This is a genomic window from Haemophilus sp. SZY H35 (genome assembly GCF_018829705.1).
Taxonomy (GTDB): Bacteria; Pseudomonadota; Gammaproteobacteria; order Enterobacterales; family Pasteurellaceae; genus Haemophilus; species Haemophilus haemolyticus_K.
In genome coordinates, this window is the sequence record NZ_JAHKJZ010000004.1 from 1 (window position 1) to 104,915 (window position 104,915).

Here is a 104,915-nt window from a genome sequence, read left to right on the forward strand (position 1 = left end):
AAAGAATTATCCTGGCGGCGATAGTGCGGTGGAACCACCTGACACCATACCGAACTCAGAAGTGAAACGCTGTAATGCCGATGGTAGTGTGGGGCTTCCCCATGTGAGAGTAGGGCACCGCCAGGTTACTAAATACAAAGCTAAATTAAATAAAAACAGAAAAACCCTGTGTCGAAAGATATAGGGTTTTTGTTTTTTCTATAGAATATTAATTCGAATATTTCGTATTTTAAGGTATTATATCTATCATCTAATTTTCTATTTTGTATGAATATTTTTAATGAAACCAACCTTTCTAGAATTTAGACATCTTAAAACTTTATTGGCCTTAAAAGAGACGGGGAGCGTTTCTTTGGCAGCAAAGCGAGTATATCTAACCCAATCAGCCCTTTCTCACCAAATTAAATTAATAGAAGAACAGTTTGGTTTACCTTTGTTTGAGCGTAAAAGTAATCCACTTCGTTTTACTTCTGCGGGAGAGCGTTTAATTCGTCTTGCTAATGAAGTAATGCCAAAAGTTGTTGATGCTGAACGCGATCTTGCTCGGGTTAAACATGGGGATGCGGGGCAACTTCGCATAGCTGTGGAATGTCATACTTGTTTTGATTGGTTAATGCCTGCTATGGACGAATTTCGTCGGCATTGGGGGCTAGTTGAGTTGGATATTGTATCTGGTTTTCATACGGATCCTGTTGGTTTATTGCTTTCTCACCGAGCAGATTGGGCGATAGTATCAGAAGTAGAGCATAATGATGATGTAATTTTTAAACCGCTCTTTTCTTATGAGATGGTTGGAATTTGTTCAAAAGATCATCCTTTAGCAGAAAAAGAAATTTGGGATGCGGAAGATTTTGCAGATGAAACCTGGGTAACTTACCCGGTTCCTGATGATATGTTAGATCTATTGCGTAAAGTGCTTAAACCAAAAGGAATTAATCCTACTCGCCGCACAACAGAATTGACTATTGCTATGATTCAATTAGTTGCTAGTCGTCGTGGCATTGCAACTATCCCTTATTGGGCTGCATTGCCTTATTTAGAAAAGGGCTATGTCGTGGCAAGAAAAGTCACAAAAGAAGGTTTATATAGCAATCTATATGCGGCTATTCGTAAAGAAGATGAATCCCTTTCTTATTTAGAAGATTTTTATCAAACCGTAAAAGCTCAAAGTTTTTCAACTTTACCAGGGCTATCTGTTTTAGATTTATAGAAGTAATAAATGAATTTTTCTCAACAAAATCAGCAGCCTCACCCGATTAGTGCAGCGGCTAAAGCTGCTTTTCCTTATAGTGCGCCGATGATTGCAGGATTTTTATTTCTTGGTGTGGCATACGGTATTTATATGAAGGCACTAGGTTTCGGATTTTTATATCCTACTTTGATGGCTTTACTTATTTATGCCGGTTCTGTTGAGTTTATTGCTGCTGGAGCACTTATCGCGCCTTTTTCCCCAATCAGTGTGTTATTAATTACCTTGATGATCAGTACTCGTCAGATTTTCTATGGCATATCAATGTTAGAAAAATATGGGGTACACCTTGGTCATAAACGTTGGTATTTAATTACCACCCTTGTAGATGAATCTTTTTCTCTAAATTATATGGCTAAAATTCCACCGCACTTAGATAAAGGTTGGTATATGTTTTTTGTCAGCTTATATTTACATATTTATTGGGTGGTTGGTGCTGCAATTGGTAACTTATTTGGCTCTGTTTTACCTTTTGATTTAAAAGGTGTGGAATTCTCGATGACCGCTCTTTTCTTAGTCATTTTTGCAGAAAATTGGATAAAGGAAAAATCCCATGAAAGTTCTCTCTTAGGTTTAGGCATTGCATTGGCTTTTTTACTGATTGTAGGCAAAGAATATTTCTTAATTCCAACATTAATTGGTATTTGGTTAATTCTAACTATGCGTGGGCCTAAATTAGATACAAAATTGGAGTCGCTAAAATGACACTCACAGAACAGATTATGACGATTGGAATTTGTGTGCTTACTGTGCAATTTACGCGCTTATTGCCATTTTTTGTGTTCCCAGCTAATCGTCCGATTCCACAATATATTCGCTATCTTGGGAAAGTTTTACCTCCGGCTATGTTTGGTATGCTTGTAGTTTATTGCTATAAGAATATTGATGTTTTAACTGGTTATCATGGTATCCCTGATTTTCTTGCTGGCATAGTGGTGCTAGGTCTGCATTTTTGGAAGAAAAATATGTTTCTATCTATTGCGGTGGGTACGCTTTTCTATATGCTTTTAGTACAACTTGTCTTTATTTAGAATAAAATCATAGCTTTGATTTCTTTATAATCCCCTTGAATCTAAAGTTACTTTATGGTTTATAATCAATCCAGTTTCTAGAATGATAGAAATTGGAATTGTAGTTATTACAAAAGATAGAACCTCCTTTTATTAAATTCCTTTATTATTCGATCATCTAGATTACTAAAAGAATTTAGCCGCTGACAAAGTGCGGATTGAGCGAGCTAATGTTATCTAATTCCCCTAAATTGGATAAGCTTCCCAAGATTTTAGATATGCGCACTCGTCCCGGCTTTTTATGCGTTAATGATGATAAAAATACCTTTATTCTTTGTAAGATAAAATAATTTTCTCTTGCAATCGGTTGCTTTTTTTTCTGATCTTTTCCTTGTTTTAAAAATCTTTTATCATGACGCCCGTGTTTATTTTTAATCGGAGAGAATAGAATTATGGAGTTGAATTTAGTTGAATTATTGGGTTATATCGCAACCTTTTTTGTTGCAGTATCGTTTTTGTTTAAATCTATTGTACATCTACGGATAGTGAACACCATTGGCGCAATTTTATTTGTGATCTATAGCGTAATTATCGCCGCTTATCCTGTAGCATTATTAAATGCATTTTTAGCTGTTGTGAATGTTTATCAACTTTGGCGATTAAGACAAGAAAAAGTCTCTAAATAAAAGAAAAGCGTTGAATTAAATTTCAACGCTTTTTTCTGGCAAAGTGCGGTGAAATTTCACCGCACTTTATCGTTTTAATGTTCACGAGTTTTGTAAAAAACGACATCAGGATAACGTTCTTGAGCTAAATTCAGATTTACCATTGTTGGCGCAATATAGGTTAAGTTATCTCCACCATCTAAAGCTAAATTTGGCTCATTTTTGCGTTTAAATTCTTCGAATTTTTTCGTATCGGCACATTCCACCCAGCGTGCGGTTGCAACGTTCACATTTTCATAAATGGCTTCTACGTTATATTCAGTTTTTAGACGAGAAACCACAACATCAAACTGCAAGACACCCACTGCGCCCACAATTAAATCGTTATTCATTAATGGGCGAAATACCTGAACAGCACCTTCTTCTGAAAGTTGTACTAAACCTTTAAGTAATTGTTTTTGTTTGAGAGGATCTCTCAAACGAATACGGCGGAATAGCTCTGGCGCAAAGTTTGGAATACCGGTAAATTTCAAGGTTTCACCTTGCGTAAAGGTATCGCCAATTTGGATCGTGCCGTGATTATGTAAACCAATAATATCACCTGCGTAAGCTTCTTCGGCGTGAGCACGGTCGCCAGCCATAAAGGTAAGCGCATCAGAAATCACCACATCTTTGCCAATTCGAACATGTTTTAGTTTCATGCCTTTTTCATATTTGCCTGAAACAACACGCATAAAGGCAACTCGGTCTCGGTGTTTTGGATCCATGTTGGCTTGAATTTTAAATACGAAACCACTGAATTTTTCTTCTGAACTTTCGACGGTTCTTGTATCAGCCTGACGAGATTGTGGTTTTGGCGCCCATTGTGTTAAACCATCAAGGAAATGATCCACGCCAAAGTTACCTAATGCTGTCCCGAAAAATACTGGTGTAAGTTCGCCTTTAATGAAGGCATCATGTTCAAATTCGTTACTTGCGCCTTGCACTAATTCCAATTCATCGCGAAGTTGTTGTGCTAAATCATCGCCAACAGCGGCATCTAATTCTGGGCTATTTAAACCTTTGACAATGCGAACTTCTTGAATAGTTGAGCCTTGACCGGATTGATAAAGATAGGTTTCATCTTTAGCGATATGATAAACGCCTTTAAATAATTTTCCGCAACCAATCGGCCATGTAATTGGCGCACAACGAATTTTCAGAATATTTTCAACTTCATCTAACAATTCCATTGGATCGCGAATATCGCGGTCGAGTTTGTTCATGAAGGTAATGATTGGCGTATCACGTAAGCGAGTTACTTCCATTAGTTTAATTGTACGTTCCTCAACCCCTTTTGCGGAGTCGATAACCATTAAACAGCTATCCACAGCGGTTAAAGTGCGGTAAGTATCTTCAGAGAAATCTTCGTGCCCCGGGGTATCAAGTAAGTTCACCAAGCAATCGTTATAAGGAAATTGCATTACGGAAGTGGTAATCGAAATCCCACGTTGTTTTTCCATTTCCATCCAGTCGGATTTCGCATGTGCAGTTGAGCCTTTGCCTTTCACAGAACCTGCTGTTTGAATCGCATTTCCGTATAAAAGTACTTTTTCGGTGATAGTTGTTTTACCTGCATCGGGGTGGGAAATAATCGCAAAAGTGCGACGTTTATTAACTTCTTCTAATGGATAATTCATTGTTTCTTCTTCATTCAATTAAAAATGTGGGCTATTTTCGCTGATTTTAGGTTTTTGCTCAAACGAATTTGTAAATAAAGTGCGGTTGGTTTTATTAGAAAAATTGGTCTGCTTTGTACAAAGACAAATTTTCGCTTATACTACGCAAGTTTTTTATGCTAACAATATAGGAAAAATTATGGGTTTCTTAACAGGTAAACGCATTTTAGTCACCGGTCTTGCAAGCAATCGTTCTATCGCTTACGGGATCGCAAAATCAATGAAAGAACAAGGGGCAGAACTTGCTTTCACTTATTTAAACGATAAATTACAACCGCGCGTAGAAGAATTTGCTAAAGAATTTGGTTCTGATATAGTGCTTCCTTTAGATGTTGCAACTGATGAAAGCATCCAAAATTGCTTTGCAGAATTAAGCAAACGTTGGGAAAAATTTGATGGTTTCGTACACGCTATTGCATTCGCACCAGGCGATCAATTAGATGGTGACTACGTAAACGCAGCAACTCGTGAAGGCTACCGTATCGCTCACGACATCAGTGCATTCAGCTTCGTTGCTATGGCACAAGCGGCACGTCCTTACTTAAATCCAAATGCAGCATTATTAACCCTTTCTTACTTAGGTGCAGAGCGCGCAATTCCTAACTACAACGTGATGTGTTTAGCGAAAGCATCTCTTGAAGCAGCAACTCGCGTAATGGCAGCTGACTTAGGTAAAGAAGGTATTCGTGTGAATGCAATTTCTGCAGGTCCAATCCGTACTTTAGCGGCATCAGGTATTAAAAACTTCAAGAAAATGTTTGCTACATTCGAGAAAACAGCAGCATTACGCCGCACTGTTACTATCGAAGATGTGGGTAACTCAGCAGCATTCTTATGCTCAGATTTAGCATCTGGTATTACCGGTGAAATCGTTCACGTAGATGCAGGTTTCAGCATCACTGCAATGGGCGAATTAGGCGAAGAATAATTTTTCGTACAATCTATTTTTAGGCAGGCTTTTCAGTCTGCCTTTTCTCTTTTTTTAAATATAACTATGTTCCAAGATAATCCACTACTCGCACAACTTAAGCAACAAATCCACGATAGCAAAGAACACGTTGAAGGCGTGGTAAAAAGTACTGATAAAGCTTATGGTTTTTTAGAGTGCGATAAAAAAAGCTACTTTATTGCCCCTCCTGCAATGAAAAAAGTGATGCATGGTGACAAAATCAAAGCCACCATTGAAAAGCAAGGCGATAAAGAGCAAGCTGAACCTGAAGAATTAATTGAGCCAATGCTCACGCGCTTTATTGCCAAAGTGCGGTTCAATAAAGACAAGAAATTGCAAGTTTTGGTTGATCATCCAAGTATCAACCAACCCATTGGTGCGCAACAAGCTAAATCCGTCAAAGAAGAATTACAAGAAGGCGACTGGGTCGTCGCAAATTTGAAAACGCACCCATTACGTGATGATCGCTTTTTCTATGCTACTATCAATCAATTTATCTGCCGTGCTGACGATGAATTAGCCCCTTGGTGGGTCACGCTGGCACGTCATGAACAATCTCGTCATCCTGTGCAAGGTGCAGAAAGTTATGAGATGTTAGATCAACAAACACGTGAAGATCTGACCGCACTTCATTTTGTCACCATTGACTCTGAAAGCACTCAGGATATGGATGATGCCCTTTATATCGAACCTATCGAGCAAAATGGTACACAAAGCGGCTGGCGATTAGTCGTTGCCATTGCTGATCCAACAGCTTACATTGCATTAGATTCACAAATTGAAAAAGACGCTAAACAGCGTTGTTTCACCAATTATTTGCCTGGCTTCAACATTTCTATGTTGCCTCGTGAATTATCTGATGAATTATGTTCATTAATGGCAAATGAAACTCGTCCTGCATTAGTGTGTTACATTGAAACAGATCTTGCGGGTAATATCACGGCGAAACCACGTTTTGTGTCCGCTTATGTACAATCTAAAGCAAAATTAGCCTATAACAAGATTTCAGATTATTTAGAACAAGTACCGGATGCATGGCAACCGGAAACACCTGAAATTGCCCAGCAAATTGATTGGTTACATCAATTTACTCAAGCACGTATTCAATGGCGTAAAACCCATTCCTTGTTATTTAAAGAGAAACCAGACTACTCTTTTATTCTCGCTGAAAATGGCAAAGTGAAAGAAATTAAAGCGGAATATCGCCGTATTGCAAATCAAATCGTGGAAGAATCCATGATCATTGCCAACATTTGTGCCGCCCAATTCTTAGCGGAGCATGCTAAAACCGGTATTTTCAATACACACACTGGTTTTGATAAAAAATTCTTAGAAAATGCACATAATTTCTTAATGGCAAATTTAGCCAATGAAGAAAATCAAGCTGAACTTGCTGAACGTTATTCGGTAGAAAATTTGGCAACCTTAAAAGGTTATTGCCAAATGCGTCATGATATTGAACCGATTGAAGGTGACTATTTAGAATTCCGTTTACGTCGTTATTTAACCTTTGCGGAGTTTAAATCCGAACTTGCTCCACATTTTGGGCTTGGATTAGAAGGTTATGCGACCTGGACATCGCCTATCCGTAAATATTCCGATATGGTGAACCATCGTTTAATTAAAGCAGTATTGACACAACAAACTTGTAATAAACCACAGGATGAAGTGCTGGCCCGTTTACAAGAGGCTCGTCGCCAAAATCGCTTAGTTGAGCGTGATATTGCGGATTGGTTATATTGCCGTTATCTTGCTGATAAAGTTGCATCAAATGCCGAATTTGAGGCTGAAGTGCAAGATGTGATGCGTGGTGGATTACGTGTGCAATTATTAGAAAATGGCGCCTCAATGTTTATACCAGCTTCAACTTTACATAATAATAAAGAAGAAATGCAGGTGAATTCTGATGAGATTGCCCTTTATATTAAAGGTGAGCGTATTTACAAAATAGGCGATATTGTGAAAGTGAAACTTACGGAAGTGAAAGAGACAACTCGCAGTATTGTCGGGGAAATCGTTCAATAAAATTGTTCTTCTTTAAACCGATTTTCAGTGATTGAAAATCGGTTTTTTCTTTTTTAAAAACTTCTTATTTCTTACCTAATTGTGGCAATACTGAATCTTTAATTGCGCTTAATAAACCTGTTTGTGCATAGATTCCAAGTTTACCTCGGGTGTCAGATACATCTAAATTACGCATAGTTAATTGACCGATACGATCAATTGGATCAAATGGTGCATCTTCCACTTTTTCCATACTTAAACGCTCTGCTTCGTAGGTTAAGTTTGGTGATTCGGTATTTAAAATTGTGAAGTCGTTACCACGACGAAGTTCAAGGGTTACAGTGCCTGTAATTGCTTTTGCCACCCAACGTTGAGCTGTTTCACGCAGCATTAATGCTTGCGGATCAAACCAACGACCTTGATATAACAAACGGCCTAAACGGATGCCATTAATACGATATTGTTCGATGGTATCTTCATTGTGAATACCAGTTACTAAACGTTCGTAAGCGATATGCAATAATGCCATCCCTGGTGCTTCATAAATACCACGAGATTTGGCTTCAATTATGCGGTTTTCGATTTGGTCAGACATCCCTAAGCCATGACGGCCACCGATACGATTGGCTTCCAGAATAATATTAACTGCATTATCAAAACGTTTACCATTTAATGCGACAGGAACGCCTTCTTCAAAAGTGACGGTTACTGTTTCTGGTTTAATTTCTACATTGTCATCCCAAAATGCGACACCCATAATTGGTTTAACAATTTTCATGCCAGAGCTTAATTGTTCTAAGTCTTTTGCCTCATGGGTTGCACCCAGCATATTGGAATCGGTCGAGTAGGCTTTTTCAACGGACATTTTGTAGTCAAAACCATGTTCGATAAGAAATTGAGACATTTCAAAGCGGCCACCAAGTTCTTCAATAAATTGCGCATCTAACCAAGGTTTATAGATTTTTAAATTCGGGTTTGTTAATAAACCATAACGATAGAAACGTTCGATGTCATTCCCTTTGAATGTAGAGCCATCCCCCCAAATATTCACATCGTCTTCTTTCATTGCCGCAACGAGCATTGTGCCGGTTACTGCGCGACCAAGTGGCGTCGTATTGAAGTAAGGAATTCCGCCTGTAGAAATATGGAATGCACCGCATTGAATTGCCGCAATGCCTTCATGAGCAAGTTGAGCACGACAATCAATTAAGCGAGTGTTTTCTGCACCATACGCCATCGCTTTTTTAGGGATTGCGCTGTAATCATCTTCATCAGGTTGACCTAAATTGGCTGTGTAGGCATAAGGCACTGCGCCTTTTTGACGCATCCAAAGTAATGCAGCGCTGGTGTCTAAGCCACCAGAGAACGCGATACCGACTTTTTGCCCTTCAGGTAAATGTTGTAGAATTGTATTTGACATATCTTTTCCTTGTTTATAAATTAGATTGAATAATTAATCATTTTATTTGAATAAAAAGTCATTTAAATATAACCGCACTTTTTATGTTTGTCTAGCCTTTTATGTATTAAGACTAAAAATCTTTAGTTGTCATCATGCATAAAAATCCCCGCTGTAAATAGCAGGGATTTTGCTCTCTATTTTGTTAATAAATCCAGCGCTTCCTGATATTTATCAACAGTTTTCTGAATAATATTTTCTGGCACTTTCGGTGCGGGAGCTTGTTTATTCCAGCCGCTATTTTCTAACCAATCGCGTACAAATTGTTTATCAAATGATGGAGGATTAATCCCTTCTTGGTAAGTATCGATAGACCAAAAACGGCTAGAATCAGGGGTTAATACTTCATCCATTAAGGTGAGCGTGCCATTTTCATCTAAACCAAATTCAAATTTTGTGTCGCAAATAATAATGCCTTTAGTCAGTGCATATTCTGCAGCAGCAGTATAAAGTGCGATAGCTTTTTCTTTCACTTGTGCGGCTAAATCAGCCCCGATGAGTTTTTCACATTCTGCATAGCTGATATTTATATCATGACTGCCAACGGCTTCTTTACTTGATGGAGTGAAAATAGGTTCTGGTAATTTACTGGCTTCAACTAAGCCTTCGGGTAGTTTTAATCCGCAGATGGTACCAGTTTGTTTATAATCTTTTAAACCACTGCCAGTTAAATAGCCACGTACGATAGATTCAATTTTAATAGGATTCAAACGTTTACACACCACAGCCCGATCTTTGATTAAATCAGCTTCTTCTTTTGGTAACACATCATAAACACTCTCACCAGTGAAATGATTCGGCATAATGTGAGCAAGTTTGTTAAACCAAAAGTTGGAAATTTGAGTCAAGATTTCGCCTTTTCGTGGAATGGGATCATCTAAAATAACGTCAAACGCAGATAAGCGGTCAGAAGCAATCATTAGCATACGTTTATCATCGATTTCATAGAGATCGCGTACTTTACCTGAATAGATTTTTTTTAGACTTAAAGTGGGGAGTTGTTGTGTCATCGTTTTGCACCTGTATGAAAGTAAAAACTGGCGCGTATTGTACCGCACTTTTAAAGCAAACGTTTGCTATTTTTTAAAGAAATAAAAAAATCCCCTGAAATTTCAGGGGAAGTGTAGTTTTTTCGCTTCAAAATATTTGCTTATTATTAGAAATATACCGCGATTAATTATTGAGCGGGTGGATTTGGGTTATCCAATACATCCCAGACGCTTTCTTGTCGAGGAGCAATTTCTGTTTCAGCTGGTGGAGTAGCTGGTGATGGAGAAGTCGTTGATGTGCCACCGCAGAAATTCTGTCCATTATTCACCCAAACTGGAATCACTCGATTGCTGTCACAATCCCAGCTACCATGTTGGGTAATACCAACCCATTTCATATTCGCAGGTTTATTTAGCTTCAATTTCTCAATATAAGTATGGCTTAAATAATCTTTATAAATCTGTAATGCGCCTGATGCACCAGTGAGTTTTGTTTCACCATTATCATCGCGACCAAGCCAAACCGTGCTGATATTTTTTCCATCGATCCCCACAAACCAAGTATCACGCGCATCATTTGTTGTCCCTGTTTTACCGGCTAAACGTAAATCCGCATAATCATTTTGCAAGCTACGAGCTGTACCACGTTCAACAGTTTGTTGCATCGCAAATAACGTTTGGAATGCAGCTTCTTGTGGTACCACTTGTTTTGCGGTTTTATCATGTTGATAAATGATATTTCCTTGACGATCCGCAATAGTATCGACGGTTGTGAGCTCAATCCGTCCACCTTGATTCGCAATAGTTTGATAAAGTTTAGTTACATCATAAGGTGATATGGTATAAGCCCCGAGCAACATAGCGGGCACTTTTGGAATTTCCACATTATCCCATCCCATCGCTTTTTGTGTATCAATGACTTTGCTTAAGCCGACTTTCATCCCAATATTCACAGTCGGAATATTTAAAGAACGCGCTAAGGCATCCATTAACATCACCGAACCACTATATTTTTTATCATAGTTGCGCGGCTGCCACGGCGGGCTACCTTTGACATTAATCGTAATTGGCTGGTTATTAATTGGGGTATTTAAACGGAACTGTTCTGGATTCGAAAGTGCAGTCAAATAAATAGAAGGTTTTACTAAAGAACCAATCTGACGTTTTGCCATTAATGCACGATTAAAGCCTGCATATTGCGTTTGCAAACCACCCACTACCGCACGAATTTCACCCACACGGTAATCCGCAACAATCATGGCGCCTTCTAAATATGGGTTTTTAGTTTTCAGTTGTAGTTGTGAAACTGTATTCACCACTGCATTTTCTGCTTGGGCTTGTTGTTTTAAATCCATTGTGGTGAAAATCCGTGCGCCTAGTAAACTGGATATTTTATGTTCGCCTAGTTCACGACGTAAATCCGCCTGTAAAGTCTGAATAAATGACGGATATTTACGGGAGATTTGTCCTTTTTGTTGAACACCTAAAGGTCGTTGGCTTAATAATTGGTAAAGTTCATCACCGATCATTTTATGTTCAAGCATGAGCTTTAAAACAACATTACGACGCTCTAAAGCATTCTGAGGATTACGCCAAGGATTATAAAGTGAAGGGCCTTTTACCATCCCGACTAAAAGTGCAATTTGATCTAAGCTAATTTCACGAATCGAACGACCAAAATAGAATTGGCTAGCTAACTCAAAACCGTGAATTTGCGTATCACCATTTTGTCCGAGATAAATTTCATTGAGATAGGTTTCGAGAATACGGTTTTTATCATAACGCCAATCTAACACCAATGACATCAAGGCTTCGTTCGCTTTGCGGGTAATCGTACGTTCGCTTGATAAAAATAAATTTTTCACGAGTTGTTGAGTGAGCGTACTACCACCTTGTACCGTTTGCCCTGCACGAATATTGGTAATTAATGCTCGTATAATGCCCACTGGGTTTATACCATGATGATCGTAAAAACGGCGATCTTCCGTTAAAATTAGGGCGTCAATCAATAAGCGCGGGTAATTTTGTAAAGGAATTGCAAGGCGATCTTCATTGTCAGATTCCAACATTGCAATCAATTTTGGCGCAAGGCGAAACTCATCGATAGCTTTTACGGCAACGAGATCTTCAATTCGATTAAGTTTGTTATCGACAAAGCGTAAACGTAAAACTCGTTGTGGTTCTGGTTTATCAGGGAAAGGGAAAGCTCGACGAAGAACCACAATCGTATCATCTTCTAATTTGAAATCGCCTGGTGCGGCTACCATGGTCGTTTGGCGATATTCGTTATCTAATAAAATTTGAATCACTTCATCAAAAGCGAGATTATCTGAAATTTTCACACTTTCAATACGGCTATACACTTCAGCGGGCAAACGCCAAATTTGCCCGTCCATTTTCGAACGGATTTGCCAATCTAAATATCCGCCATAAAATACGGTTAATACCGCACCAGTAAACGCTACTTTTAATAAAAAGCTTTTGAAAGAACGGCGTTTTTTAGGTGTTTTTTCTTCGGGATTTTTTTGAACGTTTTCGGTGGTCATAGTCGGTTAAGAGATAAAATTAACATAAGCTTCGAGGAAATGGATAAAATCTTGCGTGCCACAAAAAGCAATGCTTTCTTCATCATAATAATGAAAATCGTCTTCCAAAATTTCATCTGTTTCAATAGCGAGATTATTCGCTCGTACCATTACTTCATCAGCATCTAAAAACAAAGTATATTCTGCGCCGATTAAGATCTCTTCTTGATTTTCAGAGAGGGATTGCGCAGTAGAAAGTGCGGTCAAAATCGCCTTTGGATTTGACCGCACTTCAGTATTGAACCAGTTAGCAAGAGCAATGTGTTCCATCGAACATTTTACAGATACATTGCCTTGATAATGTGTAAATTGAAAATCCATCTTAGATACTAAAGGATGAACCACAGCCACAAGTGCTGGTAGCATTTGGATTATTTACAGTAAAGCGTGAACCTTCTAAACCTTCTGTGTAATCGACGGTACCACCGATTAAATACTGTAAACTCATTGGGTCAATCACAAGTTGAACCCCTGATTTTTCAATCGTTAAATCGCCTTCATTCACTTTTTCATCAAAAGTAAAACCATATTGGAAACCGCTGCAACCGCCCCCCGTGATATACACGCGTAATTTCAAATTAGTATTTTCTTCTTCGCTGATTAAATTTTTTACTTTATTCGCTGCTGCATCAGTAAATGTCAATGGTACTGCAATGTTATCTGTCATAATTATTTCCCGCTTCCCGAAAATTCGAATTCCGTTATTATCTAATAACCATTTACTCCATTCAAGTGTAATCCAGTTTTTTCCTAGAAATCGTGCTATAATCTGGCAAAATTTTTTCAAAAAAGGTGAAATAAAATGGCTATTCCAATTAGAACAGAAAAAGAAATTGTAAAACTACGCGAGGCCTGCAAATTGGCTTCGGATGTGCTGGTGATGATTGAACCTTACGTAAAAGCAGGTGTAACTACAGGCGAACTTGATCGAATTTGCCATGAATATATGGTGAATGAACAAAAGGTTATCCCAGCGTGTTTGAATTATCATGGTTTCCCAAAGGCTACCTGTATTTCCATTAACGAAGTTGTATGTCACGGTATTCCAAGTGACGATAAAGTGCTTAAAAATGGCGATATTGTGAATATTGATGTCACGGTGATTAAAGACGGTTATTTTGGTGATAACTCAAAAATGTATATCGTGGGCGGAGAAACGAATATTCGTAGTAAAAAATTAGTGGAAGCAGCACAGGAAGCCCTATACGTGGGATTGCGCACAGTAAAACCAGGTATTCGTTTAAATGAAGTAGGTAAAGCTGTGCAAAAATATACTGAAAGTCAAACTTTCAGTGTCGTGCGTGAATATTGTGGACATGGTGTTGGTACAGAATTTCACTGCGAACCTCAAGTATTGCATTATTACGCAGATGATGGTGGTGTGATTTTAAAACCAGGCATGGTGTTTACGATTGAGCCAATGATTAATGCGGGAAAAAAAGAAGTGCGCGTTATGGGTGATGGTTGGACAGTAAAAACCAAAGATCGTAGCCATTCAGCACAATACGAACATCAACTTGTCGTCACGGAAACTGGTTGTGAGGTGATGACTATTCGTGATGAAGAAATTGCAGAAGGTCGAATTTCACGCATTATGGTGAATGTGTAATTGACATTAAATGATAAGATAAGGGCGTAGATATACGCCCTTTTTGTTTTTCTTTATAATAAAGCGACTTCGATCTAACAAAAGGCAATTAATATGCTGTTTTCTCTGACACTCTCTTCTCCTTTAACGCCAAGTGCGGTCAAAATTGAGCGAGAAAATCTTAAGCAATTTGAGCTTGAGAATTTTTCTCGTTATTCCATTTTTGAGCTTATTGAAAATCGCAGTGATTTTTATGATGCCTTATTGATTCAACTTTGGCAGGAAATGGGATTAAGTGAATTGCAGGGGATTGCTTTAATTGCAGTGGGCGGTTATGGACGGCATGAGATGTTTCCTTTGTCGGATCTCGATTTTTTAATTTTGGTGAAGCAAATACCTAGCCAAGATATTGAAGAAAAGATCACCCAATTTATCCAATTTTTATGGGATTGTGGCTTTGAGGTGGGAAATAGTGTTCGAACCTTAGAACAATGCGAATCGGAAGGAAAACAAGATATTACGATTGCCACCAATTTATTAGAAGCAAGATTTCTTGCTGGAAATCGACCGCACTTTGATGCACTAAATGAATTGGTAAAACATGCTAATTTTTGGTCGAAAGAAGATTTTTTTAATGCCAAAGTGCAAGAGCAAATAGAACGTTATCAGCGTTATCACAATACAGCTTATAACCTTGAGCCAGATATTAAGTATAGCCCCGGTGGCTTGCGTGATTTGCATTTGTTGTATTGGGTGGCGTTGCACCATTCGGGGGCGCTGACTCTTGAGGCCATTTTACAAAGTGGTTTTATTTATCCTCAAGAATATCAGCAACTACAAGAAAGTCGTGCATTTTTATTTAAAGTGCGGTTCGCTTTGCATTTGATTTTGAAACGTTACGATAATCGTCTGTTGTTTGATCGTCAAATTAAAGTCAGTGAATTGTTAGGTTTCCGAGGGGAAGGCAATCAAGCTGTTGAAAAAATGATGAAATGTTTTTTTCAAGCATTGCACCGGATTTCGTTGATTAGTAATTTGCTGATTCAGCATTATCGAGAAAATGTGCTTTCATTAAATCAGGCTACTGTGATTGATCAATTAGACGATGATTTTCAACTGATTAACCAATGCTTATGTTTGCGTAATAGCCTTGTTTTTCAAGAAAAACCAGAGCGAATTTTAGATCTATTCTTTTATTTAACGCAGTACGAACAGGCCAATATTCATTCTGATACCTTGCGGCGATTACAAATTTCCTTAGAGCAATTACCACAAAAATTATGTGAAATTCCTGAGGCTCGGGAAAAATTTCTGCGTTTGTTTAATCAACCCAATGCGATTAAGCGAGCGTTTATGCCGATGCACCAATATGGTGTATTAACTGCGTATCTTTCCCAATGGCAAGCCATTGAGGGCTTAATGCAATTTGATTTGTTCCATATTTATACGGTGGATGAGCATACATTGCGCGTGATGTTGAAATTGGAAAGTTTTTTGTCGCAAGAAAGTGCGCAAGAACATCCCATTGCTCATCGAATTTTTAGCCAACTTTCTGACCGCACTTTGCTTTATATTGCGGCATTGTTCCACGATATTGCAAAAGGGCGGGGCGGTGATCACGCAGAACTTGGCGCAGAAGACGTAGCAGACTTTGCACAATTACATGGTTTAGATCGCCGAGAAATTGATACCCTTGTTTGGTTAGTTCAATCTCATTTGCTGATGTCAATTACTGCGCAACGCCGTGATATTCATGATCCTGAAGTCATCATGAATTTTGCTGAAGCCGTGCAAAATCAAGTTCGGCTAGATTATCTCACCTGCTTAACGGTAGCGGATATTTGTGCAACCAATGGTAATTTATGGAATAGCTGGAAACGTTCGCTTTTTGCCTCGTTATATGAATTTACTGAACAGCAATTTGCACAAGGCATGAAAGAATTACTTGATTACTCAGAAAAATCGGCAGAAAACCGAAAACTTGCACAACAAATTTTAACTCAGGATTATTCCGATATTGCACTAATCTCGATTGAGCAATTATGGGATCGTTGCCCTGAAGATTATTTTGTACGTAATACGCCAAAACAAATCGCCTGGCATACAAGTTTGCTGGTGGATTTCGTTGAGGCGTTATTAGTGAAAATTAGTAATCGCTTTTCACTTGGCGGCACGGAAGTATTTATTTATTGCCAAGATCAACCCCACTTATTTAATAAAGTTGTGAGTACCATTGGCGCAAAAAAATTCAGTATCCATGATGCGCAGATTATTACGACACAAGATGGTTATGTTTTTGATAGCTTTATCATCACGGAACTTAATGGTGAATTAGTGGAATTTGATCGTCGCCGAGAACTAGAGCAAGCCCTAACAGTAGCTCTTCAAAGCGAAAAATTACCCGCACTTTCTATTGCTCCGAATCGTCAGCTTCAACATTTCACTGTACAAACTGACGTGCGTTTTTTACATGAAAACAAAAAAGAGCATACTGAAATGGAACTGGTTGCGTTGGATAAACCGGGGTTATTAGCGCAAGTGAGCCAGATTTTTAGTGAGTTAAATCTCAATTTATTGAATGCGAAAATTACTACTGTAGGTGAAAAAGCCGAGGACTTTTTTATTTTGACGAATCAATTAGGGAAAGCTCTTGCAAGAGAGGAGAGAGAAAACTTGCGCCATGTGATTATCCAAGATGTTACATCATAAGCCAAAATGCGGTGGAACACACCGCATTTTTTAACACTAAGCAATCGTTGAAAAAGCAATATCTGCAGCCGAAAGCGTTCTCTCTATATCTTCATCGGTGTGGGCGAGCGACATAAATCCTGCTTCAAAAGCAGATGGCGCAAGGTATACCCCCTGTTCTAACATTTTATGGAAGAAAATTTTAAATTTCTCGGTGTCGCATTTCATGACTTCAGCATAGGATGTTATTTCCTGTTTTTCAGTGAAGAAAATACCAAACATACCGCCTACATAGTTTACGACAAAAGGTACATGATGTTTTTCGGCAAGGGATTTTAATCCTAGACAAAGTTTCTCTGTTTTTATTGCAAGTTGTTGTTCATTGCCTGGTTTTTTCAATTCGTTTAAGCAAGCTAAACCTGCTGCCATTGCAATAGGATTACCAGAAAGTGTTCCTGCTTGATATACTGGACCGGTTGGGGCAAGATATTCCATGATAGCTTTTTTACCCCCTACCGCACCGACAGGCATTCCACCACCGATAACTTTACCTAGAGTGGTAAGATCAGGTGTTACACCATAATAAGATTGTGCTCCAGCAAGTGCTACACGAAAACCTGTCATAACCTCATCAATGATGAAAAGTGCGCCATATTTGTCGCAAAGTTCTCGTATTCCTTGTAAAAATCCCGATTTCGGTGGAACACAATTCATATTTCCAGCTACAGGCTCGATGATGACACAAGAAATACTATCAGGATATTGTTCAAATAGCGCTTTTACTGAGTCAAGATTATTGTATTCTGCCGTTAATGTATATTTCGCAAAATCTGCAGGTACGCCTGGAGAGCTTGGTTGACCAAGTGTTAATGCGCCCGAGCCTGCTTTTACAAGCAATGAGTCTGAATGACCATGGTAACAACCTTCAAATTTTAAGATTTTATCACGACCAGTATAACCACGAGCAAGGCGAATTGCCGTCATCGTTGCTTCGGTGCCTGAACTTACCATACGCACCATTTCAATAGAAGGGACAATATTACAGACCAGTTCTGCTAAATCAATTTCAGAAGGGGTGGGAGCACCAAAACTTAAACCATTTTCAGCCGCTTTAAGTACAGCATTTAAGATCGATGGATGATTATGACCTAAAATCATTGGCCCCCAAGAACCAACATAGTCAACATATTGTTTTCCATCAGTGTCATAAATATAGGCACCTTGCGCTTTTTGAATGAATACAGGGGTACCACCAACGCCTTTAAAGGCGCGTACAGGGGAATTTACTCCACCTGGAATAAAGGACTGTGCACGAGAAAAAAGTGCGGTTGAATCTGTCATTGTTTTTTCCTTTCTTATAAAAATGACGGTATTGTACTGAAAAATAGACTCTTTGTTAAAAATATCTTTATTGGTAAATTTCCCTTATGTTATCCTTTACAAAAAAATTTTAGGATCAAATTATGTTGAGTCTTTTAGTTGCGTTTTTAGGCGCATTTATTACGCTTATCGTAATGCGTCCAATTGCAAATAAAATTGGATTAGTTGATAAACCAAATTATCGCAAACGCCACCAGGGTGCAATTCCGTTAATTGGTGGCGTATCGCTTTTTGTCGGTAATCTTTGCTATTACTTGATGGAATGGGATCAGCTTCGATTACCGTATCTCTATTTGTTCAGTATTTTTGTTTTATTGGCGATTGGGATTTTAGATGATCGCTTTGATATCAGTCCTTTCTTAAGAGCGGGGATTCAAGCAATTCTGGCGATTTTAATGATCGATCTTGGGAATGTTTATCTTGATCATCTAGGTCAGATTTTAGGGCCTTTCCAGTTAACGCTTGGTTCAATAGGTTTGATTATTACCGTTTTTGCCACTATCGCGATTATTAATGCCTTTAATATGATTGATGGTATTGATGGATTGCTCGGTGGGCTTTCTTGCGTTTCTTTTGCCGCGATTGGTTTCTTGATGTATCGAGATGGGCAAATGGATATGGCGCATTGGAGTTTTGCTTTAATTGCGTCGATTTTGCCTTATTTGATGCTAAATTTAGGGATTCCATTTGGACCGAAATATAAGGTGTTTATGGGAGATGCGGGGAGTACATTAATTGGTTTTACCATTATTTGGATTTTGTTATTGAGTACACAAGGAAAAGGTCATCCTATGAATCCAGTCACCGCACTTTGGATTATTGCGATTCCTTTGATTGATATGGTTGCGATTATTTATCGCCGAGTTCGTAAAGGTAAGAGCCCATTCCGCCCAGATCGTTTACATGTCCATCATTTAATGGTGAGAGCTGGGTTGACATCAAGACAAGCCTTTTTATTGATTACATTTGTTTCTGCAATTTGTGCAACGATTGGTATTTTAGGGGAAATTTATTATGTGAATGAGTGGGCGATGTTTATTGGCTTTTTCATTTTATTTTTCCTTTATGTATATTCAATTACGCGTGCATGGCGAATTACTCGTTGGGTAAGAAGAATGAAACGTCGAGCCAAACGGTTGAAGAAAGCATAAAAATAAAGGCTTGTGTTATTAAATCACAAGCCTTTATTTTTTGAGAAAATTCACCGCACTTTTAACATTTTGGTGATCTATTTTTATAGATAGAAAAAATCCCTAGCCTTTTGGCTAGGGATTGAAATTTGGAGCGGGAAACGAGGCTCGAACTCGCGACCCCGACCTTGGCAAGGTCGTGCTCTACCAACTGAGCTATTCCCGCAATAATGCTTTTATAATGTGAAATTTGGAGCGGGAAACGAGGCTCGAACTCGCGACCCCAACCTTGGCAAGGTTGTGCTCTACCAACTGAGCTATTCCCGCAGTTCACATCAGTGAATGAGCCCGCATTATACAAATATTTTTAGGGCTTGCAAGGGCAATTTCATAAAAAGAAATTTTTTGTTGAAGTTTTCGTCAATCTAATTTCATGAAATGTTCGCGATAATAAGCTAGCTCTTTAATCGATTCTCGAATGTCATCTAGCGCCAAATGCGTATTCTCTTTTTTAAAGCCTTCTAAAATTTCAGGTTTCCAACGTGCTGCAAGTTCTTTTAATGTGCTAACGTCTAAATGACGATAATGAAAATAATCAGCTAAATCAGGCATATATTTCACTAAGAAGCGTTTATCTTGCGCAATACTGTTACCGCAAATTGGCGACGCACCTTTGGGAACCCATTTTTTTAAAAAGTCTAAGGTTTGTAATTCTGCTGCACGTTCGGTGAGTTTGCTGGCTTTTACGCGTTCAATTAAGCCGTTTTCACTATGTGTTTTTTGGCACCAATCATTCATTTTATTGAGTAATTCATCAGATTGATGAACAGCTAATACCGGGCCCTCTGCCAAAATATTCAAATTTTTATCTGTCACAATAGTCGCAATTTCAATAATACGTTCTTTTTCCGGATCTAAACCGGTCATTTCTAAATCAATCCAAATAAGATTTTGTTTATCGAATGGCATAATATCAGGTATCCTATGCAAAAATTTTTTTCATTTTACCAAAAACAAGGGAAAAAACGACCGCACTTTTATGGCTAAACGTAAATTAACTCAAAACCAAACTAGAAGAATTCAATCGAATAATGCGAAAACATTACATCGCCATAAGAAAAAAGAGATTGAATGGTCAGATGAAATGCTTGGCGAATCACAAGAAGGTGTTGTGGTAACGCGTTATTCGATTCATGCTGATGTAGAAAATGAACAAGGTGAAATTTATCGTTGTAATTTGCGCCGTACCTTGTCGAGTTTGGTGGTGGGAGATAAAGTCGTTTGGCGTAAAGGCAATGAACAATTACAAGGTGTGAGTGGCGTGATTGAGGCAATTCACCCTCGAGAAAATGAAATTTCCCGTCCGGACTATTATGATGGTTTGAAACCCATTGCGGCGAATATTGATCGTATTATTATTGTATCAGCAGTATTGCCAACGCTTTCCTTAAATATTATCGATCGTTATCTTGTTGTGTGTGAAATTGCAGGAATCACGCCTCTCATTGTTTTGAATAAAGTGGATTTATTGGCACAAGAACAGCGTCAAGAAATTGAAGATCAACTCAAAATTTACCAAGATATTGGCTATGAAATTTTAATGATTTCAGCAAAGAGTGGTGAAAATATGGAAAAATTGACCGCACTTTTGGCACAAGGCACGGCGATTTTTGTTGGGCAATCTGGTGTTGGTAAATCGAGTCTAATTAATCATATTTTGCCTAGCGTAAACGCTCAAGTAGGTGATGTGAGTGAAACATCAGGCTTAGGGCAACATACGACGACATCATCGCGTCTTTATCATTTGCCACAAGGTGGTAATTTAATTGATTCGCCAGGAATTAGAGAATTTGGGCTTTGGCATTTAGATGCGGAGCAAATCACAAAAGGGTATCGAGAATTTCAATATGTTTTGGGAACTTGTAAATTCCGTGATTGTAAACATTTGAGCGATCCAGGATGTGCATTACGTGAAGCGGTCGAGCAAGGGAAAATTTCGCCAGTGCGTTATGATAATTACCATCGATTAATTGAAAGTTTAAGTGAAACAAAATCACAACGTCATTTTTCAGTAGTTTAACGATTGCGTAAGGTGGCTAAAAAATAGGCATATTTGTTGCTTTTTCACAATTTAGTTTAAGTTTTTTGTGTTTATTGTTGATTATTTTGCTTTGAACAAGGATACTAAGGCGATTTCTTAGTTTTTATTTTTTAACTATTATTTAGTAGAGGTAGCATTATGTACTCAAAAGATGTCGAAATCACTGCGCCAAATGGCTTACATACTCGCCCAGCTGCGCAATTTGTGAAAGAAGCTAAAGCCTTTTCTTCTGATATCACAGTAACGTCTGCTGGTAAGAGCGCAAGTGCAAAAAGTTTGTTTAAGCTACAAACATTAGGGTTAACACAGGGAACAGTGATTACCATTTCTGCAGAAGGTGAAGATGAGCAACAGGCTGTAGACCATTTAGTTGCTTTAATTCCAACCTTAGAATAATACTGACTTAGCCATAAAATTGAGAAATTTTATGGCTATTGTTTATCTATCCCTTTTTTAATTATTTCGGAAGGTATCTATGATTTCTGGCATTCTCGCATCCCCAGGTATTGCCTTTGGTAAGGCACTTGTTCTCAAAGAAGAAAAGATTGTTCTTGATACGCAAAAAATTACTGATGATCAAATTGACGCAGAAATTGCTCGATTTTATGAAGGTCGGGCATTGGCGGTGGAACAACTTAATTCAATCAGAGAGCGCGCATTAATTTCTTTAGGCGAAGAAAAAGCCGCGATCTTTGAAGGTCACTTGATGATTCTTGAGGATGAAGAATTAGAAGAAGAAATTCTTGATTATCTTCGTTCAAATAAAGTCAATGCCGCAGTTGCAGCGAGCAAAATTATTGATCAACAAGTCACAATGTTGTCGGAGATCGATGATGAATATTTGAAAGAGCGTGCTGGAGATATTCGTGATATTGGTAACCGTTTAATTAAAAATATTTTGGGCATGTACATAGTAGATCTTGGCGATATTCAAGAAGAATCAATTCTTGTTGCTTATGATCTGACTCCTTCAGAAACTGCTCAACTTAATCTTGAAAAAGTATTAGGGGTTGTCACTGATATTGGTGGTAGAACGTCTCATACTTCTATTATGGCGCGTTCTTTAGAATTACCAGCGATTGTGGGCACAAATAATGTGACCGAATTAGTCAATACAGGTGATTATTTAATCTTAGATGCCATAAATAATCAAGTTTATATTAATCCAATGCAATCTCAGATTGATGAATTAAAAACACTTGAAGCTAAAATTTCTGAGGAAAAAGCCGAGTTAGCTAAATTAAAAGATCTTCCTGCAATCACATTGGATGGACACAAGGTTGATGTTGTCGCGAATATTGGGACAATCCGTGATTGTGAAGGAGCAGATCGCAATGGCGCGGAAGGTATTGGTTTATACCGAACTGAATTCTTATTTATGGATCGTGAACAGCTTCCGACGGAAGAAGAACAATTCATCGCCTATAAAGAAGTCGTAGAGGCAATGAACGGGCGTTTAACCGTGCTTCGTACCATGGATATTGGTGGCGATAAAGAGCTTCCATATTTAGATTTACCAAAAGAAATGAATCCATTCTTGGGATGGCGTGCGATTCGTATTGCGTTAGATCGCCGTGAAATTTTAAATGCACAATTACGCGCGGTGTTACGTGCTTCAGCGTTTGGTAAATTGGCCGTGATGTTCCCGATGATTATTTCTGTAGAAGAAATTCGAGAATTAAAAGCGGTTATTGAAACATTAAAAGCGGAATTACGTGCAGAAGGAAAAGCTTTCGATGAGCATATCCAAGTGGGTGTCATGGTTGAAACACCATCTGCTGCTGTAAATGCAAAATTCTTAGCAAAAGAAGTAGATTTCTTCAGTATCGGTACTAACGATTTAACCCAATATACTTTGGCGGTGGATCGAGGCAATGAGTTAATTTCTCATCTTTACAATCCGATGCAGCCATCTGTACTTGGTTTAATAAAACAAGTAATTGATGCTTCTCACGCAGAGGGCAAATGGACGGGAATGTGCGGTGAATTAGCCGGTGATGAACGTGCAACCTTATTGTTACTTGGTATGGGATTAGATGAATTTAGTATGAGTGCTATTTCCGTACCTCGAATTAAAAAATTAATCCGTAATGTGAATTTTCAAGATGCAAAAGCACTTGCTAATGCCGCATTACAAAAACCGACCGCTTCGGAAATTGAGCAGTTAATCGAAGAATTTTTGGCGGAAAATGCATTAAATTAAACAAAATTGTTTGATTTTACGTTAAAATAACAGCCATCTATGAATTGATAGGAGATTAAAATGGGCTTATTTGACAAGTTATTCGGTTCAAAAGAAAACAAATCTGTGGAAGTTGAAATTTATGCACCTATCTCTGGTGAGATTGTAAATATTGAAGATGTTCCCGATGTAGTTTTCTCTGAAAAAATCGTGGGTGATGGTGTTGCTATTCGTCCTACCGGTAACAAAATCGTTGCGCCAGTGGATGGTGTGATTGGTAAAATTTTTGAAACCAATCATGCTTTCTCAATGGAATCAAAAGAAGGTGTAGAATTATTTGTACACTTTGGTATTGATACCGTTGAGTTGAAAGGTGAAGGTTTTACTCGTATTGCGCAAGAAGGTCAATCTGTTAAGCGCGGTGACACCGTGATTGAATTTGATCTTCCTTTATTAGAATCAAAAGCAAAATCTGTATTAACACCCGTTGTTATTTCCAATATGGATGAAATTTCTTGCGTCGTGAAAAAATCAGGTGAAGTCGTCGCTGGAGAGTCAGTGGTATTAAGCTTAACTAAATAATTTCTTTACGATAAAAAAGTCCGCCTTTGTGCGGATTTTTTATTTATGTAAATAAAACTGCGGTGTAGATAGGATTCAACGGAAAAATTAAAAATGATCTATAAACTTACTGGCTCACTCCAAAATTACGTATGGGGAGGGCATCAATATATTCCTCAATTACTAAATATTCCTACGGAAGAAAATCAATATTATGCTGAATGGTGGTTAGGCGCACATCATTCTGCGCCTTCAAGCATTGAGGTTGATGGTAAAAATATATTACTTACTGAATTTTTACAAAAAAATCCTACCGCACTTGGCGCACAAAGCCGAGCAAGTTTTGGTGATGAATTACCCTATTTATTAAAAATTCTTGATGTCGCCCAACCTCTTTCTATTCAACTTCATCCAACAAAAACGCAAGCTGAAATAGGTTTTTCAGAAGAAAATGCGAAAGGCATTGAGTTAAAAGCATTAACACGAACTTATAAAGATAACAATCATAAACCTGAAATGATGATTGCTTTATCTGATTTCTGGTTGTTGCATGGATTTAAAAATAAATCGGATATTATCGAAACTTTAGCATCGCGATCATCTTTAGCGCCGCTTGCAAAAAAATTACATAAACAAGATTTACATGCTTTCTATGCCGATATTATGCAAGCAGAACAGGCCCAATTACAGCAATGGCTTTCCCCAATTCTGTTGGAAAATCAAACTGCTTATGAGGCTAATAATCTGGATTTAACTAATCCAGATTATTGGGTGCTTTACACGATTGATGCAATGAATATTTCTTTAGATAAATTAGATGCAGGTTTAATTTGTTTCTATTTGTTTAATATTGTGCACCTCAAAAAAGGCGAGGGAATTTACCAAGATGCTGGCATTCCGCACGCTTATTTACGTGGGCAAAACATTGAACTGATGGCTTGTTCAGATAATGTGATTCGCGGTGGTTTAACGCCTAAATATGTGGATATTCCAGAATTGCTTAAAATTGTCGATTGTCGTGAAGTGGAGCCTAAAATTATCCCGTCTGCACCTCAAGACACGCGTATATTTACTTATGCTACGCCAGCAAAAGATTTCGCTTTGCAAAATATTCAATATGAATGTGGTGAAACTCATCATTTAAAAGCACAAAGTGCGAGTATTTTATTGGTGATGAATGGCCAGTTAAATTTACGTTCAGAAACGACCGCACTTTCTTTGAAACAAGGTGAAGCAGCTTTCATTACTGCAGGTGCGGCTTATGAAGTGGAAGGTTTAATTGAAGGCTATGCAGTGGTAGCAAAATTGCCTTAATTTTATACAAAATAGGCTATAAAAGTGCGGGTGGATTTGATAGACTTTTTATTCAATCTATTCAATAAAGGAGAAAAATATGCTTGATGGATTCGCTATTTCCACATTAATTTTTGTGATATTAGTCGCATTAATTTTGTTTTCTACAGTAAAAACCGTACCACAAGGTCATAACTGGACAATCGAACGTTTCGGTCGTTACACAAGAACGTTAATGCCTGGGCTAAATTTAGTGATGCCTTTTGTTGATCGTATTGGCCGTAAAATTAATATGATGGAACAAGTTTTAGACATTCCTTCCCAAGAAGTGATTTCTAAAGATAACGCCAATGTTTCTATTGACGCTGTTTGTTTTGTGCAAGTGATTGATGCCCGAAGTGCGGCTTATGAAGTAAACCATTTGGAACAAGCTATCATAAATTTAACCATGACAAATATTCGAACCGTGCTTGGTTCGATGGAGCTTGATGAAATGCTTTCCCAACGTGATTCTATTAATAGTCGATTATTGGCTATTGTGGATGAAGCGACAAATCCATGGGGGATAAAAGTAACTCGTATTGAAATTCGTGATGTTCGTCCGCCTCGTGAATTGATTGATTCTATGAATGCTCAAATGAAAGCGGAACGAAATAAACGTGCTGAAGTATTAGAGGCTGAAGGGATTCGCCAAGCTCAGATTCTTCGTGCTGAAGGTGAAAAACAAGCTAGAATTCTAAAAGCGGAAGGGGAGCGACAAGAAGCCTTTTTACAAGCTGAAGCCCGAGAACGTGCCGCGGAAGCTGAAGCAAAAGCAACGCAAATGGTATCTGAAGCAATTACCAGCGGTGATACCAAAGCGATTAACTACTTTATTGCACAAAAATACACGGAAGCATTGAAAGAAATCGGTAGTTCAGGAAACAGTAAAGTTGTGCTTATGCCATTAGAAGCTGGTAATTTAATTGGTTCTGTTGCAGGTATTGCGGAGTTATTAAAGGGCGATAAAAAATCTTAATTTAGATAAAGTGCGGTGATTTTTTTAATCGTTTATCACCGCTCTTGTGTAATAAAAAGTCCTTACAGCAAATAGGAGAATCTATGGCGGATTGGTTAATAAATTGGACGCTTTGGCATTGGCTGATTTTAGGCTTTATTTTGCTTATTGGTGAAGTGCTTACACCAGGGATATTTTTGCTATGGTGGGGATTAGGAGCTTTAGTGACGGCATTTGTACAATTTCTTTTTCCCAGCCTTTCTCTTGCCTCACTTACTATTTTTTATGCGCTATTAGCTTGTATACTTTCTGTGATTTGGTGGAAATATCAACATGGTAAAGATCGCCATGATCAATCTCATTCAACATTAAATCAACGCGATCATGCCTTGCTTGGTAAACAAGGCATTGTTCAAGAACTTGGCGCGAATGGAATTGGTCGGGGCGCTTTTGGCGACACAACTTGGCGAATTCAAGGTAATAATCTTACAGTCGGTGCATTGATTGAAGTTGAACGTGTGGATGGCATTACGCTGATTGTAAAAAATCTTTCTAATTAGTTTTGGGGTTTATTCGATAAGAAAAAACAGGCATCAAGCCTGTTTTTTTATGAGATTAAAATGTTCTTCCAATATTTACCGCACTTTGGGATTAACCTAGCGTCGCTAAAATAATTTGCTCTTGATCAATATGAATCCAAACCTGTTGACCGATTTGCCATTGATTTGGCTGGTGGACTGTGGCACAAAATTCAATATCGCTGTCAGTAAATTGAAGGATGGCTTCTTCTTCATTTAGTGATTTGATATTTACAGGGAACTGATTAGATTGATTATCCAGTGGTTTTTCACTAATTTTCACCCAAGGTGCTTTGAACATCAACATCACTTCTTTTTCCGTAATCAGTTTCAAACGAGCCGAGCTTTTAGTGGTAATAGAAACTTGCAACGGCGTTGGTAATCCTTGCACATTCACATCCACAACACAACGAGAGTCAATGATTCGTTGTTGTGCCACCCGTCCAAAAAATTGATTGCGTGCGCTACTTTGTAAAGAAAAACGTGCAGTTGCCGTGAGCAAACTATCTAATGGCACGGATTCATCTTGTAGAATATGAAAAGCGTGTTCTTGCGTACGTTCTAATAAATCATAAAGCTGTAATAAGCGCTCGGCATAAGTGGTAAGCGCCGTACCTCCGCCATTTTTTCCACCTGTATTTCGTTCAAGCAATGGGCGAGGGCTGATTTTATTCATCGCTTCTAAATGATCCCACGCACTTTTATAGCTCACTTTTGCATTTTTCGCTGCTTGATTAATCGAACCGCATTGTTGAATTTCTTTGAGTAAACGTACTCGTTTTGGATCGATAAAAAGTGCTTGTTGAAGTTTAATGGTGAGTAAGATCTCGGTATTTTTCATTTTTCTGTTCCTTATCACAATACGGACATTTTACTATGAAAATAGATGAGATAAAACGTTCTGGCGGATAAACTATCTTTGCATAATATTAACCAACTGTTTTTTTAAACAGTTGATCGTTGAAATATATTATGAACTTCAGTAAACTGTTCGTCAGTTTTTAAACAAGCATTAATGCGTTATTGATATTTATGAAAACGGCTTTTTTCCAACCTGATATTCCTACCCAACCCAATGATCACAAAATTTTAGGCAATGTATTACCCGGCGCTGATGCATTGGCGATTAGTGAAATTGCAGAGCAAAATCAAAATTTAACCGTAGTGGTGACACCAGATACGCGAAGTGCGGTGCGTTTATCACGTGTTTTATCGGAATTAAGCAGCCAAAATGTATGCCTTTTTCCTGATTGGGAAACCTTACCTTACGATACCTTTTCTCCCCATCAAGAAATCATTTCCTCTCGTTTAAGTGCGCTTTTCCATTTACAAAATGCGAAAAAAGGCATTTTCTTATTGCCGATTTCGACATTAATGCAACGCCTTTGTCCGCCACAATACTTACAACACAATGTGCTTCTGATTAAAAAAGGTGATCGTTTGGTCATCGATAAAATGCGCTTACAATTAGAAGCTGCGGGCTATCGCGCTGTGGAGCAAGTATTAGAACATGGTGAATATGCGATTCGTGGAGCCTTGTTGGATCTTTTCCCAATGGGAAGTGCGGTGCCTTTTCGTCTTGATTTTTTTGATGATGAAATTGATTCCATTCGCACTTTTGATGTGGATACGCAACGTACTCTTGATGAAATTAACTCAATTAACCTTTTGCCAGCGCACGAATTTCCAACGGACGACAAAGGGATTGAATTTTTCCGTGCACAATTTCGTGAAACCTTTGGGGAGATTCGACGAGATCCTGAACATATTTATCAGCAAATCAGTAAAGGTACCTTGATTTCTGGCATAGAATACTGGCAGCCACTTTTCTTTTCTGAAATGGCGACTTTGTTTGATTATTTGCCAGAACAAACGCTGTTTGTGGATATGGAAAATAACCAAATGCAAGGCGAGCGTTTTTATCAAGATGCAAAACAGCGTTATGAACAACGTAAAGTGGATCCAATGCGTCCGCTTTTATCGCCTGAAAAATTATGGCTTAATGTGGACGAAGTCAATCGCCGATTGAAATCTTATCCACGCATTACATTTAAAGCGGAAAAAGTGCGGTCATCGGTACGCCAGAAAAATTTACCCGTTGCCGCTTTACCAGAACTGACTATTCAATCCCAGCAAAAAGAACCATTGGGACAATTACGTCAATTTATTGAGCATTTTAAAGGAAATGTACTGTTTTCTGTGGAGACAGAAGGTCGCCGAGAGACTTTACTTGATTTGCTTTCACCATTAAAACTCAAGCCAAAACAAATTCAATCATTGGATCAGGCTAAAAATGAAAAATTTAGCTTGTTAGTCAGTTCTCTTGAACAAGGTTTTATTATTGAACAATCGCTTCCTGTTGCGATTATTGGTGAAACCAATTTACTTGGCGAACGTGTTCAACAACGTTCTAGAGATAAACGTAAAACAATTAATCCTGATACGCTTGTGCGCAATCTTGCCGAGCTGAAAATAGGGCAGCCAGTTGTGCATCTTGCTCACGGTGTGGGACGTTATGGCGGTTTGGTCACGTTAGATACAGGCGGTATTAAAGCAGAATATTTGCTGCTAAATTATGCAAATGAATCAAAACTTTATGTGCCTGTTACTTCATTACATTTGATTAGCCGTTATGTCGGTGGTTCTGATGAAAGTGCGCCATTACATAAATTGGGTAACGAGGCTTGGGCGAAATCACGCCAAAAAGCAGCGGAGAAAATTCGTGATGTGGCGGCAGAGTTACTAGATGTTTACGCACAACGTGAAGCGAAGAAAGGCTTTGCTTTTAAATATGATCGTGAAGAATTTCAACAGTTTGCCGCAACTTTTCCTTTTGAGGAAACCTACGATCAGGAAATGGCAATTAATGCGGTAATTTCGGATATGTGTCAGCCAAAAGCAATGGATCGTCTTGTTTGTGGTGATGTGGGGTTTGGTAAAACTGAAGTGGCAATGCGCGCTGCCTTTTTGGCGGTGATGAATCATAAGCAAGTAGCAGTGCTAGTGCCAACCACACTGTTAGCCCAACAGCATTATGAGAATTTTAAAGATCGTTTTGCGAATTTGCCTGTGAATGTAGAAGTGTTATCGCGTTTTAAAACTGCAAAAGAACAAAAACAAATTCTTGAAAATCTTGCAGAAGGCAAAGTCGATATACTGATTGGTACCCATAAATTAATTCAATCAGATGTAAAATTTAGCGATCTTGGCTTGTTGATTATTGATGAAGAACACCGTTTTGGTGTAAGGCAAAAAGAGAAAATCAAACAGCTTCGTGCGAATATCGATATTCTTACCCTAACGGCAACGCCAATTCCGCGAACGCTTAATATGGCGATGAATGGTATTCGTGATCTTTCCATTATTTCTACGCCTCCTGCGCGCCGATTAAGTATTAAAACCTTCGTCCGCCAGAATGACGATCTTGTTGTACGAGAAGCGATTTTGCGTGAAATCTTACGTGGCGGGCAGGTTTATTATCTCCACAATGATGTCGCAAGCATTGAAAATACAGCAGAAAAACTGACAGCACTTGTTCCAGAGGCGCGAGTGATTGTGGGGCACGGACAAATGCGAGAACGTGAGTTAGAACGTGTGATGAGTGATTTTTATCATCAGCGTTATAACGTCTTAGTTTGTTCAACCATTATCGAAACGGGTATTGATGTGCCAACGGCCAATACCATTATTATTGAACGAGCAGATCATTTTGGTTTGGCTCAGTTGCATCAATTACGCGGACGAGTCGGGCGTTCACATCATCAGGCTTATGCTTATTTGCTTACGCCACCACCTAAAATGATGACAAAAGATGCCGAACGCCGTCTAGATGCGTTGGAAAATCTTGATAATCTTGGGGCTGGTTTTATCTTGGCTACTCATGATTTAGAGATTCGTGGCGCTGGCGAATTACTCGGAAACGAACAAAGCGGACAAATCGAAAGCATTGGTTTTTCGCTTTATATGGAATTATTGGATGCGGCGGTTAAAGCGTTAAAAGAAGGGTGTGAACCATCATTAGAAGAATTGACGCAACAACAAGCGGATATTGAATTGCGCGTGCCAGCTTTATTGCCTGATGATTATTTAGGTGATGTGAATATGCGTTTATCTTTTTATAAACGTATTGCCGCAGCAGAGAGTAAATCAGAGTTGGATGAGTTAAAAGTTGAGTTGATAGACCGATTCGGATTATTGCCAGATGCGACAAAAAATCTACTGCAAATTGCAGAGTTGCGTTTGTTGGTTGAGCCGTTGAAAGTTGTGCGAATTGATGCAGGAACGCAAGGCGGTTTTATTGAGTTTTCACCAAAAGCACAAGTGAATCCAGATAAATTTATTCAATTAATTCAAAAAGAACCTATTGTGTATCGATTTGATGGCCCATTGAAATTTAAGTTTATGAAAGACCTATCTGATAACAAAGTGCGGTTAGAATTTGTGGCAGATTTGTTGAAAGCAATTGCTTCATAAAAAAAGAAGTCCGATCATCATGATCGGACTTTTTGTTTATATCTTCGGTGGAAGAATTATTGTACTAATAAGTAAAAATTGTTGTCTCCACGTAAAATATTTAAGGCCACAGCCGATGGTTCATCATCAAGCGCTTTACTTAATTCAGTAGTGTTTTCAACCTGTTGACGGTTTATACCAATAATAATATCGCCAGCTTTTAAACCACGTTGCGCAGCAAGCGAGTTCGGTTGAACCTTGGTGATTTCAATCCCTTTGATACCTTTTAAATCATAGTTTTTCAATGTCGCGCCATCTAACGCAGGTAATTCTGTTTTAGAGGAAAGTTGATTTCCATCATCAGCTTGTAATTTCACTTTAACATCGTGAGATTTACCATCGCGTAAGTAAGTTAAACTAATCTCTTTCCCGGCACCTGAGGTGGCAATTTTTGCACGCATTTCTGCGAAGCTTGAGATTTTTTGACCGTTCATCGCCGTGATAATATCTCCCGCTTTAATACCAGCTTTTTCAGCGGCTGATTTAGGTAATACTTCACTTACAAATGCGCCTTGTTGTGCGCTCACATTAAAGGCTTTGGCTAAATCAGCATTGAGTTCGCCACCTTTAATACCAAGCAATCCTCGACGAACTTCACCAAATTCTAAAATTTGTTGCACTAAATTGTTTGCTTGATTACTTGGAATCGCAAAGGCAATTCCTGCATTGCCACCGCTTGGCGAAATAATCGCGGTGTTGATACCAATGAGTTCACCATTTAGGTTGACTAATGCACCACCTGAATTACCGCGGTTTACAGCAGCATCAGTTTGAATATAGTTTTCATAAGCACCGCTATCAGAGCCAGTTGAGCGACCTAATGCAGAAACTATGCCTGATGTAACAGTTTGACCTAAACCAAATGGATTACCAATTGCAACAGTAAAATCGCCTACTCGTAATTTATCGGAATCAGCAAATTTGATTTCTGTTAAATTACTTGGTTTTTCAAGTTGAACTAATGCAATATCTGATTGCTCATCTTTACCCACTAATTTGGCTTTAAACTCACGGCCATCTTGTAATTGCACGGTAATTTTATCAGCCCCGTCAATAACATGATTATTCGTTAAAACATAGCCTTTATTTGCATTAATAATGACGCCAGAACCTAAACCACGGAAGTTCCGTTTTGACTCTCCGCGTCCACCAAATTGTTCAGCAAAACGATCGCCGAAGAAGAATTTAAATTCTTCAGGAATATCGTCTTGAAAAGGAGAACGTGAATCAACTTTTGCTTTTCCTTCAACAGAAAGTGTCACCACTGCAGGTTGAACTTTTTCTAACATGGGTGCCAAACTATTTTGCTCTGAAATAAAGCTTGGTAAATCTGCTTGAACCACAAATGATGTACCTAATACACTTAATCCGAGCGCAATACTGCTTAATACAAAACGTGTTTTTTTCATAAAATACTCCAAAATAGATTTCAGATAACGTGCTCTATGAGACAAAGAAATAAAAAAAATGTTCAATCCTGGATTTATTTCTCATATTTATTGAAAGTCTCTAAAGGAAATCGGAGCAGTACAAAAACGCCTTACAAGTAGCAAATTCTGCAAATTTATGCTCTAATACGCAGAATTTTCTAGTCAATAAAAAGGTTGAAAAATGAGCTGGATTAACCGAATTTTTAGTAAAAGTCCGTCTTCTTCTAGTCGAAAAGCAAATGTGCCGGAAGGCGTGTGGACAAAATGTACTGCTTGTGAACAAGTACTTTATAGTGAAGAACTCAAACGTAATCTTTATGTTTGCCCTAAATGCGGTCATCATATGCGTATTGACGCACGTGAGCGTTTATTAAAATTATTGGACGAAGGTTCAAGCCAAGAAATTGCGGCAGATTTAGAACCAAAAGATATTTTAAAATTTAAAGATTTAAAGAAATATAAAGATCGTATCAGTGCGGCGCAAAAAGAAACGGGTGAAAAAGATGCGTTAATTACCATGACTGGTACGCTTTATAATATGCCAATTGTTGTGGCTGCATCGAACTTTGCTTTTATGGGCGGTTCAATGGGTTCTGTAGTGGGTGCAAAATTTGTTAAAGCAGCGGAAAAGGCGATGGAAATGAATTGTCCATTTGTGTGTTTTTCTGCGAGTGGTGGTGCACGTATGCAGGAAGCATTATTCTCTTTAATGCAAATGGCAAAAACCAGTGCAGTACTTGCTCAAATGCGCGAAAAAGGTGTGCCGTTTATTTCGGTATTAACGGATCCGACTTTAGGTGGCGTATCAGCCAGTTTCGCGATGTTAGGTGATTTAAATATTGCCGAGCCAAAGGCTTTAATTGGGTTTGCTGGGCCGCGCGTTATTGAACAAACTGTACGTGAAAAACTTCCTGAAGGTTTCCAACGTAGTGAGTTTTTACTTGAGAAAGGTGCAATTGATATGATCGTGAAACGTTCAGAAATGCGTAAAACTTTGGCAAGTGTACTGAGTAAATTAACGAATCAACCTTCTCCTTTTGTAGAACCTGAACTCATTTCAGAAGATGAATAATATGCAACTTAAAGCCACTTCGCCACTCGCTGAGTGGCTTTCTTATTTAGAAAAAAGCCATTTTAAACCCATCGATCTCGGTTTAGATCGTATTAAATCCGTGGCAGAAAAATTGGATTTACTTCATCCTACCCCTTATGTGATAACGGTGGGGGGGACGAATGGTAAAGGCACGACTTGCCGTTTGTTAGAAACGATTCTGCTTAATCACGGATTACGTGTGGGCGTGTATTCTTCGCCTCATTTACTACGTTATAACGAGCGAGTACGCATTCAAAATCAAGATTTACCCGATGAAGCACATACTGCCTCTTTTGCTTTTATTGATGAAAATAAAACAGAATCGCTGACTTATTTTGAATTTAGCACCCTTTCTGCCTTGCATTTATTTAAGCAAGCGAAATTAGATGTGGTGATTTTAGAAGTGGGGTTGGGTGGCCGTTTAGATGCGACCAATATTGTGGATAGCCATCTTGCTGTGATTACTAGCATCGATATTGATCACACCGATTTTCTTGGGGATACCAGAGAGGCTATTGCTTTTGAAAAAGCAGGAATTTTCCGCGAAAATTGCCCTGTCGTGATTGGCGAACCTAATGTTCCGCAAACAATGTTAGATCAGGCTAAAAAATTACATTGCCAAGTTTCTCGACGTGATGTGGATTGGTCATTTGAGCAAAATGCTGAAAATTGGCAATGGCAAAATAAAAAAGTGCAGTTAGAAAATTTGCCGTTTTGTCAGATCCCATTGGCGAATGCCGCAACGGCTCTTGCAGCCGTTCAATGTTTACCTTTCGATATTTCAGAACAGACTTTGCGAAAATCTCTGCAAGAGGTAGAACTGGTTGGTCGTTTTCAAGCAATAAAAGCAGATAGACGTGAAAAATTAGCGGATTATCTTGGCGTATCAGTTGAAACTTTGCCAACAATCATCGTTGATGTGGGGCATAATCCTCATGCCGCAAAATATTTATCTGAAAAATTGACCTCACTTAAATGTAACATAGAGGGCAAAATGATTGCCGTATGTGGGATGCTCAAAGACAAAGATGCAAATGGTGTATTTGCGCATTTAACGCCTATTATTGATGAATGGCATTGCGTAACCTTAGGCGGTTATCGCGGGCAGTCAAGCGATGAATTAGCAGAGAAATTGAAAAGTCATTTCCCACATGTTCAAGCTACATCAGATACCTCGGTTATGGATGGTATGCGTAGTGCACTCAAAAGTGCGGTAAAAAATGATGTTGTTTTAGTTTTTGGATCTTTCCACACCGTAGCCGAATTTTGGTCTGTTGTAGAGTAAACATCAATTTACCTTATTTATTGGGGAGGGCAGTGGTTCTGGCTCTCCCAAAAAATAAGGCTCAACACCTAATGTCAAATCCAAAACCGCTTTTATACGCGCAAAAACTTCTCTTATTCGAGTAGATAGATGTAATTCAGGTTGTTTGGCTACAAAACAAATCGCATCAATATCATGTGCTTTAGCAATTAAAAGTGCACGTTCGCAATGAAATTTTTGACTGACAATCGTAAATGCTTGTACTTGGAAAATTTTATCTGCGCGGATAACGGAATCTAGCGTGCGGAAACCTGCAAAATCACGGAACATGGAGGCTTCAGATACGCCCATTTTTCGTAAATCACGAAACATTGCTCTTGGTTCGTTATATTGGACAGTGCGATTATCGCCACTTAATAAAAGGTAATTGACTTTTTGATGATCGATCAACTCTTTTGCAGCAGCTAAACGATACTCGTAATAAGCATTAGGTTTTCCACCAATAATATATTTCGATGTGCCCAGCACAAGAGCATATGCGCGAGGGGGGATTTCATCAATATTCGTGAATATCTTATCACGCACATAAAAACTTACGCCTTTATCGACAAGCAAGCAAAGCATAATCAGTGCAAAGATTGTATAGAGCGATATACGAAAAAGTGTGGTTAATTTTGATGGTAATTTTTTTATTATCATGCCTGTAAACATAATGAAAAATTCCCCGCACTTCAAGGAGAATTTGATGGATTTTATGAATTGCATTGATGTGTGATAATTTAGCCGTTTAGACGGCTAAAATTTCTTGACAACCTAATCGACTTACTGATAGTTTAAGTGCCATTCTCATTATTACAATAGGTTTCCAATGTCTGTGCAAAATGTAGTGCTTTTTGACACACAGCCTTTAACCATGACGCTTGGTGGCAAGCTTTCCCATATCAATGTCGCGTATCAAACTTATGGTACGCTCAATGCCGAAAAAAATAATGCAGTATTAATTTGCCACGCTTTGACTGGCGATGCTGAGCCTTATTTCGATGATGGTCGAGATGGCTGGTGGCAGAATTTTATGGGCAAAGGTTTAGCATTGGATACGGATCGTTATTTTTTTATTAGCTCGAACGTATTAGGTGGTTGCAAGGGAACAACAGGGCCTTCATCAATTAATCCGCAAACGGGTAAACCCTATGGTAGCCAATTTCCTAATATTGTCGTGCAAGATATTGTCAAAGTACAAAAAGCCTTGCTTGATCATCTTGGCATTAGCCATTTAAAAGCCATTATTGGTGGATCTTTTGGCGGTATGCAAGCGAATCAATGGGCGATTGATTATCCTGATTTTATGGATAATATTGTGAATCTTTGCTCATCCATTTATTTTAGTGCTGAAGCCATAGGATTTAACCATGTTATGCGTCAAGCGGTCATTAATGACCCTAATTTTAATGGTGGCGATTACTATGATGGTACACCGCCAGATCAAGGGCTATCTATTGCTCGTATGCTAGGTATGTTGACTTACCGTACTGATTTACAGCTTGCAAAAGCCTTTGGACGGGCTACAAAATCAGATGGCAGTTTTTGGGGCGATTACTTTCAAGTTGAATCCTACCTTTCTTACCAAGGCAAAAAATTTTTAGAACGTTTTGATGCCAATAGTTATTTGCATTTGTTACGTGCGTTGGATATGTATGACCCAAGTATTGGGTATGAAAATGTCAAAGAGGCATTATCACGCATTAAAGCGCGCTATACGTTGGTTTCTGTGACAACGGACCAGCTCTTTAAGCCAGTTGACCTTTATAAAAGTAAACAGCTTTTAGAACAAAGTGGAGTCGATCTACATTTTTACGAATTCCCATCAGATTACGGACACGATGCGTTTTTAGTGGATTATGATCAGTTTGAAAAACGAATTAGAGGTGGTTTGGCTGGTAATTAGATATAAAAAAGTGCGGTGAAATTTCACCGCACTTTTTCTTTTATAATAGGTTCTTTTATAATAGGTTATTCTTCAGAACCGCTTTCTTCCAAGGAATCCTCTTCATCTGCATCACAAACACGTTCTAAACTTACTACGTGTTCATCATCTGCAGTACGAATTAAACGGACACCTTGAGTGTTACGGCCTACGATGCTTACCTCGCTTACGCGTGTGCGAACAAGGGTTCCAGCATCGGTAATCAACATAATTTGGTCTGTTTCTTCTACTTGAGTTGCGGCAACGACTTTACCATTGCGTTCACTCACTTTAATTGAAATCACACCTTTTGTATTACGTGATTTAGTTGGGTACTCACTTAATTGTGTACGTTTTCCATAGCCGTTTTGCGTTGCGGTTAAAATTGCCCCTTCACCTTTTGGCACAACGAGAGAAACCACTTTATCGATATTTAAATCTAATGATGCTTCAGCGTTGTCATCAGAAATATCTTCAATTTCTACCGAACTTTCATCGTCAGAAATATCGTTTGTTAAAGCGAGCTTGATACCGCGAACCCCTGTTGCTAAACGCCCCATTACACGCACAGCATTTTCTGCAAAACGTACCACACGACCTTGTGATGAGAACAACATAATTTCGTTGCTGCCATCAGTAATATCCACGCCGATTAATTCGTCTTCATCACGTAAATTCAATGCGATGATACCGTTTGAACGAGGACGGCTAAATTCGGTTAAGGCGATTTTCTTCACAATACCGCCAGCAGTTGCCATAACTACGAATTTATCTTCTTCGTAAGCAGAAACTGGCAAGATTGCAGTAATACGTTCGTTTTCTTGTAACGGAAGAATATTCACAATTGGACGACCGCGTGCACCACGGCTTGCTTGTGGAAGTTGATATACTTTCAACCAATATAAACGGCCACGGCTAGAGAAACAGAGGATCGTATCGTGAGTATTTGCCACTAGTAGTTTTTCGATGAAATCTTCTTCTTTCATCTTCGTTGCAGATTTACCTTTACCGCCACGGCGTTGAGCCTCATAGTCAGTTAATGGTTGGTATTTCACATAACCTTCGTGAGAAAGCGTCACAACCACATCTTCTTGTGCGATTAAATCTTCTAAATCAATATCACCAGAAGCTGCGGTAATTTCAGTTAAACGATCATCACCAAATTGTGCTTTTACTTCTTCTAATTCTTCACGAATCACTTCCATTAAGCGTTCTGCGCTACTTAAAATATGAAGAAGATCCGCAATTTTAACTAATAATTCTTCATATTCTTTTACAACTTCTTCAAAGGCAATGCCTGTTAAACGATGTAAGCGAAGTTCTAGAATTGCGTTTACTTGTGCTGGCGATAAGTAATATTGTTCGCCTTGAATACCAAGATTTTCTTCTAAATCATCAGGACGAGCAGAAACATCAAGAAGATTAATAATATCGCTATGTAACGTCCAAGAGCGTGAACTGATTGCTGTTGCAGCCTCTTCACGGTTTTTAGAGTTGCGAATGATCGCAATCATTTCATCGATATTAGAACGAGCAACCGCTAAACCTTCCAAAATGTGCGTACGTTCACGCGCTTTGCGAAGCTCAAAGATAGAACGACGTGTAACCACTTCACGGCGGTGTAAAACGAAGGATTCAATGATTTCTTTAAGATTAAATAAACGTGGCTGACCGTGATCCAATGCCACCATATTGATACCAAAGGTCACTTGCATTTGAGTAAGCGAGTAAAGATGGTTTAATACTACTTCCCCTACTGCATCACGTTTAATATCAATTTCAATACGGATCCCTTCTTTGTTTGAAAGGTCAGTAATATTGCTGATGCCTTCGATTTTTTTCTCGCGAATTAATTCGGCGATTTTCTCGACTAATTTTGCTTTATTTACTTGGTATGGCAATTCAGACACGATAATTTGCTCGCGTCCTTTTTCGTTGCTTTCTACGGTTGCACGAGCACGAACATACACTTTACCACGACCAGTGCGATAGGCCTCTTCAATTCCTTTACGACCATTAATTAATGCCGCGGTTGGGAAGTCTGGTCCCGGAATATATTGCATTAATTCATCAATGGTAATTTCATTGTTGTCGATATAAGCCAAACAACCATTTAATACTTCATTTAAGTTGTGAGGGGGAATGTTAGTTGCCATCCCCACTGCAATACCTGACGATCCATTTGCTAAAAGTGCTGGAATACGAGTCGGCAATACATCTGGAATCATTAATTCGCCATCATAGTTTGGCGAGAAATTGACGGTTTCTTTATCCAAATCCGTGAGCAATGCTTGCGTAATTTTTTGCATACGAACTTCGGTATAACGCATTGCAGCGGGTGCATCACCATCAATTGAACCAAAGTTACCTTGCCCATCAACTAACATATAGCGAAGTGAGAATGGTTGCGCCATACGAACGATGGTATCGTACACGGCTGAGTCACCATGCGGGTGATATTTACCGATTACATCACCCACAACACGCGCTGATTTTACGTATTTTTTATTGGCGGTATTGCCTTCGCGATCCATTGAGAATAGTACGCGGCGGTGAACAGGTTTTAAACCATCACGAACGTCAGGTAATGCACGCCCAACGATAACCGACATCGCGTAGTCAAGGTAGGAAGATTTGAGTTCTTCTTCGATATTGACAGGGGTGATAGATGATTGGATTGAATCCGTCATTGGTATTCCTTTTTTGATCAAAAATTGTGGCGGATTATAGCATAAAGGTATGTTTTTTTACATTAGGATTTCGCCTAATGGCGACTTACTTTCTTTTGCTTGTACAAAAGAAAGTAAGCAAAGAAAAGTACTCCCAGTTAAATCGCTGATCTTTGCTTTGTTTCAATTTTCTTTACGGCAATTTTCTAAACTCGCAACTACGTTGCTCAAACAGACGAAAATTGCCTAAAAATTGAAAGTCGCAAAGGCGATTTATATGGGGCCCGAGTTTATCGGAGAATCATTTAAACAGTGCGGTTGGTTTTAGGGCGATTTTTATAGGTCGTTTTATTTGTAGGTAGAATTAAATGGGTTCCCTTCTTTTCCGCCTTTGTTTCATAGAATTTGTAGGAAATTTTCGTCTATTTGAGGCGTTTACGGCGAGTTTAGAAAATTTCCGTTAAGCAAATTGTATAAAACAAAGGAAATAAAGAAAAGCAGGGGCACTTTTCTTTTGCCTACTTTTCTTTGGCGAAGCAAAGAAAAGTAGGTCGTACTTTCAAGAATTGAAAGTACGAAATAAGCCTCATTTATTTTTGATGTGATCGCTTTGCTTTCTGCAACTTCCCATAAGCCCCTAGCAACGCCTGATGTTCCTTAAAGTTTTCCAAATTTTCATCACTTGCAGGAAGATTATAGAACGGATTACCACCTTCAGAGACAGCTGCCCAAGCTTGTTTAACTGCATTTTTACCATACATTTTCTCAAACACTGTGCGATATTGCGCTGGGTCTCGATTTTCATCTAAATGTAATTCAATGATAGAAATTAATGCACGGTAATAATTTACACGTTCTGTAGTGAATACGGAGCTATTCATATTCAGCGTCCAGTTTGCCCAATCTAATGCTTGTTCTAACTCACCTAATGCAAGGTGAAGCATTGATTTTAATTCACCGACGCGTAAGGTTGTCCAACCGCTATTTTTCGGTGCAACGATACCGATAAATTCACGCACGCGAGTTGCATCGTCAATATCTTGTCCGTCTAATTCATCTAATAATTCTTGATAGGTTTCCGCATCGTGATGCCAGTTTGGTAAATCGAGTAAAATTTCGCGCCAATCCATTCCCATATTGTTGTTGGCGTAAATTAAATCGTCTGCAGGATAAATATCAGACATGCCTGGCACAATAATACGGCACGCATAGACATCCAAGTGGTTGTAATCCATTACGTAAACTTCTTTTTCATCCGCACGGAAAATCGCCATTAAATTATTGTATTCTTCCTGCGTTGTGTCGCTGAAATCCCAATCAGAAAATTCATAATCAGGCGTTTCTTTGAATAAATCCCAAGAAATTAAACCGCTCGAATCAATAAAGTGGGTTTCTAAATTAGCGTGTTCAGCTACATCATCGTTATTGAAAGATGGCGGTGAGAAAACATCTAAATCTTTCAAGCTACGACCTTGTAAGAGTTCAGTCACCGTGCGTTCTAACGCTACTTGGAAATTTGGATGTGCGCCGAAAGAGGCAAAGCACGTACCGTTATTCGGATTTAATAATACGACGCAAATAACAGGGTATTTTCCGCCAAGTGAAGCATCAAAAGCATAAATTGGGAAACCTTCTTCCTCTAATTTTGCAATGGAAGCCTGAATAGATGGATAGCGATCCATCACTGATTTTGGAATTTCTGGTAGACTGATCGCTTCAGCGATAATTTTGTTTTTCACATAACGCTCAAATACTTCTGACAAGCCTTGCACGCGCGCTTCAAATTTCGTATTGCCTGCAGACATTCCGTTTGAGACATAAAGGTTGGCAATAATACTTTGCGGAATATAAACGGTTTGTTCATCCGATTGACGAACATAAGGCATCGCTACGATCCCACGATCATAATTGCCAGACTGTAAATCTACCAATAGTTCAGGCGTAAGCTCGGCATTAGGATCAAAATAATCCAATAAATAATCATCTAAAATGCCATTAGGCAGTAAGGCATCATCTTCAATCGGGAACCATTTTTCATTGGGATAATGCACAAAATCGCCGTTTGCAATTTTTTGCCCTAAATAGAAATCAGCAAAGAAATAATTAGTGGAAAGACGCTCAAAATATTCGCCAAGGGCAGAAGCTAACGCCGCTTTTTTGCTTGCCCCTTTACCATTCGAAAAACACTGTGGGCAGTCTTTATCGCGAATATGCACAGACCATACATTTGGCACCGGATTTAGCCAAGATGCCTCTTCAATATTAAAACCAAGGGCGGTCAATTTTTGTTGAAATTTTGCAATGCTATCTTCTAATGCGGCATCTTTGCCAGGGATAAACGTTTGTTCTGTCATTTTTGTTCCTAAATAAGAAAAAAGTGCGGTGAATAATAGGGGAGTTTTAATAGCGGGGCAAGATTTTTTCGGCAAAAATAAACCCCGAAACACTTCGGGGTTTTTTACCGCACTTTTAACGTATATTTGATTGGCGTTAAAGTAACGTTGGATTGAACCGCACTTTCAATGCAATCGTAATGGTAGCGAAAATTTTTTCATCGTTGAGAGGAAAGTTTTCACGTAAAGTGCGGTGGGAATCAGTTATGTTTATTTGAGCTTGTGATAATTCATTTAATAAAATTGGGAGAGAAAGATTGAGTTGCTCAGCGATTTGTTGAATAGAAAAATGTTCGAAAGTCATCATCAAGTGATCCAAATTGCAATAAGAGGGCATGCGATTATGAGTGATGAGATCGGCAAATTGAGTGTTGATTTTTACCCATTTCTTCTTGCGGCTATAAAAATGCAGTAACAAACCAAATACGGCAAATCCTGCAAAGAAAAGATGAATGTCTAAGGCTTGAGCAAAAGGAAATTCTAGCCACATTGAAATGCCACTTGCAACAACGAAAAGCAAACTTAAGGCTAATCCCCATACTAAGAAAAATTTATAAATTACTTCAAATTTCATTGAATAGTCCTTTTCTACAAAATAACCATAGGAAAATATAGAACACCTAATATTATAGAATTCTTTTATCTTATTTTACTACGTTATGTTTGAATTAATATATCGATACTGTAGAATTGGTTGCAATGTCTCGTTTTTAAAAAGTTAAAATGAAAAAATGCTTTATCATTTTAACCGCACTTCACCTGAACTTTTACATCGACATTTGAATAACTACATTGAAAAATCACTATGACTATTTACGACATCAATTTTGCTGAACTTTATCAACAACACTTAATCGCGTGTAATCATTACAACTTACCTCCGACAAAATGGGATAAAAAAGCCGTGAAAATGGCAGAAAATTTGGTCGGCAAGCCTTCAGCATATAATCAGCAATTATTGCAAGCTATGAATGTGCAAACCGATGAAACTGTGTTGGATATTGGCTGTGGGCCCGGTACTTTTGCTGTGCCACTCGCACAACAAGGTTCAATCGTATATGCCTTGGATTATAGCAATGGAATGTTAGATTGCTTGGCACAATTCAAACAGAAATTTGGTTTACATCACCTCACGACATTTCATAAATCTTGGGCAGATAATTGGGATGATGTGCCGCAAGCTGATGTGGTATTGGCATCTCGTTCAACGTTGGTGGACGATTTGGACGATATGATCGAAAAACTCTGTGCCAAAGCGAAAAAACGTGTGTTTTTGACTTCTGTCACGCAACGCCATTTCTTCGATGAGGGCGTATTTGAGGCGATTGGCCGTGAAGATATTGGTTTCCCTACTTATATTTATTTACTCAATCGGCTGTATCAAAAAGGCATTCAGGCAAATTTGAATTTTATTGAAACCGAATCGGGTTGTTTTCAAGGGGAAAGCTACGAGGATTTATTAGCCTCGGTGGAATTTTCTTTAGGCGAACTTTCCGAAAAAGAAAAACAAGGTTTAAAAGCCTTTTACGATCGTAAACAAGCTAACAACGAACGAATTTCTCACGGGCAGAAAAAATGGGCGTTGATTTGGTGGAATGTAGAGCGTGCCTAGCTTTTAAGCTTAAATGCATTTACTGGCTCTAAAAATACCGGTATTTTTGACCGCACTTTTTCTGGGGTAAGCGTCAGTGGATAGGTACGTTTTTGCGCAATGATTAACGTGAGTGAAGAAAAAATTGTTGCGCGTTTATTCTTGGTTGCGATAGGGCATTTTTCAATCACTTCAAAATTGAGCAATGAAAGCCAATCAATCACACGCCAAGTAGGGTAGTGACGCAACGGATAATCTCCCATTTTTCTTTTGAAAATCAGCGAACTTAATGGATTAAATAAAGCAATAAAAATCCAGCCATCGTCAGCTAGTACACGATGAGATTCACGCAGAATTTGATGTGGATCTTGTGCAAAATTAAGCGTATTCATTAAAAACGCGGCATGGATTTCTTTTTGAATGAACGGCAATTCGGTGAGGCTTGCTTGAACTAAGCTAACTTTAGCATTGCAAAGTGCGGCAAGGTTTGGCGTGATTTTTTCGCTCAAAATAATCTGGTGGTGCATAGGTAAATTCGTCGTAACTTCACCACTTAACCCACCGATTTTCAAAACCTGATGACCTAAAATTTTTGGTATCCAAGGCATTAACGTTTGGCGTAAGGCTTGGCAATAGTCATCACCCTTTGGCAAATTTTGCCAACTTTCAGGCTGAATGAAAGGCTTGGTCGCTTTGGCATTCCAGTTTACAATCATTTTATTCCTCCATCACAAATGAAAAGGACGATTATGTTATTTGCTTTGCCTGCGCTGAATGATAACTACATTTGGCTTTATCAACGAGAAAATCTGCCTCTTATTATTGTCGATTTACCTGAAACGGACAAGCTATTTACATGGCTAGATAAGCAAAACGCAAAAGTTGAAGCGGTGTTGCTTACTCACGAACATGAGGATCATACACAAGGTGTGTCGGAATTTAAAAAACGTTATCCAACAGTACCGATTTATGGGCCGCGAGAATGCGAGAAAAAAGGCGCAACTCAAATTGTGAACGAAGGGAAGATCCTTACCAAACATTATCAAATTGATGTCATTCCGACGGGAGGACACACTAAACAGCACGTTAGTTTTTTAGTGGATAATCATTTATTTTGTGGCGATGCGTTATTTTCTGCAGGTTGCGGACGTGTTTTCACAGGTAATTATGCGCAGATGTTTGAAGGTTTGCAGCGTTTGAATACATTGCCTGACGAGACGATTGTTTGCCCTGCTCATGAATATACATTGGGAAATTTAGCATTTGCGGAAACCGTGCTGGTGGAGAAAAGTGCGGTAGAAAAACAACGTATTTTGGTTGAAAAACAACGGGCTGAAAATAAACCAAGTTTGCCGACAACCTTAAAACTAGAGCGAGAAATTAATCCGTTTTTACAAGCAAAAACACTTGAAGAATTTACCGCACTTCGTAAAGCAAAAGATATTTTTTAATCATTTGGCACGATTCTAATAAATTTATGATGTGTGAATTTGCTCAATGCGTCACAATTCATTAGAATAATACACGGTATTTTTTATTATTAATATGTGGGCAGGATGGAAATAAGGTGTGGTGCTTAAAGTATCATATCTATGTTTTTGAAATTTTGCTTTCTACAGATTATTTTTTAATTATTTTATGACACTTCTTGTTCTCGGCATTAATCACAAAACCGCATCTGTTTCAGTGCGTGAAAAAGTCGCGTTTTCAAATGAGAAACGCGAGCTTGCCTTGCAACAAATTTATCACCAAAACCTTGCTGAAGGTGTCGTGATTCTTTCTACGTGTAATCGCACGGAAGTGTATTTTCATCATCGACAAATCTCGCCACAAGAATGTGAAAAATGGTTGCATAATGCAGAGCAATGGTTTGCTGATATCCATCAACTTTCTTTAGCAGAACTGAATCCGAGTATTTATACCTATCAAAATCAGCAAGCTGCAAATCACTTAATGCGTGTGGCCTGTGGATTAGATTCACTCATTTTAGGTGAGCCACAAATTTTAGGGCAGGTAAAACAAGCATTTCAAATTACAGAAGATTATTATCAAGCTGCTAATTTACCTCTATCAACAGAGCTTTCTCGTTTATTTCAAAAAACATTTTCTACGGCAAAACGGGTCCGAACTGAAACCAATATTGGCGAAAGTGCGGTATCAGTGGCTTATGCTGCTTGTAGTCTTGCTCGTCAGATTTTTGAATCACTCCGAAACCTAAATATTTTACTGGTTGGTGCAGGGGAGACGATTGAACTCGTCAGCCGTCATTTATTGCGTCATGGTGTGAAAAAATTAATGATTGCAAATCGTACTCGAGAAAGAGCCGTGCAATTAGTTGAGAAATTAGCAACTGAGACGCAGATAGATGTATTTGGTTTAGATGAATTGCAATATGCATTGCATCAGGCTGATATTGTGATTAGCTCTACAGGTAGTCCAAATGTGTTGATCACTCAAGACATGGTGAAGCAATCTCAAAAAGTGCGTCATTATGCGCCAATGTTATTGGTAGATATTGCGGTTCCTCGAGATATTGATGAAACGGTGGCAGAACTTGATAGTGTATATCATTATACCGTAGATGATTTGCAAGATATCATTCAACGTAATTTGAATCAGCGAGAACTAGCTTCTGAACAAGCACAAGAAATTATTTCTCAAGAATGTCATGATTTCTTTGAGTGGTTAAAGGTTCATCAATTCTCTAATTTAATTAAATATTATCGCCAAGATGCGGAGCGAATTCGCCAAGAGCTACTTGAAAAAGCGCAATTAAGTTTACAAAATGGCGAGCTCGCCGAAGATATTTTGCAAGAGCTGAGTTATAAACTTATGAATAAATTGATTCACGTACCAACACAGACAATGCAAGCAATGATGAAAAGTAGTAATGCCGAAGGATTACATGCATTTTCTAACGCCTTACATTTGGATCATCCGTTGAATGAAAAATAAGGTAAATATTCAAAGAAGAAACCAATATCACTCAGCGATAACTTACCTACGTTCTTTTTAATAATGTAAAAGAACGTAGATTTCCTCGAAGTAACATTTCATTTCAGCTACACATATTGAATATATTTAGGAAAGCCAATCTCAATGTCTAAAGATCGGTTTGTTACAATAACGTTTTCCCTATCTGCGATAAAAAATCTTGATGTCATGGTTTTTTCACCATTATTTAAGAAAATTTCTACAATAGAACGATCAAAGAAAATTTCGATAGTATGAAGTTCGTGTACTTTGCAGTAACGTTGCGATCCAAATTTTATCATTAACTCAGTTTGTGTGGATTGATGACGATCTAAGCAAATTAGGCCATTTTCATAAGATAAGCTTAGCTTTTCCTTAGCTTTATTGGAAAAGAAATCTAATGTAAAGGGGCGATTTTGCGCATCAAATTTCAAATAAGCCAGATCTAAATGTTTAACTTCCATTTTTCCTTTTAATGTGAGGGATAAAAGTGCGGTCATATTTTCATAGATTTTTTTAATTGGGCGCTGGAATAGCTGATTGTTTTTTAACTGAATTTCGCGTGGCATGGTAAGGGCTGAATGCCATTTGAATTGATTTGTTGGATAAGTTAAATCAGGTAAGCCTATCCAGCCTAGTAGAATAGTATTCTCTTTATTTTCTAAACCTGAAAAGGTTTGCGGAGCATAGAAATCAAAGCCTTGATCAAGTTCTGCAATATATTCTGCATCAAAAGTATACTGGTTTAATTGACCGATAGCATAAGTAGCATGATAGTTATTTTGGAACTGATGCGTTTCACGCGCTTTTCCTTGCGGTGACCAAATAAAAATATCTTTATTGCCTAATTTCATCAAATCAGGGCATTCCCACATAAAAACCTGATGGTTATTAAATTTAGGGACGTCAAGTTCACCCAGTAAACGAGGCGTATCATCTAAACTATCCATTTCAAACAGGAGAGCGGTGCCTGTGCGATTTTGCCGTTGCGCACCACAGATAAAACGAATTTTACCTTCAGGAGTCAAGTAAGGTTTAGGATCCCGTACATGTTCTGTATAACCATTAGGTGCTTTTTCAATCAGCGGACGTTTACTGATAAGCATGCCGTTACAATCAAAAATAGCAAGGTTTTGGTAAGGGATTCGTTGATTATCAGTCAAACGGCGAGTATTCCCCGTATAGAATATTGCTAATTTAGCATCGACTTTTAATGCCCCTCCAGAATAACAACCATGAGATTCAAATGGCTCACATGGGATTAAATCATCTGCATGTTGGAAGACTTGAAAGTCATTTGTAATAAAATGTTTCCAGTGCTTCATCCCATGTAATGTATCAAAGGGAAACCATTGATAAAAAAGATGATATTTTTCACCATCAAACACTAAACCATTCGGATCATTTAATAATCCTGTTGGTGGGGCAATGTGATAGGTCGGATAGAAATCTTTATCGCTTTCCACCGTTTGACGTATAGTGTTGAGCTCACCTGGTTCTGCTGCAAGAATACTTTTGTATTTACCGTTGTTAAAAATGATCATTATGGTATTGTGCCTAAATTGAAATGTGCGAATTCAGTGAAAAAAAGTATGTGAACCTTGTATTCACACACTCAGCAACTAATTTTCTAAAAATTCAGTTAATTGATTTTTATTTGGTAGGGCGGACATCGCTCCTTTGGCTGTGGTTGCCAGTGCGCCACAAGCATTTGCCTGAAGAATAATACGAACGAGCACATCCCTATCACGCCAATTTTCATGTTGAGAAAGTCCTGCTAATAAACCACCTACGAAAGCATCACCTGCACCGGTAGTATCAATTGGTTTTAATGCCTTACCTGCAACGACATCCTTTTTCCCTGCAAGGTGATACAATGCCCCATCTTTACCTAAGGTGACAATAATCAATTTCTCAGGATAAAGTGCGGTGATTTTTTCAAATGCTTTTTCAAGGCTGTCAGTATTGGTTAAAAGCGTTAATTCTTCTTCGGAGAATTTCAATACATCAGCGAGGGCTACCGCATCCATAACAATGCTTTTCATTTCATCTAAGCTTGCCCATAGTGATTCGCGTAAATTGGGATCAAAGGAAAAAAATCCTCCTGCAACCTTAATACGGCGAATTGCTTCAAAAGTTGCTTCACGTGATGGGTTATTAATGAGAGCAATAGAACAACAGTGTAACCATTCTCCAGATTTAAAATGAGGGAGATCATTGGTTTGTAAAAACTGATCCGCACTTGGATTAACCATAAAAGTGAAGCTACGTTCACCATTATCTAATCCTACAACCACCGTTGATGTACGATGTTGAGGATCGAGAATCATATGGGTTGTATCTACTTTTTCCGAATTAAGAGTTTCTTGCATAAATTGACCGAGAGGATCATTCCCCACTCTTCCGATAAATGCACTTTGTCCACCTAAACGAGCAATCCCCACCGCCACATTTGCAGGTGCGCCACCCGCACAACGTAAATAGTGATTTTCACCGTCTGGGATTAAATCGACTACAGCATCACCAGTTACCCAAATTTTTTGATTCATTTTACGTTCCTTTATACGACAAAATTGATTAAAAATAACCGCACTTTAAAGCGCGGTTATTTTATGTTCTTATTCTACCGTTATACGAGCAAATTTTCGTTTACCCACTTGGTAAACATTTGTACCTTTTGGTGCATTGTCTTTTACGTTATCGACTTTTTCACCATTGATTTTTACACCGCCTTGTTGAGCAGAGCGAATCGCTTCTGAAGTGGAAGGCACAAGTCCCGCTTCTTTTAATAAGGTAGCTAAACCTATTTCGCCAGAGAACGTAAATTCAGGCATTTCATCAGGCATTGCGCCTTTTTGGAAACGATTAATGAATTCTTGTTCTGCGGCGTTTGCTGCCTCTTCATTGTGGAAACGAGCAATTAATTCTTTTGCTAGTAAGATTTTTACATCACGAGGATTTTTGCCGTTTTCTACTTCCGATTTTAATTGTGCAATTTCACTTAATGGACGGAATGAAAGAAGGTTATACCAATCCCACATGAGTTCATCTGAAATAGACATCACTTTACCGAACATATCGTTTGGTGCTTCTGTTACACCGATATAGTTGCCAAGTGATTTGGACATTTTTTTCTCGCCATCTAAACCAACGAGTAATGGAAGTGTAATCGCAACCTGTGGTTTTTTGCCTGCTGATTTTTGTAATTCACGACCAACAAGTAAGTTGAATTTTTGGTCTGTACCGCCTAGTTCTACATCTGCATCTAATGCAACAGAATCATAGCCTTGTAGCAATGGATAAATAAATTCATGGATGGCAATAGGTTGATTGTTGCCAAAGCGTTTTTTGAAGTCGTCACGTTCAAGCATACGCGCAACGGTGTAATTACTTGCAAGACGAATCATACCTTCTGTACCAAGTTTGCTTAACCATTCAGAGTTGAAGACAATTTTGGTTTTTTGTGGATCGAGAATTTTATAAATTTGCTCTTTATAGGTTTCCGCATTGCGCAATACATCTTCACGGCTGAGTGGAGGACGAGTGGCATTTTTACCTGATGGATCGCCTACCATTCCCGTGAAATCACCAATTAAGAAATAGACTTCATGACCGAGTTGTTGAAATTGACGCAGTTTGTTTAATACAACGGTATGCCCTAAATGAATATCTGGTGCGGTTGGATCGGCGCCTAATTTTACTTTTAATGGGCGATTTTCTTTCAGTTTTTCGATTAAATCCGCTTCTGAAAGGATTTCATCAGTACCGCGCTTTAGTTCCGCGAGAACGGTATTAATGTCAGTCATTATTATTTCCTAATTATTTTTTTGAAAGGTTTTATTATAGGGATTCTTGGCGATTTGTGAATAAAAAAAACGCCTATTTGTGGGGAAATAGGCGGGAATGTTGGAGTGATTATCTGTTGAACGCTTCAAATTAAGAAAACGCTCTGTTATTGTTGGAATGATTAGATGATAATTGTTATCAATAATCTTGTCAACGAGAAAATGAAAATAATTCTCAAAAAATATTATTTTATATAAGGCACCAATTCTGTTAAGGAAAGTGCGGTAGGAATTCCATTAGAAATTTCAAATTTACCCGCATAAGCATAGGCCTCAACGCCTTGTTCCATTGCTTCTTTTAATAAGCGATCATATTCGGGATCGATATATTCTGCGATTTTGAAACGATCAAAACCATTATGTAAGCCAGCAAATAGCACCACTGCGCGATGACCTTGTTTTTTCATTGCGAGTAATTCACGGACATGTTTTTGTCCACGCGTAGTCACTGCATCAGGAAACATACCTAAATTTCCTTTCACTAAGGTGATGGATTTCACTTCTACATAGCAATCAGGTAAGCCTTCAGCTTTCAGTAGGAAGTCAATTCGGCTGTTTTCTTCGCCGTATTTCACTTCAGGATAAATTTCGTCGTACATTGCCAATTCTTTGATTTGCTTATTTTGCAGTGCTTCAAAAACAATCTGATTAGAACGATGCGTATTGATACAGCAAAGTTGCCCGTTTTCCAGTTGAGTGAGTTCCCAAGAATGAGGATACTTACGGGTTTGGCTATCGGAATGTGAATACCAAATCGTGTCGCCTTTTTCACCGCAGCCAGTCATCGCGCCTGTATTAGCGCAATGAATTGTCATCATATCACCCGTAGGTAGTTCAATATCCGCAAGAAAGCGTTTGTAACGACGAATTAACTTTGCTGATTGTAAAGCTGGAAGTTGCATAAAGTTCCTTATTTGAGTTTTTCTAAACGTTGTAAAATAGCGTTATCACTCATGGCTTGCATTTTTTTCATTCTTAAAGAAAGTAAGAACGCCGCAAAAGTGAGTGAGACCACAAAGGCAATCCAGAAACCTTTCGCATCAATGTGTGGCACAAGCCAATCTGTACGACCGAGCGTATAACCAAGTGGCACACCAATTACCCAATAAGAGAAAAGGGTAATATATAAAATTACTTTGGTGTCTTTATAGCCACGTAAAATGCCGCCAACCACCATTTGAATGGTATCTGAAAATTGATAAAGTGCGGCAAATAATAATAAATTTGCCGCCATGGTGATGACAATTTCATCGGTTACGAAAATAGATGCAATTTCATAACGGAAGAAAATCGTAATTAATGCGGTAATGATTGTGACAGTCAGCCCTAATAATAATGCTGCATAGCTCATTTTTTTTGCTTTTTGTGGAGAACCTGCGCCCAATGCTTGTCCGACTAAAATTGTCGTTGCCATACCAATTGACAGGGGGAACATAAAAATGAAAGAGCTGGTATTCAATGTAATTTGATGGCTCGCCACAATAGTTGAGCCCAGCGGAGAAAGCATTAACGAAGTGAGGGCAAATAATGCCACTTCACAACAAAGTGCAATAGCAATGGGCAAGCCTAAACGCAGTAGTTTTTTAAGCGTTTTGGGATTCGGCATTTCAATTAATTGGCTAAATACTTTTAGTGAACGTTCTTGAGCATTCGTGTAAGAATAGAACATCATCATTAAGCACATTGCCCAGTTCACAATAGCTGTCGCAATACCACAGCCAACTGCACCAAAAGAAGGCATGCCAAATTTTCCATAAATAAAAATATAATTAAGCGGAATATTCAGCAGTAAACCTAAAAAGGTAATGACCATTGCTGGCTTGGTTTTGGCAATACCATCATTTAAACAACGAAAATTAATCAGCATCAAATAAGCAGGCAATCCCCACAACATCGCATGTAAATAATCGCGTGCTAAATCTGACATTTTGCTTTCCATTTGCATATATTGCAGCGGAATTTCACAGAAATAAATCAGCAAACCTAAAGGAATACTCACGCCTAACACAAGCCAAATGCCTTGGCGAACTTGATGGGCAATACGATGGCGTTGGCCTGAACCGTTTAAATAGGAAATCGTGGGCGGCAAAGCGAGCAATAACCCTTGCCCGAAAAGCACTAATGGCATCCAAATAGACGCGCCAACAGAAATTGCAGCCATATCAGTGGAACTCACTCGACCAGCCATAATGGTATCCGCTAATCCCATAGAGTTTTGTGCGATTTGCGCTAATAAAATGGGTAAGGATATTTTAATTAATTTTTTAATATCAGCGTGATATTGGGATAAAAGACGAAAATTCATAAATTTGATATACTAAGAAAAATTTTTAGAAAAGGAAAAAATATGTTTACCGGAATTGTACAAGGCACTGCGCTTATTCATTCAATTACAGAAAAGGCTAATTTTAGAACACAAGTGGTAAAATTACCACCTGAAATGCGTAAAGACCTAGAAATTGGCGCATCGGTGGCAAATAACGGTGTATGTTTAACTGTGACTGAAATTAACGGCGATCTCGTGAGCTTTGATCTCATGCAAGAAACCTTAAGAATTACGAATCTTGGCTTATTGAAAGTAGGTGATAATGTAAATATTGAACGAGCCATGCAAATGGGAACCGAAATCGGCGGGCATTTATTATCTGGTCATGTGTATTGCACCGCAACCATTTCAGACATTATTGCCAGTGAAAATAACCGACAAATTTGGTTTGAGTTGCCAAGCGCAGATGTAATGAAATACATTTTAACGAAAGGATTTGTTGCCGTAGATGGTATTAGCTTCACTATTGGCGAAGTAAAAGGCACGCAATTCTGTGTGAATTTAATTCCTGAAACTTTGCAACGAACCTTAATGGGGCAACGTAAAGTGGGCGATATTGTGAATATTGAAATCGATCCTCAAACGCAAGCCATTGTGGATACTGTGGAAAATTATTTAAAAGCGAGAAATTTATAGTCTATTGAAATAAGAAGAGTGGCTAAAAAACACAGAATTTTTTAACCGCTCTTTTGCTTGATGACTTCGTTTATTTTTTCGATTTTTTCCATTTCCAGACAAGGAATAGGGCAAGTAAAGCGATAAGCACATAAATCACCATTTGACCTTTTTCAATTTGAGCATGTAACCAGTCTAAATTTTTTGCGCCAAATTCGCCTAAATAAACCCAAATTGGCACAGAAATAATGGCAGCACAGAAATCAATTAAGACAAAACGTGTGTAACTTACACGACGAGTAATACCAGAGACCATATAAATTGGGGCACGCAAACCGGGTAAAAAACGTGCGACAAATAACACACGGTTGCCATATTGGCTGAATTTTTCACGCACCATTCTTAAACGTTGTAATGTCACGATTTTACGCATTGGGCGAAAACGTAAAATCTTCGTGCCATAAATACGACCAAGCCAATACATACTAGAATCGCCCGCAAGTACACCAATCATACTGACTAGCAACATTAAATGTGAATTAACACTTTCAGGATAAAGCCCCGCAATCACACCGCCAGAAACTAACGTGATATCTTCAGGAATCGGTACGCCAAATCCGCAAATAATTAAAACAAAAAGAACAGCCCAATAGCCGTACTCAGTAAAAAATCCAATCAGAAATTCCATAATCTTCCTACTTTATTTTTTAATGAATATCGTAAAAAACTGCTAAGCATTCTAATCTTTTCAGGGTAAAAAGCCTAGAAAAAGTTTGCTTTGAAAAGCGGGATATTCTATAATCCGCCGTCTCAAAGCATGGCTCAATGCTTGTCTTTGAGACCAATATTTGGAAAATTGCTGGGTCGCCTGCAATTTTCTTTCTTTTAACATTAATTTAAAGAGAACATTAAAATGGCATTTAAATTTAACGCTGAAGTTCGTACAGCGCAAGGTAAGGGTGCGAGCCGCCGCCTGCGTCACAATGGTCAAATCCCTGCAATCGTTTATGGTGGCAGCGAAGAGCCAGTTTCAATCATCTTAAACCATGATGAATTAAACAACGCGCAAGCACATGAATCTTTCTATTCTGAAGTGATTACTTTAGTAATCGGTGGTAAAGAGGTTGCAGTTAAAGTACAAGCAATGCAACGTCACCCATTCAAACCAAAATTGGTTCATATTGACTTCAAAAGAGCATAATCCAGTATTTACGCTATCTAAAGTCAATTTTAATTCCGAAACCTTTTCTTATTTTTAGGTTTTAAACTTTAATAAAATCAATGGGTTTTAAAAACGTTTCGGAACGTGATTTGTGACAAAAAAAGGCTCTTCAAATGAAGGGCCTTTTTTATTTGGTTGGATTGAGTGGTTTTTCTTTTCTGATGTAATGTTGAGTGGTACGTGCAGAAGTATGGCCAAGTTGTTTTCTTGCTCGTTCATCATCAATCATTAATGAAAGGTCTGTTGCTGCTTTCGCGCGAAGATCTCTCAATTGCACTTGGTTGATCTCTTCGGCTAGCTCTTTATATTTTCTTGATGCCGCATTACGTGTATCCTTGAAATAATCTGTAAGTGATCTCCGCTCGAGCTTTCGCCCCCATTTATTCGTAAATAGAAACTGATTTTCTTCAGTGATCCGCTTGTCGATAATCTCTTTTAATTTACCTATGACTTTAATAGCAACACGTTTACCTGTTTTTTGCTGTGTAATATGCAGTAAATCGTTGTAGATATGTGAACTATGGATTTTTACCACGTCTATTGGGCGTTGTCCGGTTAAATACATCACATCCATAATGTCCTTCATATCACCTGTGGCGCAGTCGTAGATTTTATCCAAGATATAATCTTCAATGTACACATCACGGTAATTCACTTTGAATTTTTTAACCCCTGTTGATGGGCTGATCTTTTCAGTGTAACCCCATTCTCTCGCCATGCTCCAAATGTGTCCAAATAACCCAACTTCGATATTTGCGGTTGGTTTAACGTCTTTTCTCCAATCTAAATATTCACGGATGTGTATAGGCTGTATTTCATCAAGGGTAAATGGTGGATCTTGGAAGTATTGGCGTAATTTCTTTATTGCCTGAATGTTTGAGCTTCGAGTGTTCTTCGCTTTTTTAAGCGGCACAACTTCTTTTTCATATCGCTCAAGCACTTCAATAAAAAGGATATTATCTTTTTTCGTCAGATACTGCATATTCAGCTTTGCTGCTTCCAGAATAGCAATGTGCTTATCTTTACCTAAAGCAACTTCTTTTTTATCTGCCATCGTGTAGTAATAATAAACCACGATTGAGCCATCCGCTCTTTTTCGATTCCGACACACTAAACCTTGTGGCAATCCTTGATTAATTCGTTTTCTTGGACGTGCCATAATATCCCCCTTACTAACTTAATACTGCAGACCGCCGTCTTTCCTTTGTTTGTGTAATCGGCTGCACTTTCTCACCTTTCAAAATTTTGTCACCATCAGATCGTAACACAAGCGGGAATTTTCTATTTCCTTTTGGGTGAAGGAAAGGAATTCCGAATTCATTTAAGCTTTTCATCTGATATTTAGGACAAACATATCCAGTTATTAACGCTAATAATTCTGGACTGCAGTATTCATCAAAAAATTCTCTTCCCATATTTACTCCAATAAAAAACCGCCCATAAGAGCGGTTATAACGATTTATTTTAGTTAGCCAACTTCATCTAACTTATCCCCTCTTTCGTAAAGAGGGGCTAGGGGAGATTTAATGGGCTGTAAATGGGTTTTATCCCTCATTAACGGTTTCTACATCTTTCCAAATTGGCTTCATCATCTTGCTACCATCATACTTTTCATAAAATCAAGCCATTTTTGAGCATCTTTTTCCGTTTTAAAGCAACCATAAAGAGGTCCAGTATAATTAGATGCTCTAGTGTCTTTAACTACACCAAGGGGATTCACATAATAAAACCATTCACCCATTTTTGGATAAAACGGCTTAGGTAAATCTTCAATCCTAATCTTTGGCTCTTCCCACATTCCGATTACGTTATCTTGATCAAACGAATTCTTGCTATCTGGAAGCCAGCTAGCTGGGTAGCAGTCATTCTCTTCACAATCAGACATAACAAGTCCGTTTAAAGGCCGTCTGTTTGCGTGTTTTAATAATTCAGGGTATCTACTTAAATCGTAAAGTATGTATGCCTTTCTTCCACAGGCGAGCTTTACTGGTTCGCCATTTAAAGCTGCATCTAAGTTAAATTCTTTCATTTTCTTTCTCCATTAAAACAAAAGGCGCTCACTTGGAACGCCTATTGGGTTTGTTAAATATTAATTTCTATTTTTGCTTACCAAGATTTACCACAGGCAACACAGGCACAAGCGGTTTTGCTGTTGTAGCCATTGTTGATGCGCTACTGCGGTTATCATTTATCCAGTCAAATAGTTCCTCCCACGAATCGTAGTCAAGTTTGTGGAATGCGTTATTTCGGTCGCTTGCCCAGCGTTTCAGATGCTCATTAATATCGCGCGTAATTACCTCTCGAGTGTTGCTGCTTAACACGCCCCAGTAGGTTTTAACATCGTGAATAGTTTCGCTAACGATATAAGTATGTCGTGGCAAGCTGTATCGGACGTGACTAATCATTAAATCTTGGAGTTTATGCAGTGGGATTTTGATGTTAATTTCATTCATTTACGTTTACTTTTCTTTTTACGTTTACTAAAAATACGTTCTTGTTTTATCGCTCTAAGCTCAGTTTCAAGCTTTGTATTTTCCAGTTTTAGTTGATCATTCTCAGCTTTCAGACTTTTAATTAATTCACCCAATTTTCGTAGCTCCAACTCATGGAGTTCGATAGATTTATCAATATGTTTATATAATCGTCTAAGATCTTCCATCAGAATATTTTCAGCTAGCCGTTTAAGTAATCTCATAATCTATCCCTAATCCCGCCAAATTCTTTTATTAGGCTATCCACTGTTTTGCCAAGCACGTTTATCATTAAAACAAAGTCTGCATCAAAACGAGCTGTCACATCTTCTTTTACAATGTCATCGTTCTTCTCGATGATATTGTCGTCAAACTTCAGTCGTTTCAGCGTGCCATCTTCAACCAAGATAAATTTAAGGTTGTTTTCCCACTCAAGCGCGAGTTTAGAGATCAAGCCATTTTGAACAATCTCAATAATTTCCTCGTCTTCAACATCTTTTTGCTTGCAGTGAATAACGCCAAGATCTTCTTTTTCGCGGATTTCCACTTCCTTACGCAAGATTAGCCAATCGGGCGCAGTATCTGTAACCCATTTTGTCATCACTTCACATGGTGCACTATTAAACGCCAACGGTACTACTGGCAAGCTACCGAGCGATTTACGCAAAAGTGCAAGTGCATCTTCGGCTGTTTTACTTGATGCTGCATCAACAAAGATAAGTTGTTTCAATGTGTCGATATAAAGTGCGGTCGTTTTGATACGAGAAAACGCTTGCGGAAGTAGGGTAGCTATCACATCATCTTTTATGGATAATCGTTCTACTTTCTTTAATTTTCGCTGTTCTTTTTCTTCAAGTGCAGTGATTCGTTTATTGAGTTCACGATTCACAACTTCTATTGGTAAAATCTTTTCTTCACGCTTTGCCACAAGTAAGATTTTTCCGTCCGCTTGATGTGCTAAATTTTCTCTGGTGACGAGCGGAGCAGACCAACCGAAATGGCTAACATCTGCCGAACCACACGGAGTAAATTCACATTCTTTGAGTTGTTTCTCGATATTCTCAAAGTCTATTTGTTTTGTTAATTGGTAAATAATTGCATTTTTGAACCAGTACATTTTTATTATTCCTCATAAATAAAAGCCGCTAATTAATAGCGGCAGATTTTAAGCATCATCTTCGTAGTAGTGTTATTCAACTACGAACCCATCTTTAACCTCAACAAACTCACCTATATCATCTAACGTGTACCAAGTATCAGCTTTGATGTTATTTTCACCGACCTTTGATGCTTTAATATGAATTAGCTCTCCATCATCATTGCGATACACACAAACAATCGCACCATCGATACTCGCCTTAGCTTTAGATTGCCAACCAAGCGCAACAGCTATAGATTGCTCGCCAGATACTTCCGCTGCCGACAGATCGCCTGTATTGGTTGCCGCCGAGCGATTGCCTGTATTGGTTGCTACCGAGCGATTGCCTGTATCGGTTGCTGCCGACCGACTACTTGTATTGGTTGCTACCGACCAATCGCCTGTATTGGTTGCTACTGACCGATAGCCTGTATTGGTTGCTACTGACCGATAGCCTGTATTGGTTGCTACCGACAAATCGCCTGTATTGGACACCTTGGCAGCATCCCAATCAACTTTACCTTTTATCCATTCAACGGCTTTTTTTACCATTTCCGGTAAGTTAATTTCGGTTTCGATCGTGATTTTTGCAGATGCAATTTTTGTATCATCACTATCTTTTGATGTTTCGCCGCTCATTTTAACTACAGCAAATTTACTTACCGCTGGACTGTAATAGCTAAGCACATCAAGAGGGTATTCGCAGGCATGAAATCCACTCCCATAAGCCTTAACATCACCTTTATGCACATACGTTTTGCCTACCTCATACTGATAACCTCGACAAGTCCAGTCTTGGTTAAAACCTTTATAAGCTATAATCTCTTTATTTTCTTCAGCCATTTTTGTCTCTCAAATTTGTATAATAAAAAAGCCACTATTGGTTAGTGGCTTATCATGTAATTCAAAATGGAATATTATCATTAAACCCATCTTGTTCTGCTGCTGCGCTTAATGGGTCGATTTTTTCTTTGTCTTTGGTTGGCTGTTGTGTTTCATTGCTTGCCTTGCTGTCTAGCATTTCAAACGATTGTGTCGCTACTTTAAGTGCGGTGCGGTTATTACCGTTTTGGTCTTGCCAGCTTCCCTGTGCCAGCTTTCCTGTTACGCAGATTTTTGAGCCTTTTTGCAGATATTGTCTTGCTACATCAGCAGAGTTGCCGTGTACCACAATGGGTATCCAATGCGTACGTTTAACCGTATTGCCTTGTTTATCTCGGTAATCATCACCGATAGCAAGATTAAATGTGGCAATTTGCCCTCCATTTTGGAATTGGCGGATTTCTGGGTCACTGCCTAAATGACCGACTAATATCACGGTGTTGGTGTTACGAGCCATAGTTTTTCCTTACATTAAATTAAGTAAATAATCGTTATACATTAGATTGTATTCATCAACGAGATCGGGGTGTTTTTCCTCTAACCAAACGATAGACTTATCGTAAATTTCACCGCATTCCTTTTTGGTTTTTCCTTTCAGCCTATCTTTAAGTTGCTCTATAACCGATTTGCTAGTTACGTTAGCTTGAGTAGAGCTCATAGCCTGCTGGGTCGATTTGTTGGAGTTGTTTGATCGTTCGGACTTTGGGGGCGATGACTGATCACGCTTTCCCACGCTTGCCGCATCATCATCTTCTTGCGCCATAAACAACATTGCGGTTAAGGCGTAACGACGTGCATAGGTAATGGCTGCACCAACTTGTTGAGCATCGTTAGCTTGCTTAACTCCAGCCTTAACCAATGGATAACAGCTCCGTAAAAACTGCCCGCTTTTGTGAAAGAGTGTCGTTACAAGTGTTGGCTCGTCATTTAGGACGGTAACAAGTTGCGTGATAACTAAATTATGCTCCGCAAGGATTGGGCGACAGGTATCAAGCACTTTGCTTAGTTCTGCGTATTTATAACCATAACCTTGTTTATCTTTGCTTAGATTCCCAAGCTGGCTAATCGCTTGAATAAGTTCAGGCATAAGCTCACTTAAATTTGCACTTTGCAGTTCCATTTCTCTTTCCTTATCTAATTGTCAGAACTTGACTATCAACCAATTTCGCACCAGGAATTTCTTCCCCTGCTTTTAATCGTGCTTTAATTTCGGTTTTATTTGCTGTGATTTTCACATTAACAAGGGTTTCATCGCAGTTGTTGGCGAGAAATAAATCTTCGTCTAATTGCACCGCACTTTGCTTACTTTCGCGGTAAGAAATGGTAAACAAGGGGCAGTTAATTTTTGCCGTGCCAGTTACTCCCATATTGTGTTTGAGGTAGTTTTTAATCTGCTCAATACCGTTTTGGCGTTGCTTTTTCATTGCCTGTAAGCGTTTAATTTCAGCGTCAATCACTTCAATGTCGCCCTCTGTATTTTTAATGACATAGACGACATTCTCCGCTTTTTTGTCAAAATCTTGCTGCACTGCATCTAATGCTTTGGAAATATCAGCGTTATCTGCAAATTCAGGATTTTCGAGCAATTCTTTGATGTTTTCGAGTTGTTCGGTGATTTCGTAAAGTTTCATGGTAACTCCTTAAAATGGTAGTGGGTTTCGCTGGATATATTCAATTTCAGCTTGTAATTCTTCTGGCGTAATTCGTTCTTGCCATAACCAATCTCGAATAGCATTTAACAAATCCGCCTTGCTTTCTAGGCGTTCACGCGGTGTTTCTTCCATTTTTAACTTCTCCCATAACAATTGGATTGCCAATATTCACAATCAGCATCTTCAGGTTCACGCCAATCTTCTTCTGGCTCGTCTCGCTCTATGCTTTCGGTTTCAAATTGTGCGTAGTAATCATAGGGGTTATCGCATTGCCAAGGAGATAGCGTTGTGCGTTTCATTGTTTTGCTCCTGCGTGGCTTGTACCATATTGGCAAGCATCGAGAACATTTCAGGGTTTAGCACGATAGTATGTGCGTGTGCTTTTCGGTCTAAATGCAGGCGGATATTGCCTTGTTTATCCACAAAATAGCCGTTTAATCCATAAGGGGTGAACGGTTTTCGACGGGGTTTTGTGGCTTTTGGCTTAACTTTTTCAAGTGGTTTTTCTTCTTCCGATTCTGCTTTTTCAGTTGGGGGAATAGGTTGATTTTCTTTCGCACTTTCTACTAGTTCCGCTTTAAATTGATTCGTACTGGCATCTTTTTGATAAGGCGGAATTTTGGTGTTTTCCATTGCATTAAAATTTTCGATTCGTTTATTTAGGCGTAAGGTTGCAATGGTTTCATTGGCAAAATAGGCGGTTTTTTGGTACAGCTTATTGTTCACCCATAATTCGCCAAAATATTTTCCGGTTTCTGTACGGATGATTTGTGTTTTGTAGCTTTCCACTTTCATTATTTACTCCAAGTGCGGTTAATTTCGGCTTGCTTTTGCTCGACATAACGATACATATCAGCATTGACCTGTGGCGTTAAATTCGCTTGATAGATGCCGTTTTCTTCACGCCATTGTGCTTTGGCTTTTGCGCGTTCTTCTTGTTGGATTTGTTCGCTTAGTGTGTTGTCGTGCCAGTCGGTAGGTTCATCGGCAAAACAGTAGGCGATACCGCCAATTAAAAAAGCGAGGGCAAAGGCGATGGCTGTTTTACAAAGAAATGGGATGGTTTCAGCGAATGCGTCAGTAAATTTTTGCATTTTTGGTTCCTTAGCTGCATTTGTCAGCGAGTAGTACACAGATTAAAATAACGATAAGCCACATATTAAAACGAGCAAATTTATCGCTCTCTAATGTGATTAATGTGGCTCGGATTAAGTCCTTTATAAATTCTTTCATAGGAGTCCTTATGCGTAATTGGGTCGCTTGTTTTGTAAGTGCTTTCTTGTTGAGCATCGTGTTTTCTGCGATGTTTCTTGTCCAATCAGGAAAAGAACAATTCTATTTTGGCGATATTGTCCTCACTTCTGGCCAACTAAGATGGATAGCCACAATAGCTACTGGATTATTAGTTGCTCGGGCCATTCACTTTTACTATGGTTGTGAAAAAGTGCATTCGGTGATTGCTAAATTCTTTAATTTTTAGTGTCAGTTTCTTGAGAAGAAATACGCTCATTTTGTTTCCTTTTTAGTCGATTTGGTGAATTTTGGGTGTGAGAATCCGCCGCACGATTTTTCAAAAGTGCGGTAGATTTTCGTGAGTTTTATTGCACGTAGTTTTCTAACGTGATGAGGGGCGCAAGGTGCATCACATCTGTGCCGCGTGTGATTCTAAAAAGCACATCGGCAGATAATTTGAAATCCATATCGGATGACGCGATACGGTTTTTGATTGGTGTGAGTAAGGCGGATTGCGCCGCTTCCAGCATGGGGAAAAGCTGTTTGAGTAGCTCGCGATATTCATAGGCTTGATACCACGAGAGCACAAGCCATTCAAGTTCGTGTGCGGTGAATTCTCGTTCGTAAGTCATATAGCCAAAGGGATTTTTCGGCGGTAATAATCCGCGTTGTTTTTTGCCTTTGGTTTTCGATAATTCAAGCTGTTGCGCTTGGTTGCGGTGCATTGCTAAAAACGCACGCAATACAATTAAGTGGAATTTAGGGCTAATCCACATTGCGTAGGAAAGCACTAATTCTTCGCAAGCCCACGTACCTTGCTTTGAAATATCAGAACCGCCACGAATTGTTTTTAAAGCGAAGATCGTTTTTGTGCTTCGGTCATTTTCAATCTCTTTTATCAGTTCTTTAGTTTGTTCATTACGAGCAAATAAACTTGGACGATGTTTTTCTAATCCGCCACTTGCGATATGAAGGTCATTTAATGAAAAGAGATTTTCGTATGAACGAATAGAAGTTTTGAGAATTGTTAAGTTTGACATTTTTATGCCCCTATGAGTTAGTTCTTTATTCGACCAACCTTAGTAGGGTTGATCGGGCTTCAACTACTGCTCATAGACAGCGGAGCTTATTTCCTTTCGGTATTGTATTAGGCTCTCTCGACCCGAACATTGAAATCACCAGATCTGGTGATTTAAATTTTAGGCATAAAAAAACCGCTATGCTTTCGGGTGCGGATAGCCGCTATGAGTTTGTAGTGCGGTTATCTTATCCGTTGATGGCGGTTTTTGTCAAATTAAATTATGTTATTTTTTATTGATAGCATTCACAATAAAACAAGTACTACCAATAATGGCTAATGCTGCAGCGAGTGCACAGAATGTTGTGGCATAAGTGCCATTAATTATGTAATTGTAGCCATCACCGCCTACGTACGCATTAACATTCAAACTTGATAGATCTGGCCCAAAATTTTTATACATCATAATTTTACTAAGACCATATCCAATAGATACAACTGCACCGATATAGCACAACCAGCCAAATAGCATTAGTTCAAAACTATTACCTTTCTTCTGTTGACTTGCGCTTGTTTCTGAAGTTTCCATAATTTCTCCCTGTTCTCAGATACAAAAAAAGCCACTTAATTGTGGCTGCTGACTTTCTGTTGAAAGTGGGGGTATCTTAATCCGATGTGGGGGCGGTGTCAACACGGTTTTTTAACGAGAACCGAAAAACTCGCCTTGTTGTCTCTTACCTCAACAAGGAATATAATTGTTGATCTCTTACTTCAACAATTAGGAATTTATATGCCACAGCCAATTAACGAGCGCTTTGAACCCAAAAGACCACCTGCGCCCAAACAGCCACCAAATAAAGGTAAATAAAATGACAAATGACAGTGAGTTTTCTCTATTTTACGCACATAATCTAACCAAAATTTACGGTACATTTAATTCAAGAATCGCTAATATCATTACGTTTATTCAAATTTTATTTGGATCTTCTTTGGCGTTAGATGTAACGAAAACCTTTCCTTTATTGTCTGATTATCATTGGACATTTTGGACAGGTGCTATCGTAACGGCAACCGCAATTTTATCCTTCGTGTATAAATTTGATGAAAAAGCACTGCTTTCCAATCAGCTCTATCGGCACTATGGCTCAATTATCTCTAAATATCGCCATAATCCGGCATTAGACATTGATCATGAAATGTTAAATTTGCCGATAGATGAGATTAAGATTGTTGGCGCATTTGAGGATATTGCATATAAAAGAACAGCAATCCAACTTTCTCGAGATGACCACATTAAACTTGATTATTATCAGTGTTTCATTGCTTATTTTTCAGGAGATTCTTTTAATGACTGAGCCGGAACCATCATTTGAACATTATGTTCCAAAACGCCCACCACCTAAACCCAAGAAGTAATTCTGAGAATAAAAAAGCCCTCGTTTTACGGAGGGCAAACCTAAGGAACCAATTTTATAGGTTGCATAAGTTTTAAGCCCTCATGCTCGGCTAAGACAGTAACCAAAAGTTTGGGTAGTCATCCCTAGCGAATAAGCTCATCTTGAGCAGTGTCCACCGTGACTAAATCGGTGCAACCAGCTTAATCATCCATAATTAAGCCCGTATAGTGCCTTTCTTTATGCTTGTAAGGCTCAAGCCCTTATTGTCTCTCACAACACTAAGGAATATAATTTAATCTCTCACAACACAAACTAAGGATAAAGCCATGTCAAATATGATTATTTCTTATGACTTAAGAAACCATCGAGACTATACCAAGATTCAACAAGCAATTGCTAAACTAGGTACTGCTAGTAAGGTACTTGAGTCTGTTTGGTATGTACAAACACCATTTTCCGCAATTCAATGTCGAGATTTCTTGCAGAAAAACATTGATTCTGATGATGGCGTCGCTGTATTTGATTGCTCTAATAACACTTGGGCCACATGGCGATGCAATCATGAAGAAATGAAATGGTTATGGCAAAATTAGTCTATTTTGCGAAAAATCTCACCCGTTTCGCTATCTACCAGTTCCGTTATTGATTTAGAATCACTAAAGCGGTTGATATTGCTAATCGCCTGACAGAGTTTTTCTTCCAGTCCGTCATAGTAATGACCATTTTCAGCCGCTATTAAAACAGCTTGGAAAACTTGCTCTTTTTGGAGGACTGTTACAGTTTTACTTTCTGCACTACCTTGTAGTGAGTATTTTTTGTTTGTCATTTGTTTTCTCCTTTCTTTTCCATTAAAAACAGCACTCTTGAATGCGGTTTTTAATGTACCGTCTCTCCGATATGTCACGCTTATAGCTGCGTTTGCTAAATTAACCAGTCCGTGGGCTTGTTCGCCATTTCCCCGACTGAACTCGTATCCTCTAAGGGATTGCTTAAAGATATAAACAGCGCTGCCATTGACCTGCCAACCACATCTCTTCGGTTAAACACGCAGTACAGTTTTCTGCTCTGGGGTTACTCGACTTAAATCAGCCGATAATTTATATCCCGCACGAGACCAAGTTTTTAAAGAGCATCGAGATTGTGTATCTCGTTTTGATGGGAGTATATTATCTAAAAGATAAAATCAGATCAATATAAATTTACCTTAAAGATAATAAATATTTATCTTTTTATTATCTATTTGATTTTTAAGGAAATAAATTTTAAGCAAGGCGATTTAAGTGGTGGTTTTTTGAGCGATTTGTTTGCCGAAAGTTGTAGAAAGTTAGAGATTTGGTAATAAATTGGGTGAGATTAGATTCAAAGGCAATAGAATTTAAATGCCGATAATCATCTAAAAAGTATCGATTATTATAAAAAATCTTTGTATAATACCCACAATAGGAGAGTAATTATGATTGAAGCAATTGATTTATTTTGCGGAGCAGGTGGTTTAACCGCAGGCTTACAACAAGCTGGCATTAAAGTAAAAGCAGGGTATGATATTGAAGAGCAGTGTCGCTATGCATTTGAATTTAATAATCACACTGAGTTTGTCAATAAAGATGTTTCTTTAGTAGATAATGAAGAGATTGCTCGCCGTTTCTCAAAAAAAGCAATTCGATTATTAGCCGGTTGTGCCCCTTGTCAGCCTTTTTCAAAGTATAACCAAGGAAAAGACACAACAACCGATAAGAAATGGCCACTGTTATATGCTTTTGCTCGTTTAATTGAGGGAAATCTGCCTGAATTGGTCACAATGGAAAATGTGCCTGAAGTGGTTAAGCACCAGGTCTATCATGATTTTGTGAAAAAATTGGAAAACCTCGGGTATCATACTTGGGCGGATACGGTGGTTTGTGCGGATTACGGCGTGCCACAACGCCGCCGTCGTCATGTATTACTTGCTTCGCGGTTAGGGCCTATCCACTTAATTGACCCTACTCACAAAGAGAAATGGATAAACATTAAAGAAGTTATCGGACATCTTCCTGCTATTAACGCAGGGGAACAACACCCTGATGATCCTCTGCATCGTGCAGTTTCATTAAATACACTTAATTTAAAACGTATCCGTGCTTCCAAGCAAGGTGGTTCTTGGAAAGATTGGCCAGAAGAGCTACAGTTGGCGTGCCATAAAAAGTCCTCTGGCTCTACCTATGTAAGTATTTATGGGCGAATGAAATGGGATGAACCAAGTCCAACAATGACAACACAATGTTACGGATATGGTAACGGTCGTTTTGGACACCCTGAGCAGGATAGAGCTATTTCACTAAGAGAGGCCGCAATTTTCCAATCGTTCCCTGATGATTATCAATTCTACCCAGTAGATAGTAAAATGCAAACTAAAGACGTGGGCAGAATGATTGGTAATGCAGTTCCTGTCCGATTAGGAGAGGTTATTGGGTTAAGTTTACAGCATCATTTAAAAATCAAACATTAAGATAAAATCTATTATTCAGGGATATTTCTAGTTTATCTTGAATATCTAGAAATACCCTTTTTATATCCTCTTTGCATAGCCTTAAATCTTCACAGGAGTATGTTAGTCCAATCTCACTAAAATCTTTCTCACCATGTGCAAGTTGGTTTCTGATAGTTTTCAAAGTATACAATTTAATCTTTCCTTGGAAATAAAATTGGATGTTTGATATTTGATATTCTTTAAATATATCTTTAAACATCTCGCCATCCACATTTCCATTAGCAATATCTGTTTTTTCAGGTTTGTAATATTTAAATTTGTCTTCGAACAGATTTCTTAAAGTTTGATGTTTTTGAGCAGTATTGATATTTTTAGGGAATAAATAACTTGAAATTATATTCTGAATATATGGTTTTAGCTCAAAAAATGAGACTTCTTGATCATGGATATCATCATAAATACTAAAAATAAATTCCCTAAAGAAAAATTCTACCTTGTTGTATAACATAACAAGTATGTTTGCCTTTACAATATTACAAAGCTGCTCATCGTTTAACGAGAGAAGATGGGTATATAACTTGTCTATATCCTCATCCCTTTTCCTCAAATCTTCTTTTAGTGCCTCTAATGCCATTAAGCTTGACCCAATAATTTATTTTTCACAAAATTAATTCTCGCCATTAACTTGGATTTATTATTCGCTGCATCACTTGTAACGACATTACGGTAATCTTCAGAATTAAACCAGCTTGAGATGTTGTCAGTATCCAATCCGTCAACACCATTATTTTCTTTAATTGCAAAATATGTACCTAAAGCAATAGACTCAAAAAATGTTCTTGAGGTAGAGCTTGCATTTTCTGATTTTTTAAAGCCAAAAGGAAAATATTCATCAACGAACTTCATAACTTGTTGAAATCTATCCAAATACTCTTGAATATTTAATTTTTCCTCTGGAATACTTGCCATCTCATTAAAGTATTCATCAAGGAATGTTCTCACACTATTTTTATAGTCTTTAAGTTTATCTCCGTAACCAAAGAAGCGTAACACTAATTCTGCGTAATCTTCGTTGCTTCTTCTGCTTCTTGAAAGAGGTGACAATGTTCTAAACAACTCATTCTTTGAGCAAGGGTCAATCACTTTTGTATAAAAAGCTGATGTAGCACTTTCAGAGCCTCGTCGTTGTTCCATTGGAATTAATGGTTTAATACCTGAATTGATGCGTTCAAATAAATCGCGTTTGTATTCGCTATCATCTGACCTTAATTCCATAATGCGTAAAGATTCCCGTAAGAATCTTCGCTGTCTTCCTGCGGGTAAATCAGAAAATTTAAAACCCTCCAATTCGGTTAATTCTTTTAATTCTGATAATGGAAATTCATCCTGAACAAAGTAATAAATAGCTCTAATTCGTTGAGAGCCGTCAATAATTTCTACTCGGCCATCTAAGTCAGGATTTTCATTAAAACTATCTGCTATATAAATATAAGGGATAGGTAAAGTGAGTAAGATACTTTCAATAAATCTAGAGGCTATACGCTCATCCCATTTGTAATCGCGTTGGTAATCTGGGATAAATAATTCGCTATCAGAATCAGGATCACCGCCATTCCCAAATTTATCTAAAATAGTCTGGATAGACCATTCTCTTAACCCGAATGAAATCTCTCGTTGTTTTTCAATAATTGCCTTTTCAGCTAGGTCTTTTTGTTCTTTCGTTATCATATTTTTTCCTTATTATCACAAATCCAACACCAAGCTCTCTTTGGCAATGCCTGCTATATATTGCATTTTGCGGATATTTTCTTGGTAAAGGTTGATTGGCTCGTGGTTTTCATTCACGGAATAGAGCGTGAGTCTGCCACCTTGTTCGTAGGCGTAGATTTTAACCATTACCTGATCTTCATCGGTAACAACAAGCACCTCATCCCCATTTTTAATTTCGTGATTAGGTTCAATAATCACGTATTCACCGTGCTTAATACGTGGGGTCATTGAATCGCCCTGACATTTTAGGGCATATACATCTTCATCACGGCTTGGCCACCAGATGTAGCCATCGCCTTCGCCTACGGGGTATTCTAAATCGATCCAATGCCCTTCAGTACCTAATTGGGCGTAGCCGCGAATAGGCACATGGTTCACGGGTATGGAACGCATTTTCAGGAAGTTCACGCCTTTCGGATTTTGGCTGAGGTCGTCATAAAGCAAGCAGTCTGCAGACATGAGGAATAATTGCTCAAGGGTGTTTAAAAAGAGCTTTTCATTTTCCACGTTATCAGAATTTAGCAGCTCTAACAAGCGGCTTTTTTCAATCTCGGTTCGCTCCGCCAAAAGTGGGAGCGAAATGCCTTTTTTACGCATTAAGAATTTGACGTTATCCAGCAGGTGGACAGGCTGTTTCTCTTCAATGGCTTGATGCTGTTGATCTAACCAGCCTCTTGGCTTACCCATTCCATCTTCTAATTTTGCAGCAATTTTATCGCCAATGCCTTTCGGCTTGCCGTTTTGAATAGCATTTTTATTCTTAATTTGTAGTAAATAACTTACTGCAATTCCTGTTTTAGAAGCAAGTTCTGAAGTGCTACCAGCCTCATCAATAAGTAAAAGTAAATTATCGTGGCGGATCTCTTTCATTGTTTTCATAAACACCCCCTTGAGTTAGTTCATTATTGTTATTTTATTATCAATTGGATAACAAATAAATATGATCTATTTGTTGATTTGTGTTTACCTATAAGATAATATTTTATTTACTTTTTAGATAAATGATGTTTGTATGAAATTAAGAGATTACTTTGAAAAACAAGGAAGAGGGTCGCTTACCTATCTTGCCAAACAAATGGGAGCGAAAACATCAAATGTGTGCCTCTGGGCTAAGGGTAAAAAGAAGGTACCAACTAATCGCTGTCCAGACATCGAACGCATCACAGAAGGCAAGGTAACTTGCGAAGAGTTACGCCCTGATGTGAATTGGGGTGTGTTACGTAATTCAAAAGGGCAATAAAAAAACCAAGGCTCATTTTTGATTTTTATTAAAAAACTTATCTAGCACAACAGGCAGAAGAGTAAGACTCCAAAAGAAAAATGACAATTTGAGCACAAAGTAAGACCAACTTGACTCAGTTAGCAAGAATTTAAAACCAAACTCAATAAGCTCTTCTTTGCTAAAGGAACCAAGTGTAGTTAGAACGGCGATGCACATCATTGATGGTATGTAAGCGAAGTTATCCAAAGTTTGTTGATATTTCCTTACTCCCCATTTGTGCAATAAAACTATTCCCAGAGGGATACCGTTTACAAGTATTCCAATGAGCCAATACGGAATATCACTTCCAATAATTAACCGTGGAAGTAATAGAAAGACAATAAAACACAACCCGACGAATAAATCACGGAATGTAACAAAGGACATAAAAAGAATGAGTAAATTGCAAAGTAGATTGCGCATTATTGCACAAATTTGGCGAGAGGATAGCGAGTTTCGTTACTTTACGGCGATTGCCATTCTTTTTGTGGTGGTGAGTTTTTTTTAATAAAAAAGCCACGAGGAGATTTCGTGGCTTTAACTAACTATCTTTAATTGTTATTCACAGAGGTTGTCTGCATGGAAAATATTAATCCAAACGAAAAAACAAGTCAAACGCAAAACGGCAAGATTCTCAAGGCTTTATTGAATGGGGAGCGATTGACTCAGCTTGATGCTTATACCCGATTTAATTGCACCCGTCTAGGAGCAAGAATCTACGACATAAAAAATATGAATGAGGAATACAAGAACAAGGTTGTTGATAGATGGGTTGTTCTTCCAAGTGGCAAGAGAGTTAAAGAATACCGATTCGAGGCTTGATATGAATAATGATTCCAGATTCATTCCAAATTCTTTCCAGGTGCCTAATGCTGTTATAGATGAATTAATGGCTGAGCTAAGCGGTGCAGAACTAAAATGTTACTTAGCTATTTTACGTAAAACTAAAGGCTGGAATAAAGATTTTGATGCCGTTTCAGTTACTCAATTAATGAGCGTGACAGGGTTAAGTAATAGAGCAGTAATTGATGCCTGCAATCATCTAGTTGAGCTAAATCTGCTTTATCAAAAAACAGGGAGTAGAGGTGTAAAAATTTTCTCAGTTAACCTGTGTAATAACTTCACTAGTGAAAAAAGTTCACTAGTGAAAAAAGTTCATGGTACCAGTGAAAAAAGTTCAATAGTGACTAGTGAAAAAAGTTCACACACAAAAAACAATATTAAAAACACTATACAAAATACCCCCCCTATATCCCCCCAAGGTGAATCGGCTACGCCTGCAAATGGGAAAATCAACGCAGAAAATATTCCTTTGCCGGATTATGTCGATCGTGAGACTTGGATCGCTTATTGCCGAATGCGTAAAGCCAAGCGAGCGGAAATTAAAACTCAAGATACGATTGAGCGATGTTTTGGAGCCTTGGAAAAACTCAGTGGGGGTAGTCCTGATTTGGCTAGGGCGATTTTGGATCAATCCATCGCCAATACCTACACCGGATTATTTGCTCTGAAGTCCTCACCTAATCGAACAGTAAACTCAAGTGCAAGCAATGACCCTTTCCCCGATAACGGCACATGGGGCGTGGGAAGAAAATTAAACGTCGATCCAAGTTTAATTCCGGAGTATTTACGATGAACGCAATCACACCAACTCAGAAAAGTGCGGTCGAAAAATCCGATGTTTCCAGCAATGCAACGAAATTAATTGACCGGATGTTTACCCGATTGAAGTCGCTTTTCCCCGCTTGGAAACAAGCATTTGACAGCATTGAGACTTACAACGAAACCAAGCAAGTATGGCTTGAAGAATTGATCAAAGCTGATGTGATGACCCCATTGGCATTAAAACGAGGATTGGATCGTGCAGCAGGTTCTGAAAGTCCATTTTTCCCAAGTGTCGGACAATTTATTGCTTGGTGTAGTGAAGACTATCACGTATTGGGTTTACCGAACGAAGCAGAATTATACCAACGCTATAAAACTTTCTTAGGCTATGCCAGATTCAATTGGGATGAATTTCAATATCGTTCAAAAGTGGAATTTTGGTTGCTTAAAAATCTGTATGAAAAGTGCAAGAAAAAATCGGAAGAGGACACGTTGAAAGCTATTCCGAAATTACTCACCGAAGCGGCAGAAAAAGTGCGGTCGAATTTTCCTTTTGAGGATATTCCGAAAATGATTCCAACAAAGACAAGTTTTTACGATAAAGCTAAGGCTGATAAGGCACGCGATAGCTTGATGGCAATGATGAAAGGAGCATTGCAATGATCGAACAACAATATAGAGAAATAGGTTAATGGCTTGTAGTGTTGATGATATTAAAAAAGCGCACGGAAAACGAACTGAAGGGCGATTAAAAATTCAGGTGATTAAGTTACAAGGCGGTGTTCTTGCACCACTTGATGAGCTGGAATCAGAAGAATTGAAATCATTAAAAAATGGCGAGCAGTATGAAATTGAAATCATCCGTACACGCAATCCCGCTTTCCACCGTAAAGTTTTTGCATTTTTTAAGTTCTGTTTTAACCATTGGGCGGCAGATAAAACAGAATGGGAACACTTTGATGAACGCAAGCAATTTGACACCTTTCGCAAGCATCTAACGGTATTAGCTGGGTTTTACGAATCCACATACAACATCAAAGGAGATTTGCGGATTGAGGCGCAATCCTTGAGTTATGGAAATATGGAGCAAGCAGAGTTTGAAAGCTGTTACAAGGCGTTAATTAGTGCAGCAATCAAGCATATTTTTAACGATACAATCGATGAAAATACGTTAAATCAGTTGTATGAGTTCTTTTGGTAGGGGGATAGATGGACTGGATTATTTACTTTGCGCTGATGTTGATAGTGATGAGCTTACCTTTATTAGCACTTCTTTTGGGGCTAATTTCCCCATTTATTGCTAGATTTTTTAACTGGATATTAGTCATAAGCGCATTGGCATATTTTATTTTAATTGCAGTCGGTATTGGTTATGGCGTGATGAGTTTGGTGAGCTAAATGAAATTAAACGACGACGAGATTCTAGAGTTAAAAATTGTACTTTGGATTGCCGCGGTTTGGGTTATTTTTAATATGGTGTTTGGCTAATGAGTAATTTGAGAAAAGAAGCGAAAGGGAGAGAGTGTCAAGTGCGGTTGCCTGGTATTTGTAATCATAATCCTGAAACGACCGTATTAGCACATTATCGTATGGCAGGATTAAATGGAGTTGGTATGAAGCCCGATGATATTTTTGGTGCTTGGGCATGCTCATCTTGCCATGATGAATGTGACCGTAGAACTAGAAAAATGGATGCTGAATATGTCCGTCTAGCACATGCTGAAGGTGTGTTACGAACACAGCAAATTTTGCGCAAGGAGGGGAAGCTATGAGTGATTGGCTTGAAATCTGTCTGCCGTACCCACCGAGCGTGAATCATTATTGGAAGCACACAAGGCAAGGTAAGCATTACATATCAAAAGCAGGACGGGAGTTTAAACGTGTTGCTACTGAGGTTTGCTCACAGTTCGATCCATTTGAAAGTGCGGTTGAAATTAAGATGGAAATTTACTTTCCCGATAATCGTCCGCGCGACCTTGATAATTTGCCTAAAGGAATTTTTGATAGCTTAGTTGGCGCTGGCTTAATTAAAGATGATAACCGGAAAATTATTCGTAAATATTCGATTGAAGAGAAAGGCGTAGTAAGCAAAGGTAAGTCAATCATTAAAATTAGAGGCATTCATGCGTAAATTTAGCGAGTTATCAGAACTAACGATTGAACAAGAAGAATTTGTTGACCGTAATATGTATCAATGGGGTGCATGGGTGCGCAGAGGTAGACTTGATAAACCGCAATTAAATATTATTGCAAAATTAATGCAATCAGTCATTCCAGCTGAACCAAGCGAACCTATTTGTGATGATGAAACTGGGTTTGCAATTAGTCAAACCATTGAGATGTTTTTTAAAAAAAATGACCAACTCCTACACTTTATTGTATTTGCTTATTATGTAAATAAAAGAACAGTTAATTTTATAGCAAGACACATCCATGACAGAACCAAGGCTCAAGAAATGAAACCTTGTGTTGGTAAATCTAATATCAGAGTACCAAGCTTCAGAACCATCTATCGCGATGTGGAAAAAGAGATAAATTTCGCAAAAGTAATAATTTACGAACTGCTTGTAACTTGCTTTGTTATTCAACGAACAGGTGGACAAAATACAAAAAATATCAAAATTACATATTGACATATTTGGCAAACTGTCATATTATTTCAATGTATGGTGGTCGCAGTGTAAGTATTGAACACCTAATTGATTTTATAGCCCTGATTGGTTTTCCAGTCGGGGCTTTTTTGTTATCAAACTATAAGGGCGTAGTCTAATGGTAAGACGGCGGTCTCCAAAACCGCTAATTGAGGTTCGATTCCTTGCGCCTTTGCCATATCACAAGCTCACGTTAATGCGTGGGCTTTTTTATTGCCTAAAAAATTAGGGGGAAATATGCCAATTAAAGAGCCTGATGTATGGGCGTTAATATGGTCTTGGTTACAAATTAATTTGAGTTCAAGCTCTATTCAAAGCGCCCTGTGGGCATTATTTATTTCTATTTTAAGGCTTGGATTTATGCGCAAGAAACCAAGTTTCCGATATGTGTTCATTGATGCAGCTATGTGTGCATCTATTGCTGGAGTAGCAGTGCCCATCTGCACTCATATTTTTGGGCATAGTGAATACTCATCGTTTCTTGGCACGATGATTGGTTTTGTTGGTACTGAAAAAATTCGAGAGTTCTTATTTAAATTCATTAATCGGAGAATTGAAAAAGATGACAATGATGATTTCCGAAGTGACGTTCAATAAAATTTTCCCTCATGCAGTTAAGGGTGTTTATCAAGCTATTTCAGAACAAATAGAAAAAGCAGGTTGTGTAAATAAGATGCAACAAGCTATGTTCTTGGCACAGTGTGGGCATGAAAGTGGAGGATTCACAAGATTTAAAGAAAACTTAAATTATTCTTGGTCTGGGCTTTCTCAAACTTTTCGCAAATATTTTCCCGATCCACTTACAGCCAAGAGATATGAGCGTAAACCTGAGCTAATAGCTAATCGTGTTTATGCTAATCGTTTGGGTAATGGAGATGAGAAAAGTGGAGATGGTTGGAAGTATCGTGGTCGTGGACTGATTCAGATCACAGGTAAGGATAATTATGCCGCGTTTAGAAAATGGTTAGGTAGAGATATTGAGCCAGAAGATATAGCAAGTAATTTAGACTTATCAGTTAAAGCTGCTGTTTGGTATTGGAAACTCTGTGAATTAGCTGATCTTAATTCAGTAGAGAAAGTGACTCGAAGAATTAATGGTGGGCTAAATGGCATTGATGAGCGTTGCAAGCTATATCGAGCATTAATGGTAACTGATAATGAATAAGTACATTTACATAGCGTTAGGGGCTGTTGTAGTGGTTTTGTTTGGCGCATTGCGTTACCAATCAAGTGTTATAGATGAGTTGAACATAACCACAAAGCAACAAGCCCAAACCATCCAGCAACAAGAAGATGCGAAAAAGGCATTGACCATTGCGCTACAACAAGAGCGTGATGCGGTAATAGCACAACAGCAACGTAATGATGAAATAGAAAGGATAGCAACAGAAAATGCTGAATCAGTTAAAACAATCATTAAGACACAACCTTGTGCTCACACTCGTTTGCCTCAGTCTGCTCTTGACCGCTTGTACAAATAAGGTCACGACCAAGGCAGAATATATTTACCCACCTCAAGCCTACACTGCACCTTGTGTTAAAACAGCATTTACCGGTGAGACATACGGTGATGTAGTCATACAGCTTGTTAAGGTAACAGCAGAGCGAGATAAGTGTGCAAGCCAAGTAGATAATCTCAATAAGTGGATTAATCAAACCAAGACCGCCAATTAAAGTGCGGTCTTTTTTTATCAATAAAAACAACAGGAGCAATTATGCTAACAATTAAAATCATCCAGGACGGTGTAACGTCAATCACCGAGAGTAATAGCTTTGCATTTTATGATGAGACTTCTCGTGAGTACAAAGAGATGCTCAGACTGGCGGACAAACTAAAAGAGAGACCAACCGAACTTAACGGTATTTATTACACCCAGCCAATGTTCGCCGACCAAGAGTGCAAAGAGGTTATCCGCAAGGAGTCAATCTACTGCTCAGCTCGAAATAATCCAACAGATAAAATCATTGGTGTGATGATGGATTTTATACCAGATGACGAGTACGGCAATCAAGGCATTGAGAAAGAGATTGCATACAGATTAATTGGCACTGGTGATCATATCTACGTTACCAATGAGCAAGGTAAGACGGTTTTTAATATTTAAATCTTCAATAAAGGCGGCTGATAACAGTCGCTTTTGTTTTATATACGCTACATATCTCAGCTATACCCCTAAGGGGAACATCAAGTCTTTTGGGGTTATATCTAAGCTATGTGATGTTAAAACGAACACATCAATGAGAATTACACAGATAAATTCGAATTAAAAAGGTACTCCTGAGGGGGTACCCATTTCCACGGGGTTTCGGGCGCGCGGTTTTCGACAGTTTTTTGACATCTTAGGCATCATCATCTTTTCCCTTTTTTGGGCATTTTAACGGTCTCGGCTATGGATAATTTATACGACTTAAAACTCAATATAAATCAGATCGCCGAACTGGTCGGAATGCATCGGCAAACCGTGTCACAAAGGCTTGCAGGACTAACGCCAGCTATTGGCAGTAATTCCAAATTAAAGCTCTATGCACTATCTGATTTAATCAAAATCGGGCTTGCCGAAAAAATGACGGCGGATGTTGATAGCTTGTCGCCTGTTGAGAGACGAGCATTTTGGCAAGCGGAAAACGAAAGACTTAAATACGAGCGAGATACTGGCGAACTGGTACCATCATTTGAAGTTGCTCAAGAGATGGGCTTTTTGGCTAAAGCTGTTGTGCAGTCACTTGATACATTGCCAGATATTTTAGAGCGTGATTGTGCATTAACTCCAACACAATTAACTCGTGTAATACAGGTGATTGATGACGTTAAATCGCAAATGTCATTACATATACAGGCTGGCGATAATAAATCAGAGGAGTAACCATGTTTGCATCAGCTAAAGATATTAGGCGAGATATTGCAAATCTACTTAAACCGCCTCGCCGAATGAAAGTATCTGAAGCCGTAGCGGAATATATGCGCGTGCCTGTTGGTGGTGGTAATTCAGTTAAATGGGATAAAGATACTGCTGCATATATGTTAGATCCGATGGACTGCCTAAACTCTCGTGAATATGACGCAGTAATTTTTGTTGGGCCAGCTCGTACAGGTAAAACAATTGGATTGATTGATGGTTGGATTACTTATGCGATTATTTGCGATCCGTCTGATTTTTTACTTGTGCAGTTAACACAAGAAAAAGCAAGCGAACACAGCCGAAAGCGTTTAGACCGCACTTTTAGATGCTCGCCTGAGATTGCAAAAAGATTAAGCCCACGTAAAAACGATAACAATGTCCACGATAAATATTTTAGGGCCGGTAATTTATTAAAGATTGGTTGGCCGTCAATTAACGTATTGTCATCATCCGATTACAAATACGTTGCATTAACAGATTACGACCGCTGGCCCGATGATGTGGACGGCGAGGGTGATGGATTTAGTTTAGCGTCCAAACGGACGACTACATTTATGAGTGCCGGTATGACACTTGTAGAGAGTTCGCCAGGTAAGGATATTGTTGATATAAAACATCATCCCAAAACGACTCACGAGGCACCGCCAACAACAGGTATTTTATCTCTATATAACCGTGGCGATAGACGCAGATTCTATTGGCAATGTCCACATTGCAAAGAATGGTTTGAGCCATCAATGGCAAATATGGTGGGTTATCGAGATGATACCGACTATGTTAAGGCAAGCGAAAATGCTCGATTGCAATGTCCTCATTGTCAATCTCTCGTAGAGCCTGACAAGAAACGCGCATTAAATATCGGTGGCAAGTGGTTAAAAGAGGGGCAAACGATAGATAAAGATGGTGTAATCCATGGCGAGGGAAGAAATTCTCGTATTGCATCATTTTGGCTAGAAGGCCCTGCCGCCGCTTATCAAACATGGGCGCAATTAACTTATAAATTACTCACTGCTGAACATGAATTTGAAATGACTGGCAGTGAAGAAACTCTAAAGGCAGTAACAAATACAGACTGGGGATTGCCTTATTTACCACGCTCCGCACTTGAGCAACGCCGAAGTGATGAATTAATGGAGCGGCGCGAAGAAACCGAAAAAAGAACGGTACCTTATGGGTGCCGTTTTTTATTGGCTGCAGTTGATGTACAGGGTGGGCGGAATCGCCGTTTTGTCGTCCAAATTGTGGGATATGGCGAAAACAGCGAACGGTGGCTCATTGATAGATACAACATTAAATCATCAATGCGGAGCAATTCCGATGGAGAAAGCCTCCCGATTGATCCGTCCGGCTACCCTGAGGATTGGGATTTACTCATTAGTGATGTGCTTAATAAGCAATATCGTATTGAGGGATTAGACGGCGGATTCATGCCAATTCTTGCAATGGCTGTGGATAGCGGCGGTGAGGATGGTGTAACGGATAACGCCTATAAGTTTTGGCGCAGATGTAAGCGTGATGGCATATCAAAACGAGTGTATCTCGTCAAAGGTGATAGCACCAAACGACAGAAACTGATTTCTCGCACCTATCCTGATAATACCTCACGGTCAGATCGTCATGCTAAAGCACGCGGTGATGTGCCTTTGTATTTACTCCAAACAGATCAACTCAAAGATCGCATTAGTAATGCACTAAGCCGTGAGACTATCGGGGCTAACTATATCCATTTTCCGTCGTGGCTTGGCGAATGGTTTTTTGATGAGCTGACTTATGAGGAGCGCGGACAAGACGGCAAATGGCGCAAACCAGGTAAGGGCAACAATGAGGCGTTTGACTTATTTTGCTATGCCCATGCGATCGCTATTTTGCGTGGTTATGAGCGTATTAAGTGGGGCGATGAGGACAATGTCCCATACTGGGCGAAATTGCCAAGCGTAAACTCTAACGTGATCCGTAGAGAATTATCCGCACCGGAAGAAGAAACTGAAAGTGCGGTAGAAATTGAACAAGTAAAACCGCAACCGAAACCCAAAACAAAAAGTAATTGGCTAAACGGTGGCGTAAGCAAGAAAAAAGGTGGGTGGCTGTGATTTACGAAAGAGACGAACTCGAAGAAAAAATCCGAGCCCTTGACGAGAAGATTGAAAACGCCCAAAGCCAAGTTAGCTTTAATGGGCGATCGGTATCTTACCAAGTGTCCGAATGGACAAAACAGCGTGACCGCTATCAACAAATGCTTAATGAGTTATTAGCGGAAACAAGACAGCGCGTTAAACGTCACAGAATCAAGTATGCGAGATTTTAAACGATGGGAATATTAGATAAAACAATTGCCGCAATCTCGCCTAAATGGGGCGCACAGCGAGCAAAAAGCCGATATGTGATGAATGCATACGAGGCAGCAATGCCAAGCCGTACACATAAGGCAAAACGCGAAAGCCAAGGCGCGAATGTATCGACCAAACAAAGTGCGGTTAGTTTGCGAGAACAGGCTCGGGCATTAGATCAAAATCACGATATTGTGATCGGGATTTTGGACAAAATGGAAGAGCGAGTTATCGGCTCAAGAGGTATCCATATTGAGCCACAGCCGCTAAATTTAAGTGGCGATGTTGATGAGGATTTGGCGGAACAAATCCGCAAAAAATGGGCGGAATGGTCTGTGCGTCCAGAGGTCACTGGACAATTTACTCGACCAGAATTAGAGCGAATGCTTTTGCGTACCTGGTTACGAGATGGTGAGGTATTTATCCAGCTCGTGCGTGGTAGTGTGGCTGGACTAAATCATAGCACAGACATTGCATTTAGCCTTGAGGCATTAGAGCCTGATTTTGTGCCGATGAATACCCTTGATACGGCAAATGTAATCCAAGGGATAGAGATTAATGCTTGGCGCCGTCCTGTGTCTTACCGCGTTTACATGGATAATCCACAGGAAAACAACCGCACTTACGGACGAGTTAAAACAGTGCCGGCGGAAAATATGTTGCACCTTGCGTTTAAAAAGCGGCTACACCAGTTGCGTGGCGTATCAATGTTGCATGGCGTAATCGTCCGACTTGCCGATCTCAAAGACTACGAGGAGAGCGAGCGTGTGGCCGCACGAATTGCCGCTGCCTTTACGATGTACATCAAAAAAGGTGATGCCGCTACCTATGGGGATAATGAGGATTACAGCGCAGACAGTCCGGAGCGAGATTTTGAGATTGCTCCTGGTGCGATTATTGATGATTTAAAACCCGGTGAGGACATCGGATTAATCAACTCAAACCGCCCAAACGTTAACCTTGAAACCTTTAGAAATGGTCAATTAAGGGCAACAGCGGCTGGTACTCGCTCAAGTTACTCAAGTATTGCCCGTGACTATAACGGCACTTACTCAAGCCAACGCCAAGAGTTGGTGGAGAGCTTTGAGGGCTACTCCGTTTTACAAGATACCTTTGTTGCTCACATCTCACGCCCTATTTACCGCGAATGGCTAAAAATGGCGATTGTCAGCGGCGAAATTGAGGTGCCAGTCGATATTGATCCGGCGTCACTTTATAACGCTGTTTATAGTGGACCAGTTATGCCATGGATTGATCCAACTAAAGAGGCGCAAGCCTGGAAAGAGCGTATTAAAGGTGGATTGGCAACCGAAAGCCAAGCAGTACGAGCAAGCGGTAGCAACCCAGCAGAAGTTAAACGTAGACGTAGAGTTGAGGTTGAGGAAAACCGCAAATTTGGTCTCAAGTTTGACACAGATTTAACTAACACAGGTACGACAAATGAAAAAGCAAAAAATGATTCTGTCACCGGTGGCGATGGCAACGAGCGCGACAAAGACGAATAACCAGTCTTGGTACTCAATCAAAGCCAAAGCCAACGATACGGCAGAAATCTCAATTTACGATGAGATCGGATTTTGGGGCGTGTCTGCGGCCAGTTTTGCGCAGGATTTAAAAGACTGCGGAAACAACATTAAGCAGATCAACCTACACATCCACTCACCAGGTGGTGATGTTTTTGATGGGATCGCGATTTACAACTTGCTAAAAAATCATCCAGCCAATGTGACAGTTTACATTGACGGATTGGCAGCAAGTATGGCGAGCGTTATTGCGATGGCGGGTAATGAGGTCATCATGCCCGAAAACGCAATGATGATGATCCACAAACCTTGGGGTATCCAAGGCGGTGATGCTGAGGATATGCGCAAGTATGCCGACCTATTAGATAAGGTCGAAAATACGCTAATCCCAGCCTATGCAAACAAAACAGGAAAAACACCTGAAGAATTAGCAGAAATGCTATCGGCGGAAACTTGGCTCAACGGTAAAGAATGCGTTGAACAAGGATTTGCCGACAAACTAGCCGAACCACTTGTGGCGATGGCGTCTATTAAATCACGAAAATTAGAGGACTTTGAAAATATGCCAAAAGCAATGAAAGACATGTTGTTTAAGCCACAAGGCAACGCTAATGCATCTGCACCACAAGCAACAGCAACCCCTGCACAACCAGCACCAACAGAACCGGTAAATCAAGCGCCAACAGCTCCAGTAGATAACACCGCACAAGTGCAAGCCGAATTAAATAAACGCAACGCTGACATTAAAGCGGTATTTGCACCGTTTGGTACTACGCACAATGATTTGTTAGTGGAGTGTTTAGGTGATTTATCAATTACCGCAGATCAAGCCAAAGATAAATTATTAGCAAAACTTGGTGCAGGTACCACCCCAAGCGCAACCGCAACGCCTTATGCAGGTAACGGCAACATCGTTGGTGACAGCGTGAAACAATCTTTGTTAGCTCGTGCGGGTATCGACAAAGACAAAGCAAATGCCAAAGACAATGCCTACAACGCAATGACCTTGCGTGAGCTTGCTCGTGCGTCATTGGTCGATCGTGGCATTAGCGTTTCAGGTCAAAATGCAATGAGCATGGTTGGCTTGGCATTTACCCACTCAAGCTCTGACTTTGGTCAAATCTTAATTGATGTGGCGCACAAATCCTTGCTCAAAGGCTGGGAAACCGCAGCGGAAAACTTTGATCAGTTTACCTCTCGCGGCACATTAACCGACTTCCGCGCGGCTAAACGTGTTGGCTTGGGTGATTTTGGCTACTTACCGCAAGTCGGTGAGGGTGAGGAATACACCTACGGCACAATCGGCGATGAGGGCGCTAGCGTTGCATTAGCGACTTACGGACAATTATTTAGCATTACTCGTCAAGCAATCATCAATGACGATATGCACTTGTTGACAAAAATCCCTGAAAAAATGGGACAAGCTGCACGTGCAACAATCGCTAAATTAGTGTTTGCGTTATTAACCGGTAACGCGATTGCACAAGACGGCAAAAAATTATTTGATGCCTCGCACAAAAACTCATTTGATAATGCCGCATTAGATGTAGCCAATATTGATAAAGCAATTCAAATGATGAATGGCTTTGTAAATACTCGTGGTGAGCCATTAGCAATTGAGCCTGATTTTATGTTGTTACCAACCTCACTTTATACTCGTGCTAAACAAGTTCTAGGTTCAGCAAGTGTGGAGGGGGCTGATATCAATTCTGGCATTATCAATCCAATCCGAGACATTGTGCCGACAGTTAAATCTGCACGTTTACAAGTCGCCGATCCAAAATCTTGGTACTTAATCAACAAAGAGGCGATTGAAGTTTCTTATCTTGACGGCATTGATACGCCATACATGGAGCAACAACAAGGTTTCACTGTTGATGGTGTATCTACCAAGGTGCGCATTGATGCAGGTGTTAACGTGATTGATTACCGTGGTATTGTAAAAGTTACAAACAAGTAATTTAAACACTATTAAATTGCGACCGCACTTTATGTGCGGTTTTTTATTACCTAAAAAAAGGATTAATTAAGTATGGCTAAAAATTACCTACAAGACGGAAACACCGTTCGTTTTACCGCTACTGCTGCTGTAAAAAGCGGTGATGTAGTAATGTTAGAAAACCTTGCTGCAATCTCAGTATCTGATGTTGCACAAAATGAAACAGGCGTTGGCTTAACTACAGGTGTGTTTACGGTGAAAGCAAAAGCGGAGGATGACATTAAACAAGGTGCAATTGTTTACTGGTCAGCAACCGACGGTGCAACCATTACCGCTGGTAGTAACAAGCGTTTAGGTATTGCTTGGCATGCTAGCGGCGCATCGATGGGCACTGTAGATGTCAAGATCAACGCTTAGTCCGTTTGATGATGCGCTCGCACAGGCGGATAAAGTCATATCAGATGTGATGATGTCCGTCTATGTTATCAACGGCAAAAAATACAAAGCTGTGCTTGATGAAAGCCCAAAACTAATGAGTGGCAATTACACCGATGATTACTTAATTAATGGCACGACGCGTACTCTCACTCTTTTTAAAGCATCAGGATATAAGCCAAAACTTGGAGATATCATTACTTCTTCAACAGAGGAATATGTTGTGCGAGGGTTTAGCTTTGAAGACAAGAAGATCGTACTGCAATTGGAGTAAATATGGCGGTGAAAATTGAAGGGATGGCAGCATTACAAGCTAATATCCGAAAACTGGCTAATCAAGTCGCGCCTAAAGCGGCAGCAAAAGCGATTAATAAGGTAGCGAGAAGTGCAATCAAAAATGGAACAAAAAATGTATCCAAAGAGATTCATGTGCCAGCTAAATTAATCCGCAAGCGAGCTCAATTATCCCAAAAAGCAACATCGAATCGACCAGTTGCAAAAATACGAGTTGATAGAAGAAATTTACCGTTAATTCGATTATTGGAAAACCCTAGACGAACCATGCGAGCGAGTAAAGGGCAAATCAGAATAGGCAAATATCAAATACAACGCGGTTTCATTCAAACTCTAGCAAATGGTCGTAAACACGTTATGCAGCGACAAGGTAAAGAGCGGTATTCAATTGATGTTGTTAAGATTCCGTTATCTAGACCATTAACAACGGCTTTCCATAATGAGTTAAAAGATTATTCAAGTCAGATCAAAGTCGAACTGACAAGAGAGTTGAGTGACATTTTTAAAAAATAGAGGATTAAATGCTAATTCATAAGAAGATTCGACATCAAGTGTCGGATATGCTCAAAAGCAGTATAAAGGGTGTTGAGAATATTTATTCTGGGCGCCCTTTATTTATTGATATTGACCAAGAAAAAACAGCTATCGCAGTGTTTCTTGATGAGATTTCGTGCGAAGAGGTAGATCTCTGTCATCACGAATATACCGCAGCCTTAAACATCGCAATTTATCTGAAAACTGCATCGGGTGACGACGCATTAGATGATATTGCAGACAAAATCAAAGAGCGATTAAGCGTAGCTATATCTAATGATGAATTATCGGAAAATATTTCTGAAATGACTCTTATTAGCTACGAATACGAGCAAGATACGACGAATCGCACTTGGTTCGTTTCTAACCTTAAATATCAAATTAAGTATGAGGACTAGATATGCCTACACAAACTACACCTTTTCAAGGCACTAAATTTTATTTAGGCACTGGTCTAACCGAAGGCAAAGCAGTCACAGCCGTAACGGTTAAGCCTAATGCAACCATTACATCAGCAGGGCATGGTGCCAAAGTAGGGGATTTTATTAAGTTAACTGGTTTAGGTGCGCTTGATGGATATTATCCTGTAAAAGCCGTTACCAACGACTTAATTACACTTGCAGATGAAGTTGATTGGACAAGCCAAGATGCGCCGGCCAGTTACGCAGCAGCTAAAGTGGCTACCGTGAAATGGTCATCTAATTTCTGTGCGATTAAACAGATTGAGGGTGATGGCGACACATTAGGCGAAGAAGATATTACAACAATGTGTTCTGAAGGTACTGAAACAGAAGCGGGTGAGATTGAGTATGGCTCAATTAAATTAACATTCTTCTATGCACCAGGTACCGCAATGCAAACTGACTTGCGCAAGAAGTTTTATGCGAAAGAAACATTCCCTTGGATGATGATTTTGAAAAATGGTCAAGGTTCTCTTTACGGTACAGGATTTATCCAAACCTCACCTAATTTTAGCGGTGAAGTCAAAGGCAAATTTGAATCGGGCGTGACGATTAAAAAATCAAAACGCGATTATTTATTGCCGGTTTCCGCATAGAAAAAAGTGCAGTGAAATTTGACCGCACTTAAAAAAAACAAACCCGAAGAGTTAGCGCTCCTCGGGTTTTTCATTCCAATTAAACCATACTTAAAAGGAATAAACTTCATTGGAAATTATAACTAACTTTCTTCCTTTATTCAAGGAGCAAGCTATGCAATATGGATTATGGGAAACGACCTTAGCTTATTTAGTGTTAGGCGTATGTTTCATCATCGCTTGGCGACTCCCAAATATTATTAATTCAATTAAAAACAAAGGTGATAAATAATGAATCTACGTGAAAAACTCCTAGCAAATCATCCTAAAATTACCCCAATCATTATTAATGGAGTGACTTTTTATATACGTGAAATTACCGTTGGTGAAATGAATCGTGTGCTTTATGGGCAACAACAAGAATTGGTACGCATTGCAGAGAGTCAGGGTATTGAATTGAACTTCAATGATGAAAAACACCTTACTGAGCAACTTGCTAAAATTTATGATCCGAATCGATTAACGCGTACGCTTGCTATGCGGTTGTGCGATCAAGATGGTAAAAATCTTTTTGATGTGGATAACCCTGATGATTTAGCCGCACTTTCCAAATTAGACAAGGTTGTATTTGAGCAATTAACGCAAGCTATTGTGGAAGATGAACCAAAAAACTCTCTAGCCGAAGAAAGTTCCAAATAAACCTCTCACTTTCTCTCGGCAAAACACTTGAAGAAATTGAGCAAATGCCAGAGCATCATCTCCAAGAATACGAAATGTTTTATCAGGAACAGCCTTTTGGATTATGGCGAGAGGACTATCGGACTGCACAAGTTTCACATTTGCTTGCTATGATAAATCGAGACCCTAAATCTAAGGCTCCAGAATTATCTGATTTTATGCCGTTTTATCAAGAAAAAATGGATGATGAAGATGATGACGGGGTGGCTGATTATTTAGCAAATCGTTAAATTATCTATTGCCCCTGCATTTTATATAGATTAAAATCTATATAAATAATAAGAAAGGTAATAGCTGTATGAAACAAGAATGGGAAGTAATTTTACAAGACCCACTTTTGAACTGGTTAAAAACGCTGGCAGAAGATGACGTATTAAAAATCTATGCGGCGTTGGAATTATTATCAACAGAAGGTCCACAATTAAGCAGACCTTATGCGGATACGCTGCAAGGCTCTAAATATACCAATTTAAAAGAATTGCGAGTACAGTCTAAATTATCGGTATTCCGTTTATTTTATATTTTTGACCCTGTCAGACAAGCGATTGTTTTATGTGGCGGAGATAAAAAAGGCAAGAAAGAAAAACTCTTTTACAAAGAGATGATTGCCCTAGCGGAACAAACCTATGATGATTACCTTTCTGAATTAACTAAGGAGCAAGAAAATGAGCGTGAAATTTAAAGATCTGATGAATAATCTTCCAGCTGAAAAGCAAGAGAAAGTGAAAGCTATGGCAGACGATATGCGAATGGAGTTACAACTTTACCGTATTCGTGAAGAATTAGAGCTTTCACAAAAGCAAATGGCAGAAGCATTAAGTATTTCTCAGCCGTCAGTTGTTGCCCTTGAAAAACGTGGAAATGACATTAAATTATCATCAGTTAAACGTTACATTGAAGCAATGGGTGGCGTGTTAAATTTATCGGTTGAATTACCCACAGGAAAAACAGTTACTTTCAACTTATAGAAGGTGGTAAGTATGTTGCGTGATTTCATTCAATTTACAGCAAAATGCTTTTTTATACTGCTTATTGCATTAGGGACGTTATTCCTTTTATTTGCCGTTGATTTTACTTATATTCTCGCTTTTTTGGGTGTATATGTTGCTATTTTCGCAACTTGTCTTGTTGTTGCTATTATTAAAGAAAATAACCGTATTAATAAACTAAGGATAGCTGAACAAGATAAGAATCGTGTGAAATATGTTATTATTAATTAAATTATAAGTTTCTAAAAGCTCGCCTCTGGCGGGCTTTTTTTATGAGGTGAATATGTCAAGTTTAGGTTCGTTAAATATTCTTTTGAGTTTAGACTCAATTCAGTTTAATCAGGCGCTTGATAAATCATCCTATCAAACGCAAAAGTTCGCAAAACAATTTGAATTGAATTTTACAAAAGCTCAGGCCAAAGCAAAACAATTCTCAGAGCGTACAACTCAATATTTGAATAACATAGAGAAAGCGGCAAATACAATTAATAAAACGACAAGCCGTACTTTTTGGGCTGGCATTGTAAGTTCGGGCGGTTCCTATTTATCATCTGGTATTTCTGATGTGATTAAATACGCGGATAGTTATACTGAATTACAAAACCGTATTCGCTTAGTAACAAATAGCCAAACAGCTATGGTGGCTGCGACAGAATCGGTGTTTGATATTTCTTTGAAAACCAATCAAGCTGTAGGTGCTACTGCACAAATCTATCAACGCTTTGCACAAAATGCAGATAGATTGAATTTATCTCAATTACAAGTCTCAGAATTAACTGAGACTGTTGCAAAATCTGTTGCAATCTCAGGTGCTAGTGCAGGTGCAGCAGAAGCAGCATTAATGCAATTTGGGCAAGCATTAGGAAGTGCGGAATTACGCGGTGATGAGCTTAATTCTGTGATTGAGCAAACTCCAGGACTTGCTGACGCAATAGCTAAAGGGCTTGGCGTAACAACTGGTGAGCTGAAAAACTTAGCTAAAGCAGGGCAATTGGATATTCACACTGTTATCCAGGCTTTAGTAAAAGCACGAGATACAGTAGATAATGACTTTAATAAACGCGTTAAAACGCTTTCAATGTCTTTTACAAATTTAGAGACATCGATAACTAAGTTTTCAGGTGAAGCAAATAGTGCGTTAGGTGTTACACAAAAACTAGCTACTGGGGTCGATTTTGTTAGCGATCATCTCCAAGAATTAATTATTGGTCTTGGATCGCTGACAGCTGCACTTGCTATCGGTCATCTTAGTAAATACGGCTTGGAACTATTAAAAACGGGTTATGCTAGTGCAAAAAATGCTCTAGCTCATATTGCAGAGGCAAAAGCCATAGCAACAAAAGCTACTGCAATGCGTACAGCGGCTCAGGTTGAAATGGCAAGCTTAAACGCACAATTTCAACTTGCGCAATCGGAACAAACACGCTTTGCATTGCGTGAAAGAATGAAAGTGCAGTCAGCGCAAATTATTGCACTTGCACAAGCTGAAGCTACTGCAAAACGAAATCTTGCCACGGCAACTAACATTGCTGCGATGGCGGCAAAAGGTTTGCAAAGTGTAATGGCTTTACTTGGTGGGCCTGCTGGCGTAATTGGAATAGCCGCTACATCATTAATTTTCTTTAGCTCGCAAGCTGCACAAGCAAGACAGTGGGCACTTGATACTACAACTGCAAACCAAGGATTAGCAGAAAGTTATAATGAGTTAAGCGAAGCTGCATTATCCTTAAAAGTAGAAAAGCAACTCGAAGATATTGAGAAATATTACAAGGAAATCGAAAAAGTTAAAGCCACTATCGCTACAAAAAACGTTAGTGCTAATTTTGATGGTTTTCAAGTTGATAATGGTATTAATAGTAAAGAGTTGGATCACTTACAAAACGAAATCAAGTCTATCGAAGAGAATGCAAGTTTAGCAGAAAAAGCCCTCGTAAAAATGCTTGCTCCTCTAGCTGAAAACATGTTGCGTTCAGGTAAAAGTCTTGATGATGTCCGACAAAAATTCAAATTACTTGGTGTTGATGCAGTAACTGCGAATAATATTATCGCAACTTTACCAAAAAGTTTCTCTGGAGCAGCAAACGGTGCAAAGAACGCCACAGATAAAACTTTGGATTTAAAAGATGCAATTGATAAATTAAATGGTAAATCAACAACGCTTGCTCAAAAATTAGAAGTCGCGAAGTTAAAACAACAAGGGCAAGCAAAATCTGCATATGTTTTAGCAGGCCTCTATGAATTGCTTGGGAAAGAGGGTGCTGAATATAATGAAGTATTGATTGGCATTGCGACAGGCACCATTACCGCAGCTAATGCGGCAGATAAAGCTGTTGGTTTATCAGTTGAAACACTAAATAAGATCATAGCCGGAAAAGCAACATTAGAAAAAATGTTTTCCGATGAAACCAAAGTGACAACAATTGAAACACAAATCAAAGAAAGTCACAAAAAATCGGGTGAAAATGCTCGTGATAGTTGGCTTAATTTCTACGATGAAATTCGCAAGAAAAACAGTTCTAGTCTAGGTGAAATTGAATTAGAACAAGTGCGAATGTTGCAACGATTGGAAGAACACAATAAAAAAGGTGTGGTGTCGTATCAAGAATATGAAACTGCAAAAACGGCTATTGCAGAACGCTTTGCTCGCCAACGTTTAGAGCTTGCTGGCAAATATGCGCCAGAAAAGTTGTTGAAAGCTAATCTTGATGATGAACTAAAATCTATTCAAGAATTATACGAGAAAGGGCAGATCAACCAAAGTGAAGCGGCGAAAGCCTCGAATCGAGTGCAGTTTGACTATGCGCAACAGATGTCACAAAGTGCGGTCGATCCATTGGCACAATTACGCGCACTTTATGACCCACAACAAGAGTTAATTAATCAACAAACGCAAGAGCTTGCTCAGCTCCAAGCATTTAACGATCAAAAGTTAATCACGGAAGAAGAATTCCAACAACGCAAACAGCAAATCATTGAAAAATACAGAAATAACCAGTTTCAAGAGCAAATGGGGCTTTATGCTACTGGATTAAATGATCTTGGTAATGCGTTTGGAACTTTAACATCAGTCGTTGAACAATCAGCCGGCAAGCAATCCGCAGCTTATAAAGCAATGTTTGCAGTGTCAAAAGCATTTGCTATTGCAGAAGCTACGGTGAAGTTATCTCAAGCGGTCGCACAAGCACTTGCAGATCCAACCGCTCTTACGCCAGCACAGAAATTCGCTAATATGGCAGCAGTGGCAAGTGCGGGTGTTAATTTAGTGTCTCAAATTACCAGTGTTGGTTTTGCTACAGGCGGTTATACAGGTGATGGTGGAAAATATACACCAGCTGGTATTGTACATAAGGGCGAATACGTCATAACAAAAGAAGCCACAGCTCGTTTGGGCCGTGGCTTTTTAGATCATCTTAATTACGGTTCTGTGCGTCGTGGTTTTGCTAATGGTGGTGGAGTCGGCGTACCAAGATTGCCAACTATGGGTTATCAACCTAAATCATCAGGGAATATAGCGGTTAAGGTGATTAATAACGGTGAACCGATGGATGCAACGGTAAGCCAACAATCAAGAAATGGACAGCTTGAAATTACAGTAGAATTAATGCGAAAAATTGCACAGCAAGAATCAGGCAAGATGCTACAAGAGAATATGCGTTATGGAGGTATGCTTGGATGATGGAAACATTTAAATGGTGTGTTAGACCTAATTATAGTGTAGATAACGAGCCAAATATTAGTGAAGTAGTGTTTGGCGATGGTTATACACAGCGCAGATTGAATGGTATCAATGCTTTGCTTAAAACTTATTCTGTTGTCATTAAGGTGCGAAATAAAAGCGCTCCCGATGTTTTATCATTTTTCGAGCGCCATCAAGGGATCAAACCTTTTTACTTTATCGATCCTTTAACAAAACAACTTAAAAAAGTGATTTGTAAAAAGTGGCCTGCAAAGGTAGATCAATCTTATACCGAAATCACCTGTGATTTTAAAGAGGAGCCATAATGCCAGCCTTAATTAGTAACGCATTTAAACTCGACCTAGCCAAACTTGAACAAAATGCCCTCATTGAATTGTTTGAAGTGGATTTACGAGGATTGAAAGATAATGACGGCATGAATGGCGAGCTGTATCGCTTTTATGCTGGCACCAATGAAAAATCTCAATCTATCGTATGGCAAGGCAAAACATTTGAGCCATTTGCCGTAAAAGCTGATGGTTTTGAAATGTCAGGTAATGGCCCAAGTAATCGACCAACTCTCACGCTGGGAAATATTAATGGATTTATTACCGCACTTTGCAACCGCTTTGATCAGTGCTTGGGCGGAATTGTCAGACGCAGATTAGTCTATATGCACTACCTTGATGCGGTTAATTTCGCAAACGGCAACAAAAAGGCAGATCCAACGCAAGAGGCATTAAGTTACTTTGTGATTGAGCAATTATCCTCATTAAATCGAGATATTGCTCAGTTTACACTAGCTTTGCCATCCGAGACCGACAACGCATTAATTGGTGCAAGAATGATTACTACCACTTGTAGTTGGTTATATCGTAGCGTTGAGTGTGGCTATACTGGCAGAGCGGTTGCGGATGAAAAAGACCAACCGACAAACGACCGCAAGAAAGACAAGTGTAGCGGATTAGTCACAGGGTGCGCGTTACGAAATAACGTGGTTAATTTTGGTGGATTCCCAAGCGTTGATAAATTGGGGTAAGTATGAACGAAGAATTAAAAAAATCCATACTGAAAATAGCAAAAGAACTGGAGCCACGCGAAATGTGTGGCTTTGTTATTTTTGCTGGTTGTGAACTTGAATTTATTAACTGTGAGAATATCGCAGACGACCCGGAAAACTTTTTCGAGGTTTCGCCTGATGATTTTCTTTCCGCTGGCATGAAAGGGAATATTGTCGCTCTCGTCCATTCGCACCCCGGCGGTGAACCTGTATTGTCTCCCGCTGATTTTCAGATGCAACAAAATACGGAACTGGATTGGTGGCTTGTGTGTGATGGGGTGATTCATGTTTTCCCGTGGGTGCCGCCTTTACTTGGGCGCGAATTTATTCACGGGCAAACGGATTGCTACACGTTATTCCGCGATTTTTATCGGTTGTCTGGCAAAGAGTTTCCTAATTTTGAACGTGATGATTACTGGTGGGAAGATGGGTTTAATCTCTACCTAGATAACATGGCAAAACACGGTTTTGAGCAAGTAAAAGAGCCACAAATAGGCGATGTTATTTTAATCAACATCGGGGCTGATGTACCCAATCACGCGGCAATTTATGTGGGCAATCAAATGGTACTTCATCATGCGCCAAAACGATTATCTAAGCGTGATTTGTATGATGGTTATTGGTTTAAACACACTCATAGTATTTGGAGATACAACGCATGGTCAACGTTAGATTTTACGGTAGCCTTAAACAGTTTGGATCTGAATTTAGGCTAGATTGCCAAACTACGGCAGAGATAGTCCAAGCCTTAACGAGCCAAATTCCTAAATTGCGCCAATTCATTCAGCAAGGATTGTTTACCGTGCGAGTAGGGCGAGACTACTTGGATAATCGCTATCTTGAGCAAGGGCTGAGCCACAAACTAAAAGATGATGCAACAGTGCATTTTACACCTGTTTTAAAAGGCTCAAAACGTGGCGGATTATTTGGCGTAATTGCCGGTGTCGCAATTATTGCTGGGGCAATAGCTTTAGGGCCCCTTGGATTTGGTCTGCTTAGCACCAATGCCGCTTGGATAGTGGGTTCTGTTGGCGCATCTCTATTATTGGGTGGTGTTGCTCAAATGCTTACAAAAATGCCAGAAATGAAACTGGGTACTGAAAAAGAAAAGAAACAATCTACGGCATTTTCGAACCTGTCGAATATGACAGCACAGGGAAAACCTATGCCATTGGCGTACGGGAGAATGAGAGTAGGCTCTCTCATCATATCTCAGGGTGTAGAAACGATGGATACTGAAATTTAAGGAGTTTTCAATGGGTAAAGGTCGTGGCGGCGGTGGTCATACTCCATTCGAGGCAAAAGAGAGCGGAAGAAGTAAGCAACTTGTCAAAATTGTTGAAGCAATCTCTGAGGGCGAGGTTTACGGTTTAGCTGATGGAATGAAGTCCATCTATTTTGACAAAACGCCAGTACAAAACAAAGACGGCTCTTATAATTTCAAAAATGTGCAGGTAGAGGGGCGTGTAGGCGGTCAAGTACAGGATTTAATGGCTGGGTTTAACACCTCCGAAAAAGAAGTAGGTGTTGGCACCCTAGTTAAGAAAAATCTACCGCTTACAAGAACAGTAACTGATGCAAAAGTATCTCGATTACGCTTGACTATCGGTGTCCAATCGCTTTTTAAACAAGAAGATAATGGCGACACAAACGGAACAACGGTAAACTTTATCATTACCATTGGCTCAAGAACTTACCCTGTGTCAATTAGTGGCAAGTATAGCTCTCAGTATTTGCAACATCATACTTTTGATAATCTGCCTAGCGTGCCATTTATCGTGAAAGTCGAGAGAACTACAGATGATAGCACAACACAGCGCCTACAAAATAATACCATTTGGTCGAGCTACACAGAGATTATTGATACTGAGTTTGCTTATCCAAACACAGCTTTGATGGGGGTTAAATTTGACTCAGAGTATTTTAGCAACATCCCTACTCGTACCTATGACCTACTTGGCTTAAAAGTAAAAGTACCAAGCAACTATGACACTCGTACTCGTCAATATACAGGTATGTGGGATGGTACATTTAAAATTGACTGGACAGATAATCCAGCTTGGGTGCTCTATGATGTGGTGACTAATAAGCGCTATGGCTTGGGTGGAAGACTTGGTGAGTTTGGCGCGGATAAATGGGCGTTATATCAAGTCGCCCAATATTGTGACCAATTAGTGCCAGATGGATTTGGTGGGCAAGAGCCAAGATTTACCTGTAATGTTTGGTTGACAGAACAACGCTCTGCTTATCAAGTTATTAATGATATTTGCTCAATTTTCAGAGCAATGCCAGTTTGGAATGGTCAGCAGCTCACAGTTGTCATGGATAGACCTGCAGATCCAGTCTGGACTTATACAAATGCCAACGTGGATGAAAGTGGTTTTAGTTATACATTTTCGGCTCGAAAATCCCGCCATAATGCAATCCAAGTTGAATACGCGGATAAAGAGAATAGCTATGAAAAGGCTATTGAGTATGTCTCTGATGACGAATCTATCCGTAAAAATGGATTAAACGTTAAGAAAATCACGGCTTTTGGCTGTACATCAAGAGGGCAAGCGCACCGTACAGCTCTATGGTTGTTGCAAACTGAAAAATTAGAAACTAAAACCGTTACCTTTACTGTTGGCGCAGAAGGGCTAATGCATATCCCTGGTGACATTATCAAAGTCGCTGATACGCACTATGCTGGCACTAATATTGGCGGTCGAGTTTTAGCAGTTAATGGCAAAACCGTAACATTAGATCGTGAAATTACCCTTAGCGGCAATAGTTATCTTAGCTATATCAATGCTAACGCTAAGCATCAAAATATTAAGATTATCTCAGTCAATGGCACAGAGGTAACACTCGATCAACCGCCAGTAGGCTTAGAGCTATACGGTGTATGGTCTTTGACTACTCAACAAGTAACAAGCCAATTATTTAAGGCGTTATTTGTAAAAGAGGAGGATAAAGGCAAGTACACCATTATGGCGTTACAACACGAGCCACAAAAAGAGGCTATTGTTGATAATGGCGCCAAGTTTGAGCCAGTAGGAACGACCGTACTTACTACACCGCAAATTAGTAACATTGGTGTGGCAGTAAATGCAGATGGTAGCGTATCAGTTGACAGTAGCGTGACTGGCGGTAATGGCATCGTAAAATACGACATCCGCATTTATAAAGGCGGTGTGCTATATGACGTGCGATTAGGGCAACAATCTCACAATCTTAATATAGACGGTCTCGAAAACGGAGATTATAGCGTCCTTATCCAAGTTAAAAATGAGAATGGACAGTTATTGAGTGAAAAAACTCAGACTTTTACCATCAATAAACCGCCAGCACCAACAGGCGTAAGAACAACTGGTGGTCTGGGTAATATCACGCTTGAGTGGGATTGGGTTGATGATGCGACGGCAACAGAAATTTTTACCAGTGAAACAGATGACATTAAAATAGCCAAACGTTTGACGAAAGTCACAGCAAGAATGTACACGCACGAAGTTGGCGCAAAACAGGTTAGATATTACTGGTTGCGACATGCTCGTGGTGTGAATGTTGGCCCATTTAATCAGCAATCAGGGATTAAAGGCGAAAGTGCGGTAGATATTGATGCCGAATTAGAGGTGCTGAATAAAAAACTATCTAAGAACATTGTAAATGAGGTAATTGATACTGCTTTACCTGCTCGTAACCTTGAAATGATTAAGACTGTAACAGGTTTAAATGTAAATAAATTTCTTGGTTACAAGCAAGTGCATAATACCGCCGACGGAAGACTATACACTTGGAACGGTAGTCAATACACATCTAAAATACAAGCATCTGAAATAGATGGAAAATTAAATCAAAATCAACTTGATAATGAGCTAATTACCCAACTCAATACAGCAAAAGATTCTGCGACTCAAGCCGTAACACAATCTCAAGAGGCTAAACGTAAAGTAGCAGAGCTGTCATCTGAATTTAATAATATTAACTTTGATGTAGGCGCTCGTAACTACCTACTTCGTTCAGCGGAGGGTGGCTCGTCGTGGGGCGTATCATCTGAGGCCAAAGAAAACTGGCGTGGTAAAAAACTAACGCTATCAGTGTATCTTAATGCAAAAGGTATTGTACGAGGTGGACGAAATCGTGTCGGATTATCTATGTTTTTGTATTACATGGATAATACGTTTACCTGGGTAGAGTGTTGGTTAACTAATCATCAAGGCGATTATAGCGGTAGATTAAAATCAACAATTCAGTTGCTCGATAAGCCGATTAAAAATATTTCAAACTGCTCATTTAAAGTTGAGGTTGGTGGGGGAACTTGTGTTGCAACTAATCCTAAATTAGAGATTGGTAATGTTGCAACCGACTGGAGTCCAGCTCCCGAAGATTTGACGACTGTTATCCAGTTTGATGACATTAAAAGATCGCTTACTAACGAATCTAACGCAAGGGTAGCTTTGGAAAACTCAGCTAACTCTCGTATTGGCAATGCTGAGGCGACAATTAATCAATTGGGCGGAACCAAAGCCAATAAAGATGAAGTGGCAACTATTGCTGCACAAGCGTTAAGGTCTCAATGGCAATCTGACGCTAAAGCTAAGGTGGACGAGGTTAGTCGAGCTATATCATCAGAGACTAATGCTCGCACTGAGTGGCAGCGCTCTGCAGAGTCTAAGATTAATCGTGTAGATGGATTTTCGGCTCGCATTGACGAAATAAATCGGACTGTGACCGATATATCGGGTAAAGTATCGGCAACTCGCACTATTAAAACTCAGGCTATTGCTGGAGGCAGGACTGCTATTGCTGGCATTGCACTTGGGGCGGCTAATTCAGGTAAGGATGTCGAGAGTTCAGTTATTGTGATGGCTGACAAATTCTCCGTTGTAAAAAATGCTCAAGATAACTCACCAAAGCCAATATTGTCTGTAGTAAATAATCAGGTAGCAATTAATGGTGATTTACTGGCTAATGGTGGGATTACAGCTGAGAAGATGGCGGCTAACTCTGTTAGTACAGCGGCTTTACAGGCTGGAGCTGTCAGGGCTAATCATTTAGCGGCAGGCGAAGTTACAGCGGATAAGTTAGCAATTGGGTTAGGTGGGAATTTGCTCTATAACCCAATTTTCGCAAACGTGCAGGATAATGGATTGCCACATGGTTGCTTTTCATGGATGAGTTCAAATGGTAAAAATTTTAGAGCAAGCTCAAAACAGGCTAATGATGCTTGGGGTTTGACATCATACCTGCAAAACGAAAACCAGTTGATATTCAGTATTGATGGCGATTTATCGGCACAGGCGACTGTTGCAATGGAATCTGTGGCTGTTAATAGTGGCGGTTGGTATATGTTATCTGCCTACATTGGTGTACATAGAGCTAGCTCAAAACTAACGGCTAGATGTCTCTACAAAGATGGGGGCTATAAGGATTTTGATACAGGTGTTATCAACGGTTACTCTTTTAATGGCGGTTTAACAGGCTATACAAAGAGGGCATCTGTTAAGTTTAAAGTCCCAGATAATGCAGTTAAAGTAATACCAATATTCTGGATTATTTCAAATAGCAATGAGACAAATAAACATCTTCGAGTTGCCCGTCCAATGCTTGAAGAGTGTACAGAATACACAACTCAACCAAGTCCTTGGCAAAATGCAGGTGTAACCTCAATACATGGTGGCTCTATCATAACCAGAACAATCACTACCGAGCTATTAGCGGCTAATAGTGTTACCACTAATGAGATTGCAACTGGGGCGGTGATGGCTAAACACGTTGCGGCTAACAGTATTGGTGCAAACCACGTTGCCACACGGTCGCTTACTGCCGATAAATTAAACGTAACTAGTCTATCAGCAATTAGTGCAGATCTTGGTGATATTACAGGCGGATCGATTAATATTAACAATCGGTTCAAGGTGAGTAACCAGGGGCAAGTCGAGATGAGGGCTAATCAAGGCAATGTAGGGCTTGTGATGAACAATGAAAACATCATTGTTTATGACACTAGTGGGAGACCGAGACTAAAAATAGGAAAACTAAGATGATCTATTTAATTCTTGTTTTAATTATCGCCACGGTTATTGCCGTGGCTTTCTTTTATCGAAAAAAGAAAAAATCAAAAGGCGGTGACAGAATGTATGGGATTGAAGTATATGAAAACGGTCAAACGTTCGATCTTGCGAGTAAAACTGTTTTACTAGTAGATAAATTCACAATTCCTTACGGACAAAATGGCAGTAAGTCTTATGAAGATAATATTTTAACTGCGGTCTATACTGTATCAGGCGGTTATACATTTGGTAACGATAGCTTGCTACCAAAATTCCGCATTGAAGGTAAAGTACTGCACTGGGAGTGGGTACACTGCCGAAATAAACCATACGGCAATAATATAACCGTTCTTGTAATGGGGTGATTTATGGATAAGTTTGGGATTCAACTTTTTGGGAAAAACTTTTCAATGACAGATGAAAAGCTACTTGTTTGCGTTCATGACATTGACGTAAGTGGTCAATTAGCACAAGGATGGTGGGACATTCCAAATGGCGATATTCTTAATGCGAATGACTATTCGGAAGATGAGATTCTTGTTTTCGCTAATCGAAGTTTTATTAAATATTTTGATGGCCAGAAACAAACTAGTGGGGAGCACTACGATAAATTTAATATAGATGGCTTTTTTTATTATTACCGACCATTTATTAGAAAATATAATGGTAAATTTCAAATTAGAATAGTCTCTACCATTGCTTCTAGCTATGAAAACTTTGAGGGAGTTAAAATTTATAATCCTTATACTTACCACTGGTTAGATGGGAGATATTTTAATAATCAAAGCTTAAAAAGCGCTCGAATAAGATTAAAAATAGTTGTCCCTCTAAAACGAATAAAAAATGTGCCAGAATATGGTATTGCAGTTTATGATGAGAGCGGAAATTGTAAGTATTGTAATAGCAGTAAAGGTTATGCAAAGCGTTTGCGTATCCATAATACAGCTTTAAGTTCATCTAAAATTAATTATAGTGATCTTAATCATGTTAAGTCTAATATAGAAAAGGGCAGTTCAACAAAATTAGGGGATAATGAGTTTGTCCTAGTTTCACCTCTTGGATATTATGATTTATGCCGATCGTGGAATCAGCGAGCCACGTTTGAAGCCGGAGAGGTTATTCCTGTCGTAAAAGAAGATGGAACTGTTAAAATTTTAGCCACAACTGAATTTGCGCCCATCCCTGGTAGAAAACATTCTTTCCCGTCGCAATCTAGCGAATATTACTCAAACCTGAGCATAATTAACCCACTCCTGCTTATAGCCGAATTTTAAGCAACCGTAACCCAGTCAATCGATTGGGTTTTATTTTTATCTAAATAAGGACAAAACTATGACAACATTTAACAAAATCTTAAACCCAATGTATTCAGTGATTGCTGCATACTCAAGACAAGAGGACGGCTCAATTAATGCTAAATATGTACTTGGTACTGGCACAGACAATGATGGTGCAGTGACAGACTTTACTCCGATCATCTCGGAATATAAATGGATTGATCCAACCGCAGCAAAAAGCATTTTTGGACAGCCATTAACTCAAGATGACATTGGCAAAACAACGGAGGAAATCGATCTAGGACGCATCTATGCTTACTTAAAAGAGCAAGGACAGATTGTTATCTAATCATCTAATTATTAGAGATACCGCCTACGGGCGGTTTTTTATTGGAGGGGAAATGGAAACAATCGATTTGGAAATGATTCGTGGAGACGACGAAGGGTGGGCGTTTGAAGTCACGCACGAAGATGAAAGTGCGGTTGATTTTAGTGGGTATCGGTTTGATTTACATATTAAGCCAACTAAGAAAAGCGAGCCAATCATCAAACTCTCCACTAAAACTGGTGATATTACTGTCGAGAATAACCTGATTAAGGTCAGCATAAGCCATGATAAAACCGAAAATGCCACTTGGGAAAGTGCTAAATGGGATTTGCAAAGCATTGACGGTAATCAACTAGTACGCACGTTAGCTGGGGGAGATTTTGCTCTATTAGCAGATGTGACTAGAGAGGTGGGTTAGTGGATAAAACAATAACGATCAAAGTTAGAGATAAACCCAAAATAAAGGTGAAACTAATAGGCAAGAGGGTATTCAAGGTTAAATTAACCAATCAACAATACACGCCCGTAATCCCTAATATCAACGATCTAATACTCAACTACAAAATAGGACGACTATGAAAGTCTCAATCCCTTTGGAACAGGGCAATGTCTTTCTACTAATCCTCACAAAATAGGACAACTACAACTATGACAACACAAACTATTCAACAACTTTTAACCGAGTTTGCTCAATACTTAGGCGAGCAAGACAAAAATATTTTGGCTCAAATTGAGACAAAGATAACCCAACTTAAAAATGACCTGTTAGGCGGAGAGGTATCAGCCGATTTAGATACATTCCGCGAGCTCGCAGAGGAATTACGAAAACTCAAAGCAAGCGGAAGCAGTACACCAGAGGCATTAACCAGCAAACTCACTGAATTTAAATCGAGCCTAGATGGCGTGATTGAGCAAATTAACGCGCTAAAAGCAATGGACTTAAAGGCAGCTTATCAACGTGGGAAAAATAGCTAATGACGCTTTTGCAACAACTGCCCGAGGTCATTGAGCAAATCGGGCGAGATATTAAGGCTATGACCGTCGTGCTTGGTAGAGGTCGCCCTGATAAGCCCGATACAACAGGCAACAAAATAACAGGAGAGGAGCCCAAAATAAAAGGCAATGAGCCTAACGGGACTATCTATGAGTCATCAGATGGCGGTGGAGTCGGAGCCTGGAAATGGCAAAAACGCAACGAGAAATGGGTGGTGATAGATGGTGATACAGGTTTGGTTAATGCTGTAACTAAAAACCTAAAGCCTGGTGCTTACATTAAATTCCGCAGGCAAGGCAACCTTGTATCATGTCATATGGGTGGTCTTCAATGGGGATTGTTTGGTTATTTGGGTAAAACCGAAAAAGGGTATCTACCAAGACAGCCAGGAAGAGTTGAAGTTATTGGTACAAGTGGGATTCCGCTTGGATTTAGATCAGATGACTCTTGTGGATTTAGCTTATATGATGACGATACAAATAGAGCAGTTGCAGGTATTTATGTGGGAGGGGTAGGCGATGCTAATTTTATGAGATTCACGCCTTATCACGCAGACCCTAAAATAAAAGGCAATGAGGCAATACCTGACATTGGCCCAAAAAACTTAAGACCGCCCGCAATGATGTGGACAACATCCGACCCTTGGCCAGATAGAGTTTAAGACAAACGGAGAGTAATTCTGCCGTTTCTTATATAATTTAAACGCCCTCTAATGATAGTTTAAAGGGCGTTTTGTTTCTCAAATTTAGCGAATTTTAACCGCTAAAAATGGGAATTAGTTAAAATTTCAGATTTCTCACTTTTAACGGTTATGTTTCTCAAAATTTTCGGACGGCAACAAGAGTAGCGATAAAAAGTGCGATTAAATCAAAATAAAATCTCACTTTTTTTAATTTAAAAATAGCATTATTATAGCCCTGTAACTTTTTTAATTTCGGAAAAATGTGTATAGTTTCGGAAATTACAGGCGTTATAGATTTTTAATAGTATGATTTTATTTATAAAATTTTGGTGTTTTGAAATTGGTTCACATTGACTTCAAACGAGCGTAATTTGTATTAATACGATTTTATGTAAGTTAAAAAGCTCGTCAAATTTGACGAGCTTTTTTGCATTTATATAGGTAGTTTTTTAAAGATAGGATGTCATATATTAAAAATATGTTCTTTATACTATAGAGGTAAGCGTTTACATATGTAAAGAATTGTAAATACCTGTAAAATTGCTCGACTTATACTCATTTTATTGATAGTATCAGCACCGGATTTTTTATCTTCAAAGCTGTTTATTGTAAATGTACAGCTTTGATTATTTTACAACCTTTTAACATAAGGAAAGATTTTATGAACAAAATTTTCCGTGTGATCTGGAATCACGCAACGCAATCTTGGGTAGCGGTTTCTGAACTTGCTTCAGCAAAAGGTAAAACCAAATCAAAAACTAATAAGGTTATGTTAGCCTCTTTAGTTGTAGGTTCCTCTGTTATTGCAAGTAATAGTTTCGCTGCAAAAATTAGTACATCTATAAATAATGGTATTGGTATCAATGGTACAAATATTTATGTAAAGCCAAACGGTGGGACTGTTACCGCTGAGACTAGTGGGACTTCTACTATCGGAGATACAATTAGTATTGGTACATCTAGTCTCGTTCGTGATGGTGAAATATTAATTGGTAATAATATTAGAAATACTGCAACAGGAAATTCTGCAGATGTAGTGATAGGTCATCGTGCACTACTAGGTGGTGGTGGCCAAGATTCTATGAGTACTGGGGTTGGGTATGGAATTCAGGTCGCAGGCCCATCAATTGCATTGGGGATCGGTGCTAGAGCTGATATAGCAGATCCGTCAGGATGGAATGCTGTAAAAAATGGTGGGACAGCGATTGGTGCGTACTCCATGATTGGGGGAAATAAAAACGGGAGCGTTGCCCTTGGTGCTATTGCTGCAGCAGATGCCAATGGTGCTGTGGCTCTTGGTACCTTGTCAGGATCATCAACTCAATGGCTTGACTATGCAAACCGAGGACTAGGTTTTAATACGAATGATACTACAGGTACTTATACTACTTCTGTCGGTTATAAGTCTGGAGCTCGTGGTTTTGATTCTGTTGCTGTTGGTGTAAATGCATCTACTGGATTAAATGATTCAGCTAGAGGAGCCGTTGCTGTTGGTAATTCAACTAGAGCGTATGGTGAAGGATCTTTGGCTTTAGGTAATCGCTCAGTTGCTGGTGGATATACTGATGCAATGATTACTCAATTAAATACTAAAAAAACACAAGTTGAAGCTGAGTTAACCAAAGCTAAAGAACGATTAGCTTATTGGAATGAGCAGGCTGCAAAAGATGCTTCTGCATATAATAAATTTAATGTTGGTAACTTAAATGCTATTGTTGCACGCTTGGAATTAACATTAGAAAGAACCAAAGACGATCTTACTCGTGCACTAACAGCAAAAGGAATTCCTAGTTCAATTACTTCAAATTTTGCTCTCGCAGTTGGTGCTCAAGCGGAAGCATTAAGTGAAAGCTCGACTGCTATAGGAACATTAGCAAAATCGTATGCACAAAATGGTTTGGCTATTGGTAGATCATCAAATATCACGAATGTAAATTCTACAAACTCGATTGCAATAGGTACAGATGCTAGAGTAACAGGTGATACTTCAACTAGCTCACTTGCTATCGGTCATGGATCAAATGTAAGTGGTAAGGAAGCTATTGCTATTGGTCGTAGTACAGCTGTAAGTGGCGCTAATTCAGTAGCGTTAGGTTCGAATATTACTAAATTAACAACAGCAAATTCAGTTGTATTGGGCGCTAGCTCAACAGAAGTAGTTGGAACAACAGGTGCGTCTCATGCAGTTCAAGCTGTAAATGATGCAACAGTTCGTACTATTGCTGGCCCTAACTTTACTTATTCTGGTTTTGTTGGAAAACCTGCTGACGATGGTCACTATGTAAGCATTGGTCAAGCTGGTAAAGAACGTCAAATTAAAAACTTGGCTGCAGGTGCTGTTGCTCCAACTTCTACAGATGCAATCAATGGTTCTCAATTATATGCATTGATGGATCGTGTTGAAAATAAACAAGAGCCAGTGGTTTATACCAATAAAGATGGTGCTAAGCTGGTTAAAGTTGGAAATGACTTCTATAAAACTGGAGATTTAGATCCTGCAACAGGAAAACCACTTGCGGGTAAAACCCCCGTGTCAGCAGGTGATGTAATTGCCTCAATGAATAATGCTGGTAATAACACTACAACCCCTATGGCATTGGCTAATATCGCAGGTAACTTACCTGGTGCAAAAAATGGCTCTACAGCCCCTACAACTTTAGGTACATTACCAGAGGGAGCTGATGCACCTAATACCTCAAATGCGGCAACTGTAGGCGATGTATTGAATGCTGGTTGGAACTTAACAGAAAAAGGTGTAGCACGTGATTTTGTTAAACCTTATGACACTGTTGATTTTATTGATGGGAACGGTACGAGCGTTAATGTCACTACTGATGGTAAAGTAAGCCATATTAAATATGACGTTAAAGCAGCAGACGATAGTATTACTGTTGGTAAGGATGGCATCAAAGTCAATACTGGTGGATTTGCAGAACCAGTATCACCAGCAAATGATGAAACTTCTGGTCAAGTTGCACCTAAGGCAGGCGATAACAAGAAAGTCGCGAGCGTAGGGGATGTTGCTAATGCAATTAACAATGCATTCTGGAAAGTAACTGGTGCTGAAGATGGCGGTAAATTTACTGATGATAACAAGACAAGCATTGAGAGCGTGAAAGCTGGTAATACAGTAACGTTCAAAGCGGGTAAAAACATCAAGTTAAAACAGGATGGTAAAAACTTTACTTATTCTTTAAACCCTGAGCTAACCGATATTACAAGTATTGGTGGAAATGGAACCACTATGACTTTTAAACCTGAAGGTGTGAGCTTAGGCGGAAGCAGTATTACTGATTTAAAACCTAACCTACCTAAGGTAAATGATGAAGATAGAACAGTTACCATGCCAGATGGAACTGTGGTTGATGCCGCACCGGAAAATGTGACTAAAGCACCCATGACAGCAGAAGAGGCAGCGGATATGGTAAAAAATGCAGGTAATAATGCAGCGACCGTATCTGATGTGTTGAATGCAGGTTGGAATTTACAAAACAATGGTGAAGCGAAGGATTTTGTAAAACCTTATGACACTGTAAACTTTGTAGATGGCAAAGGCACTAAAGCAGTTGTTGAATCAGATA

Annotated in this window: 113 protein-coding genes, 3 tRNA genes and 1 rRNA gene; 73 read left to right on the top strand and 44 right to left on the bottom strand. The window is 39.1% G+C overall.

Features of this window, described 5'->3' with window-relative positions:
* The first annotated feature begins 10 nt into the window (after positions 1-10).
* The 5 genes from rrf (at position 11) to KP710_RS07740 (ending at position 2,945) form a co-directional block, all read left to right on the top strand.
* Positions 11-126, top strand: a 5S ribosomal RNA gene (rrf, locus tag KP710_RS07720).
* A gap of 154 nt (positions 127-280) precedes the next feature.
* Positions 281-1,210 carry a LysR family transcriptional regulator gene (locus KP710_RS07725; RefSeq protein ID WP_005635860.1) on the top strand — a complete coding sequence of 310 codons (930 nt, stop codon included), beginning with the start codon at positions 281-283 and terminating at the stop codon, positions 1,208-1,210.
* A gap of 9 nt (positions 1,211-1,219) precedes the next feature.
* The gene (gene azlC / locus KP710_RS07730; RefSeq protein WP_111407958.1) at positions 1,220-1,954 is read left to right on the top strand and encodes an azaleucine resistance protein AzlC; all 735 of its coding nucleotides are present in this window, start codon (positions 1,220-1,222) and stop codon (positions 1,952-1,954) included.
* Positions 1,951-2,280 carry a branched-chain amino acid transporter permease gene (locus KP710_RS07735; RefSeq protein ID WP_005643719.1) on the top strand — a complete coding sequence of 110 codons (330 nt, stop codon included), beginning with the start codon at positions 1,951-1,953 and terminating at the stop codon, positions 2,278-2,280. Before azlC ends, KP710_RS07735 begins: the two co-directional genes overlap by 4 nt.
* Before the next feature lie 431 nt (positions 2,281-2,711).
* Positions 2,712-2,945 carry a YgjV family protein gene (locus KP710_RS07740; RefSeq protein ID WP_005635864.1) on the top strand — a complete coding sequence of 78 codons (234 nt, stop codon included), beginning with the start codon at positions 2,712-2,714 and terminating at the stop codon, positions 2,943-2,945.
* A 74-nt stretch (positions 2,946-3,019) separates the two neighbouring features.
* On the opposite strand, the gene prfC is transcribed toward KP710_RS07740, so the two are convergent.
* Entirely contained in the window at positions 3,020-4,603 is a 1,584-nt protein-coding gene (gene prfC / locus KP710_RS07745) for a peptide chain release factor 3 (RefSeq protein ID WP_111407957.1), read from the bottom strand.
* 178 nt (positions 4,604-4,781) lie between these two features.
* Here prfC and KP710_RS07750 point away from each other — a divergent pair, with 178 nt between their 5' ends.
* Positions 4,782-5,570 carry an enoyl-ACP reductase FabI gene (locus KP710_RS07750; RefSeq protein ID WP_215770578.1) on the top strand — a complete coding sequence of 263 codons (789 nt, stop codon included), beginning with the start codon at positions 4,782-4,784 and terminating at the stop codon, positions 5,568-5,570.
* Between the two features lie 66 nt (positions 5,571-5,636).
* Positions 5,637-7,616, top strand: coding sequence for an exoribonuclease II (gene rnb / locus KP710_RS07755; protein ID WP_215771055.1), 1,980 nt, complete (start codon positions 5,637-5,639; stop codon positions 7,614-7,616).
* 64 nt (positions 7,617-7,680) lie between these two features.
* On the opposite strand, the gene argG is transcribed toward rnb, so the two are convergent.
* From argG to erpA, 5 genes are all read right to left on the bottom strand, one after another.
* On the bottom strand, positions 7,681-9,015 hold the full coding sequence (gene argG / locus KP710_RS07760; protein WP_111407955.1) for an argininosuccinate synthase: 1,335 nt from the start codon (positions 9,013-9,015) through the stop codon (positions 7,681-7,683).
* Positions 9,016-9,191: 176 nt separating this feature from the next.
* The gene (locus tag KP710_RS07765; protein WP_111407954.1) at positions 9,192-10,064 is read right to left on the bottom strand and encodes a phosphoribosylaminoimidazolesuccinocarboxamide synthase; all 873 of its coding nucleotides are present in this window, start codon (positions 10,062-10,064) and stop codon (positions 9,192-9,194) included.
* Between the two features lie 167 nt (positions 10,065-10,231).
* Positions 10,232-12,589, bottom strand: a complete 2,358-nt coding sequence (gene mrcB, locus KP710_RS07770; RefSeq protein WP_111407953.1) for a penicillin-binding protein 1B — start codon at positions 12,587-12,589, stop codon at positions 10,232-10,234.
* Positions 12,590-12,595: 6 nt separating this feature from the next.
* Positions 12,596-12,949: a YacL family protein gene (locus tag KP710_RS07775; RefSeq protein ID WP_111407952.1), complete on the bottom strand. Its 354-nt coding sequence runs from the start codon at positions 12,947-12,949 to the stop codon at positions 12,596-12,598.
* A gap of 1 nt (position 12,950) precedes the next feature.
* Positions 12,951-13,295, bottom strand: a complete 345-nt coding sequence (gene erpA, locus KP710_RS07780) for an iron-sulfur cluster insertion protein ErpA (protein WP_009500973.1) — start codon at positions 13,293-13,295, stop codon at positions 12,951-12,953.
* Between the two features lie 135 nt (positions 13,296-13,430).
* Here erpA and map point away from each other — a divergent pair, with 135 nt between their 5' ends.
* On the top strand, positions 13,431-14,237 hold the full coding sequence (map, locus tag KP710_RS07785) for a type I methionyl aminopeptidase (protein WP_005632605.1): 807 nt from the start codon (positions 13,431-13,433) through the stop codon (positions 14,235-14,237).
* Between the two features lie 93 nt (positions 14,238-14,330).
* Entirely contained in the window at positions 14,331-16,925 is a 2,595-nt protein-coding gene (gene glnD, locus KP710_RS07790; RefSeq protein WP_111407951.1) for a bifunctional uridylyltransferase/uridylyl-removing protein GlnD, read from the top strand.
* A 36-nt stretch (positions 16,926-16,961) separates the two neighbouring features.
* Here the strand turns inward: glnD and hemL are convergent, their stop codons facing one another.
* Positions 16,962-18,245: a glutamate-1-semialdehyde 2,1-aminomutase gene (gene hemL, locus KP710_RS07795; RefSeq protein ID WP_111407950.1), complete on the bottom strand. Its 1,284-nt coding sequence runs from the start codon at positions 18,243-18,245 to the stop codon at positions 16,962-16,964.
* A gap of 122 nt (positions 18,246-18,367) precedes the next feature.
* On the opposite strand from hemL, the gene wecA reads away from it, so the two are divergent.
* A complete protein-coding gene (gene wecA / locus KP710_RS07800; protein ID WP_048952663.1) occupies positions 18,368-19,435 on the top strand; it encodes a UDP-N-acetylglucosamine--undecaprenyl-phosphate N-acetylglucosaminephosphotransferase in 1,068 nt (355 codons plus the stop codon).
* A gap of 129 nt (positions 19,436-19,564) precedes the next feature.
* Here wecA and KP710_RS07805 read toward each other — a convergent pair.
* From KP710_RS07805 to orn, 3 genes are all read right to left on the bottom strand, one after another.
* Positions 19,565-19,640: transfer RNA gene (locus KP710_RS07805), tRNA-Gly, on the bottom strand.
* Positions 19,641-19,665: 25 nt separating this feature from the next.
* Positions 19,666-19,741: transfer RNA gene (locus tag KP710_RS07810), tRNA-Gly, on the bottom strand.
* 93 nt (positions 19,742-19,834) lie between these two features.
* Positions 19,835-20,383 (bottom strand): oligoribonuclease, encoded by a 549-nt coding sequence (gene orn / locus KP710_RS07815; protein ID WP_009500975.1) that lies wholly within the window; start codon positions 20,381-20,383, stop codon positions 19,835-19,837.
* 70 nt (positions 20,384-20,453) lie between these two features.
* On the opposite strand from orn, the gene rsgA reads away from it, so the two are divergent.
* The 7 genes from rsgA (at position 20,454) to KP710_RS07850 (ending at position 27,108) form a co-directional block, all read left to right on the top strand.
* Positions 20,454-21,494, top strand: coding sequence for a small ribosomal subunit biogenesis GTPase RsgA (gene rsgA, locus KP710_RS07820; RefSeq protein WP_111407949.1), 1,041 nt, complete (start codon positions 20,454-20,456; stop codon positions 21,492-21,494).
* Positions 21,495-21,653: 159 nt separating this feature from the next.
* Entirely contained in the window at positions 21,654-21,911 is a 258-nt protein-coding gene (ptsH, locus tag KP710_RS07825) for a phosphocarrier protein Hpr (protein WP_005635899.1), read from the top strand.
* A 79-nt stretch (positions 21,912-21,990) separates the two neighbouring features.
* A complete protein-coding gene (ptsI, locus tag KP710_RS07830; protein WP_048953067.1) occupies positions 21,991-23,718 on the top strand; it encodes a phosphoenolpyruvate-protein phosphotransferase PtsI in 1,728 nt (575 codons plus the stop codon).
* Between the two features lie 60 nt (positions 23,719-23,778).
* Positions 23,779-24,279 carry a PTS glucose transporter subunit IIA gene (gene crr, locus KP710_RS07835; protein ID WP_046949602.1) on the top strand — a complete coding sequence of 167 codons (501 nt, stop codon included), beginning with the start codon at positions 23,779-23,781 and terminating at the stop codon, positions 24,277-24,279.
* Between the two features lie 93 nt (positions 24,280-24,372).
* Positions 24,373-25,572 (top strand): mannose-6-phosphate isomerase, class I, encoded by a 1,200-nt coding sequence (gene manA / locus KP710_RS07840; protein WP_111407948.1) that lies wholly within the window; start codon positions 24,373-24,375, stop codon positions 25,570-25,572.
* Between the two features lie 79 nt (positions 25,573-25,651).
* Positions 25,652-26,569 (top strand): SPFH domain-containing protein, encoded by a 918-nt coding sequence (locus tag KP710_RS07845; protein ID WP_111407947.1) that lies wholly within the window; start codon positions 25,652-25,654, stop codon positions 26,567-26,569.
* An 83-nt stretch (positions 26,570-26,652) separates the two neighbouring features.
* On the top strand, positions 26,653-27,108 hold the full coding sequence (locus tag KP710_RS07850) for an NfeD family protein (protein ID WP_111407946.1): 456 nt from the start codon (positions 26,653-26,655) through the stop codon (positions 27,106-27,108).
* A 91-nt stretch (positions 27,109-27,199) separates the two neighbouring features.
* Here KP710_RS07850 and KP710_RS07855 read toward each other — a convergent pair whose 3' ends face one another.
* A complete protein-coding gene (locus KP710_RS07855) occupies positions 27,200-27,967 on the bottom strand; it encodes a TOBE domain-containing protein (RefSeq protein ID WP_111407945.1) in 768 nt (255 codons plus the stop codon).
* A 191-nt stretch (positions 27,968-28,158) separates the two neighbouring features.
* On the opposite strand from KP710_RS07855, the gene mfd reads away from it, so the two are divergent.
* Positions 28,159-31,599, top strand: coding sequence for a transcription-repair coupling factor (gene mfd, locus KP710_RS07860; RefSeq protein WP_111407944.1), 3,441 nt, complete (start codon positions 28,159-28,161; stop codon positions 31,597-31,599).
* Positions 31,600-31,655: 56 nt separating this feature from the next.
* Here the strand turns inward: mfd and KP710_RS07865 are convergent, their stop codons facing one another.
* Positions 31,656-33,047 carry a DegQ family serine endoprotease gene (locus KP710_RS07865; protein WP_111407943.1) on the bottom strand — a complete coding sequence of 464 codons (1,392 nt, stop codon included), beginning with the start codon at positions 33,045-33,047 and terminating at the stop codon, positions 31,656-31,658.
* Between the two features lie 202 nt (positions 33,048-33,249).
* Here KP710_RS07865 and accD point away from each other — a divergent pair, with 202 nt between their 5' ends.
* The gene (gene accD / locus KP710_RS07870; RefSeq protein WP_111407942.1) at positions 33,250-34,140 is read left to right on the top strand and encodes an acetyl-CoA carboxylase, carboxyltransferase subunit beta; all 891 of its coding nucleotides are present in this window, start codon (positions 33,250-33,252) and stop codon (positions 34,138-34,140) included.
* A 1-nt stretch (position 34,141) separates the two neighbouring features.
* Positions 34,142-35,446 carry a bifunctional tetrahydrofolate synthase/dihydrofolate synthase gene (folC, locus tag KP710_RS07875; RefSeq protein WP_165818759.1) on the top strand — a complete coding sequence of 435 codons (1,305 nt, stop codon included), beginning with the start codon at positions 34,142-34,144 and terminating at the stop codon, positions 35,444-35,446.
* A 3-nt stretch (positions 35,447-35,449) separates the two neighbouring features.
* On the opposite strand, the gene KP710_RS07880 is transcribed toward folC, so the two are convergent.
* Positions 35,450-36,136, bottom strand: coding sequence for a SanA/YdcF family protein (locus KP710_RS07880; protein WP_111407940.1), 687 nt, complete (start codon positions 36,134-36,136; stop codon positions 35,450-35,452).
* 157 nt (positions 36,137-36,293) lie between these two features.
* Here KP710_RS07880 and metX point away from each other — a divergent pair, with 157 nt between their 5' ends.
* Positions 36,294-37,370, top strand: a complete 1,077-nt coding sequence (metX, locus tag KP710_RS07885) for a homoserine O-acetyltransferase MetX (protein ID WP_111407939.1) — start codon at positions 36,294-36,296, stop codon at positions 37,368-37,370.
* A 65-nt stretch (positions 37,371-37,435) separates the two neighbouring features.
* Here metX and gyrA read toward each other — a convergent pair whose 3' ends face one another.
* The 3 genes from gyrA to KP710_RS07900 form a co-directional block, all read right to left on the bottom strand.
* Positions 37,436-40,078, bottom strand: a complete 2,643-nt coding sequence (gene gyrA / locus KP710_RS07890; RefSeq protein WP_111407938.1) for a DNA topoisomerase (ATP-hydrolyzing) subunit A — start codon at positions 40,076-40,078, stop codon at positions 37,436-37,438.
* Positions 40,079-40,647: 569 nt separating this feature from the next.
* Positions 40,648-42,411 (bottom strand): 30S ribosomal protein S12 methylthiotransferase accessory factor YcaO, encoded by a 1,764-nt coding sequence (ycaO, locus tag KP710_RS07895; protein WP_111407937.1) that lies wholly within the window; start codon positions 42,409-42,411, stop codon positions 40,648-40,650.
* Positions 42,412-42,547: 136 nt separating this feature from the next.
* Positions 42,548-43,024, bottom strand: a complete 477-nt coding sequence (locus KP710_RS07900) for a hypothetical protein (protein ID WP_065265132.1) — start codon at positions 43,022-43,024, stop codon at positions 42,548-42,550.
* 231 nt (positions 43,025-43,255) lie between these two features.
* Between KP710_RS07900 and KP710_RS07905 the strand changes: the two genes are divergently transcribed.
* Positions 43,256-44,062, top strand: a complete 807-nt coding sequence (locus KP710_RS07905) for a methyltransferase domain-containing protein (protein WP_065265131.1) — start codon at positions 43,256-43,258, stop codon at positions 44,060-44,062.
* On the opposite strand, the gene KP710_RS07910 is transcribed toward KP710_RS07905, so the two are convergent.
* Positions 44,059-44,757, bottom strand: a complete 699-nt coding sequence (locus KP710_RS07910; protein WP_065265130.1) for a methyltransferase domain-containing protein — start codon at positions 44,755-44,757, stop codon at positions 44,059-44,061. The two genes, KP710_RS07905 and KP710_RS07910, sit on opposite strands and share 4 nt — an antisense overlap.
* Before the next feature lie 33 nt (positions 44,758-44,790).
* Here KP710_RS07910 and gloB point away from each other — a divergent pair, with 33 nt between their 5' ends.
* Both gloB and hemA read left to right on the top strand, forming a co-directional pair.
* Positions 44,791-45,492, top strand: a complete 702-nt coding sequence (gene gloB / locus KP710_RS07915) for a hydroxyacylglutathione hydrolase (protein ID WP_065265129.1) — start codon at positions 44,791-44,793, stop codon at positions 45,490-45,492.
* Positions 45,493-45,679: 187 nt separating this feature from the next.
* Entirely contained in the window at positions 45,680-46,996 is a 1,317-nt protein-coding gene (hemA, locus tag KP710_RS07920) for a glutamyl-tRNA reductase (protein WP_111407936.1), read from the top strand.
* Positions 46,997-47,103: 107 nt separating this feature from the next.
* Here the strand turns inward: hemA and KP710_RS07925 are convergent, their stop codons facing one another.
* The 5 genes from KP710_RS07925 to hmrM all read right to left on the bottom strand — a co-directional run bounded on the left by KP710_RS07925 (position 47,104) and on the right by hmrM (position 53,164).
* Positions 47,104-48,558 (bottom strand): glycoside hydrolase family 32 protein, encoded by a 1,455-nt coding sequence (locus tag KP710_RS07925; protein ID WP_111407935.1) that lies wholly within the window; start codon positions 48,556-48,558, stop codon positions 47,104-47,106.
* 78 nt (positions 48,559-48,636) lie between these two features.
* Positions 48,637-49,563, bottom strand: a complete 927-nt coding sequence (cscK, locus tag KP710_RS07930; RefSeq protein WP_111407934.1) for a fructokinase — start codon at positions 49,561-49,563, stop codon at positions 48,637-48,639.
* 69 nt (positions 49,564-49,632) lie between these two features.
* Entirely contained in the window at positions 49,633-50,820 is a 1,188-nt protein-coding gene (gene tyrS / locus KP710_RS07935; RefSeq protein ID WP_111407933.1) for a tyrosine--tRNA ligase, read from the bottom strand.
* A gap of 224 nt (positions 50,821-51,044) precedes the next feature.
* Positions 51,045-51,761 carry a DNA/RNA nuclease SfsA gene (gene sfsA / locus KP710_RS07940; protein WP_111407932.1) on the bottom strand — a complete coding sequence of 239 codons (717 nt, stop codon included), beginning with the start codon at positions 51,759-51,761 and terminating at the stop codon, positions 51,045-51,047.
* Between the two features lie 8 nt (positions 51,762-51,769).
* Positions 51,770-53,164 (bottom strand): sodium-coupled multidrug efflux MATE transporter HmrM, encoded by a 1,395-nt coding sequence (hmrM, locus tag KP710_RS07945; RefSeq protein WP_111407931.1) that lies wholly within the window; start codon positions 53,162-53,164, stop codon positions 51,770-51,772.
* A 42-nt stretch (positions 53,165-53,206) separates the two neighbouring features.
* Here hmrM and ribE point away from each other — a divergent pair, with 42 nt between their 5' ends.
* Positions 53,207-53,821 carry a riboflavin synthase gene (gene ribE, locus KP710_RS07950; protein ID WP_111407930.1) on the top strand — a complete coding sequence of 205 codons (615 nt, stop codon included), beginning with the start codon at positions 53,207-53,209 and terminating at the stop codon, positions 53,819-53,821.
* Between the two features lie 70 nt (positions 53,822-53,891).
* Here ribE and KP710_RS07955 read toward each other — a convergent pair whose 3' ends face one another.
* Entirely contained in the window at positions 53,892-54,488 is a 597-nt protein-coding gene (locus KP710_RS07955; RefSeq protein WP_111407929.1) for a DedA family protein, read from the bottom strand.
* A 225-nt stretch (positions 54,489-54,713) separates the two neighbouring features.
* Here KP710_RS07955 and rplY point away from each other — a divergent pair, with 225 nt between their 5' ends.
* The gene (gene rplY, locus KP710_RS07960) at positions 54,714-55,001 is read left to right on the top strand and encodes a 50S ribosomal protein L25 (RefSeq protein ID WP_005633680.1); all 288 of its coding nucleotides are present in this window, start codon (positions 54,714-54,716) and stop codon (positions 54,999-55,001) included.
* Between the two features lie 148 nt (positions 55,002-55,149).
* On the opposite strand, the gene KP710_RS07965 is transcribed toward rplY, so the two are convergent.
* From KP710_RS07965 to KP710_RS08030, 14 genes are all read right to left on the bottom strand, one after another.
* Complete coding sequence (locus tag KP710_RS07965) at positions 55,150-56,181, bottom strand: tyrosine-type recombinase/integrase (protein WP_065265122.1); 1,032 nt, start codon at positions 56,179-56,181, stop codon at positions 55,150-55,152.
* 13 nt (positions 56,182-56,194) lie between these two features.
* Complete coding sequence (locus KP710_RS07970; RefSeq protein WP_048952983.1) at positions 56,195-56,437, bottom strand: hypothetical protein; 243 nt, start codon at positions 56,435-56,437, stop codon at positions 56,195-56,197.
* A 173-nt stretch (positions 56,438-56,610) separates the two neighbouring features.
* Entirely contained in the window at positions 56,611-57,051 is a 441-nt protein-coding gene (locus tag KP710_RS07975; protein WP_215771056.1) for an HP1-YO09 family phage-derived protein, read from the bottom strand.
* A 67-nt stretch (positions 57,052-57,118) separates the two neighbouring features.
* Positions 57,119-57,475 carry a hypothetical protein gene (locus KP710_RS07980; RefSeq protein WP_215771057.1) on the bottom strand — a complete coding sequence of 119 codons (357 nt, stop codon included), beginning with the start codon at positions 57,473-57,475 and terminating at the stop codon, positions 57,119-57,121.
* On the bottom strand, positions 57,472-57,717 hold the full coding sequence (locus KP710_RS07985; protein WP_215771058.1) for a hypothetical protein: 246 nt from the start codon (positions 57,715-57,717) through the stop codon (positions 57,472-57,474). The genes KP710_RS07980 and KP710_RS07985 overlap by 4 nt, the downstream gene beginning before the upstream one ends.
* Complete coding sequence (gene rdgC, locus KP710_RS07990) at positions 57,714-58,610, bottom strand: recombination-associated protein RdgC (protein WP_215771059.1); 897 nt, start codon at positions 58,608-58,610, stop codon at positions 57,714-57,716. The genes KP710_RS07985 and rdgC overlap by 4 nt, the downstream gene beginning before the upstream one ends.
* A 72-nt stretch (positions 58,611-58,682) precedes the next feature.
* Positions 58,683-59,474 (bottom strand): DUF7666 domain-containing protein, encoded by a 792-nt coding sequence (locus KP710_RS07995; RefSeq protein ID WP_215771060.1) that lies wholly within the window; start codon positions 59,472-59,474, stop codon positions 58,683-58,685.
* A 61-nt stretch (positions 59,475-59,535) separates the two neighbouring features.
* Entirely contained in the window at positions 59,536-59,970 is a 435-nt protein-coding gene (locus KP710_RS08000; protein ID WP_215771061.1) for a single-stranded DNA-binding protein, read from the bottom strand.
* A gap of 9 nt (positions 59,971-59,979) precedes the next feature.
* Positions 59,980-60,633: an ERF family protein gene (locus KP710_RS08005; protein ID WP_215771062.1), complete on the bottom strand. Its 654-nt coding sequence runs from the start codon at positions 60,631-60,633 to the stop codon at positions 59,980-59,982.
* 10 nt (positions 60,634-60,643) lie between these two features.
* Positions 60,644-61,144: a siphovirus Gp157 family protein gene (locus KP710_RS08010; RefSeq protein WP_215771063.1), complete on the bottom strand. Its 501-nt coding sequence runs from the start codon at positions 61,142-61,144 to the stop codon at positions 60,644-60,646.
* A 9-nt stretch (positions 61,145-61,153) separates the two neighbouring features.
* Positions 61,154-61,297: a hypothetical protein gene (locus KP710_RS08015; protein ID WP_215771064.1), complete on the bottom strand. Its 144-nt coding sequence runs from the start codon at positions 61,295-61,297 to the stop codon at positions 61,154-61,156.
* Positions 61,298-61,299: 2 nt separating this feature from the next.
* Positions 61,300-61,464, bottom strand: coding sequence for a hypothetical protein (locus KP710_RS08020; protein WP_215771065.1), 165 nt, complete (start codon positions 61,462-61,464; stop codon positions 61,300-61,302).
* Positions 61,427-61,960 carry a hypothetical protein gene (locus KP710_RS08025; protein ID WP_215771066.1) on the bottom strand — a complete coding sequence of 178 codons (534 nt, stop codon included), beginning with the start codon at positions 61,958-61,960 and terminating at the stop codon, positions 61,427-61,429. Before KP710_RS08025 ends, KP710_RS08020 begins: the two co-directional genes overlap by 38 nt.
* Positions 61,960-62,259 (bottom strand): hypothetical protein, encoded by a 300-nt coding sequence (locus KP710_RS08030; protein ID WP_215771067.1) that lies wholly within the window; start codon positions 62,257-62,259, stop codon positions 61,960-61,962. Before KP710_RS08030 ends, KP710_RS08025 begins: the two co-directional genes overlap by 1 nt.
* A gap of 149 nt (positions 62,260-62,408) precedes the next feature.
* Between KP710_RS08030 and KP710_RS08035 the strand changes: the two genes are divergently transcribed.
* Entirely contained in the window at positions 62,409-62,645 is a 237-nt protein-coding gene (locus KP710_RS08035) for a hypothetical protein (protein ID WP_215771068.1), read from the top strand.
* 118 nt (positions 62,646-62,763) lie between these two features.
* On the opposite strand, the gene KP710_RS08040 is transcribed toward KP710_RS08035, so the two are convergent.
* Positions 62,764-63,438, bottom strand: coding sequence for a KilA-N domain-containing protein (locus tag KP710_RS08040; protein ID WP_215771069.1), 675 nt, complete (start codon positions 63,436-63,438; stop codon positions 62,764-62,766).
* A 264-nt stretch (positions 63,439-63,702) separates the two neighbouring features.
* Entirely contained in the window at positions 63,703-64,005 is a 303-nt protein-coding gene (locus KP710_RS08045) for a hypothetical protein (RefSeq protein ID WP_052095401.1), read from the bottom strand.
* A gap of 280 nt (positions 64,006-64,285) precedes the next feature.
* On the opposite strand from KP710_RS08045, the gene KP710_RS08050 reads away from it, so the two are divergent.
* Both KP710_RS08050 and KP710_RS08055 read left to right on the top strand, forming a co-directional pair.
* Positions 64,286-64,771 carry a hypothetical protein gene (locus KP710_RS08050; RefSeq protein WP_215771070.1) on the top strand — a complete coding sequence of 162 codons (486 nt, stop codon included), beginning with the start codon at positions 64,286-64,288 and terminating at the stop codon, positions 64,769-64,771.
* 368 nt (positions 64,772-65,139) lie between these two features.
* Positions 65,140-65,406, top strand: coding sequence for a hypothetical protein (locus KP710_RS08055; RefSeq protein WP_215771071.1), 267 nt, complete (start codon positions 65,140-65,142; stop codon positions 65,404-65,406).
* Here the strand turns inward: KP710_RS08055 and KP710_RS08060 are convergent.
* Positions 65,403-65,639 (bottom strand): hypothetical protein, encoded by a 237-nt coding sequence (locus KP710_RS08060; protein ID WP_112083850.1) that lies wholly within the window; start codon positions 65,637-65,639, stop codon positions 65,403-65,405. The genes KP710_RS08055 and KP710_RS08060 overlap by 4 nt on opposite strands.
* Positions 65,640-66,266: 627 nt before the next feature.
* Here KP710_RS08060 and KP710_RS08065 point away from each other — a divergent pair.
* The gene (locus tag KP710_RS08065) at positions 66,267-67,298 is read left to right on the top strand and encodes a DNA cytosine methyltransferase (protein ID WP_215771072.1); all 1,032 of its coding nucleotides are present in this window, start codon (positions 66,267-66,269) and stop codon (positions 67,296-67,298) included.
* Here KP710_RS08065 and KP710_RS08070 read toward each other — a convergent pair.
* The 3 genes from KP710_RS08070 to KP710_RS08080 are packed head-to-tail and all read right to left on the bottom strand — an operon-like array spanning position 67,288 to position 69,929.
* Entirely contained in the window at positions 67,288-67,914 is a 627-nt protein-coding gene (locus KP710_RS08070; protein ID WP_215771073.1) for an MAE_28990/MAE_18760 family HEPN-like nuclease, read from the bottom strand. The two genes, KP710_RS08065 and KP710_RS08070, sit on opposite strands and share 11 nt — an antisense overlap.
* Complete coding sequence (locus KP710_RS08075; RefSeq protein WP_215771074.1) at positions 67,914-69,008, bottom strand: DUF262 domain-containing protein; 1,095 nt, start codon at positions 69,006-69,008, stop codon at positions 67,914-67,916. The genes KP710_RS08070 and KP710_RS08075 overlap by 1 nt, the downstream gene beginning before the upstream one ends.
* Before the next feature lie 15 nt (positions 69,009-69,023).
* Positions 69,024-69,929 carry a S24 family peptidase gene (locus KP710_RS08080; protein WP_215771075.1) on the bottom strand — a complete coding sequence of 302 codons (906 nt, stop codon included), beginning with the start codon at positions 69,927-69,929 and terminating at the stop codon, positions 69,024-69,026.
* A gap of 133 nt (positions 69,930-70,062) precedes the next feature.
* On the opposite strand from KP710_RS08080, the gene KP710_RS08085 reads away from it, so the two are divergent.
* On the top strand, positions 70,063-70,290 hold the full coding sequence (locus KP710_RS08085) for a transcriptional regulator (protein ID WP_005662003.1): 228 nt from the start codon (positions 70,063-70,065) through the stop codon (positions 70,288-70,290).
* Positions 70,291-70,302: 12 nt separating this feature from the next.
* Here KP710_RS08085 and KP710_RS08090 read toward each other — a convergent pair whose 3' ends face one another.
* Complete coding sequence (locus tag KP710_RS08090) at positions 70,303-70,698, bottom strand: hypothetical protein (RefSeq protein WP_252346392.1); 396 nt, start codon at positions 70,696-70,698, stop codon at positions 70,303-70,305.
* 192 nt (positions 70,699-70,890) lie between these two features.
* Here KP710_RS08090 and KP710_RS08095 point away from each other — a divergent pair, with 192 nt between their 5' ends.
* The 42 genes from KP710_RS08095 to KP710_RS08300 all read left to right on the top strand — a co-directional run.
* Positions 70,891-71,133 carry a helix-turn-helix domain-containing protein gene (locus KP710_RS08095; protein WP_005633905.1) on the top strand — a complete coding sequence of 81 codons (243 nt, stop codon included), beginning with the start codon at positions 70,891-70,893 and terminating at the stop codon, positions 71,131-71,133.
* Position 71,134: 1 nt separating this feature from the next.
* Positions 71,135-71,947 carry a phage replication initiator YdaU family protein gene (locus tag KP710_RS08100; protein WP_215771077.1) on the top strand — a complete coding sequence of 271 codons (813 nt, stop codon included), beginning with the start codon at positions 71,135-71,137 and terminating at the stop codon, positions 71,945-71,947.
* The gene (locus KP710_RS08105) at positions 71,944-72,579 is read left to right on the top strand and encodes a replication protein P (RefSeq protein WP_215771078.1); all 636 of its coding nucleotides are present in this window, start codon (positions 71,944-71,946) and stop codon (positions 72,577-72,579) included. Before KP710_RS08100 ends, KP710_RS08105 begins: the two co-directional genes overlap by 4 nt.
* 28 nt (positions 72,580-72,607) lie before the next feature.
* Positions 72,608-73,117 (top strand): DUF1367 family protein, encoded by a 510-nt coding sequence (locus tag KP710_RS08110; protein WP_215771079.1) that lies wholly within the window; start codon positions 72,608-72,610, stop codon positions 73,115-73,117.
* An 8-nt stretch (positions 73,118-73,125) separates the two neighbouring features.
* A complete protein-coding gene (locus KP710_RS08115) occupies positions 73,126-73,314 on the top strand; it encodes a hypothetical protein (protein WP_140527763.1) in 189 nt (62 codons plus the stop codon).
* An 89-nt stretch (positions 73,315-73,403) separates the two neighbouring features.
* Positions 73,404-73,688, top strand: coding sequence for a DUF1364 domain-containing protein (locus KP710_RS08120; RefSeq protein ID WP_046950508.1), 285 nt, complete (start codon positions 73,404-73,406; stop codon positions 73,686-73,688).
* On the top strand, positions 73,685-74,047 hold the full coding sequence (locus tag KP710_RS08125; RefSeq protein WP_115180836.1) for a RusA family crossover junction endodeoxyribonuclease: 363 nt from the start codon (positions 73,685-73,687) through the stop codon (positions 74,045-74,047). The genes KP710_RS08120 and KP710_RS08125 overlap by 4 nt, the downstream gene beginning before the upstream one ends.
* Positions 74,040-74,549: an antiterminator Q family protein gene (locus KP710_RS08130; RefSeq protein WP_215771080.1), complete on the top strand. Its 510-nt coding sequence runs from the start codon at positions 74,040-74,042 to the stop codon at positions 74,547-74,549. The genes KP710_RS08125 and KP710_RS08130 overlap by 8 nt, the downstream gene beginning before the upstream one ends.
* 122 nt (positions 74,550-74,671) lie before the next feature.
* Positions 74,672-74,745 (top strand) — tRNA-Trp (locus KP710_RS08135).
* A 59-nt stretch (positions 74,746-74,804) separates the two neighbouring features.
* Complete coding sequence (locus KP710_RS08140; RefSeq protein WP_032827954.1) at positions 74,805-75,164, top strand: phage holin, lambda family; 360 nt, start codon at positions 74,805-74,807, stop codon at positions 75,162-75,164.
* The gene (locus tag KP710_RS08145) at positions 75,130-75,732 is read left to right on the top strand and encodes a glycoside hydrolase family 19 protein (protein WP_215771081.1); all 603 of its coding nucleotides are present in this window, start codon (positions 75,130-75,132) and stop codon (positions 75,730-75,732) included. Before KP710_RS08140 ends, KP710_RS08145 begins: the two co-directional genes overlap by 35 nt.
* On the top strand, positions 75,725-76,048 hold the full coding sequence (locus tag KP710_RS08150) for a DUF2570 family protein (RefSeq protein ID WP_215771082.1): 324 nt from the start codon (positions 75,725-75,727) through the stop codon (positions 76,046-76,048). The genes KP710_RS08145 and KP710_RS08150 overlap by 8 nt, the downstream gene beginning before the upstream one ends.
* Positions 75,960-76,241, top strand: a complete 282-nt coding sequence (gene lysC / locus KP710_RS08155) for an Rz1-like lysis system protein LysC (protein WP_032827955.1) — start codon at positions 75,960-75,962, stop codon at positions 76,239-76,241. Before KP710_RS08150 ends, lysC begins: the two co-directional genes overlap by 89 nt.
* A 41-nt stretch (positions 76,242-76,282) precedes the next feature.
* Positions 76,283-76,672 carry a hypothetical protein gene (locus tag KP710_RS08160; RefSeq protein WP_215771083.1) on the top strand — a complete coding sequence of 130 codons (390 nt, stop codon included), beginning with the start codon at positions 76,283-76,285 and terminating at the stop codon, positions 76,670-76,672.
* 285 nt (positions 76,673-76,957) lie between these two features.
* Positions 76,958-77,431 (top strand): DUF1441 family protein, encoded by a 474-nt coding sequence (locus KP710_RS08165; protein ID WP_042599555.1) that lies wholly within the window; start codon positions 76,958-76,960, stop codon positions 77,429-77,431.
* A 2-nt stretch (positions 77,432-77,433) separates the two neighbouring features.
* The gene (locus KP710_RS08170) at positions 77,434-79,557 is read left to right on the top strand and encodes a phage terminase large subunit family protein (protein ID WP_215771084.1); all 2,124 of its coding nucleotides are present in this window, start codon (positions 77,434-77,436) and stop codon (positions 79,555-79,557) included.
* Positions 79,554-79,772, top strand: coding sequence for a hypothetical protein (locus KP710_RS08175; protein WP_140527755.1), 219 nt, complete (start codon positions 79,554-79,556; stop codon positions 79,770-79,772). The genes KP710_RS08170 and KP710_RS08175 overlap by 4 nt, the downstream gene beginning before the upstream one ends.
* Positions 79,773-79,775: 3 nt before the next feature.
* Positions 79,776-81,299, top strand: a complete 1,524-nt coding sequence (locus KP710_RS08180; RefSeq protein WP_215771085.1) for a phage portal protein — start codon at positions 79,776-79,778, stop codon at positions 81,297-81,299.
* The gene (locus tag KP710_RS08185) at positions 81,235-83,277 is read left to right on the top strand and encodes a ClpP-like prohead protease/major capsid protein fusion protein (protein ID WP_215771086.1); all 2,043 of its coding nucleotides are present in this window, start codon (positions 81,235-81,237) and stop codon (positions 83,275-83,277) included. The genes KP710_RS08180 and KP710_RS08185 overlap by 65 nt, the downstream gene beginning before the upstream one ends.
* Before the next feature lie 72 nt (positions 83,278-83,349).
* Positions 83,350-83,673: a DUF2190 family protein gene (locus tag KP710_RS08190; protein ID WP_215771087.1), complete on the top strand. Its 324-nt coding sequence runs from the start codon at positions 83,350-83,352 to the stop codon at positions 83,671-83,673.
* A complete protein-coding gene (locus KP710_RS08195) occupies positions 83,654-83,965 on the top strand; it encodes a hypothetical protein (protein ID WP_049383296.1) in 312 nt (103 codons plus the stop codon). The genes KP710_RS08190 and KP710_RS08195 overlap by 20 nt, the downstream gene beginning before the upstream one ends.
* Before the next feature lie 2 nt (positions 83,966-83,967).
* Positions 83,968-84,498: a phage tail protein gene (locus KP710_RS08200; RefSeq protein WP_215771088.1), complete on the top strand. Its 531-nt coding sequence runs from the start codon at positions 83,968-83,970 to the stop codon at positions 84,496-84,498.
* Between the two features lie 47 nt (positions 84,499-84,545).
* Complete coding sequence (gene gpU, locus KP710_RS08205) at positions 84,546-84,917, top strand: phage tail terminator protein (RefSeq protein ID WP_252346394.1); 372 nt, start codon at positions 84,546-84,548, stop codon at positions 84,915-84,917.
* Positions 84,918-84,919: 2 nt separating this feature from the next.
* Positions 84,920-85,576 carry a hypothetical protein gene (locus KP710_RS08210; RefSeq protein ID WP_215771090.1) on the top strand — a complete coding sequence of 219 codons (657 nt, stop codon included), beginning with the start codon at positions 84,920-84,922 and terminating at the stop codon, positions 85,574-85,576.
* 270 nt (positions 85,577-85,846) lie between these two features.
* Positions 85,847-86,254, top strand: coding sequence for a hypothetical protein (locus KP710_RS08215; protein WP_118841978.1), 408 nt, complete (start codon positions 85,847-85,849; stop codon positions 86,252-86,254).
* 44 nt (positions 86,255-86,298) lie between these two features.
* Entirely contained in the window at positions 86,299-86,523 is a 225-nt protein-coding gene (locus KP710_RS08220; protein WP_118809166.1) for a phage tail assembly protein T, read from the top strand.
* A 68-nt stretch (positions 86,524-86,591) separates the two neighbouring features.
* Entirely contained in the window at positions 86,592-86,975 is a 384-nt protein-coding gene (locus tag KP710_RS08225) for a type II toxin-antitoxin system RelE/ParE family toxin (protein ID WP_118809165.1), read from the top strand.
* Positions 86,959-87,261 carry a helix-turn-helix domain-containing protein gene (locus tag KP710_RS08230; RefSeq protein ID WP_048953019.1) on the top strand — a complete coding sequence of 101 codons (303 nt, stop codon included), beginning with the start codon at positions 86,959-86,961 and terminating at the stop codon, positions 87,259-87,261. The genes KP710_RS08225 and KP710_RS08230 overlap by 17 nt, the downstream gene beginning before the upstream one ends.
* Positions 87,262-87,273: 12 nt before the next feature.
* On the top strand, positions 87,274-87,513 hold the full coding sequence (locus tag KP710_RS08235) for a hypothetical protein (protein WP_215771091.1): 240 nt from the start codon (positions 87,274-87,276) through the stop codon (positions 87,511-87,513).
* Positions 87,514-87,565: 52 nt separating this feature from the next.
* A complete protein-coding gene (locus KP710_RS08240) occupies positions 87,566-90,958 on the top strand; it encodes a tape measure protein (RefSeq protein ID WP_215771100.1) in 3,393 nt (1,130 codons plus the stop codon).
* Positions 90,955-91,284 (top strand): phage tail protein, encoded by a 330-nt coding sequence (locus KP710_RS08245; protein WP_232013302.1) that lies wholly within the window; start codon positions 90,955-90,957, stop codon positions 91,282-91,284. The genes KP710_RS08240 and KP710_RS08245 overlap by 4 nt, the downstream gene beginning before the upstream one ends.
* Positions 91,284-91,997 (top strand): phage minor tail protein L, encoded by a 714-nt coding sequence (locus KP710_RS08250; RefSeq protein ID WP_215771092.1) that lies wholly within the window; start codon positions 91,284-91,286, stop codon positions 91,995-91,997. Before KP710_RS08245 ends, KP710_RS08250 begins: the two co-directional genes overlap by 1 nt.
* Positions 91,998-91,999: 2 nt before the next feature.
* Positions 92,000-92,734, top strand: coding sequence for a C40 family peptidase (locus tag KP710_RS08255; RefSeq protein WP_215771093.1), 735 nt, complete (start codon positions 92,000-92,002; stop codon positions 92,732-92,734).
* Positions 92,677-93,264, top strand: a complete 588-nt coding sequence (locus KP710_RS08260) for a tail assembly protein (RefSeq protein ID WP_215771094.1) — start codon at positions 92,677-92,679, stop codon at positions 93,262-93,264. Before KP710_RS08255 ends, KP710_RS08260 begins: the two co-directional genes overlap by 58 nt.
* Before the next feature lie 10 nt (positions 93,265-93,274).
* Positions 93,275-98,047, top strand: coding sequence for a TipJ family phage tail tip protein (locus KP710_RS08265; protein WP_215771095.1), 4,773 nt, complete (start codon positions 93,275-93,277; stop codon positions 98,045-98,047).
* Positions 98,044-98,418: a hypothetical protein gene (locus KP710_RS08270; RefSeq protein WP_048953027.1), complete on the top strand. Its 375-nt coding sequence runs from the start codon at positions 98,044-98,046 to the stop codon at positions 98,416-98,418. The genes KP710_RS08265 and KP710_RS08270 overlap by 4 nt, the downstream gene beginning before the upstream one ends.
* Positions 98,419-98,421: 3 nt before the next feature.
* Positions 98,422-99,327, top strand: coding sequence for a hypothetical protein (locus KP710_RS08275; protein ID WP_215771096.1), 906 nt, complete (start codon positions 98,422-98,424; stop codon positions 99,325-99,327).
* A 58-nt stretch (positions 99,328-99,385) separates the two neighbouring features.
* The gene (locus KP710_RS08280) at positions 99,386-99,679 is read left to right on the top strand and encodes a hypothetical protein (RefSeq protein WP_048953029.1); all 294 of its coding nucleotides are present in this window, start codon (positions 99,386-99,388) and stop codon (positions 99,677-99,679) included.
* Positions 99,680-99,731: 52 nt separating this feature from the next.
* Positions 99,732-100,076, top strand: coding sequence for a hypothetical protein (locus tag KP710_RS08285; protein ID WP_140529131.1), 345 nt, complete (start codon positions 99,732-99,734; stop codon positions 100,074-100,076).
* A 230-nt stretch (positions 100,077-100,306) separates the two neighbouring features.
* A complete protein-coding gene (locus KP710_RS08290; protein ID WP_215771097.1) occupies positions 100,307-100,633 on the top strand; it encodes a hypothetical protein in 327 nt (108 codons plus the stop codon).
* A complete protein-coding gene (locus KP710_RS08295; protein WP_215771098.1) occupies positions 100,633-101,313 on the top strand; it encodes a hypothetical protein in 681 nt (226 codons plus the stop codon). Before KP710_RS08290 ends, KP710_RS08295 begins: the two co-directional genes overlap by 1 nt.
* 682 nt (positions 101,314-101,995) lie before the next feature.
* A partial coding sequence (locus tag KP710_RS08300) for an ESPR-type extended signal peptide-containing protein (RefSeq protein WP_215771099.1) occupies positions 101,996-104,915 on the top strand: 2,920 nt, incomplete at its 3' end.

What these genes read in the sequence shown, in the direction of transcription:
- KP710_RS08170 (WP_215771084.1), top strand. Translation starts at nt 77,434, where the DNA reads ATGTTTGCATCAGCTAAAGATATTAGGCGAGATATTGCAAATCTACTT.
- KP710_RS08225 (WP_118809165.1), top strand. Translation starts at nt 86,592, where the DNA reads ATGAAACAAGAATGGGAAGTAATTTTACAAGACCCACTTTTGAACTGG.
- KP710_RS07900 (WP_065265132.1), bottom strand. Translation starts at nt 43,024, where the DNA reads ATGAAATTTGAAGTAATTTATAAATTTTTCTTAGTATGGGGATTAGCC.
- KP710_RS08250 (WP_215771092.1), top strand. Translation starts at nt 91,284, where the DNA reads ATGCCAGCCTTAATTAGTAACGCATTTAAACTCGACCTAGCCAAACTT.
- lysC (WP_032827955.1), top strand. Translation starts at nt 75,960, where the DNA reads ATGCTGAATCAGTTAAAACAATCATTAAGACACAACCTTGTGCTCACA.
- KP710_RS08075 (WP_215771074.1), bottom strand. Translation starts at nt 69,008, where the DNA reads ATGATAACGAAAGAACAAAAAGACCTAGCTGAAAAGGCAATTATTGAA.
- KP710_RS08120 (WP_046950508.1), top strand. Translation starts at nt 73,404, where the DNA reads ATGAGTAATTTGAGAAAAGAAGCGAAAGGGAGAGAGTGTCAAGTGCGG.
- KP710_RS08195 (WP_049383296.1), top strand. Translation starts at nt 83,654, where the DNA reads ATGTCAAGATCAACGCTTAGTCCGTTTGATGATGCGCTCGCACAGGCG.
- KP710_RS08020 (WP_215771065.1), bottom strand. Translation starts at nt 61,464, where the DNA reads ATGAAACGCACAACGCTATCTCCTTGGCAATGCGATAACCCCTATGAT.
- KP710_RS07865 (WP_111407943.1), bottom strand. Translation starts at nt 33,047, where the DNA reads ATGAAAAAAACACGTTTTGTATTAAGCAGTATTGCGCTCGGATTAAGT.
- KP710_RS08295 (WP_215771098.1), top strand. Translation starts at nt 100,633, where the DNA reads ATGACGCTTTTGCAACAACTGCCCGAGGTCATTGAGCAAATCGGGCGA.
- orn (WP_009500975.1), bottom strand. Translation starts at nt 20,383, where the DNA reads ATGCCATTCGATAAACAAAATCTTATTTGGATTGATTTAGAAATGACC.
- KP710_RS08055 (WP_215771071.1), top strand. Translation starts at nt 65,140, where the DNA reads ATGTCAAATATGATTATTTCTTATGACTTAAGAAACCATCGAGACTAT.
- KP710_RS08000 (WP_215771061.1), bottom strand. Translation starts at nt 59,970, where the DNA reads ATGGCTCGTAACACCAACACCGTGATATTAGTCGGTCATTTAGGCAGT.
- KP710_RS08265 (WP_215771095.1), top strand. Translation starts at nt 93,275, where the DNA reads ATGGGTAAAGGTCGTGGCGGCGGTGGTCATACTCCATTCGAGGCAAAA.
- KP710_RS08030 (WP_215771067.1), bottom strand. Translation starts at nt 62,259, where the DNA reads ATGCAAAAATTTACTGACGCATTCGCTGAAACCATCCCATTTCTTTGT.
- KP710_RS08070 (WP_215771073.1), bottom strand. Translation starts at nt 67,914, where the DNA reads ATGGCATTAGAGGCACTAAAAGAAGATTTGAGGAAAAGGGATGAGGAT.
- KP710_RS08215 (WP_118841978.1), top strand. Translation starts at nt 85,847, where the DNA reads ATGAATCTACGTGAAAAACTCCTAGCAAATCATCCTAAAATTACCCCA.
- KP710_RS08140 (WP_032827954.1), top strand. Translation starts at nt 74,805, where the DNA reads ATGCCAATTAAAGAGCCTGATGTATGGGCGTTAATATGGTCTTGGTTA.
- KP710_RS08080 (WP_215771075.1), bottom strand. Translation starts at nt 69,929, where the DNA reads ATGAAAACAATGAAAGAGATCCGCCACGATAATTTACTTTTACTTATT.
- erpA (WP_009500973.1), bottom strand. Translation starts at nt 13,295, where the DNA reads ATGACAGATAACATTGCAGTACCATTGACATTTACTGATGCAGCAGCG.
- ycaO (WP_111407937.1), bottom strand. Translation starts at nt 42,411, where the DNA reads ATGACAGAACAAACGTTTATCCCTGGCAAAGATGCCGCATTAGAAGAT.
- KP710_RS08060 (WP_112083850.1), bottom strand. Translation starts at nt 65,639, where the DNA reads ATGACAAACAAAAAATACTCACTACAAGGTAGTGCAGAAAGTAAAACT.
- rnb (WP_215771055.1), top strand. Translation starts at nt 5,637, where the DNA reads ATGTTCCAAGATAATCCACTACTCGCACAACTTAAGCAACAAATCCAC.
- gpU (WP_252346394.1), top strand. Translation starts at nt 84,546, where the DNA reads ATGCTCAAAAGCAGTATAAAGGGTGTTGAGAATATTTATTCTGGGCGC.
- KP710_RS08210 (WP_215771090.1), top strand. Translation starts at nt 84,920, where the DNA reads ATGCCTACACAAACTACACCTTTTCAAGGCACTAAATTTTATTTAGGC.
- mrcB (WP_111407953.1), bottom strand. Translation starts at nt 12,589, where the DNA reads ATGACCACCGAAAACGTTCAAAAAAATCCCGAAGAAAAAACACCTAAA.
- KP710_RS07925 (WP_111407935.1), bottom strand. Translation starts at nt 48,558, where the DNA reads ATGATCATTTTTAACAACGGTAAATACAAAAGTATTCTTGCAGCAGAA.
- wecA (WP_048952663.1), top strand. Translation starts at nt 18,368, where the DNA reads ATGTTGAGTCTTTTAGTTGCGTTTTTAGGCGCATTTATTACGCTTATC.
- KP710_RS08180 (WP_215771085.1), top strand. Translation starts at nt 79,776, where the DNA reads ATGGGAATATTAGATAAAACAATTGCCGCAATCTCGCCTAAATGGGGC.
- KP710_RS07775 (WP_111407952.1), bottom strand. Translation starts at nt 12,949, where the DNA reads ATGGATTTTCAATTTACACATTATCAAGGCAATGTATCTGTAAAATGT.
- KP710_RS07970 (WP_048952983.1), bottom strand. Translation starts at nt 56,437, where the DNA reads ATGGGAAGAGAATTTTTTGATGAATACTGCAGTCCAGAATTATTAGCG.
- crr (WP_046949602.1), top strand. Translation starts at nt 23,779, where the DNA reads ATGGGCTTATTTGACAAGTTATTCGGTTCAAAAGAAAACAAATCTGTG.
- KP710_RS08100 (WP_215771077.1), top strand. Translation starts at nt 71,135, where the DNA reads ATGAATAATGATTCCAGATTCATTCCAAATTCTTTCCAGGTGCCTAAT.
- rdgC (WP_215771059.1), bottom strand. Translation starts at nt 58,610, where the DNA reads ATGTACTGGTTCAAAAATGCAATTATTTACCAATTAACAAAACAAATA.
- ribE (WP_111407930.1), top strand. Translation starts at nt 53,207, where the DNA reads ATGTTTACCGGAATTGTACAAGGCACTGCGCTTATTCATTCAATTACA.
- KP710_RS07750 (WP_215770578.1), top strand. Translation starts at nt 4,782, where the DNA reads ATGGGTTTCTTAACAGGTAAACGCATTTTAGTCACCGGTCTTGCAAGC.
- KP710_RS07845 (WP_111407947.1), top strand. Translation starts at nt 25,652, where the DNA reads ATGCTTGATGGATTCGCTATTTCCACATTAATTTTTGTGATATTAGTC.
- KP710_RS08015 (WP_215771064.1), bottom strand. Translation starts at nt 61,297, where the DNA reads ATGGAAGAAACACCGCGTGAACGCCTAGAAAGCAAGGCGGATTTGTTA.
- KP710_RS08190 (WP_215771087.1), top strand. Translation starts at nt 83,350, where the DNA reads ATGGCTAAAAATTACCTACAAGACGGAAACACCGTTCGTTTTACCGCT.
- KP710_RS07880 (WP_111407940.1), bottom strand. Translation starts at nt 36,136, where the DNA reads ATGTTTACAGGCATGATAATAAAAAAATTACCATCAAAATTAACCACA.
- gyrA (WP_111407938.1), bottom strand. Translation starts at nt 40,078, where the DNA reads ATGACGGATTCAATCCAATCATCTATCACCCCTGTCAATATCGAAGAA.
- KP710_RS07765 (WP_111407954.1), bottom strand. Translation starts at nt 10,064, where the DNA reads ATGACACAACAACTCCCCACTTTAAGTCTAAAAAAAATCTATTCAGGT.
- KP710_RS08110 (WP_215771079.1), top strand. Translation starts at nt 72,608, where the DNA reads ATGGCTTGTAGTGTTGATGATATTAAAAAAGCGCACGGAAAACGAACT.
- glnD (WP_111407951.1), top strand. Translation starts at nt 14,331, where the DNA reads ATGCTGTTTTCTCTGACACTCTCTTCTCCTTTAACGCCAAGTGCGGTC.
- hmrM (WP_111407931.1), bottom strand. Translation starts at nt 53,164, where the DNA reads ATGAATTTTCGTCTTTTATCCCAATATCACGCTGATATTAAAAAATTA.
- KP710_RS07975 (WP_215771056.1), bottom strand. Translation starts at nt 57,051, where the DNA reads ATGAAAGAATTTAACTTAGATGCAGCTTTAAATGGCGAACCAGTAAAG.
- KP710_RS08105 (WP_215771078.1), top strand. Translation starts at nt 71,944, where the DNA reads ATGAACGCAATCACACCAACTCAGAAAAGTGCGGTCGAAAAATCCGAT.
- cscK (WP_111407934.1), bottom strand. Translation starts at nt 49,563, where the DNA reads ATGAATCAAAAAATTTGGGTAACTGGTGATGCTGTAGTCGATTTAATC.
- KP710_RS08260 (WP_215771094.1), top strand. Translation starts at nt 92,677, where the DNA reads ATGGTCAACGTTAGATTTTACGGTAGCCTTAAACAGTTTGGATCTGAA.
- prfC (WP_111407957.1), bottom strand. Translation starts at nt 4,603, where the DNA reads ATGAATTATCCATTAGAAGAAGTTAATAAACGTCGCACTTTTGCGATT.
- KP710_RS07740 (WP_005635864.1), top strand. Translation starts at nt 2,712, where the DNA reads ATGGAGTTGAATTTAGTTGAATTATTGGGTTATATCGCAACCTTTTTT.
- KP710_RS08040 (WP_215771069.1), bottom strand. Translation starts at nt 63,438, where the DNA reads ATGTCAAACTTAACAATTCTCAAAACTTCTATTCGTTCATACGAAAAT.
- ptsI (WP_048953067.1), top strand. Translation starts at nt 21,991, where the DNA reads ATGATTTCTGGCATTCTCGCATCCCCAGGTATTGCCTTTGGTAAGGCA.
- KP710_RS08025 (WP_215771066.1), bottom strand. Translation starts at nt 61,960, where the DNA reads ATGAAAGTGGAAAGCTACAAAACACAAATCATCCGTACAGAAACCGGA.
- KP710_RS08090 (WP_252346392.1), bottom strand. Translation starts at nt 70,698, where the DNA reads ATGTCCTTTGTTACATTCCGTGATTTATTCGTCGGGTTGTGTTTTATT.
- KP710_RS08045 (WP_052095401.1), bottom strand. Translation starts at nt 64,005, where the DNA reads ATGGAAACTTCAGAAACAAGCGCAAGTCAACAGAAGAAAGGTAATAGT.
- KP710_RS08010 (WP_215771063.1), bottom strand. Translation starts at nt 61,144, where the DNA reads ATGAAACTTTACGAAATCACCGAACAACTCGAAAACATCAAAGAATTG.
- azlC (WP_111407958.1), top strand. Translation starts at nt 1,220, where the DNA reads ATGAATTTTTCTCAACAAAATCAGCAGCCTCACCCGATTAGTGCAGCG.
- KP710_RS07980 (WP_215771057.1), bottom strand. Translation starts at nt 57,475, where the DNA reads ATGAATGAAATTAACATCAAAATCCCACTGCATAAACTCCAAGATTTA.
- map (WP_005632605.1), top strand. Translation starts at nt 13,431, where the DNA reads ATGGCTATTCCAATTAGAACAGAAAAAGAAATTGTAAAACTACGCGAG.
- rplY (WP_005633680.1), top strand. Translation starts at nt 54,714, where the DNA reads ATGGCATTTAAATTTAACGCTGAAGTTCGTACAGCGCAAGGTAAGGGT.
- KP710_RS08230 (WP_048953019.1), top strand. Translation starts at nt 86,959, where the DNA reads ATGAGCGTGAAATTTAAAGATCTGATGAATAATCTTCCAGCTGAAAAG.
- KP710_RS07735 (WP_005643719.1), top strand. Translation starts at nt 1,951, where the DNA reads ATGACACTCACAGAACAGATTATGACGATTGGAATTTGTGTGCTTACT.
- KP710_RS08200 (WP_215771088.1), top strand. Translation starts at nt 83,968, where the DNA reads ATGGCGGTGAAAATTGAAGGGATGGCAGCATTACAAGCTAATATCCGA.
- KP710_RS08095 (WP_005633905.1), top strand. Translation starts at nt 70,891, where the DNA reads ATGGAAAATATTAATCCAAACGAAAAAACAAGTCAAACGCAAAACGGC.
- KP710_RS08115 (WP_140527763.1), top strand. Translation starts at nt 73,126, where the DNA reads ATGGACTGGATTATTTACTTTGCGCTGATGTTGATAGTGATGAGCTTA.
- KP710_RS08185 (WP_215771086.1), top strand. Translation starts at nt 81,235, where the DNA reads ATGAAAAAGCAAAAAATGATTCTGTCACCGGTGGCGATGGCAACGAGC.
- KP710_RS08240 (WP_215771100.1), top strand. Translation starts at nt 87,566, where the DNA reads ATGTCAAGTTTAGGTTCGTTAAATATTCTTTTGAGTTTAGACTCAATT.
- KP710_RS08130 (WP_215771080.1), top strand. Translation starts at nt 74,040, where the DNA reads ATGCGTAAATTTAGCGAGTTATCAGAACTAACGATTGAACAAGAAGAA.
- KP710_RS08255 (WP_215771093.1), top strand. Translation starts at nt 92,000, where the DNA reads ATGAACGAAGAATTAAAAAAATCCATACTGAAAATAGCAAAAGAACTG.
- KP710_RS07905 (WP_065265131.1), top strand. Translation starts at nt 43,256, where the DNA reads ATGACTATTTACGACATCAATTTTGCTGAACTTTATCAACAACACTTA.
- argG (WP_111407955.1), bottom strand. Translation starts at nt 9,015, where the DNA reads ATGTCAAATACAATTCTACAACATTTACCTGAAGGGCAAAAAGTCGGT.
- KP710_RS08270 (WP_048953027.1), top strand. Translation starts at nt 98,044, where the DNA reads ATGATCTATTTAATTCTTGTTTTAATTATCGCCACGGTTATTGCCGTG.
- gloB (WP_065265129.1), top strand. Translation starts at nt 44,791, where the DNA reads ATGTTATTTGCTTTGCCTGCGCTGAATGATAACTACATTTGGCTTTAT.
- KP710_RS08050 (WP_215771070.1), top strand. Translation starts at nt 64,286, where the DNA reads ATGACAAATGACAGTGAGTTTTCTCTATTTTACGCACATAATCTAACC.
- KP710_RS08220 (WP_118809166.1), top strand. Translation starts at nt 86,299, where the DNA reads ATGCCAGAGCATCATCTCCAAGAATACGAAATGTTTTATCAGGAACAG.
- KP710_RS08245 (WP_232013302.1), top strand. Translation starts at nt 90,955, where the DNA reads ATGATGGAAACATTTAAATGGTGTGTTAGACCTAATTATAGTGTAGAT.
- KP710_RS08290 (WP_215771097.1), top strand. Translation starts at nt 100,307, where the DNA reads ATGACAACACAAACTATTCAACAACTTTTAACCGAGTTTGCTCAATAC.
- manA (WP_111407948.1), top strand. Translation starts at nt 24,373, where the DNA reads ATGATCTATAAACTTACTGGCTCACTCCAAAATTACGTATGGGGAGGG.
- ptsH (WP_005635899.1), top strand. Translation starts at nt 21,654, where the DNA reads ATGTACTCAAAAGATGTCGAAATCACTGCGCCAAATGGCTTACATACT.
- KP710_RS08005 (WP_215771062.1), bottom strand. Translation starts at nt 60,633, where the DNA reads ATGGAACTGCAAAGTGCAAATTTAAGTGAGCTTATGCCTGAACTTATT.
- KP710_RS07910 (WP_065265130.1), bottom strand. Translation starts at nt 44,757, where the DNA reads ATGATTGTAAACTGGAATGCCAAAGCGACCAAGCCTTTCATTCAGCCT.
- tyrS (WP_111407933.1), bottom strand. Translation starts at nt 50,820, where the DNA reads ATGACTGACATTAATACCGTTCTCGCGGAACTAAAGCGCGGTACTGAT.
- KP710_RS08165 (WP_042599555.1), top strand. Translation starts at nt 76,958, where the DNA reads ATGGATAATTTATACGACTTAAAACTCAATATAAATCAGATCGCCGAA.
- KP710_RS08150 (WP_215771082.1), top strand. Translation starts at nt 75,725, where the DNA reads ATGAATAAGTACATTTACATAGCGTTAGGGGCTGTTGTAGTGGTTTTG.
- KP710_RS08125 (WP_115180836.1), top strand. Translation starts at nt 73,685, where the DNA reads ATGAGTGATTGGCTTGAAATCTGTCTGCCGTACCCACCGAGCGTGAAT.
- KP710_RS08160 (WP_215771083.1), top strand. Translation starts at nt 76,283, where the DNA reads ATGCTAACAATTAAAATCATCCAGGACGGTGTAACGTCAATCACCGAG.
- KP710_RS07995 (WP_215771060.1), bottom strand. Translation starts at nt 59,474, where the DNA reads ATGGCTGAAGAAAATAAAGAGATTATAGCTTATAAAGGTTTTAACCAA.
- mfd (WP_111407944.1), top strand. Translation starts at nt 28,159, where the DNA reads ATGAAAACGGCTTTTTTCCAACCTGATATTCCTACCCAACCCAATGAT.
- metX (WP_111407939.1), top strand. Translation starts at nt 36,294, where the DNA reads ATGTCTGTGCAAAATGTAGTGCTTTTTGACACACAGCCTTTAACCATG.
- KP710_RS08280 (WP_048953029.1), top strand. Translation starts at nt 99,386, where the DNA reads ATGACAACATTTAACAAAATCTTAAACCCAATGTATTCAGTGATTGCT.
- folC (WP_165818759.1), top strand. Translation starts at nt 34,142, where the DNA reads ATGCAACTTAAAGCCACTTCGCCACTCGCTGAGTGGCTTTCTTATTTA.
- hemL (WP_111407950.1), bottom strand. Translation starts at nt 18,245, where the DNA reads ATGACAGATTCAACCGCACTTTTTTCTCGTGCACAGTCCTTTATTCCA.
- KP710_RS08275 (WP_215771096.1), top strand. Translation starts at nt 98,422, where the DNA reads ATGGATAAGTTTGGGATTCAACTTTTTGGGAAAAACTTTTCAATGACA.
- rsgA (WP_111407949.1), top strand. Translation starts at nt 20,454, where the DNA reads ATGGCTAAACGTAAATTAACTCAAAACCAAACTAGAAGAATTCAATCG.
- KP710_RS08085 (WP_005662003.1), top strand. Translation starts at nt 70,063, where the DNA reads ATGAAATTAAGAGATTACTTTGAAAAACAAGGAAGAGGGTCGCTTACC.
- KP710_RS08035 (WP_215771068.1), top strand. Translation starts at nt 62,409, where the DNA reads ATGCGTAATTGGGTCGCTTGTTTTGTAAGTGCTTTCTTGTTGAGCATC.
- sfsA (WP_111407932.1), bottom strand. Translation starts at nt 51,761, where the DNA reads ATGCAACTTCCAGCTTTACAATCAGCAAAGTTAATTCGTCGTTACAAA.
- KP710_RS08145 (WP_215771081.1), top strand. Translation starts at nt 75,130, where the DNA reads ATGACAATGATGATTTCCGAAGTGACGTTCAATAAAATTTTCCCTCAT.
- KP710_RS08065 (WP_215771072.1), top strand. Translation starts at nt 66,267, where the DNA reads ATGATTGAAGCAATTGATTTATTTTGCGGAGCAGGTGGTTTAACCGCA.
- KP710_RS07725 (WP_005635860.1), top strand. Translation starts at nt 281, where the DNA reads ATGAAACCAACCTTTCTAGAATTTAGACATCTTAAAACTTTATTGGCC.
- KP710_RS07985 (WP_215771058.1), bottom strand. Translation starts at nt 57,717, where the DNA reads ATGAGATTACTTAAACGGCTAGCTGAAAATATTCTGATGGAAGATCTT.
- KP710_RS07965 (WP_065265122.1), bottom strand. Translation starts at nt 56,181, where the DNA reads ATGGCACGTCCAAGAAAACGAATTAATCAAGGATTGCCACAAGGTTTA.
- KP710_RS08235 (WP_215771091.1), top strand. Translation starts at nt 87,274, where the DNA reads ATGTTGCGTGATTTCATTCAATTTACAGCAAAATGCTTTTTTATACTG.
- KP710_RS07855 (WP_111407945.1), bottom strand. Translation starts at nt 27,967, where the DNA reads ATGAAAAATACCGAGATCTTACTCACCATTAAACTTCAACAAGCACTT.
- hemA (WP_111407936.1), top strand. Translation starts at nt 45,680, where the DNA reads ATGACACTTCTTGTTCTCGGCATTAATCACAAAACCGCATCTGTTTCA.
- accD (WP_111407942.1), top strand. Translation starts at nt 33,250, where the DNA reads ATGAGCTGGATTAACCGAATTTTTAGTAAAAGTCCGTCTTCTTCTAGT.
- KP710_RS07850 (WP_111407946.1), top strand. Translation starts at nt 26,653, where the DNA reads ATGGCGGATTGGTTAATAAATTGGACGCTTTGGCATTGGCTGATTTTA.
- KP710_RS08285 (WP_140529131.1), top strand. Translation starts at nt 99,732, where the DNA reads ATGGAAACAATCGATTTGGAAATGATTCGTGGAGACGACGAAGGGTGG.
- KP710_RS07955 (WP_111407929.1), bottom strand. Translation starts at nt 54,488, where the DNA reads ATGGAATTTCTGATTGGATTTTTTACTGAGTACGGCTATTGGGCTGTT.